94 protein-coding genes (2 of these 94 cut by a window edge) are annotated in these 115,343 nt (G+C 70.7%); 43 read left to right on the plus strand and 51 right to left on the minus strand.

The annotated features are described in order from the left end of the window. On the minus strand, positions 1 to 857 hold the 5' portion of the coding sequence (locus tag JYK02_RS16720) for an RluA family pseudouridine synthase (RefSeq protein ID WP_207052253.1). It extends 118 nt beyond the left edge of the window; only the first 857 of its 975 coding nucleotides appear in the window; its start codon is at positions 855 to 857; the stop codon falls past the left edge of the window. Between the two features lie 106 nt (positions 858 to 963). Next, a complete protein-coding gene (wecB, locus tag JYK02_RS16725; protein WP_120528971.1) occupies positions 964 to 2,088 on the minus strand; it encodes a non-hydrolyzing UDP-N-acetylglucosamine 2-epimerase in 1,125 nt (374 codons plus the stop codon). A gap of 103 nt (positions 2,089 to 2,191) precedes the next feature. Here wecB and kdsB point away from each other — a divergent pair, with 103 nt between their 5' ends. Beyond that, entirely contained in the window at positions 2,192 to 2,938 is a 747-nt protein-coding gene (gene kdsB / locus JYK02_RS16730; protein ID WP_207052254.1) for a 3-deoxy-manno-octulosonate cytidylyltransferase, read from the plus strand. Here the strand turns inward: kdsB and JYK02_RS16735 are convergent. Beyond that, positions 2,931 to 3,779: an aldo/keto reductase gene (locus JYK02_RS16735; protein WP_207052256.1), complete on the minus strand. Its 849-nt coding sequence runs from the start codon at positions 3,777 to 3,779 to the stop codon at positions 2,931 to 2,933. The genes kdsB and JYK02_RS16735 overlap by 8 nt on opposite strands. A gap of 115 nt (positions 3,780 to 3,894) precedes the next feature. Between JYK02_RS16735 and JYK02_RS16740 the strand changes: the two genes are divergently transcribed. The 6 genes from JYK02_RS16740 to JYK02_RS16765 all read left to right on the plus strand — a co-directional run bounded on the left by JYK02_RS16740 (position 3,895) and on the right by JYK02_RS16765 (position 10,055). Further along, positions 3,895 to 5,664, plus strand: coding sequence for an ABC transporter transmembrane domain-containing protein (locus JYK02_RS16740; protein WP_207052257.1), 1,770 nt, complete (start codon positions 3,895 to 3,897; stop codon positions 5,662 to 5,664). A gap of 327 nt (positions 5,665 to 5,991) precedes the next feature. Then, positions 5,992 to 6,225, plus strand: a complete 234-nt coding sequence (locus tag JYK02_RS16745; RefSeq protein ID WP_014393887.1) for a hypothetical protein — start codon at positions 5,992 to 5,994, stop codon at positions 6,223 to 6,225. 86 nt (positions 6,226 to 6,311) lie between these two features. After that, complete coding sequence (locus tag JYK02_RS16750) at positions 6,312 to 7,949, plus strand: CTP synthase (RefSeq protein WP_207052259.1); 1,638 nt, start codon at positions 6,312 to 6,314, stop codon at positions 7,947 to 7,949. Continuing rightward, positions 7,946 to 8,782, plus strand: coding sequence for a 3-deoxy-8-phosphooctulonate synthase (gene kdsA, locus JYK02_RS16755; RefSeq protein WP_207052260.1), 837 nt, complete (start codon positions 7,946 to 7,948; stop codon positions 8,780 to 8,782). Before JYK02_RS16750 ends, kdsA begins: the two co-directional genes overlap by 4 nt. A 23-nt stretch (positions 8,783 to 8,805) precedes the next feature. Continuing rightward, complete coding sequence (locus JYK02_RS16760; RefSeq protein WP_207055154.1) at positions 8,806 to 9,381, plus strand: KdsC family phosphatase; 576 nt, start codon at positions 8,806 to 8,808, stop codon at positions 9,379 to 9,381. A 44-nt stretch (positions 9,382 to 9,425) separates the two neighbouring features. Beyond that, positions 9,426 to 10,055 carry a response regulator gene (locus JYK02_RS16765; RefSeq protein WP_043321054.1) on the plus strand — a complete coding sequence of 210 codons (630 nt, stop codon included), beginning with the start codon at positions 9,426 to 9,428 and terminating at the stop codon, positions 10,053 to 10,055. A gap of 123 nt (positions 10,056 to 10,178) precedes the next feature. Here the strand turns inward: JYK02_RS16765 and JYK02_RS16770 are convergent, their stop codons facing one another. Beyond that, positions 10,179 to 10,619: an Hsp20/alpha crystallin family protein gene (locus JYK02_RS16770; RefSeq protein WP_242588776.1), complete on the minus strand. Its 441-nt coding sequence runs from the start codon at positions 10,617 to 10,619 to the stop codon at positions 10,179 to 10,181. Between the two features lie 239 nt (positions 10,620 to 10,858). Beyond that, positions 10,859 to 11,053 carry a CPXCG motif-containing cysteine-rich protein gene (locus JYK02_RS16775; protein WP_207052262.1) on the minus strand — a complete coding sequence of 65 codons (195 nt, stop codon included), beginning with the start codon at positions 11,051 to 11,053 and terminating at the stop codon, positions 10,859 to 10,861. Between the two features lie 82 nt (positions 11,054 to 11,135). On the opposite strand from JYK02_RS16775, the gene JYK02_RS16780 reads away from it, so the two are divergent. Next, entirely contained in the window at positions 11,136 to 11,999 is an 864-nt protein-coding gene (locus JYK02_RS16780) for a general secretion pathway protein GspE (RefSeq protein ID WP_207052264.1), read from the plus strand. Between the two features lie 3 nt (positions 12,000 to 12,002). Here the strand turns inward: JYK02_RS16780 and serB are convergent, their stop codons facing one another. From serB to JYK02_RS16795, 3 genes are all read right to left on the minus strand, one after another. Then, complete coding sequence (gene serB / locus JYK02_RS16785) at positions 12,003 to 13,193, minus strand: phosphoserine phosphatase SerB (protein ID WP_207052266.1); 1,191 nt, start codon at positions 13,191 to 13,193, stop codon at positions 12,003 to 12,005. A gap of 78 nt (positions 13,194 to 13,271) precedes the next feature. Continuing rightward, entirely contained in the window at positions 13,272 to 14,927 is a 1,656-nt protein-coding gene (locus tag JYK02_RS16790; protein ID WP_207052268.1) for a serine/threonine-protein kinase, read from the minus strand. 56 nt (positions 14,928 to 14,983) lie between these two features. Then, the gene (locus tag JYK02_RS16795) at positions 14,984 to 15,736 is read right to left on the minus strand and encodes a TIGR02266 family protein (RefSeq protein ID WP_207052270.1); all 753 of its coding nucleotides are present in this window, start codon (positions 15,734 to 15,736) and stop codon (positions 14,984 to 14,986) included. A gap of 104 nt (positions 15,737 to 15,840) precedes the next feature. On the opposite strand from JYK02_RS16795, the gene nuoE reads away from it, so the two are divergent. From nuoE to JYK02_RS16830, 7 genes are read left to right on the plus strand one after another with little or no spacing between them, the layout of a single operon-like run. Beyond that, positions 15,841 to 16,329, plus strand: a complete 489-nt coding sequence (gene nuoE / locus JYK02_RS16800) for a complex I 24 kDa subunit family protein (RefSeq protein WP_120527358.1) — start codon at positions 15,841 to 15,843, stop codon at positions 16,327 to 16,329. Between the two features lie 40 nt (positions 16,330 to 16,369). Then, a complete protein-coding gene (gene nuoF / locus JYK02_RS16805; RefSeq protein WP_207052272.1) occupies positions 16,370 to 17,713 on the plus strand; it encodes an NADH-quinone oxidoreductase subunit NuoF in 1,344 nt (447 codons plus the stop codon). Beyond that, positions 17,710 to 18,216, plus strand: a complete 507-nt coding sequence (locus JYK02_RS16810; protein ID WP_207052273.1) for an NADH-quinone oxidoreductase subunit J family protein — start codon at positions 17,710 to 17,712, stop codon at positions 18,214 to 18,216. The genes nuoF and JYK02_RS16810 overlap by 4 nt, the downstream gene beginning before the upstream one ends. Before the next feature lie 27 nt (positions 18,217 to 18,243). After that, positions 18,244 to 18,546 carry an NADH-quinone oxidoreductase subunit NuoK gene (gene nuoK, locus JYK02_RS16815; RefSeq protein ID WP_171415993.1) on the plus strand — a complete coding sequence of 101 codons (303 nt, stop codon included), beginning with the start codon at positions 18,244 to 18,246 and terminating at the stop codon, positions 18,544 to 18,546. 25 nt (positions 18,547 to 18,571) lie between these two features. Then, the gene (nuoL, locus tag JYK02_RS16820) at positions 18,572 to 20,797 is read left to right on the plus strand and encodes an NADH-quinone oxidoreductase subunit L (protein WP_207052275.1); all 2,226 of its coding nucleotides are present in this window, start codon (positions 18,572 to 18,574) and stop codon (positions 20,795 to 20,797) included. Beyond that, positions 20,794 to 22,482 (plus strand): complex I subunit 4 family protein, encoded by a 1,689-nt coding sequence (locus JYK02_RS16825; RefSeq protein WP_207052276.1) that lies wholly within the window; start codon positions 20,794 to 20,796, stop codon positions 22,480 to 22,482. The genes nuoL and JYK02_RS16825 overlap by 4 nt, the downstream gene beginning before the upstream one ends. A 15-nt stretch (positions 22,483 to 22,497) precedes the next feature. Continuing rightward, positions 22,498 to 24,057, plus strand: a complete 1,560-nt coding sequence (locus tag JYK02_RS16830) for an NADH-quinone oxidoreductase subunit N (protein ID WP_207052277.1) — start codon at positions 22,498 to 22,500, stop codon at positions 24,055 to 24,057. Positions 24,058 to 24,599: 542 nt separating this feature from the next. Here the strand turns inward: JYK02_RS16830 and JYK02_RS16835 are convergent. The 5 genes from JYK02_RS16835 to JYK02_RS16855 form a co-directional block, all read right to left on the minus strand. Then, positions 24,600 to 26,054, minus strand: a complete 1,455-nt coding sequence (locus JYK02_RS16835) for a sigma-54-dependent transcriptional regulator (RefSeq protein ID WP_207052278.1) — start codon at positions 26,052 to 26,054, stop codon at positions 24,600 to 24,602. Then, positions 26,051 to 28,567, minus strand: coding sequence for an ATP-binding protein (locus tag JYK02_RS16840; protein ID WP_207052279.1), 2,517 nt, complete (start codon positions 28,565 to 28,567; stop codon positions 26,051 to 26,053). The genes JYK02_RS16835 and JYK02_RS16840 overlap by 4 nt, the downstream gene beginning before the upstream one ends. Continuing rightward, a complete protein-coding gene (selB, locus tag JYK02_RS16845) occupies positions 28,564 to 30,492 on the minus strand; it encodes a selenocysteine-specific translation elongation factor (protein WP_207052280.1) in 1,929 nt (642 codons plus the stop codon). The genes JYK02_RS16840 and selB overlap by 4 nt, the downstream gene beginning before the upstream one ends. A 27-nt stretch (positions 30,493 to 30,519) precedes the next feature. After that, entirely contained in the window at positions 30,520 to 31,215 is a 696-nt protein-coding gene (locus JYK02_RS16850; protein ID WP_207052281.1) for a phosphoribosyltransferase family protein, read from the minus strand. Between the two features lie 169 nt (positions 31,216 to 31,384). Then, complete coding sequence (locus tag JYK02_RS16855) at positions 31,385 to 32,278, minus strand: Hsp33 family molecular chaperone HslO (protein ID WP_207052283.1); 894 nt, start codon at positions 32,276 to 32,278, stop codon at positions 31,385 to 31,387. A 272-nt stretch (positions 32,279 to 32,550) separates the two neighbouring features. Here JYK02_RS16855 and JYK02_RS16860 point away from each other — a divergent pair, with 272 nt between their 5' ends. Further along, positions 32,551 to 33,234 (plus strand): succinate dehydrogenase, encoded by a 684-nt coding sequence (locus JYK02_RS16860; protein ID WP_207052285.1) that lies wholly within the window; start codon positions 32,551 to 32,553, stop codon positions 33,232 to 33,234. 114 nt (positions 33,235 to 33,348) lie between these two features. On the opposite strand, the gene JYK02_RS16865 is transcribed toward JYK02_RS16860, so the two are convergent. Together JYK02_RS16865 and dacB are read right to left on the minus strand one after the other, a co-directional pair. Continuing rightward, the gene (locus tag JYK02_RS16865; protein WP_207052287.1) at positions 33,349 to 33,864 is read right to left on the minus strand and encodes a single-stranded DNA-binding protein; all 516 of its coding nucleotides are present in this window, start codon (positions 33,862 to 33,864) and stop codon (positions 33,349 to 33,351) included. 262 nt (positions 33,865 to 34,126) lie between these two features. Next, complete coding sequence (gene dacB / locus JYK02_RS16870) at positions 34,127 to 36,364, minus strand: D-alanyl-D-alanine carboxypeptidase/D-alanyl-D-alanine endopeptidase (protein ID WP_207052289.1); 2,238 nt, start codon at positions 36,362 to 36,364, stop codon at positions 34,127 to 34,129. A gap of 134 nt (positions 36,365 to 36,498) precedes the next feature. Between dacB and JYK02_RS16875 the strand changes: the two genes are divergently transcribed. Genes JYK02_RS16875 through dtd form a run of 4 tightly spaced genes read left to right on the plus strand, consistent with a single transcriptional unit; the run spans position 36,499 to position 40,349 of the window. Further along, positions 36,499 to 38,097: an ABC transporter substrate-binding protein gene (locus JYK02_RS16875; RefSeq protein ID WP_207052292.1), complete on the plus strand. Its 1,599-nt coding sequence runs from the start codon at positions 36,499 to 36,501 to the stop codon at positions 38,095 to 38,097. Beyond that, a complete protein-coding gene (locus tag JYK02_RS16880; protein ID WP_207052295.1) occupies positions 38,094 to 39,008 on the plus strand; it encodes an ABC transporter permease in 915 nt (304 codons plus the stop codon). Before JYK02_RS16875 ends, JYK02_RS16880 begins: the two co-directional genes overlap by 4 nt. After that, entirely contained in the window at positions 39,005 to 39,838 is an 834-nt protein-coding gene (locus JYK02_RS16885; RefSeq protein ID WP_207052297.1) for an ABC transporter permease, read from the plus strand. The genes JYK02_RS16880 and JYK02_RS16885 overlap by 4 nt, the downstream gene beginning before the upstream one ends. Positions 39,839 to 39,887: 49 nt before the next feature. Next, positions 39,888 to 40,349 (plus strand): D-aminoacyl-tRNA deacylase, encoded by a 462-nt coding sequence (dtd, locus tag JYK02_RS16890; protein WP_207052300.1) that lies wholly within the window; start codon positions 39,888 to 39,890, stop codon positions 40,347 to 40,349. Here dtd and JYK02_RS16895 read toward each other — a convergent pair. The 12 genes from JYK02_RS16895 to JYK02_RS16950 form a co-directional block, all read right to left on the minus strand. Then, positions 40,346 to 41,413: an alpha/beta hydrolase family protein gene (locus JYK02_RS16895; RefSeq protein WP_431603482.1), complete on the minus strand. Its 1,068-nt coding sequence runs from the start codon at positions 41,411 to 41,413 to the stop codon at positions 40,346 to 40,348. The genes dtd and JYK02_RS16895 overlap by 4 nt on opposite strands. An 81-nt stretch (positions 41,414 to 41,494) precedes the next feature. Beyond that, positions 41,495 to 42,340, minus strand: a complete 846-nt coding sequence (locus JYK02_RS16900) for a hypothetical protein (protein ID WP_207052304.1) — start codon at positions 42,338 to 42,340, stop codon at positions 41,495 to 41,497. A gap of 25 nt (positions 42,341 to 42,365) precedes the next feature. Further along, entirely contained in the window at positions 42,366 to 42,827 is a 462-nt protein-coding gene (locus JYK02_RS16905; protein ID WP_120524615.1) for a PTS sugar transporter subunit IIA, read from the minus strand. A 202-nt stretch (positions 42,828 to 43,029) separates the two neighbouring features. Then, on the minus strand, positions 43,030 to 43,695 hold the full coding sequence (gene hpf, locus JYK02_RS16910) for a ribosome hibernation-promoting factor, HPF/YfiA family (RefSeq protein ID WP_207052306.1): 666 nt from the start codon (positions 43,693 to 43,695) through the stop codon (positions 43,030 to 43,032). A gap of 226 nt (positions 43,696 to 43,921) precedes the next feature. Then, the gene (locus JYK02_RS16915; RefSeq protein WP_207052309.1) at positions 43,922 to 44,803 is read right to left on the minus strand and encodes an SDR family oxidoreductase; all 882 of its coding nucleotides are present in this window, start codon (positions 44,801 to 44,803) and stop codon (positions 43,922 to 43,924) included. Positions 44,804 to 44,922: 119 nt separating this feature from the next. Next, positions 44,923 to 45,711, minus strand: a complete 789-nt coding sequence (locus JYK02_RS16920; RefSeq protein WP_207052311.1) for a hypothetical protein — start codon at positions 45,709 to 45,711, stop codon at positions 44,923 to 44,925. A gap of 18 nt (positions 45,712 to 45,729) precedes the next feature. Then, a complete protein-coding gene (locus JYK02_RS16925) occupies positions 45,730 to 46,368 on the minus strand; it encodes a GNAT family N-acetyltransferase (protein WP_207052313.1) in 639 nt (212 codons plus the stop codon). 74 nt (positions 46,369 to 46,442) lie between these two features. Beyond that, the gene (gene rpoN / locus JYK02_RS16930; protein WP_207052315.1) at positions 46,443 to 47,963 is read right to left on the minus strand and encodes an RNA polymerase factor sigma-54; all 1,521 of its coding nucleotides are present in this window, start codon (positions 47,961 to 47,963) and stop codon (positions 46,443 to 46,445) included. A gap of 252 nt (positions 47,964 to 48,215) precedes the next feature. Beyond that, positions 48,216 to 48,956, minus strand: a complete 741-nt coding sequence (gene lptB / locus JYK02_RS16935; RefSeq protein ID WP_207052316.1) for an LPS export ABC transporter ATP-binding protein — start codon at positions 48,954 to 48,956, stop codon at positions 48,216 to 48,218. After that, complete coding sequence (locus JYK02_RS16940) at positions 48,953 to 49,606, minus strand: LptA/OstA family protein (protein WP_207052317.1); 654 nt, start codon at positions 49,604 to 49,606, stop codon at positions 48,953 to 48,955. The genes lptB and JYK02_RS16940 overlap by 4 nt, the downstream gene beginning before the upstream one ends. After that, a complete protein-coding gene (gene lptC, locus JYK02_RS16945) occupies positions 49,603 to 50,154 on the minus strand; it encodes an LPS export ABC transporter periplasmic protein LptC (protein WP_207052318.1) in 552 nt (183 codons plus the stop codon). Before lptC ends, JYK02_RS16940 begins: the two co-directional genes overlap by 4 nt. Positions 50,155 to 50,167: 13 nt before the next feature. Then, the gene (locus JYK02_RS16950) at positions 50,168 to 51,121 is read right to left on the minus strand and encodes a lysophospholipid acyltransferase family protein (protein ID WP_207052319.1); all 954 of its coding nucleotides are present in this window, start codon (positions 51,119 to 51,121) and stop codon (positions 50,168 to 50,170) included. A gap of 18 nt (positions 51,122 to 51,139) precedes the next feature. Between JYK02_RS16950 and astB the strand changes: the two genes are divergently transcribed. Then, positions 51,140 to 52,462 carry an N-succinylarginine dihydrolase gene (gene astB / locus JYK02_RS16955; RefSeq protein ID WP_207052320.1) on the plus strand — a complete coding sequence of 441 codons (1,323 nt, stop codon included), beginning with the start codon at positions 51,140 to 51,142 and terminating at the stop codon, positions 52,460 to 52,462. A gap of 128 nt (positions 52,463 to 52,590) precedes the next feature. Continuing rightward, positions 52,591 to 53,127, plus strand: a complete 537-nt coding sequence (locus JYK02_RS16960) for an aminoacyl-tRNA deacylase (protein ID WP_207052321.1) — start codon at positions 52,591 to 52,593, stop codon at positions 53,125 to 53,127. 4 nt (positions 53,128 to 53,131) lie between these two features. Here the strand turns inward: JYK02_RS16960 and JYK02_RS16965 are convergent, their stop codons facing one another. Then, the gene (locus tag JYK02_RS16965) at positions 53,132 to 55,756 is read right to left on the minus strand and encodes an O-antigen ligase family protein (protein WP_207052322.1); all 2,625 of its coding nucleotides are present in this window, start codon (positions 55,754 to 55,756) and stop codon (positions 53,132 to 53,134) included. 178 nt (positions 55,757 to 55,934) lie between these two features. Between JYK02_RS16965 and JYK02_RS16970 the strand changes: the two genes are divergently transcribed. Continuing rightward, positions 55,935 to 56,210, plus strand: a complete 276-nt coding sequence (locus JYK02_RS16970) for a hypothetical protein (protein ID WP_207052324.1) — start codon at positions 55,935 to 55,937, stop codon at positions 56,208 to 56,210. 36 nt (positions 56,211 to 56,246) lie between these two features. Here the strand turns inward: JYK02_RS16970 and JYK02_RS16975 are convergent, their stop codons facing one another. The 7 genes from JYK02_RS16975 to JYK02_RS17005 form a co-directional block, all read right to left on the minus strand. Continuing rightward, complete coding sequence (locus JYK02_RS16975) at positions 56,247 to 57,437, minus strand: acyltransferase family protein (RefSeq protein WP_207052326.1); 1,191 nt, start codon at positions 57,435 to 57,437, stop codon at positions 56,247 to 56,249. Next, positions 57,438 to 58,736, minus strand: coding sequence for a UDP-glucose dehydrogenase family protein (locus JYK02_RS16980; protein ID WP_207052329.1), 1,299 nt, complete (start codon positions 58,734 to 58,736; stop codon positions 57,438 to 57,440). Between the two features lie 104 nt (positions 58,737 to 58,840). Further along, positions 58,841 to 59,812: a nucleotidyltransferase domain-containing protein gene (locus tag JYK02_RS16985; protein WP_207052331.1), complete on the minus strand. Its 972-nt coding sequence runs from the start codon at positions 59,810 to 59,812 to the stop codon at positions 58,841 to 58,843. A 39-nt stretch (positions 59,813 to 59,851) separates the two neighbouring features. Beyond that, on the minus strand, positions 59,852 to 60,928 hold the full coding sequence (locus JYK02_RS16990; protein ID WP_207052333.1) for a nucleotidyltransferase domain-containing protein: 1,077 nt from the start codon (positions 60,926 to 60,928) through the stop codon (positions 59,852 to 59,854). 4 nt (positions 60,929 to 60,932) lie between these two features. Beyond that, positions 60,933 to 62,417: an MraY family glycosyltransferase gene (locus JYK02_RS16995; protein ID WP_207052335.1), complete on the minus strand. Its 1,485-nt coding sequence runs from the start codon at positions 62,415 to 62,417 to the stop codon at positions 60,933 to 60,935. An 88-nt stretch (positions 62,418 to 62,505) separates the two neighbouring features. Next, a complete protein-coding gene (locus JYK02_RS17000; RefSeq protein ID WP_207052336.1) occupies positions 62,506 to 63,654 on the minus strand; it encodes a glycosyltransferase family 4 protein in 1,149 nt (382 codons plus the stop codon). Positions 63,655 to 63,670: 16 nt separating this feature from the next. Next, a complete protein-coding gene (locus JYK02_RS17005; protein ID WP_207052337.1) occupies positions 63,671 to 64,699 on the minus strand; it encodes an ROK family protein in 1,029 nt (342 codons plus the stop codon). A 240-nt stretch (positions 64,700 to 64,939) separates the two neighbouring features. Here JYK02_RS17005 and JYK02_RS17010 point away from each other — a divergent pair, with 240 nt between their 5' ends. The 5 genes from JYK02_RS17010 to JYK02_RS17030 are packed head-to-tail and all read left to right on the plus strand — an operon-like array spanning position 64,940 to position 71,163. After that, a complete protein-coding gene (locus JYK02_RS17010) occupies positions 64,940 to 66,460 on the plus strand; it encodes an oligosaccharide flippase family protein (RefSeq protein ID WP_207052338.1) in 1,521 nt (506 codons plus the stop codon). Continuing rightward, positions 66,457 to 67,608 (plus strand): glycosyltransferase family protein, encoded by a 1,152-nt coding sequence (locus tag JYK02_RS17015; RefSeq protein WP_207052339.1) that lies wholly within the window; start codon positions 66,457 to 66,459, stop codon positions 67,606 to 67,608. The genes JYK02_RS17010 and JYK02_RS17015 overlap by 4 nt, the downstream gene beginning before the upstream one ends. 31 nt (positions 67,609 to 67,639) lie before the next feature. Next, on the plus strand, positions 67,640 to 68,764 hold the full coding sequence (locus JYK02_RS17020; protein ID WP_207052340.1) for a glycosyltransferase family 4 protein: 1,125 nt from the start codon (positions 67,640 to 67,642) through the stop codon (positions 68,762 to 68,764). Between the two features lie 15 nt (positions 68,765 to 68,779). Then, positions 68,780 to 70,015: a glycosyltransferase gene (locus JYK02_RS17025; protein WP_207052341.1), complete on the plus strand. Its 1,236-nt coding sequence runs from the start codon at positions 68,780 to 68,782 to the stop codon at positions 70,013 to 70,015. Continuing rightward, positions 70,012 to 71,163, plus strand: coding sequence for a glycosyltransferase family 4 protein (locus tag JYK02_RS17030; protein ID WP_207052342.1), 1,152 nt, complete (start codon positions 70,012 to 70,014; stop codon positions 71,161 to 71,163). Before JYK02_RS17025 ends, JYK02_RS17030 begins: the two co-directional genes overlap by 4 nt. Before the next feature lie 3 nt (positions 71,164 to 71,166). Here JYK02_RS17030 and JYK02_RS17035 read toward each other — a convergent pair whose 3' ends face one another. The 5 genes from JYK02_RS17035 to JYK02_RS17055 are packed head-to-tail and all read right to left on the minus strand — an operon-like array spanning position 71,167 to position 78,297. Continuing rightward, entirely contained in the window at positions 71,167 to 72,252 is a 1,086-nt protein-coding gene (locus JYK02_RS17035; protein WP_207055157.1) for a glycosyltransferase family 4 protein, read from the minus strand. A gap of 19 nt (positions 72,253 to 72,271) precedes the next feature. After that, a complete protein-coding gene (locus JYK02_RS17040) occupies positions 72,272 to 73,735 on the minus strand; it encodes a hypothetical protein (RefSeq protein ID WP_207052344.1) in 1,464 nt (487 codons plus the stop codon). After that, positions 73,732 to 74,856 carry a glycosyltransferase family 4 protein gene (locus JYK02_RS17045; protein ID WP_207052345.1) on the minus strand — a complete coding sequence of 375 codons (1,125 nt, stop codon included), beginning with the start codon at positions 74,854 to 74,856 and terminating at the stop codon, positions 73,732 to 73,734. Before JYK02_RS17045 ends, JYK02_RS17040 begins: the two co-directional genes overlap by 4 nt. Before the next feature lie 10 nt (positions 74,857 to 74,866). Beyond that, positions 74,867 to 76,108 (minus strand): glycosyltransferase, encoded by a 1,242-nt coding sequence (locus tag JYK02_RS17050; RefSeq protein WP_431603483.1) that lies wholly within the window; start codon positions 76,106 to 76,108, stop codon positions 74,867 to 74,869. Next, positions 76,105 to 78,297, minus strand: coding sequence for a polysaccharide biosynthesis tyrosine autokinase (locus JYK02_RS17055; protein WP_207052347.1), 2,193 nt, complete (start codon positions 78,295 to 78,297; stop codon positions 76,105 to 76,107). The genes JYK02_RS17050 and JYK02_RS17055 overlap by 4 nt, the downstream gene beginning before the upstream one ends. A 222-nt stretch (positions 78,298 to 78,519) precedes the next feature. On the opposite strand from JYK02_RS17055, the gene JYK02_RS17060 reads away from it, so the two are divergent. The 12 genes from JYK02_RS17060 (at position 78,520) to JYK02_RS17115 (ending at position 94,984) form a co-directional block, all read left to right on the plus strand. Then, complete coding sequence (locus JYK02_RS17060; RefSeq protein WP_207052349.1) at positions 78,520 to 79,851, plus strand: bifunctional glycosyltransferase/class I SAM-dependent methyltransferase; 1,332 nt, start codon at positions 78,520 to 78,522, stop codon at positions 79,849 to 79,851. Between the two features lie 67 nt (positions 79,852 to 79,918). Beyond that, complete coding sequence (locus JYK02_RS17065; RefSeq protein WP_431603496.1) at positions 79,919 to 81,553, plus strand: hypothetical protein; 1,635 nt, start codon at positions 79,919 to 79,921, stop codon at positions 81,551 to 81,553. 43 nt (positions 81,554 to 81,596) lie between these two features. Then, positions 81,597 to 81,935, plus strand: a complete 339-nt coding sequence (locus JYK02_RS17070; protein WP_207052351.1) for a c-type cytochrome — start codon at positions 81,597 to 81,599, stop codon at positions 81,933 to 81,935. Positions 81,936 to 81,985: 50 nt separating this feature from the next. Further along, on the plus strand, positions 81,986 to 82,306 hold the full coding sequence (locus tag JYK02_RS17075; RefSeq protein ID WP_207052353.1) for a hypothetical protein: 321 nt from the start codon (positions 81,986 to 81,988) through the stop codon (positions 82,304 to 82,306). 198 nt (positions 82,307 to 82,504) lie between these two features. Then, positions 82,505 to 83,203, plus strand: coding sequence for a hypothetical protein (locus JYK02_RS17080; RefSeq protein WP_207052355.1), 699 nt, complete (start codon positions 82,505 to 82,507; stop codon positions 83,201 to 83,203). Between the two features lie 25 nt (positions 83,204 to 83,228). After that, positions 83,229 to 83,681 carry a c-type cytochrome gene (locus JYK02_RS17085; RefSeq protein WP_207052356.1) on the plus strand — a complete coding sequence of 151 codons (453 nt, stop codon included), beginning with the start codon at positions 83,229 to 83,231 and terminating at the stop codon, positions 83,679 to 83,681. Beyond that, on the plus strand, positions 83,681 to 88,060 hold the full coding sequence (locus JYK02_RS17090; RefSeq protein WP_207052357.1) for a DUF4114 domain-containing protein: 4,380 nt from the start codon (positions 83,681 to 83,683) through the stop codon (positions 88,058 to 88,060). The genes JYK02_RS17085 and JYK02_RS17090 overlap by 1 nt, the downstream gene beginning before the upstream one ends. Continuing rightward, positions 88,057 to 88,560 carry a type IV pilus modification PilV family protein gene (locus JYK02_RS17095; RefSeq protein ID WP_207052358.1) on the plus strand — a complete coding sequence of 168 codons (504 nt, stop codon included), beginning with the start codon at positions 88,057 to 88,059 and terminating at the stop codon, positions 88,558 to 88,560. The genes JYK02_RS17090 and JYK02_RS17095 overlap by 4 nt, the downstream gene beginning before the upstream one ends. Beyond that, positions 88,557 to 89,783: a PilW family protein gene (locus JYK02_RS17100; protein ID WP_207052359.1), complete on the plus strand. Its 1,227-nt coding sequence runs from the start codon at positions 88,557 to 88,559 to the stop codon at positions 89,781 to 89,783. Before JYK02_RS17095 ends, JYK02_RS17100 begins: the two co-directional genes overlap by 4 nt. Further along, on the plus strand, positions 89,780 to 90,478 hold the full coding sequence (locus JYK02_RS17105) for a pilus assembly FimT family protein (RefSeq protein ID WP_207052360.1): 699 nt from the start codon (positions 89,780 to 89,782) through the stop codon (positions 90,476 to 90,478). Before JYK02_RS17100 ends, JYK02_RS17105 begins: the two co-directional genes overlap by 4 nt. Positions 90,479 to 90,647: 169 nt before the next feature. After that, positions 90,648 to 94,232 (plus strand): transcription-repair coupling factor, encoded by a 3,585-nt coding sequence (gene mfd, locus JYK02_RS17110; RefSeq protein ID WP_207052361.1) that lies wholly within the window; start codon positions 90,648 to 90,650, stop codon positions 94,230 to 94,232. Positions 94,233 to 94,261: 29 nt separating this feature from the next. Further along, a complete protein-coding gene (locus tag JYK02_RS17115) occupies positions 94,262 to 94,984 on the plus strand; it encodes a DUF2652 domain-containing protein (protein ID WP_207052362.1) in 723 nt (240 codons plus the stop codon). Positions 94,985 to 94,996: 12 nt separating this feature from the next. Here the strand turns inward: JYK02_RS17115 and argE are convergent, their stop codons facing one another. From argE to JYK02_RS17140, 5 genes are all read right to left on the minus strand, one after another. Then, on the minus strand, positions 94,997 to 96,139 hold the full coding sequence (gene argE / locus JYK02_RS17120) for an acetylornithine deacetylase (RefSeq protein ID WP_207052363.1): 1,143 nt from the start codon (positions 96,137 to 96,139) through the stop codon (positions 94,997 to 94,999). Positions 96,140 to 96,211: 72 nt separating this feature from the next. Continuing rightward, complete coding sequence (locus tag JYK02_RS17125; RefSeq protein WP_207052365.1) at positions 96,212 to 97,627, minus strand: hypothetical protein; 1,416 nt, start codon at positions 97,625 to 97,627, stop codon at positions 96,212 to 96,214. Positions 97,628 to 97,703: 76 nt separating this feature from the next. Then, on the minus strand, positions 97,704 to 99,158 hold the full coding sequence (locus JYK02_RS17130) for a hypothetical protein (protein ID WP_207052367.1): 1,455 nt from the start codon (positions 99,156 to 99,158) through the stop codon (positions 97,704 to 97,706). Positions 99,159 to 99,236: 78 nt separating this feature from the next. Further along, positions 99,237 to 100,619: a formimidoylglutamate deiminase gene (gene hutF, locus JYK02_RS17135; protein ID WP_207052370.1), complete on the minus strand. Its 1,383-nt coding sequence runs from the start codon at positions 100,617 to 100,619 to the stop codon at positions 99,237 to 99,239. A gap of 44 nt (positions 100,620 to 100,663) precedes the next feature. After that, the gene (locus JYK02_RS17140) at positions 100,664 to 101,155 is read right to left on the minus strand and encodes a DUF2383 domain-containing protein (RefSeq protein WP_207052373.1); all 492 of its coding nucleotides are present in this window, start codon (positions 101,153 to 101,155) and stop codon (positions 100,664 to 100,666) included. Positions 101,156 to 101,410: 255 nt separating this feature from the next. On the opposite strand from JYK02_RS17140, the gene ligD reads away from it, so the two are divergent. Beyond that, positions 101,411 to 104,011, plus strand: coding sequence for a DNA ligase D (ligD, locus tag JYK02_RS17145; RefSeq protein WP_207052375.1), 2,601 nt, complete (start codon positions 101,411 to 101,413; stop codon positions 104,009 to 104,011). A 75-nt stretch (positions 104,012 to 104,086) separates the two neighbouring features. Then, positions 104,087 to 105,040, plus strand: a complete 954-nt coding sequence (locus JYK02_RS17150; RefSeq protein WP_207052376.1) for a DMT family transporter — start codon at positions 104,087 to 104,089, stop codon at positions 105,038 to 105,040. A gap of 9 nt (positions 105,041 to 105,049) precedes the next feature. Here the strand turns inward: JYK02_RS17150 and JYK02_RS17155 are convergent, their stop codons facing one another. The 5 genes from JYK02_RS17155 to JYK02_RS17175 form a co-directional block, all read right to left on the minus strand. Then, positions 105,050 to 108,784, minus strand: coding sequence for a VCBS repeat-containing protein (locus JYK02_RS17155; RefSeq protein WP_207052377.1), 3,735 nt, complete (start codon positions 108,782 to 108,784; stop codon positions 105,050 to 105,052). Between the two features lie 89 nt (positions 108,785 to 108,873). Then, on the minus strand, positions 108,874 to 110,388 hold the full coding sequence (locus JYK02_RS17160; RefSeq protein ID WP_347402512.1) for a hypothetical protein: 1,515 nt from the start codon (positions 110,386 to 110,388) through the stop codon (positions 108,874 to 108,876). A gap of 54 nt (positions 110,389 to 110,442) precedes the next feature. Then, positions 110,443 to 111,864, minus strand: a complete 1,422-nt coding sequence (locus tag JYK02_RS17165; RefSeq protein ID WP_207052378.1) for a DUF1501 domain-containing protein — start codon at positions 111,862 to 111,864, stop codon at positions 110,443 to 110,445. Positions 111,865 to 111,881: 17 nt separating this feature from the next. Beyond that, complete coding sequence (locus JYK02_RS17170; RefSeq protein WP_207052379.1) at positions 111,882 to 112,553, minus strand: hypothetical protein; 672 nt, start codon at positions 112,551 to 112,553, stop codon at positions 111,882 to 111,884. Continuing rightward, positions 112,553 to 114,517 carry a DUF1585 domain-containing protein gene (locus tag JYK02_RS17175; protein WP_207052380.1) on the minus strand — a complete coding sequence of 655 codons (1,965 nt, stop codon included), beginning with the start codon at positions 114,515 to 114,517 and terminating at the stop codon, positions 112,553 to 112,555. Before JYK02_RS17175 ends, JYK02_RS17170 begins: the two co-directional genes overlap by 1 nt. Positions 114,518 to 114,692: 175 nt before the next feature. On the opposite strand from JYK02_RS17175, the gene JYK02_RS17180 reads away from it, so the two are divergent. Then, positions 114,693 to 115,262 (plus strand): DUF420 domain-containing protein, encoded by a 570-nt coding sequence (locus JYK02_RS17180; RefSeq protein ID WP_207052381.1) that lies wholly within the window; start codon positions 114,693 to 114,695, stop codon positions 115,260 to 115,262. Between the two features lie 9 nt (positions 115,263 to 115,271). Here JYK02_RS17180 and JYK02_RS17185 read toward each other — a convergent pair whose 3' ends face one another. Beyond that, a protein-coding gene (locus tag JYK02_RS17185) for a hybrid sensor histidine kinase/response regulator (RefSeq protein WP_207052382.1) crosses the window boundary here: on the minus strand, positions 115,272 to 115,343 show its 3' end. The gene runs 1,146 nt beyond the window's last position; the window shows 72 of its 1,218 coding nt (coding positions 1,147-1,218); its start codon lies off the right edge, out of view; its stop codon occupies positions 115,272 to 115,274.

The raw sequence follows: 115,343 nt of genomic DNA on the forward strand, positions 1-115,343 counted from the left end.
CGCAGCCGCTCCCACGCCTCCGGCTCCAGCGTGTGCTTGCTGAACCGGTCGAAGTAGCCGGGGTCCGGCCCGTACATCTTGTCGCCCACCAGCGGGAAGCCCGCCTCGCGCAGGTGGATGCGGATCTGATGCTGCCGCCCCGTCTCCGGAAAGCAGCGCAGCAGCGCGAACGGCGCGCCGCCATGCGTGAAGCGCTGGAGCACCTGGAAGCGCGTGCGGCTGGGCTTGCCCGCCACCGGGTCGATGCGCACGGCGATGCGGATCAGGTCCGTGCCCTCCGCGATGGGCGCGTCCACGACGAAGGTGTCCTCGGAGGGCTGGCCCTCGCACAGCGCCAGGTACTCCTTGTGCACGTCGCGCGACAGGAACAGCCCGCCCAGCACGCGGCAGGACTCGGTGGTGCGGCCGCACACCACCAGGCCGCTCGTCTCGCGGTCCAGCCGGTGCGCGGGCTCCGCGAAGCGCTCACCGAAGCGCTCGCGCAGCAGCGTCACCAGCGTGCCCTTGTGGTAGCGCGCGGTGGGGTGGATGGGCAGCCCCGCCGGCTTGTCCAACACCAGCAGCCAGTCATCGGAGAAGACGACGGGCAGCTCCGTGGGCGTCACGGGCTCCTGGCTCGCGGGGCGGCGGATCCGGAAGGTGAGCCCCGGGTACACGGGCGTGGAGGGCTTGAGCCGGTACTCGTCGCACAGGACGCCGCGCAGGATGATGCCGCGCACGCGCTCCAGGTCCATGCGGCGGATCTTCTCGCAGAGGTAGCGGTCCAGCCGCCACCCCGCGTAGTTCGGCTCCACGACGAACGGGATGTCCACGTAGCCGTCGGGCACGGCCGGAGCGCTGTCGGCGTCTTCACGCATGGCGAGCCCGACGCTCTACCATGCTTCGGAACACGAAGGCCGCCCGGCCCCCGCGCACGAAGACGCGAGCACCCGGCGGCCTGATTGCTTCAAGGACGCGTTCCGCTCACCCGAAGGCGCGCTTCGCCTCCACCACGCCCAGGAAGCGCGCGTACAGGTCCGCGATGCGCTCGCCCGTGCGGCCGTCCCACAGCTCCGGCACGCGGCCCTTCTTGAAGTCGCCGGCCAGCACGCGGTTCGCGGCCTCGCGGATGCGCGCGGGGTCGGTGCCCACCACCTCGTTGGAGCCGACCTCCACGGTGATGGGGCGCTCGGTCTGCTCGCGCATGGTGAGACACGGCACGTTCAGCGCCGTGGTCTCCTCCTGCAGGCCGCCGGAGTCCGTCATCACCAGCTTCGCCTGCGACGTGACGGACAGGAACTCCAGGTAGCCCATGGGGTCCACCAGCTTGAGCCCCGGCGTCTGCTCCAGCTTCGGGCCCAGGCCCTGCTCGGCGATCATCTTGCGCGTGCGCGGGTGCACCGGGAACACGACGGGCAGCTGCTTCGCCACGTCCATCAGCACGCCCAGCAGGCCCGCCAGCAGCTTCGGGTTGTCCACGTTGGACGGCCGGTGCAGCGTCGCCACCACGTAGCCCTTGGGCTCCAGGCCCAGCGTCTTCAGCGTGGGCAGCTGGTCGGCCTTCTCCTTGGACGACAGGAGCGAGTCGATCATCACGTTGCCCACCAGATGGATGTGCTTCGGGTCGATGCCCTCCTTCAGAAGGTTCGCGTCCGCGTCGCGCGACGGCGTGAGCAGCAGGTCGGAGAGCCGGTCGGTGACGACGCGGTTGATCTCCTCCGGCTGGTGCCGCTCGAAGCTGCGCAGGCCCGCTTCCACGTGGGACAGCGGGATGGCCAGCTTGGACGTCACCAGCGCCGCGGCGATGGTGCTGTTCACGTCACCCACCACGGAGACCAGGTCCGGCTTCTCCTTGAGGAAGACCTTCTCCATCTCCACCATCATCTTCGCCGTCTGCTCGGCGTGGCTCCCGGAGCCGATGCCCAGGTGGATTTCAGGCGGAGGCAGCCCCAGGTCCGCGAAGAAGACGTCGCTCATCTTCGCGTCGTAGTGCTGGCCGGTGTGGATGACGAGCTGCTGCAGGGACCCGCGCGCGGAGATGGCCCGGTGAATGGGTGCCACCTTCATGAAATTCGGACGCGCGCCAACGATGTGGATGACCTTCTTCATGTCGCTCCGGAAAATAGGCACGTGCCTATTTCCGGCCAGGGGTGGGGCCAACAGCCGTCTACCGGAAGCAGTGGGACGTCCTGAATCTGATAGATGCCGCCCCATGCCCGCCTCCCGCACCGTGGCCGTCATCCCCGCCCGCCATGCCAGCACCCGCTTCCCTGGCAAGCCGCTCGCCCTCATCGCCGGCACTCCCATGGTCGAACACGTCTGGCGCCGCTGTCAGGAAGCCAGCGCCTTCGACGAGGTGTGGGTGGCCACCGATGACGCGCGCATTCGCGACGTCGTGGAGGGCTTCGGCGGCCGCGCGGTGATGACCAGCCCCGCCTGCCCCACCGGCACGGACCGCATCGCGGAGGTCGCCCGCGCCCGCCCGGACGTGGACGTGTGGGTGAACGTGCAGGGAGATGAACCGCTCGTGGACCCCGCCGCACTCAAGGTGCTGGCGGACCTCTTCCAGGACGACGCGGTGCACATGGGCACCCTGGTGCGTCCCCTGGAGGCGGAGGAGGTGGACAACCCCAACGTGGTGAAGGCCGTGCTCGCCCTCAACGGTGACGCGCTCTACTTCAGCCGCGCCGCGGTGCCGCACGCCCGCGAGCCCGGCACCCCCGTGCGCCGCTGGGCCCACCTGGGCCTCTACGGCTACCGCCGGGACACGCTGCTGAAGCTCGCCACGCTCCAGCCCACGCCCCTGGAAGAGACGGAGAAGCTGGAGCAGTTGCGCGCCCTGGAGCACGGCCTGCGCATCCGCTGCGCCAGCGTGAACTGGCGCACCGTGGCGGTGGACGTGCCGGAGGACGTGGCCCGCGTGGAGGCCGTGATGCGCGAGCGCGCCGGCGTCAGATGACCGGCAGCTCGTCCGGCTCGTCGCCCTTGGGGAAGGCCGCGTCGATGCGCTGGAGCTCCTCCTGCGTGAGCTTCAGCGAGGCCGCGCTCGCGTTGTCGCGCACGTGCGCAGCGTCGCTCGCCTTGGGGATGGCGAACACCGACGGCCGGCGCACGAGGAACTGGAGCGCCACCTGGAAGGGCGTCACGCCGTGCGCCTTCGCGATGGACGCCAGCACCTTGCCGCCCGCGCTGGTCGGTGACGGGAACTGCCCGTTGCCGAACGGGCTGTAGGCCACCACCGCCACGCCCTGCGCCTCGCACCACGGGACGACCGCGTGCTCGATGGCGCGCTCCTCCAGGTGGTACAGCACCTGGTTGCACGCGATGCGCCCCTTGCCCGCGAGCGCCAGCACCTCCTCCAGGTCCTCCACCCCGAAGTTGCTCACCCCCCAGGAGCGGATCTTCCCGGCCGCCACCAGCTCCTCGAAGGCCTCCACCGTGCCCTCCAGCGGGTGCGAGCCGGGCCAGTGCAGCAGGTAGCAATCCAGCCGGTCCGTGCCCAGCCGCTTCAGGCTGCGCTCACAGGCGGCCACCGTGCCCCGGCGCGTCGCATTGGAGGGCATCACCTTGGAGACGAGGTACACCTCGTCGCGCCGGCCCGCGATGGCCTTGGCCACCAGCGTCTCCTCCACGCGGCCGTGGCCGTAGAGCTCCGCGGTGTCCAGGTGCGTGAGCCCCAGGTCCAGCCCGGCGCGCAGGGCGCGGATGGCCCCTTCCGCGTCGTCCTCCTCCATCTGCCAGGTGCCCTGTCCGATGACGGGCACCGCCACCCCGGTGTTGCCGAAGACGCGCTTCTCCATGGCCCCTCCTCGCATGGAACAAACCCTGGAATACCACCCGGGCCTCCCGCCTGCATCCCGGCCCTGCGTCACCGTCCGGGCTGCACGCCCCCCGACAGTCCAGTAGGCTCCGGCGGTGCCTCCCTCCGTTACCGCTCCGACATCCCGCCGCTCCTCCGGGGTCACCGTCCGCCGCCTGCTGGCCCTCGCCCGCCCAGAGGTCGGCACGCTGCTGTTCGCCACCGTCTTCCTGCTCATCAGCAGCGGCGCCAGCCTCGTGTACCCCCAGGGCGTCCGCATCCTCATCGACGAGGCCCTCAACGCGAAGAACCGCGACCTCATCGACAGGGCCGCGCTCGTCATGCTGGCCGTCTTCATGGTCCAGGGCGTCGCCACCGCCCTGCGCTACTACCTCTTCAGCACCGCCGGTGAGCGCGTGGTCATGCGCCTGCGCCATGACTTCTTCCGGAGCCTCATGGACCAGGAGGTGGCCTTCTTCGACACGCACCGCACCGGAGAGCTCACCAGCCGGCTCGCCTCCGACACCACCGTGCTCCAGAACACGGTGAGCGTGAACATCTCCCAGGGGCTGCGCAACGCCGTGCAGGCCCTGGGCGGCATCGTGCTGCTCTTCTACACCTCCGCGTCGCTCACGTTCCTGATGCTCGCCATCGTGCCCCTCGTCGCCGTGGGCGGCATGGTCTACGGCCGGCGCGTGCGCGGGCTGTCGCGCAACGTGCAGGACGCGCTCGCCAAGGCCAGCGAGGTCGCCGAGGAGAGCCTGTCCGGCCTGCGCACCGTGCGCTCCTTCGCGGCCGAGCCGTCCGAGGTCGCGCGCTACGGCAGCACCGTGCGCCACGCCTACGAGGTCGCCCGCCACCGCGCGCGCCAGTCCGCCGCCTTCATGGGCGGCGCCTCCAGCGCGGGCTACATCTCCGCGGTGGTGGTCTTCTGGTACGGCGGCCGGCTGGTGGTGAACGGCGAGCTGTCCGTGGGTGCCCTCACCTCGTTCCTCATCTACACCATGCTCGTGGCCGTCTCCCTGGGCTCGCTGGCGGACCTCTGGGCGGACTTCATGCGCGCGTCTGGCGCCGCCGAGCGCGTCTTCGAATTGATGGACCGCACGCCCGCCATCCCCGCCACCGAGGGCGAGCGCCCCGCCACCGTCGAGGGCCGCGTGGAGCTGCGCGACGTGCACTTCGCCTACCCCACGCGCCCGGACGTGCCGGTGCTCCAGGGCATCGACCTCACGCTCAAGGCCGGCGAGGTCGTCGCCGTGGTGGGCTCCTCCGGCGCGGGCAAGTCCACCCTCGCCGCCCTCCTGTCGCGCTTCTATGATCCGCTCCAGGGCCAGCTGCTGCTGGACGGCCGGCCCCTGCCGTCCCTGGACCCCAGCTGGCTGCGGCGCCACGTGGGCATGGTCGCCCAGGAGCCCCTGCTCTTCTCCTGCTCCATCGCGGACAACATCCGCTACGGCCGCCCGGACGCCACCGACGCGGAGGTGGAGGCCGCCGCCCGGGCCGCCAACGCGCACGACTTCATCCAGCGCTTCCCGGACGGCTACCGCACGGAGGTGGGCGAGCGCGGCGTGCAGCTGTCCGGCGGCCAGAAGCAGCGCGTGGCCATCGCGCGCGCCGTGCTCAAGGACCCGCGCATCCTCATCTTGGATGAGGCCACCAGCGCCCTGGACGCGGAGAGCGAGCACCTGGTCAAGGACGCCCTGGACCGGCTGATGCAGGGCCGCACCACGCTCATCATCGCCCACCGCCTGTCCACCGTGGCCAACGCCCAGCGCGTGCTGGTGCTGGAGCACGGCCGCGTGGTGCAGAGCGGCACCCACGCCACCCTCATGACGCAGGACGGCCTGTACCGCCGCCTCGTGGAGCGTCAGGTCGTCGCCGCCTGAACGCTCGTTCCCCGGACGACCCTCTCCCACCCCACCATCTGCGTGGCGAGAAATGGGGCCGCGCATTATCTCTGCTGCCGCAAGAAAGGAGGTGATGCCTTGAACGACAGCAAGATCAAGGCGTCCACCTCCGTCGCGGTGGCCTGCTAACGCAGGTTGTCCCCGGCGGAAGTGACGCCCGCGGTAACGAGTCGCCCCTGCCTTTGCCGGCGGGGGCGACTTTTTTCGTCCCCTTTCCTACCGGGAATGTCCTGTCCACCCACCGGTTCGTGGCCGCCGGGGGGAAGCACATCCACGACCGTCGGGGTCGACTGCAGGAGAACTGCCGTGTCCATCACACCGTGCCCCATCCCTCTGCCTTCCGCCCTCCGTGACGAAGAGACGGTGGACGACCAGCGCAACCTTTTTTGTCCCAACTACGACGCCTGCCTTCACCAGGTCGTCAAGAAAGGCTGGGAAGGCTGGAGCTGCCGGGGGTGCGACCTGCGGCACTTCCGCGTGGGCCAGCCCACCGCCCAGCAGTTCGCGGTCGCCCGTCCCGGCGGTTGGGACGCGCAGTGAAGGGCTGACCCTGCGGGTCGGGCCAGCCGAGCGTCCAGCCGTCAGAGAATATTTGACGCCCCCTGGCCCTCTTGGCAGGAAGGGACATGCGCTCCAAGAAAACCAAGTTCATCTTCGTGACGGGCGGCGTGGTCAGCTCGCTGGGGAAGGGACTGGCCTCCGCATCCATTGGCGCCCTCCTCGAGAACCGCGGGCTGGACATCACCCTCATCAAGCTGGATCCCTACATCAACGTGGATCCGGGCACGATGAGCCCCTTCCAGCACGGCGAAGTGTTCGTCACCGAGGACGGTGGCGAGACCGACATGGACCTGGGCCACTACGAGCGGTTCACCCACGCCCGGATGAGCCGCCTCAACAACTTCACCTCCGGCCGCATCTACAACGCGGTCATCACCAAGGAACGCCGGGGTGAGTACCTGGGCAAGACGGTCCAGGTGATTCCGCACGTCACGGATGAGATCAAGGCCAGCATCCGCCAGGCCGCCCAGGACGTGGACGTCGTCATCGTGGAGGTCGGCGGCACGGTGGGCGACATCGAGTCCCTGCCCTTCCTCGAGGCCATCCGCCAGATGCGCTACGACGTGGGCAGCCAGAACGCCGTCTACATCCACCTGACGCTGCTGCCGTACATCGGCGCCGCGGGTGAGGTGAAGACCAAGCCCACGCAGCACTCGGTGATGAAGCTGCGCGAAATCGGCATCCAGCCGGACTTCCTCCTGTGCCGCACGGACCGGGAGATTTCGCGCGAGCTGAAGGACAAGATCGCCATGTTCTGCAACGTGGACAACGGCAACGTGTTCACGTCCCCGGACGTGCGCAGCATCTACGAGCTGCCCCTGGAACTGCACCGCCAGGGCCTGGATGAGCGGCTGGCGGAGGTGCTCAACATCTGGAGCCGCGCGCCCCACCTGGAGAAGTGGGAGACCATCGTCCGGAAGATCTACGAGCCCGCGCGCGGCGAAGTCACCGTCGCCATCGTGGGCAAGTACGTGAACCTCACGGAGAGCTACAAGAGCCTCAACGAGTCCCTGCTCCACGGCGGCATCGCCAACGACGTGCGCGTGAAGCTGCGCTTCGTGGACAGCCAGGACGTGGAGGCGCAGGGACCGGAGAAGACGCTCGAGGGCGTGGACGCGGTGCTCGTGCCCGGCGGCTTCGGCGTGCGCGGCACGGAGGGGAAGATCGCCGCGGTCCGCTACGCGCGCGAGAACAAGCTCCCCTTCTTCGGCATCTGCCTGGGCCTCCAGATGGCCGTGGTGGAGTTCAGCCGCACCGTGCTGGGCTTGAAGGGCGCCAACAGCCTGGAGTTCGACGAGCACACCGCGCACCCGGTGGTGACGCTCATGGAGAGCCAGGTGAAGGTGCAGGACAAGGGCGGCACCATGCGCCTGGGCAGCTACGCGTGCGCGCTCAAGCCCGGCACCGTCGCGCACAAGCTCTACGCCAACGACTCCATCCAGGAGCGCCACCGCCACCGCTACGAGGTCAACAACGCCTACCGTGGCCGTCTCCAGGAGGCCGGGCTCGTCATCTCCGGCCACAACCCGGAGCTGAACCTGGTGGAGATGATTGAGCTGGCGGACCACCCGTACTTCGTCGGCTGCCAGTTCCATCCCGAGTTCAAGAGCAAGCCCTTCGCCCCCCACCCGCTGTTCTCCGGCTTCATCGGCGCGGCGCTCGCCCAGCGCGACGCCACCCGGACCGCCCCGGTGCGCTCATGAGCAACACCCCCTCCATCGAGCTGTGCGGCCACAAGGTCGGCCCCGGCCAGCGCCTCTTCGTCATCGCCGGCCCGGACAGCATCGAGTCCGAGGAGATGGCGCTGCGCCACGCCCACCTCCTCAAGGGCATCACCGCCCGGCTGGGCGTCCCGTATGCCTTCAAATGTTCCTATGACAAGGCCAACCGGACCAGCGGCAAGTCCTTCCGCGGCCCGGGTTTGAAAGAAGGTCTGAGAATCCTGGACCGCATCCGCCGGGAGGTGGGCGTGCCCGTTCTCACGGACGTCCATGAAACCAGCCACGTCGGGCCTGCCGCAGAAGTCGTGGATATCATCCAGATACCCGCCTTCCTCTGCCGCCAGACGGACCTTGTGGAGGCGGTGGCCCGCTCGGGCAAGGGGGTGAACTTGAAGAAGGGACAGTTCGTCGCCCCCAAGGACATCGTCCACTCGGCGAAGAAGGCCGTGGAGGCGGGCAACCCCAACATCCTCGTCACCGAGCGGGGCTCGTCCTTCGGCTACAACAACCTCGTCGTGGACATGCGCGGCTTCGCCCAGATGCGCGAGGCCGGCCTCGTCGTGTGCATGGACGCGACCCACGCCGTCCAGCTCCCCTCCTCCAGCGACGGCAAGACAGGCGGCGAGCGCAGGTTCGTCTCGCTGCTCGCCCGGAGCGCCGCTGCCGCCGGGATTGACGCTTTATTCACAGAAGTCCACGAAGACCCCGACCGTGCCCTGTGTGACGGTCCGTGCTCGCTCAATCCCCAGATGTTCGAGGACGTGGTACGAGATGTGCTCAGCATCCGCCGCGCGCTGGGTCACGAAGCCAGTTGATGGACGCGAAAGGTGAGGAGGCCATGCAGACGGAAGCGCCTTCCAAGCCGGGCAAGGAAGAGCTGACGTCCCGTGCGTCGCGAGTGCGATTGCTCGTGTTCGACGTGGATGGCGTCCTCACCGACGGCGCGCTGTACTACGGCGACAACGGCGAGGTGATGAAGCGCTTCAACGTGAAGGACGGCCATGCGCTCGTCATGGCCCGGCTGGTGGGCCTGCCCGCCGCCATCCTCACCGCGCGCACCTCCCGCATCGTCGAAGCGCGGGGCCGGGAATTGGGTCTCGCCGCCATCTTCCAGGGCCGCAAGGAGAAGGGTCCCGCTCTCCAGGAATTGCTCGCCCAACTCCAGATACCCGCGAATCAGTGCGCGTATATGGGAGACGACCTCAACGACCTGGACCCCATGTCGCTCTCCGGGCTTTCCGCCTGTCCCGCGGATGCCGTTCCAGAGGTGCGCCAGGAAGCGGACTTCGTTACGCAGAACGTGGGCGGTCACGGAGCCGCCCGTGAGCTGGTCGAGCTGTGCCTCCGTGCCAGTGGCCGTTGGGACGACGCCGTGGGTCTGATGCGAAGCACAGGTAAACGCAGCACGTCGTAGGGTGGGTTGATCAAACCCCGCATTCAAGGTAGGTGTTTATTTCCATGGCTAGTGGAACGATGCAGTCCGAGGGGAGTACGGCGATGACGGACCAGCTCTACACGACGCACGACATCAGTCGGTTGCTTCAGGTGGACCCGTCGACGGTGAGCAAGTGGATCGACCGCGGCATCCTGATGGCCTTCCGGACTCCGGGTGGCCACCGCCGCGTGCGTTCGACCGACCTGCGCACCTTCCTGGTCACCCACCAGATGCCCGTGCCCGAGGAGCTGGGCAGCAGCACGGTGCGCCTGCTGGTCGTGGACGACGAGCGGCCGGTGCTGGACGCCATCAAGCGCGCCTTCAAGCCGCACGCGAACCAGGTGGAGCTCCAGACGACGACGAGCGGCGTGGAGGCCCTGCTGCTCGTCTCCGAGCAGAAGCCGCACGGGATGATCATCGACCTCAACATGCCGGACATCGACGGCATCGAGGTCTGCAAGCGCATCCGCGCGCGCAAGCAGATGGAGGGCGTGCGCCTCATCACCATGACGAGCAATCACACGCCCGACGTGGTGGAGCAGTCCAAGCAGGCCGGCGCGGTGGCGTGTCTGGCCAAGCCGCTGGACGTGACGCAGGTGATGGAGCTGTTCCGGGTTCCGCTGGCGCTCAACACCAGCGCTGCTCGCAAGTAACAAGGCGGGGGCTTCCGCCGGCCACCGCGGAAGCCCTCGGGTCGTAAGACTGCTTGCGGGAGTCGCCGCGCCTCGTCTCAGCGAGGGCAGCGGCCTCCCTGATGGGGAGTTGATGCACGCGCATCAACCCTGGACCTTCACCTCGACGACGCGGGGCTTGGTCTCCTCGCGGCGCGGCAGGGTGAGGGTGAGCACGCCATTGTCGTAGCGGGCCTCCACGCGGGTGGCATCCACCGTGTCAGGCAGGCGGAACTGGCGCGCGTAGACGCCCGAGGCGCGCTCCTGGCGGCGCAGGGTGCTGCCTTCCGGAACGTCTTCCGCCTTGCGCTCGGAGCGCACGGTCAGCACGCCGTCCTCCACCTTCACCTGGATGGACTTGGCGTCGTGGCCGGGCAGGTCCACGCGCAGCGTGATGCCGGACTCGGCCTCCAGGATGTCCGCCGCGGGCGTGACGGTGCGCTCGGCGTCGTTGCGCACGCCCAGCTCGCGGAACAGGAAGTCGAAGTCGCGCAGCAGCGGGTGGGTGATGGCGGCGTTGTTGAAGGGATAGCGGGCGTTCAGCATGGTCTTCTCCTGAGCGTGTCGTCCCATCGGACGCACGTTGTGCGGGTTCACAGTCGTTGTTGAGTCGGCGTCCGGGGCCCCGTTGTGTCGTTCGGGGGTGCCCGGCAGCGCCTTACAAGACTCAAGAGAACCATGGTTCGGGACGTGTCAAGGAACGGCCCCCACCGTCCTGGAGGCCCTGGAACGGCCCCTCACGCCCGCCCGCCTGCCCTCCTGCCAGGAGGCCGCCGCGCGGGACTTCAGTCGTCGTCGCGGCCCAGCATGACACTGGCGCCGTCGTCGTCCCGGGTGACGCGCACCTGCCAGGGGCGGCAGCAGACGGGGCAGTCCTCCACGTAGGACTCGGTGGAAGCGCCCAGCGAGTCGACGTCGACTTCGACCTCCTCACCGCAGTAGGGGCACAGCTGGGTGGCGGCGTCCGCGAAGGGCTGCATGGGGCAAGCCTCCTTGCTCTCAAGGCGTGTTCGGTGACGTGGACTGAGCGTCCGCGCCATCAGACGCTAGAATCCCCACCCCATGGCTCCCCCTTCCCGGAATCGCATCGCGGACATCCTCGTCAAGGCGCGCGTCATCGACGAGTTGCAGCTACGCAGCGCGCTCGCGTCGCTGGACCAGTGGGGCGGTCGCGTGTCGCGCGTCGTCGCGGACCTGGGCCTGGCCTCCGAGGAGACCATCACCCAGGCCATCTGCCAGGGATTGGGAATGCCCCGCGTGCAGCTGGGCAACCTGACGAAGGACGCGGCGGCGCTCGCGCGCGTGGACGTGGGGCTCGCCGAGCAGAAGGGCATCTTCCCCGTGCAGCTCAAGGACAACGGGAAGACGCTGGTGCTGGCCATGTCCGACCCCACGGACCTGGCCACGTTGGATCAGGTCGCCGCGCGCAGCCGCGCCCGCGTGGTGCCCATGGTGGCGGGCGACCGTGAAATCGAGCACGCCATCCTGCGCCACTACCGCGGCCAGGAGCCGGTGGAGAAGAAGCGCTTCAAGCCCGACACGAACAAGCAGCAGGACGCGGGCGAGCTCCCGGAGGAGGAGGAGTTCAAGGTCGTCGACATGAGCGGCAAGACGGTCGTCAAACGCATCAGCGACATCGTCGACCCGAACGCCGCGCCGGCCGCCGCCGCGCCCGCCCCTGCTGCGCGCGCGGCCGCCGCGCCCGCCGCCGCTGCCGCCGCGGGCTCCAGCGCCTCGGACATCCTGGATGAAATCCTCGCGGGCGGCTCGCCCACGTCCGAGTGGACCGAGGAGGACCTGGCCCGGCTGCAGACGGTGCAGCAGAACCAGGAGAAGAGCTCGAAGATCCTGCGCGCCCTGCTGGAGCTCGTCTTCGAGAAGGGCGCCGTCCAGCAGCGCGAGCTGGCCGCGCGAATGCGCGTCTGACGTTCAGCCCACCTCGCGCAGCTCGCGCGCGGTGAGCCCCAGCAGCGTGAGGATGGTGTCCAGCCCGCCGGCGGAGATGGACGTGTCAGCGGCCTCGCGCAGCTTCGGCTTGGCGCGGAAGGCGATGCCCAGGCCCGCCTTCTCCAGCATCAGCAGGTCATTGGCCCCGTCGCCCACGGCGATGACCTGCTCCAGCAGGATGCCCTCCTGCTTCGCCAGCGTCTCCAGCAGCTCCGCCTTGCGGCGCGCGTTGACGATGGTGCCCACGGTCCTCCCGGTGAGCTTCCCGTCCTGCACCTCCAGCGCGTTGGAGTACGCGAAGTCGATGCCCAGCCGCTTCTGCAGCGCCTCCGCCGCCACGGAGAAGCCGCCGCTGATGACCGCGGTGCGGTAGCCCAGGCGCCGGAGCACGCGGATGAGCGTCTCCGCCCCTTCGGTGAGCGGCAGGTTCGCGGCCAGGTCGTGCAGCACGCGCGCGTCCAGCCCGGCCAGCAGCGCCACGCGCTGGCGCAGGGACTCGTCGTAGTCCATCTCCCCGTGCATCGCGCGCTCGGTGATGGCGGCCACCTTCGCGTGGACGCCGTACGCCCGCGCCAGCTCGTCGATGACCTCGATGCGGATGAGCGTGGAGTCCATGTCCATCACCACCATGCGCTTGCCGCGCCGGTAGAGGCTCTCGCGCTGGAGGGCCACGTCGAACGTGGGGCTCGCCATGGACAGCGCCAGGAGCGCGCGCTTGAGCGCAGTGGGGTCCGCGTCCGCGGGCAGCGTGACATGCAGCTCCACTGCCGCGAGCGGCGTCTCGCTCAGCCGGGTGATGCGCTCCACGCGCGCCTTCCCCGCCACCAGCTCCTGCGTCAGCGCGTGCACGTCGCGCACGCCCAGCGCCTTGCCCGTCGCGGTGACGACGTAGCGCAGCGGCTCCGGCCCTGATTCCGGAGAGGCCGGGGGCATGGCGCGCACGTCCACCGTGACGCCCAGCTCGCGGGCCAGCTCGGGGAGTCCTTGAAGGGCCTCACCGCCCGGCACGCGCACCCAGAGGGCCAGGGTGAGCAGGCCGTGCACCACCACCTGCTCCACGTCGAGCAGCTCCGCGCCCGCTTTCGCGAGCAGGCCGGTGAGGCGGGCGGTGGTGTCGGGGCCGTCCCTTCCGGTGACGGTGAGGAGGACGCTGTCGGGAGGGCGCGTGGTCATGGGCGCGCCGCAGTCTGACAGGTCCGCGCGGGACCGGGCGAGCCTCGAGGAGGGAGGCCCGCCCGCCCGGTGGGCCGGCTACTCCTGCGGATCCGACGACAGGATGAGCGAGCCGCGATCCAGGTACTCGCGCTCCGGGAACGCCTTGTAGAAGTCCGCCAGCATCGCGTCCACGTCCGGGTAGCGCTGCTCGCGCCGGTCCTGCGTGGCCTTGTCGAAGAGCTGATCCAACCCGCTGGGCGCCTCCGGGTTCACCTCCGAGGGCAGCGGCGAGCGGCGGCCCGGAATCTGCCCGGTGAACATCTCGTAGAGCAGGATGCCCAGCGCGTACACGTCCGCGGAGGGGCCCGGCTCCTGGGTGCCCTTGTTCATCAGCTCCGGCGCCATGTAGACCATGCCGCCCGTGCCCACGAACACCTGGGGCATGCCCTTCGTCGCGTCCACCTCCACCACGCGGCTCATGCCGAAGTCGGCGAGCTTCGCGTTGCCGTACGCGTCGAAGAGGACGTTCTCCGGCTTGATGTTGTGGTGCGTGAGCCCCGCGGCGTGCGCGGCCCTCAGGCCGTACGCCAGCTGCAGGAACGTGCGCAGCGCGTGCGGCACGTCGATGCCCTTGCCGCCGGAGGCCTCCAGCCGCTCCTTCAGGCTGCCGCGCATCAGCTCCACCACGAAGTAGGGCCGCGCCGAGTCCACGTTCTGGTCGATGATCTGCACCACGCCCGGGTGGCGCACCTGCGCCTGCGCGCACAGCTCCTTCTTCAGACGCTTGAGGACCTCACCGCGCTGCAGGAAGGAGAAGTAGCCGAAGATGTCCTTCAGCTCCTTGATGCAGATGTCCAGCCCCAGGGCGTTGTAGCGGCCCTTGAAGACCGTGCCCAGCGGCCCCGTGCCGATGGGGTCGAACTTCTGGTAGCGCAGGTCCAGGTCGCTGGTGCCCTTCGCGGCGGCAGCGGCGGCGGCATTGGGGACCGGGGCTGCGGGAGCGGGCGTGGAGGCGGGAGGGGGCATCGGAGCGGGCGCGGCGGAGAGCGGAGGGGTGATGATGAGCGGCTGGGACGCGCTGGGAACCGGCGCGGTCACCACGACGGACTGGGGCACCGGGGCGGGCGTCGGCGGCAGCCCGATGAAGGTCTCCCGGCGCCCTTCCGCCGGACCTTCCTGGCGGGAGGCCGGCTGCGGCTGCGGCGGCGCGATGGGCGCGGCCGCGGCGGGCTGCATCTGGGTCGCGGCCTGCGCCAGATCCAGTGCGGGCATCGCCACGCGGTGCGTGCGGGACGGCGGCACGGGCGGCGGCCCGACCTGGGACTGGGCCTGGGCGGACGAGCCGTCCACCTCCGCCTCGTCCAGCAGCAGCTCCGGCGGCGGCGGCGGGACGCTCATCGGCTCGTCCTCGTCCAGCGGACGGCCGATGTGCGTGGCGTCCTCCGCCGGCAGGAGCTGATCCGCGAAGAAGTCGTCGACCTCCGACGCGAAGCGGTCCTGCAGGTCCCCCTCCACCACCCGCTCGCCCTGTTCGGTGAGCTTGAGCTGGGCCTCGCGGTCCATGGCGATGTAGTGGAACTTGCGCAGGAAGAAGAAGTAGCTGTCGAACTCCAGCGAGACGGACGGTTCGAGGGCGGCCTTCACGTCGGCCAGCTTGTTCGAGCGTCCCAGGCGGCCGTTCTCCCGCAGATTCTGCAGGATGAGCAGCGCCTCGCCACTGACGGTGTCACGATGGATGGCGGGCTTCGTCATGGGTGCGCGGACTCTACGCGGCACCCGCCCGGCGCATCAACGTCTGGTGCGTTGAACTACCGGATGCGAAGCAGCTGCTTCACCGTCTCCAGGACTTCCACGAACCGCACGGGCTTGCGCAGGTAGATGTCCACCCCCAGCTGCATCGCCCGCTCCTGGGCCTCCTTGCCGCCCGCGGAGATGGCGATGACCGGGATGCCCTTGAGCTCCTCTTCCTCCCGGATGCGCTCCACCAGGGCGAAGCCGTCCATCACCGGCATGTAGAGGTCCAGCATCACCAGGCTGAAGCGGTCCTCGCGCAGCCGCAGCAGGGCGTGGTGCCCGTCCGGCGCGAAGTGGACCTCCAGCGGCACCTTGCCGTGCAGGTCGTTGCTCGCCAGCTTCTTCAGCACGTAGCTGTACATCTCGATGATGTGGGGGTTGTCCTCGACGATGAGCACACGGTACCCGTCCTGCTCCGAAGGGGTCACCGCGCTGTCGTTGGGTCCCGCCGCACTCAAGATGTCACCCAGTCGCCGCCGGTCCTGCTCGCTCTCCACACGGATGCCCACGCCTCCCGGCTGATCGGGAGCCGCCAGGCGCACCCACGCCACGATTCCGGCGACTTCTACCGGATCCAGCAGTCCCGGGAAAGAAAGTGCAAGCCGAAGCTCGTCCCCCACCGCGAAGAGCTGCTCGGTCTGGACGAAGAAGCCCCCGGCGGAGAGGTTTTCCGTCACGTCCCGCAGCGGCCGGCCATGGGCGTAGTCCACCCGGAGGATGGTGGGGACACGAGGGTGCTGCCGCTGGTCCGCAGGGTCCAAGCTCATAACAAGGGGTTGAAATCGCTCAATAATTTGCTGATGGCGGTCCAGTGTACCGCCGAGGGTTTATGTTGACAACGAAGCCATTGCGGCAATACGTACGGCCCGCCATGGCGGAGCCCCTGTTCACTCCTGAAGAGCAGAAGAAGTTCGACGCGGGGATCGCGGAAATCCTCTCGCACTACCCCTCTGATCGCAAAAGCGCCGGCATGCTTCCCGCGCTGCGCCTGCTGCAGGACCTCAAGGGGTGGTTGCCTCCTGAAGGTCTTCGGCTGGTGGCGAAGAATCTGGAGGTCACGCCGGAGCGCGCCTACGAGGTCGCCAGCTTCTACGTGATGTACCACCTCAAGAAGCCGGGCAAGTACGTCATCGACGTCTGCACGAACCTGTCCTGTTCCCTCTGGGGCGCGGAGAAGATGCTCGCGTACCTGGAGCAGAAGCTGGGCCTGACCGCCGGGGAGACGAACGACAAGTTCACCCTGCGCGAGACCGAGTGCCTGGCGTCCTGCGGGACGGCGCCCTGCCTGCAGATCAACGAGGATCACCACGAGCGCCTGACCCAGGCGAAGCTGGACGCCATCCTGGCCCGGCTGTCGTGAGTCGCCCCTCCTCCCCCTCGCTTTCCTAGGACGTTCATCCATGGCCTCTACGGCAAAGGCGGTCGAACCCGTCATCTCGGCGGCCTGGGGCAAGCCCCAGTCCTGGACCCTCGACAGCTACCGGTCGCGCGGTGGCTATGACGGGCTCAAGCGCGCGCTCTCCATGGAGCCCGCCGCCATCATCGACGAGGTGAAGAAGTCCAACCTGCGCGGTCGCGGCGGCGCGGGCTTCCCCACGGGCATGAAGTGGAGCTTCGTGCCCAAGGACAGCCCCAAGCCCAAGTACCTCGCCGTCAACGGCGACGAGTCCGAGCCGGGCACCTTCAAGGACCGCTACATCCTGGAGAACGACCCGCACATGATGCTGGAGGGCATCGCCATCGCGTCGTACGCGCTGGGCGTGCACACCTGCTACGTGTACCTGCGCGGCGAGTTCAAGTTCCAGGCGGAGCGCACCCAGGCCGCCATCGATGAGGCCTACAAGGCCGGCATCTTCGGCAAGTCGCTGATGGGCAAGGAGGGCTTCGCGCTCGACTGCTTCCTCGTCCGCGGCGCGGGCGCGTACATCTGCGGCGAGGAGACGGCGCTCCTGGAGTCCCTGGAGGGAAAGAAGGGCTGGCCCCGCCTGAAGCCCCCCTTCCCCGCGGTGGTGGGCCTGTTCGGCTCCCCCACGGTGGTGAACAACGTGGAGACGCTCGCCAGCGTGCCGCCCATCCTCGCCAAGGGCGCGGAGTGGTACGCGAAGCTGGGCACGGACAAGTCCGGCGGTACGCACCTGGTCTGCCTGTCCGGCTCCGTGAACCGCCCCGGCGTCTACGAGGTGGGGATGCACACCACCATCCTGGAGCTGATCCACGACGACAAGTACGGCCAGGGCATGCCCAAGGGCCGCAAGGTCAAGGCGGTCATCCCGGGCGGCTCCTCGGCGCCGGTGCTGGGCGCGGACGAGCTGGACGTGGCGCTGGAGTTCGAGGCGCTGAAGATGAAGCAGACGATGGCCGGCTCCGGCGGCGTCATCGTGATGGACGACGCCACCTGCATGGTGCGCAGCCTCTGGCGCGTGGCCCGCTTCTACGCGGAAGAGTCCTGCGGCCAGTGCACGCCGTGCCGCGAGGGCACGCCCTGGCAGACGCGCCTGCTGCGCAAGATCGAGGAAGGCCGCGCGGAGATGAGCGACATCGACATGCTGTCGAACGTCGCCTCCTCCATCGCGCCCTACCCGCCCATCGGCTTGGGCAACACCATCTGCGCGCTCGGTGACGCGGCGGCGCTGCCCACGCACTCCTTCCTCATGCGGTTCCGGGACGAGTTCGAGGCTCACGTTCGGGAGCACCGCTGCCCGTACGGTGACCACCCCTGGGGTTCCTTCGGAGACTGGTCTTGAACATCGAATTGGTCCTCTTCGGCGTCTTCGCCGTCATGACGCTGCTGTCGGCGGGGCTGGTCATCACCGCGCGGAGCCCCATCAACTCCGCCATGGCCCTGGTGTCGACGTTCTTCTTCCTGGCCGGCATCTACGTGCTGCTCTGGGCGCACACGGTCGCCGTGATGCAGGTGCTCGTGTACGCGGGCGCCATCATGGTGCTCTTCCTCTTCGTCATCATGCTGCTCAACCTGGGGGACGCGCCCCACCGCGGCAAGCCCACGGTGACGCGCCTCTTGGGCGGCGCCTCCGCGGTGGGCCTGCTGGCCGTGCTGGGCGTGACGCTGGGCCGCATGGACGCGCAGCCCGCGACGTTCGACGCGAAGGGCCAGGCGGCGTTCGGCACCATGGCGGCCATTGGCCAGTCCATCTTCACCACCTGGCTGCTGCCGTTCGAAGCGGTCAGCCTGCTCCTGCTGGTGGCCATGGTGGGCGCGGTGGTGGTGGCCAAGTCCCGCATCTGACCTCCAGCGCCTCTTCCGGACAACCCAATGGTCCCCATCACCTACTACCTCCTGCTGGCCGCGGCCCTCTTCTGCATGGGCATGTTCGGCGTGCTGGTGCGTACCAACGCGCTGGTCGTCTTCATGTGCGTGGAGCTGATGCTCAACGCGGTCAACCTGACGTTCCTGGCCTTCTCGCGCATGCACGGCGAGGGCACCGGGCACGTGTCCGCCTTCTTCGTCATCGCCGTGGCGGCCGCGGAAGCGGCCATCGGTCTGGCCATCGTCATCGCGGTCTTCCGCAGTCGCGGCTCCGTGAACGTCGACGACATCCGGACGATGAAGCACTAACGCCCCGTCACCCCTGAGCCCATCCATGGACGGAATCGTCGAATTCTTCAGAACGGCACCCATCCCCCCGGAGGTGTTCGCACCCTCCCTGGGGTTGATCATCCTGCTGCCGCTTTTGGGCGCGTTCGTGTGCGGCGTGTTCGGCAAGTGGCTGGGCCGGGCCAACGTGCACCTGGTGGCGTGCTCCGCCATCGCCGGCGCCTTCGTGCTGAGCGTGCTGGCCTTCTGGGCCACCAGCGACGCGGCGGCCGGGCGCGTGGTCAGCATGCCCAACCCGTTCGGCATCGAGCGGGACACCATCCGCTACGCCATCGCGCACGACTACGGGACGTGGTTCGCCGCGGGTGACTTCCGGGTGAACTTCGGCCTGCTGGTGGACCACCTGTCGGGCATCCTGCTGCTCATCATCACGGGCGTCGGCTTCCTCATCCACCTGTACTCCACCAGCTACATGGAGCACGACGACGGGTACTGGCGCTTCTTCGCGTACCTGAACCTCTTCGTCGCCGCGATGCTCACGCTGGTGATGGCCGACAACCTGGTCCTGCTCTTCGTGGGCTGGGAGGGCGTCGGCATGGCCAGCTACCTGCTCATCGGCTTCTGGTACACGGACAGCGCGAAGGCGTGGGCGGGCCGCAAGGCGTTCGTCACCAACCGCATCGGTGACTTCGCGTTCCTCATCGCCACGTTCCTGCTCATCCTCACGGTGAGCGCCTTCAACCGCCAGGCGGACGCGCGCGACTACAACGCCGCGGGCAGCAGCCGGGCGCGCTACGAGCAGGGCATCTCCGAGAAGGGCCCCGTCACCTTCAAGGGCCTGGAGAAGCTGGCCCTGGCCCTGCCGGAAGGCACGGGCGGCGCGGTGTCCCTGGCCACGCCCATCGAGTCCGGGCCGCTGTCCGGCTACACCTTCGGCGGCGTGATGACGTCCATCATGCTGCTCTTCCTCCTGGGCGCCGCGGGCAAGAGCGCGCAGCTGCCGCTGTACGTCTGGCTGCCGGACGCGATGGCCGGCCCGACGCCGGTGTCCGCGCTCATCCACGCCGCCACGATGGTGACCGCGGGCGTGTACCTCTTCTGCCGCATGAGCGCGCTGCTGGTGCTCTCCCCCACCGCCATGGCGACCATCGCCATCGTGGGCGCGCTCACGTCGCTGCTGGCGGCGCTCATCGCGTTCGCGCAGGACGACATCAAGAAGGTGCTCGCCTACTCCACGGTGTCCCAGCTGGGCATCATGTTCATGGGCGTGGGCATGGGCGTCTTCTGGGCCGCCGCGATGCACCTGATGACGCACGCGTTCTTCAAGGCCTGCCTCTTCCTGGGCGCCGGCAGCGTGATGCACGGCAACGGGGACGAGACGGACATCAAGAAGCTGGGCGGCCTGTGGAAGGAGATGAAGTGGACGCACGCCACGTTCCTCATCTCCACGCTGGCCATCACGGGCATCTTCCCCATCATGTCCGGCTTCTTCTCCAAGGACGCCATCTTCCACGGCGTGCACCACAACCACCTGCACGGCCTGGAGTGGGTGTCCGGCTTCGTCTACGTGCTGGGCCTGCTCATCACCGCGTCCACGGCGTTCTACATGTCGCGCGTCTACCTGCTGACCTTCACGGGCAAGCGGTCCCCGGAGGCGAAGCTGGCGCACGCCCATGAGAGCGCGTGGCACATGACGCTGCCGCTGGTCATCCTGGCGTTCCTCGCCTTCATCACGTTCGTCTACGCCCTGCCGCTGATGCCCCGCACGGGCGGCGGGACGCAGCCGGTGTTCGAGAACTTCCTGTCCCCGGTGCTGCGCCCGGCGGAGACGGTGGCCCGCGTGGCGGAGACGGTGAAGCTGGACACCAGCGTGCCCGGCGTCGGCGACTACGCCTTCGCGTGGATGTGGGCGCTGCTGGGCGGCGGCGCGGCGGCCTTCGCGTACCTGAAGTTCTTCCCGTCGCGGGTGGGTCAGCCCGTGCCGGCCTTCGCGCGCGCGGTGCGCCGCACGGCGCTCAACAAGTTCTACGTGGACGAGCTCTACGAGTTCATCCTCATCCGGCCGGTGAAGTTCATGGCCTTCATCCTCTTCCGCGTGGTGGACGCGCTCGTCATCGACACGGTGCTGGTGCGAGGCACCGCGTACGTCACGGAGAAGGTGGGCCTCGGGCTGCGCCGGCTCCAGACGGGTGACGCGCAGGCCTACGCCGCCATCATGGCGCTCGCCATCCTGGGCGGCGCGGTCTACGCCCTCGTGCAGGTGCTTTCATGAGCTTCTTCGACACCCACCTGTTGAACGTCGTCATCTACCTGCCGCTCGTGTTCGCGGCGCTGGTGCTGGCCCTGCCGGCCTCCGAGCACGGGCAGGTCCGCGCCATCACGTTCGTGGGCATGCTGCTGGACCTGGTGTTCGGCGTCTGGGCGTACTTCCGCTTCGACCCGTCGGGCGCGGAGTTCCAGATGGAGTACCGCGTCCCGTGGTTCCAGCAGTTCGGGATGAGCTACCACCTGGGCGTGGACGGCCTGGCCGTGAGCCTGCTGCTCCTGACGGTGTTCCTGGGCCCGCTGGTGGTGCTCGCCTCCACCACGTACATCCAGCACCGCATCAAGGAGTTCCACCTGGCGCTGCTGGTGCTCCAGACGACGATGCTGGGCGCGCTGGCGTCGATGGACGTCCTGCTCTTCTACATCTTCTTCGAGGCCATGCTCATCCCCATGTACCTGATGGTGGGTGTGTGGGGCGCGGAAGACCGGCGCATGGCGGCGGTGAAGTTCTTCCTCTACACGCTGGTCGGCTCGCTGCTGATGCTGGTGGCCATCGTGGCCGTGTACTTCATCAGCGGTGGCCCGGGCGTGCGCTCGTTCGACTACGGCACGCTCTACAACAACCTGCTCGCCGCCAATCAGCAGCTGGCCGCGTGCAGCAGCGGGCCGGAGGGCGCCTGCGCGGGCCTGTCGGGCCTGGCCGCGACGCTGCACACCTACGGGCCGTGGATGTTCGCCGCGTTCGCGCTGGCGTTCGCCATCAAGGTCCCCATGTGGCCGGTGCACACCTGGTTGCCGGACGCGCACGTCCAGGCGCCGGTGGCGGGCTCCATGATTCTTGCCGGCGTGATGCTGAAGATGGGCACCTACGGCTTCTGGCGCTTCGCGATTCCGCTCTTCCCGGTGGCGGCGCACCAGGCCCGTCCGTTCCTCGCGGTGCTGGCCGTGATTGGCATCGTGTACGGCGCGCTGATGTGCCTGGCGCAGCGGGACATCAAGAAGCTCATCGCGTACTCGTCCGTCAGCCACCTGGGCTACTGCATGCTGGGCCTGCTCGCCGTCACCGGTGAGGGCGCCACGGGCAGCGCGTACCAGATGCTCAACCACGGCGTGTCCACGGGCGCGCTGTTCCTCCTGTTCGGCTTCCTCTACGAGCGCCGCCACACGCGCCTGATGTCGGACTACGGCGGCATCGCCAAGGTGATGCCGGTGTTCACCGCGGCGTTCGTCATCATCACCTTCTCGTCGGTGGCGGTGCCGGGCACCAACGGCTTCATCGGCGAGTTCCTGGTGCTGATGGGCACGTTCAAGAGCAGCCTGCACCTGGGCTTCGGCGCGTTCGCCACGCTGGGCGTCATCCTGGGCGCGGCGTACATGCTGTGGATGGTGCAGAAGGTGTTCTTCGGCAGCATCACGCACCGGGAGAACCAGCACCTGCGCGACATGAACCTGCGCGAGATGCTCACCACGGCCCCCTTCATCGTGCTGGTGGCGGTGATGGGCCTGATGCCGCAGCCCTTCCTGGACCGCATCGCTCCGTCCACGGACCGCTACGTGGCGCGCGCCAGCGTGGGCGCTCCGGGCGCCACCCAGGCGAAGGACGACCAGCTGCGCGTGGAGGTCATGGCGCTGCCCTCCTCCGCCGCCGTGGCCCGCCCCTCCGTTCCCGCGCCGCTCGCCGCGCGCGAGTAGGCCCCGAAAGACTCCATGAACCTGCCAAATATCACCCTGGCGGAATTCCTCCCCATGCTGCCCGCCATCATCATGGTGGTGGCGGCCTCCGTCCTGCTGTTGTCGGAGGTGTTCCTCTCCGCGACGGCGTCCCGTGGCTACCAGGCGGTGCTCACCGTCGTGGCGGCGGTGGCCAGCGGCGCCGTGGCCGTGGGCCTGATGTTCGAGCCGCCGCGCGAGGTGTTCCTCGGCTTCGGCGTGCTGGACCCCTTCTCCAGCTTCCTCACCCTGGTGGTGAGCGTGGGCCTGGGGCTGGCGGCCCTGAGCGCGGTGGGCTTCCTGCGCCGTCGCGGCGCGGAGCGCGGTGAGTTCTACGCGCTGATGCTCTTCGCCTCCGCGGGCATGAGCCTGCTGGCGATGTCGTCGGAGTTCATCACCATCTTCGTCAACATCGAGGTGCTCTCCATCGCGACGTACGCGCTGACGGCCTACCTGCGCCGCGGCACGCGCCCCAGCGAGGCGGGCTTCAAGTACTTCATCCTGGGCGCCTTCTCCTCCGCCATCCTGCTGTACGGCACGGCGCTGCTCTACGGCGCCACGGGCACGACGAAGCTCAACGACATGGCGGGGCCGCTGCAGCAGGCGCTGTCCACCACGCCGGCGCTCGTCTACGTGGGCGCGGTGCTCATCGCCGCGGGCTTCGCGTTCAAGGTCGCGGCCGTGCCGTTCCACATGTGGACGCCGGACGTGTACGAGGGCGCCCCCACCCCGGTGACGGCGCTCATGAGCGCGGGCGTGAAGGCGGCGGCGTTCGCGTCGCTGGTGCGCGTCTTCGTCACGGTGGGCAAGGGCATGGACCCCAAGCTGCCGCTGATGCTCTTCGCCACGCTGGCGCTGCTCACGATGATCGCCGGCAACCTGATGGCCATCCCGCAGCGCAACGTGAAGCGCATGCTGGCGTACTCCTCCATCGCGCACGCGGGCTACCTGCTGCTGGGCGTGGCGGCGCTGTTCGTCGCGGCGCCGGGCGAGCACTTCCGCCTGCTGTCCGCGTCCTCGCTGTCCGGTGGCACGCCGCTGGACGTGGCGCGCTCGGACGCGCTGCGCGGCATCCTCTACTACCTGCTGGCGTACACCTTCAGCGCGACGGGCGCCTTCGCCATGGTCTCCGCGCTGGAGCGCCGCGAGGACGAGGAGAAGGGAACCGCGTGGGACCTGGAGCGCTTCGCGGGCCTCGCGCAGCGCCGTCCGGGTTGGGCCTTCGCCATGGCGGCCTTCATGCTGTCCCTGGGCGGCATCCCCCCCACCGTCGGCTTCATGAGCAAGCTGCTCATCTTCCAGGCGGCCATCGACGTGGGCCTCGTGGGCCTCACCGTGGTGGCGGTGCTCAGCAGCGCGGCGGGCGCGTATTACTACCTGCGCGTCGTGGTCTACATGTTCATGCACCCCATCCCCGAGGGCGCCCAGCCGCTGGAGCGCAACTGGGGCACGGAGGCCGCGCTGGTCATCGCCACCGTCGCCGTCGTCCTGCTGGGCATCCTCCCCGGCCACGTCACCGACTGGCTGGCCCAGGCCGGCACGCTGTTCGGTCAGTAGCCTCCGCCGGCAGCTCGCGGCACCCGACGCCCGCCTCGGCCCCCTGGCCCTGGCGGGCGTTGTCGTTGCGGGGCATGGCTCACGGCGTCACGGCCGGCGAAGGCCGTGGGTGCATTTCAGAAATGAAATGGCTTCGCACCGCGTCATGCGGATCAGCGGCGGGCCAACGGACGATGCGGGGAGCGGAAAAGAAGGCGGCCCGGCACCCGTGAGGGTGTCGGGCCGCGGGTCTTCTCAAGGTGACACACCGGAAGTGCTGAAAGGGTGGGGGGGAACCACTTTCAGCCTCGCTTCGATGCGTCCCGACCTAGCCTTTAGCAGGTGCCATGCCAGCGCTCGCGGAGGACGAAATCCTAGACCTTCCGGGCACTTGGACGCGGGGGCGATGCTGCTGCCTCCATCCTCGCCATTGCAGGCCTGAAATCGCGTTTCAGGGATGAAAACATCCAACGAATTCAGGCGGTTGGTTTTTTCATCCATGAACGGGGCCGAAATCGGATCTGACCTCGTACCGCGAGGCTGGGTGAAGGCCTACCGGGAGGTTATTCGCGGGCGCCCGCGGGCGGACGGAGGTTGAGCCGCTTCATCTTCCGCCACAGCGTGGTGGAGGAGACGCCCAGCTCGTCCGCGACGCGGGTGAGGTCCACGCCGTGGCGCTCCAGGGCCTGGACGATGGCCCGGCGCTCCGCGTCCTCCACCACCTCCGCCAGCGTGGGGCCCGTGGCCTCCGCGCTGGTGGGCCGGGCGTCAGCGGGTGGCGGCTGGCCCGTGGCCTCGGACGGGGCGGTGGTGTCGGGGAGCACGCGGCCCTGGGGGCGCAGCGGGAAGTCCTCGGGGAGCAGCTCGTCGCCCTCCGCGAGCGCGGCGGCCTGCTCCACCAGGTTCTCCAGCTCGCGCACGTTGCCGGGGAAGCGGTACGTCATCAGGTGCTCCACGGCGGCGGCGGACAGGCGCCGGGGCCGGGGGCTGCGGGCGTTGGCGCGCTGCAGGAAGTGCTCGGCCAGCGCGGGCACGTCCTCCAGGCGCTCGCGCAGTGGGGGCACGCGCAGGAGCACCACGTTGAGGCGGTAGTAGAGGTCCTGACGGAAGCGCTTCTCCTTCACCTCCAGCTCGATGTCGCGGTTGGTGGCCGCGGCGATGCGCACGTCCACGCGCAGCGCGGTGGACTCGCCCACGCGGCGCACCTCGCCGTCCTGGAGCGTGCGCAGCAGCTTGGACTGGAAGGTGGGGCTCGTCTCCGTCACCTCGTCGATGAAGAGCGTGCCGTTGTCCGCTTCCTCGAAGAGGCCCCGGCGCGCCTTCACCGCGCCCGTGAAGGCGCCCTTGGCGTGGCCGAAGAGCTCCGTCTCCAGCAGCGTTTCGCTGATGGCGGCGCAGTTGACGGGCACGAAGGGCTGCTTGTTGCGGCGGCTGTGCGCGTGGAGGGCGCGGGCCACCAGCTCCTTGCCCGTGCCGCTCTCGCCCTGGATGAGGACGGTGGCGTCGCTCTGCGCCACGCGCACCAGGCGCGTGGTGAGCTCGCGCATCGCCTGGCTGCGGCCCACCAGCGCGGACAGGCCGTGGCGCTCCGCGAAGTCCGTGGCCAGGCTGTCCACCGCCGCCTGGAGCTTGGCGCGCTCCAGGGCGCGCTCCACGCGGTAGAGCACCTCCCCTTCCTTGAAGGGCTTGGTGATGTAGTCGTACGCGCCCAGGCGCATGGCCTCCACCGCGCTCTCGATGGAGCCGAAGGCCGTCATCATGATGACCTGGAGGCGCGGGGCCACCTCCAGCGCGCGCTTGAGGAGCGTGAGCCCGTCCATGGGCTCCATCTTCAGGTCCGTGAGGAGCAGGTCCACGCGCTCCTTGCCGAGCACGCCCAGGGCCTCCTCGCCGGTGGCGGATTCGAAGATGTCGTAGCCCGCCTGCTTCAGGAGCAGCGCGGTGGTGGCGCGCATGTTGCGCTGGTCGTCCACCACGAGGATGCGGCCTCGGGGAACCGGGGTGGTGGCGTCGGTCATGAGAGGGACTGGGGCTGCGTGAGCGGCAGCCAGAAGGTGAAGGTGGTTCCGCGTCCGGGGGCGCTCTCCACGGCGATCTCGCCGCGGTGCTCCTCCAGGATGCGCTTCACCACCGCCAGCCCCAGGCCGGTGCCCTGGGCCTTGGTGGTGAAGAAGGGTTCGAAGACGCGGTGGAGCAGCTCCGCCGGGATGCCCGGCCCCTGGTCCATCACGTCGATTCTCAGCTGCTCGCGGCCGCCGTGCGTGTCCCGGCGCGCGTGCACCCAGACCTCGCCCCCCTGGGGCATGGACTGGATGGCGTTGACGGCCACGTTGAACAGGGCCTGTCGAATCTGCCGCCGGTCCATGGGGACGGTGGCGAGGCCGGGCTCCACCTCCACGTGGACGCGCACCGCGCGCTCCGTGGAGGCCTGCGCCCGCGCGGCTTCCAGCGCGTCCTGGAGCACGCGCAGCAGGTCCTCCGGCTGGAGCACCGGGTTGCGCGGGCGAGTGAAGTCCAGGAGGTCGGCCACCATGCGGTTGAGGCGGTCGCTCTCCTCCGCGACGATGTCCAGCAACATCGCGGTGTCGCCGCTGGGGCTCATGATGCGCCGGAGCGTGGCCACCGCGTTGAAGATGACGCCCAGGGGGTTGCGCACCTCGTGGGCGACGATGGCGGACAGCTCGCCCAGCGCGGCCAGGCGCTCGCGCTTCACCATCTCCGCGCGGGTGGCGGCCAGCTCCGCGTAGCTGGCCCACAGCGACTCGTAGAGGCGCGCGTTGGCGATGGACAGCGCCAGCTGGCCGCACGTGGCCTCCGCCAGCTCGATCAGCTCCGGGCCGAAGGGGCGCGGGCCGCGCACGTCGTCCACCAGCACCACGCCGATGAGCTCCTCGCGCGAGGTGAGCGGCAGGCCCAGCAGGGCCTTCTCCCCCAGCCGGTCGATGAGCACGGCGCTGACGGACACGCTCGCCGACGTGAGGTCCTCCACGGCGATGGGCTTGCGCTCCAGGGCCACGCGCGCGGCCAGGTCGTCGCTGTCCAGCGGCACCACCACCGTGCGGAACAGGTCGCGGTGGGCCGCCGACGCCGCCGCGCCCCGCAGCACCTTGGCCTGTTCGTCGTAGAGCAGGATGAAGCAGTTGGACACGTCCAGGAGGTGCACCAGGAAGTCGGACGCGACGTCCAGGATGCTCGCCGTCTCCAGCACGCCCGACGTGGTGCGCGCCAGGTCCAGCAGCAGGCGCGACTCCGTGAGCTGGCGCGCCGCCTCCGCGCGAAGGCGGCGCTGCTCCAGCAGCGTCACCAGCAGCTCCGCGAGCGTGGCCAAAAGCCGCGCGTCGCGCTCGTCGAAGGGGCGCTCCTTGCCGCGCAGCGCCTGCACCACGCCCACGCACTCGCCGCCCCGGGTGAGCCGCGCCGCCGTCCCGCTGCCGAAGCGGCCCTCGGACAGCGTCTCCAGCGTCCTGCCCTGCGCCTCCGACGACAGCACGCCGCCGTCCTCGCGCAGCGACGCGGCCAGGAGCACCCCGGTGGCCCGGGCCGCGTCCCCCGCCGTCATGCTCCCCTCCTCCAGCCCCACGTGGGCGGAGAGCCGGGGCGCCTGTCCCGGGTCGGAGGTGACGTGCAGCGACACCGCGCGGGCCTGGAGCAGCTCCGCCACGCGCGCGAGGAACGTCTCCGGCGGCGGGGGCACGGGCTGCGCCACGAAGCGCGCCATCTCCGCCACCGCCTCCACCTCCCAGCGGCTGCGCGCGCCGTCCGCCTGGAGGTTCGCGTCCGCCAGCGCCGCGCCCACCACCTTCGCGAACAGCGTCAGCACCGAGCCGTGCCGGGGCGCCACCCACGGGCCGGCCACCCACAGCACCTCCGACTGGGGCCCGCCCACCGGCAGGTACGCGTGCGTGGGCTGCGCCTGGTCCGCGCCGCCGAACACCGGCCGCCCGTCCGACAGCGCCTCCAGCGCCAGGTGCGAGTCCGCCGGCAGGGACACGCCGTCGCGCACCGCCAGCCGCGTGCCGTCCCAGCGCAGGATGCGCGCCCGGAAGCCCGCGGCCTCCAGGCCCGCCAGCGCCACGCGCCGCACGCCCTCCTCCGAGCGCGCGGACACCAGCCCCGCGGACGTGTCCACCAGCCGCTCCGCCACCACCAGCTCCATGGGCCGGTCCGACATCACCATGCAGCTGAGCAGCAGGGCGAAGCGCCCTCCCTCCAGTTGCAGGGGGTTGGCCTGGACGTACACCTCGCCCGGCGCGCCGTGGACGCTGAGGACCTTGTAGAGCTGCGGGCGTCCGTCCAGCGGCGCGCCCGTGGCCAGCCGCTGGAAGCGGTCCCCCATCCGGCTGCGGTCCTCCGGCTGCACGAAGTCCAGGAAGACGCGGCCCTCCACCTGGTCCAGGGGCAGGCCCAGGAGCCGCGCGTACGCGGCGTTGGCCACCAGGACGCGCCCCTCCGCCTCCAGCACCAGCATGGGCTGGGTGAAGGGCTCCACCAGGGCGCGCAGCTCCCGCTCGCTGTAGACCTTGGGACTCATCCGCGACGCAGCACCCGTTTGTCCCCCACCCTCAGCGTGACCTTCTCCCGGTCGAAGTACTCCGACAGGGGGATGGTGAACTTGCGGCTCTGGCCCACCAGTTCCTTGAAGCCCTGCGTGGTGATCTCCTTGTGGTCCTTCAGGTACGTCACCAGCCGGCCGCGCAAGTCCTCCAGCGCGCCCACGTCGAAGCACAGCTCCTCGCTCACCCGCACGCCCACGCCCGACGCCACCAGCACCTTCAGCAGCTCCTGCAGCTTCGCGGACGGAAGCGCCAGCTTCTGCGCCAGCTCCGTGACGGTGGGCGGCGCGAGCCCCGCCGCGGACAGCTCCGCGGACAGGCGCGTGCGTGCGGCCTCGTCGCCCAGCGTGAGCGTACGGCCCCGGCCCTGCAGGCGCACCAGGTCCTTCTCCGCCTCCACCGAGCCGGCGTCCACCAGCGCCTGCACCACGCGCTGGAACAAGCGCGCGTCCAGTTGGGCGGAGAGCCGCTGACGGAGCTCCTCGCGCGACAGGCCGTCGCGCATGGGCTCGCGCTCGTGGAACGCGGCGAGCAGCGCGAGCGAGCGCTGGCGCAGCCCCTCGAACACGTCCTGCGCCACGTAGAGCCGCCGGTCGCGGTCCACCAGCAGCACCTGCCCCTTCGCGCCCAAGAGCTCCAGCGTGCGCGCGAGCACCTTGGGCGACAGCCCCGAGCGGCCGAACAGCTCCGTCTGCGTGAGCCCCGCGTAGCCTGCCTGCCTGAGGAGCCACGCCAACTGCCCCGCAGCATCGGCTTCCAGGAGCGGCCGCACCACCGAGGACGCGCCCCGGCGCCGGCGCGGCGGCGTGATGGAGAGCACGCGCCCTCCAGCCACCGTGGCGCCCCGGCCCGGCAGCGCGCGCGAGCCGCGCAGGATGAAGCGCTGGCCGACGAGCGCCCCCACCGGAGACTCCAGCCGCAGCTGCGCGAGCCCCGTCTCGCCCGGCGCGAGCGAGTCCAGGTCCAGCAGCGCCACCGTGGCCTCCACCTGCGCGGTGCCCAGGTGCAGCAGCAGCTTGCGGCGCTTCGGCAGCGGCGCTTCCGCGGCGGGCAGCAGCGTCAGCTCCACGTCCAGCATGGACGTCTCCGGCAGCTCGCCCGCGCGCGTGAGCACCATGCCCCGGTGCACGTCCTCCATCTGCACGTCCGCCACGTTCACCGCGGCGCGCTGCCCCGCCTCCACGCGCGTCACCGGCTGCCCGTGCACCTGCACGCCCCGGACGCGAAAGGGGCCCGGCCGCGCGCCGGACGCCGAGGGCAACAGCGCCACCGCGTCGTCCACCGCCAGCGCGCCGGACAACAGCGTGCCCGTCACCACCGTGCCGAAGCCCTTGATGGTGAAGGCCCGGTCCACGGGGAGGAACGCGGGGCCCTCGGAGGGCCGCCGTGGCAGCGTGGCGCCCGCGCGGCCGAGCGCGGCCTTCAACTCCGGCAGCCCCGCGCCCGTGCGCGACGACACGGGCACCACGGGCGCGTCCTCCAGGAAGGTGCCGGCGGTGAGCGCGGCGAGGTCCGCCTCCACCAGCGCGCGCCAGTCGTCGCCCAGCGTCTCCAGCAGGTCCGCCTTGGTGAGCGCGACGACGCCCGCCTTCACGCCGAGCAGCCGGCAGATGTCCAGGTGCTCGCGCGTCTGGGGCATGACGCCCTCGTCGGCGGCCACCACCAGCACCGCCAGGTCCACGCCGCCCGCACCCGCGGCCATGGCCTTCACGAAGCGCTCGTGGCCGGGCACGTCCACCACCCCCGCCACCTGTCCGTCCGGCAGCGGCAGGTGGGCGAAGCCCAGCTCCAGGGTGATGCCCCGCCGCTTCTCCTCCGGGAGCCGGTCGGTGTCGGTGCCCGTCAGCGCCTTCACGAGGGACGTCTTGCCGTGGTCGATGTGCCCCGCCGTCCCGATGATCATCGCTGCGTCAGCGCCCTGGGCTTCAGGCTACGCCCCGGCCTTGTCCGGGTCGTCGTCGAAGTGCGCGTCGCCCATCACGGGCTCGTAGTCCCACGGGAAGACGAAGAGCGCGTCCGTGGACAGCCCCACGTGGTCCGGCGCGAAGCCCTCCGGCCGCGCGATGAGGCACGCGGTGCGGATCTCCTTCGCGCCCACCTTCTTCGCCAGCGCCGTGGCCAGCTCCAGCGTGTCCCCGCTGGAGGCGATGTCGTCCACGATGAGCACGCGGCGGCCCCGGATTTCCGTGGGCATCTCCTCGCTCACCTGCGGCTGGTTGCGCTCCTGGGTGCGCTCCGCCTTGTCGCGGCTGCGGCGGCTGATGCGCACGGGGAAGAACTCGCAGCCGAGCGCGCCCGCGAGCGCCCCGCCCACGAACACGCCGCCATGGGCCACGCCCACCACCGCCTGCGGCTCCCACGCCTGACGGATGGTGCGCGCCAGCTTCTGCACCTTACGGTCGAACTCCGCCCACGACAGCTCCACCACGCCGGTGGACTTGTGGCGGGACTGGTCGCGGCCGGTGGGTTGGCGCGGGGCCTCCACCTGGGGCGCCAGCACCATGTCATTGGGAATGGAGACCAGCTTCTCCGCCCCTTCCTTCTGGGCGGAGGAGGGCACGGCGGACTTCGGGGAAGGGTTGCGCTGGTCCTGGGACTTCGGCGGCGCTGCCCGCTTGATGGCCACGGCGAAAGCTCCGGGGTGTGAGGTGCGGCGGCTCCGTCATATCCCGAGCCCCGCGACCCCGCCACAACCGCCGCGCCTGCTCCCCTGGACGATGTGAGGCGCTGAATCATCCCCCCCGTGCCGGAGGGATGTCTGTCTTCAACACCGCGCCCCCGCCCCGGGGGCCGCGCTAGGCGGAGCCTTCCGTCAGCATCTGCTGGATCTCCGCGCCGGGGATGACATAGCGCGTCGTGCAGAACTGGCAGGTGGCCTCCGCCTGGCCTTCCTTCTCCAGCAAATCCTGGAGCTCCTCGCGGCCCATGGCGAGCAGCGCCAGCTTCACGCGGTCGCGGCTGCACGAGCAGGTGAAGCGCAGGGGGTAGCGGGACATGATCTCCAGGTCCGCCTCCGGCACCAGCGAGCGCAGGAGCGTGAGCGCCCCGTCGTTCGCGTGCGCCTGCACCGCCGTCTGGAACTGCGCCTTGAGCCGGGTGCCCAGGGCCTTGAAGGCCTCCCGGTCCCCGTTGGGCAGGGGCTGCACGAGCAGCCCCACCACCGTGGCGAGCGGATCCTCCTGGCCGTCCACCGTGCCGGGCAGCTGCGCCATCAAGAGGTGCGAGGGCACCTGATCCGACTGGTGGAAGTAGCGCTCCAGGTCCGCCACCAGGTCGAAGTGCTCCAGCTCCACGGACGAGCGGTAGTACTCGCCGCCGCCCTGGTCGCGCAGCACGGACAGGAAGCCCTGGTTCCCGAGCACCGGGCGCCAGTGGTACTTCCCTTCCGTCCCCACGTACTCCACCAGGGTGTTCTTCACGTAGCCGCGCACGACGCCGTTCGCGTCGCCGTCCACGAAGAGGCCGCGCAGGGGGCCGTCGCACTCCAGTTGCACGTTGATCCGGGAGTCCGTGCCCTTCCTCAGCGAGCCCATGAGGGCGGCGGCGGTGAGGCCCTGGGACAGCAGGGCGGCGGAGGCCGGCATGCTCTGGTGCGTGGCGCGGGCCTGGCGGGACAGGGCCCCGGTGGTGGCGAGGACGAGGCGCAGGTCCGACGCCTTCAACAATCCACTGACAAGCTCATCGGGCATAGGGCTGGTTAGCGTGCCCCACCCGTCCGCGCCCGCCAACGGAAGAGGGGCGGGGGCGGGACGCCCGCCTGGCGGCCAGCAGCCAGGGCGGGGGGATGGCATCGCCCGGGCTTATGAGTGGGTGTCTTGCGGCTGGCACGGCCGGGTGCGGAAGAAATCCAGCGGGCGTGACGGAACGGCTATAAACCGCCCGTTGGCCGTAGCACCCAGGCCCTGACTTGGGCTCGCGGGGGTCCTCACCCCACCCATCCGCGCGCCCCGCTGGAGACTCGATGAGCACCCAAGCCACCGCCGAAGCCATCACCGACCGGACGCCCCTCTTGAAGTCGCGGCTGGGGTCGTTCCTCGCCGTGGTGCCCCTGAGCATCTGGGTCATCAACCATCTGTGGGACAACCTGTCCGCCTTCTACGGCGCGACGGCCTGGGAAAAGTCGGTGACGGAGTACTCGAACCCGTTCGCCCAGGCGTTCACGTTCATCATCGTCATGCTGCCGCTGCTCATCCACGCCGCGTGGGGCGTGGTGCGCATGTTCAGCTTCAAGCCGAACCTGGGCGCGTACACCAACTACGGCAACGTCAAGTACATCGTCCAGCGCGTGGCCGCCGTGGGCGTGCTCGCGTTCCTGGGCGCGCACATCTGGCTGGCGTTCCTGCACCCGCGCCTGGTGGAGGGCCACGCGGAGCCCTTCGCGGACATCGCGCGGGAGATGCACTACCACGGCCCCACGCTGATGGTTTACCTGCTGGGCACGCTGGGCACCGCGTACCACCTGGCCAACGGCCTGCAGACCTTCGCCATGGGCTGGGGCATCCTCGCCAGCGACCGCTCCATGCGCCGCTTCGAGCCCATCACCATCCTCATCTTCCTCGTCCTGCTGGCCATGTCCTGGGGCACCATCTACGCCCTCTATACGGCGGGCGCGGCGTACGGCCCGGCGGGCCTGGACGTCGGCTGAAGCAGGCCTTGAAGGCGGAGCGCTCCACGCGGGAGCGCTCCCTGAAAACACGACCGGCCGCCCCTGACGTCCAGGAGCGGCCGGTTCGCTTTTCAAGGGGTGCGGCCCCAGGCGTCAGAACGGGATGTCTTCGTCCGCCGCGCCGCCGTGGTTGCCGCCCATGCCGCCACCGTCGTCCATGCCCATGGGAGGCGGCTGGCCGTAGTCGTCACGCCCCTGGGAGTAGCCGCCGTTGCCCTGCTGCTGCCGGCGTCCACCGCCATTGCTGGCGCCGCCGCTGTAGCCCTCACCGGCGTCACGGCCGCCGAGGAAGGTGACGGAGGTGGCGACGACCTCGGTGGTGTAGTTCTTCTTGTTCTCCTTATCCATCCACTCGCGCGTCTGCAGACGGCCTTCGACGAAGCACTGCCGTCCCTTCTTGAGGTACTCGCCGCACAGCTCCGCGAGCTTTCCCCAGACGACGATGCGGTGCCACTCGGTGCGCTCCTGCTTCTGGCCGTTCTTGTCGTTCCAGCTCTCGCTCGTCGCGATGCGGAAGTTCGCCACGGCCTGACCGCCCGGGGTGAAGCGCACCTCGGGGTCCGCCCCGAGATTGCCGATGAGAATGACCTTGTTCACGCCTCCAGCCATGTTTCCTCCCGATACCTGACCCCTCTAGGGCCAGGAACAAACCTCCGGGGCCACACGCCCCGACAGGTCCTTCAGCCCATAGCATCCACCACTGACATTCCCCCGGCCACAAAACGGCCAGGGCCGGTGCGCACGGACGCCTGCCTGCTCCCCGGCCAGGAAGCGCCAGGGATTCCGGGGGTTTGGGAGAGATGGGAGGGACCGGGAAGGAAAGTCCGCCCGGACGGCCGGCGTCCGGGCGGAGGGCGCTCACTGGAGCGGACTACCCACCCGGGCGGAGGACCCCGGAGGCAGGGACCACGTTGGGCGTGGCGGACGCGGGGGCGACCACCTGGACGGGCTGGGCGCGCTGGGAGGTCCGGGCCTCGGCCGTCTTGGTGGTGAGGGTGGAGTCCAGCCCCTTGGCGAAGGCGACGAGCTGCGGGTCGGTCCCGCCGGAGCCCAGCTTGCGCAGGGACTTCCAGAACGGGTGCGTGGTGTCACCGGTCTTCACCAGGCCCTGGGCCAGCAGCGGCACGGTCGCGTCGCGCTCGGCGGGGCTCGCGGCGCGCAGGGTGGTGACCAGCTCTTCCGGGGCGGTGCGGGCCACTTCGCCCAGGCCGTCCACCAGCTCCTCCTGCGCCTGCGCGTCCTGGGCGACGCCGGCCGCGCGACACAGCTCCAGCACGCGGGCCATGGCCTCCGTGTTTCCGCCGGAAGCGAGCTCCACCATGCTGCTCACGCCGGGCACGCCCACGGACAGGGCGCGGGCCACCTGGCGCAGGCGGCCGTAGACGTCATCCGTGGCGGAGTAGCTGTCCAGCAGCGTGCGGGTGCCCAGGTAGTCGTGCGGGTTGGACTGGTAGAGGCTCTCCGCCAGCACGGCGCGCACCGCGGGGTCGCGCTCGCTGCGCCACGCGGTGCGCAGGAAGCCGATGTTGCGTTGGTCGCGCTGCTTGCCCAGCTCCAGGTACGTCTTCACGCGGTTGGCGATGTCCGGCAGGCCGGACTGGGGCTTCTGGCCCTCATTGAGGGAGGCCAGCGCGTTGCCCGGCCCCAGCGTGGAGCCGGTGGCGGCGACAGCGGCGCCCAGCGCGTCCATGCCCGCGACGACGGGACCGGCGCGGCCCGCGTAGTCGTTGACCATGATGGAGAAGGAGAACTTCTCTCCGCCCGCGGACTGCACGTAGCCGCTGAGCGCGGAGACGCCCTCCAGGGTGCCCGTCTTGGCGCGCAGCCGGCCCACGGCATCCGTGCCGTCGAAGCGGTACTTGAGCGTGCCGTCCTTGCCGGCGATGCCCAGCGAGGACAGGTACTCCGGGGCCAGCGGGAAGCGCTCGTACATGTGGCGCAAGAGGCGGTCCACCTGCGCGGTGGAGAAGCGGTTGGCGTCGTTGAGACCGCTGCCGTTCTTCATCACGTAGGTGCCGCGCGGGATGCCCACGTCGCGGTCCAGGAACTCCTCCACCACGTCGATGCCCTTGGCGAACGAGCCCGGGGCGCCGCGCAGCTCCGCGCCCATCGTCTTGAGCAGCGTCTCCGCGACGAAGTTGCTGGAGAGCTTGTTGAGGCGCTTGAGGACGATGTCGAACGTGTCGGACTGGGACACGTGCACGACCTTGGCGCGCGACGGCGTCAGGCCCTGCTTCACCTTGCCCTTCACCTTCACGCCGCGCGTGGTGAGCAACTGCTTGAGCGAGCCGCCGAAGTACATGGGCGGGCTGTCGATCTTCTTCCAGACGCTCACGGCGCCGCGCTCGTCGGGGACCTGGCCCTTGACGATGATCTTCTGCTTCTCACCGAACGCGTCGGACTTCACGGACACGCGCCGCGCGCGGCCGGGGCCGCTGGTGACGGAGCTGTCCACGACGAAGAAGTCGCTGGGCGGCTCCATGTCCACCACGGCCTTGCCGCCGGGGGCGGAGCGCACGTAGACGGCCACGGCGTTCCAGTTGAGGCTCACCGCGCCGGTGGGCGCCATGTACGCGCGGTCGGAGTCCTCCTGGTCGTAGCCGGGCGGCGTGCGCTCGGGGTCGAACCAGGAGTCGTCCACGACGATGTCCTGCACCTCCTTGAGGCCCGCGTGGAGCAGCTCGGAGGTGATGCCGTAGAGGCGCTCGGTGGTGATGGTGGGGTCACCCTTGCCGCGCACGTAGAGCGTCTTGACCTTGCCGTCGGCCGGCAGCTCCGGCTCGACGAGGAACTCCGTCTCGTAGCGGAACTCCGGCCCCAGCGCGACGAGCGCCGCGGAGGACGTGATGAGCTTCACGTTGGAGGCGGGGTTGAGCAGCTCGTCCGCGTTGTGGCTGAACACCACGGAGCCGTCATCCAGGCTCTGCATGTGCACGCCGACGCGGCTGCTCTTGAGCGCGGTGCGCTGCATCACCTGAACGAGCGCGTTCTTCAGCGCCTCGCGTTCAGCCTTTTTGTCGGCGGACGGCGACGCGGCCAGGGTGGCGGAAGGCAGCCACAAGGCAATGGCGGTCGCTGCCCAGAAGGGTCTGGTTCGAAAAACCTGCACGCACGCTCCGGGGAAGTCGCGATCCATTATGAAGAAGGGACGAAAGGGGCGGCAAGGGTGGGGGGTGGATGCTCGGCCGCCGTTACCCTGCCCGCCTGCCTGCTTCCTGGAAACAGGAAGGAGGCTGTCGCAGCATGGAGGCTCCGCCTGACATCCACCTCGTGACAGACGCCATGCCTCCCCTGCCCCTCCGTGCCGTCCGGGTGTTCGTCCTCGCGCTGGCGCTGGTGCTTGACTCCGGCTGCCGCGCCCCGGCGCCGCCCGCGGGCATCACGGTGTTGCTGGAGGCCCCACCGGACAGTCTGGATGACCGCTTCGCCCTCACGGCCCATGGACAGCGGCTGGCGCAGCTCATCAGCCCGGGGCTGCTCACCTTCGACGACGCCAGCCGACCGGTGCCGCAGCTGGCGGAGTCCTTCCGTGACGTTTCCGCGACGGTGGTGGAGTTCGTCCTGCGTCCGGGGCTCACCTTCCATGACGGCACCGCCCTCACCGCCGAGGACGTGAAGGCCACCTTCGACGCCCTGCGGGACCCGAAGCTGGGCAGCCCCAAGCGCGAGCGGTACGAGCCGGTGGACCGCGTGGAGGTGGTGGATGCGCGCACGGTGCGCTTCCACCTGAAGCGGCCCTATGCGCCGCTGCTCGCGGAGCTGTCCGCGGCCATCCTGCCTTCCGAGCGCGTGGGGCCCGGGGGCATCGAGGCGCAAGGGGCGCATCCGGTGGGCGCGGGGCCGTTCCGGTTCGAGTCGTGGCCGGACGAGGAGCACCTGACGCTGGTGCCCTTCGAGGGCTGGCATGGCGGGAAGCCCGCCGTGTCGCGGCTGACGTTCCGGGTGGTGCGGGACGAGACGACGCGGGTGCTGGAGCTGCTCAAGGGGCGGGCGGACCTGGTGGTGAACAACGTGTCCCCGGCGGTGCTGCCCGCGCTCCGGGAGGCGCCGCACCTGCGCGTGGTGACGAAGCCGGGCACGGGCTTCACGTACCTGGGGCTCAACCTGCGGGAGGGGCCGCTCGCGGACGTGCGCGTGAGGCAGGCGCTGTGCCACCTCATCGACGTGCGTCCGCTGGTGGAGCACAAGCTGCACGGGCTGGCGGAGCCCGCGTCCAGCATGCTGCCTCGTGAGCACTGGGCGTTCACGGCCACGCCGGGGTGTGGCTATGCGCCGGAGGAGGCGGCCCGGCTGCTGGACGCGGCGGGGTATCCGGATCCGGATGGGCCCGGAGGGAAGCCCCGGTTGTCCTTCACGTTCAAGACGAGCACGGACCGCTTCCGGCGCGCGGTGGCGCTGGTGCTCGAGGAGCAACTGGCGAAGGGCGGCGTGGCGGTGGAGGTGCGGGCGCTGGAGTTCGGGACGTTCTTCGAGGACGTGCGACGGGGACGCTTCGAGTTGTTCACGTTGAAGTGGGCCGCCGTGATGGAGCCGGACCTGCTGCGGGGCGCGTTCCATTCCGCGAACATCCCCGGGCCGGAGAACCACTGGGGCGGGTTCAACCGGGGCGCGCTGAAGGATCCGGCGCTGGACCGCGTGCTGGACGCGGCGACGCAGGCGTCGAGGGAGGAGCGGCGGACGCTGTACGCGGAGGCACAGCGGGAGCTGGACACGGACCTGCCCGTCATCCCGCTGTGGCACGAGGCCAGCGTGGCGGTGGTGTCGTCGCGGCTCGCGGATTTCGAGCCCAGCGCGCATGGATTACTGCTGCCGCTGGCGAAGGCGCGCGAAGTGACGCCATGAGCCGGCGATTGGTGTCCGCGCTCATCGCGATGGTCGGGGCGCTGCTGCTGGTGTCGCTGTTCCTGCACCTCGTGCCCGGGGATCCAGTGGACGTGATGCTGGGGGAACAGGCCACGCAGGTGGACCGTGCGGCGCTGCGGCAGGCCGTGGGGTTGGACCTGCCCTGGTACGCGCAGCTCTGGACGTTCGCTCGCGACCTGGCCACCGGGGAGCTGCGCACGTCGCTGCCTCCGTTCCAGCGCAAGGTGCTGCCGGCCCTGGGCGCGGCGCTGCCGTACACCCTGCTGCTCACGGTGGCGGCCATGGCCGTGTCCCTCTTGCTGGCGCTGCCCCTGGGTGTGATGGCGGCGGCGCGGCGTGGAACTCCGGTGGACGCCGCGGCGATGGGCGTGTCCGTCGCGGGCGTCGCCCTGCCCCGCTTCTGGCTGGGACCGGTGCTGATCATCCTCTTCGCGCTGAAGCTGGACTGGCTGCCCGTGTCCGGCGCGGAGTCGTGGCGGCACCTGGTGCTGCCCGCGTTCACGCTGGGCACCGCGCTGGCCGCGTTCCTTGCCCGGATGACTCGCGCCACGATGCTCGAGGCGCTGCGCGAGGACTACGTCACCGTGGCCCGGGCCAAGGGCCTGTCGCCCCGCGTGGTGCTGTGGAAGCACGCGTTCCGCAACGCGCTGCTGCCGCTGGTCACCGTGCTGGGCCTGGAGTTCGGCGCGCTGCTGGGCGGCGCCATCGTCACGGAGAAGGTCTTCGCGTGGCCAGGCATGGGCACGCTGCTGCTCACCGCCATCGAGAAGCGCGACTACAACACCGTGCGCGCCACGGTGCTCCTCTTCACCTTCTGCTACGTCCTGGTCAACACGCTCACCGACCTGGCCTATGCGTGGGTCGACCCGCGCGTGCGGAGGCGCTCATGAGCGCGGCCCAGCGCTTCCGCCCGCACTCCTGGGGCGCCCGGTTCGGGCTCGCCGTCGCGTGCCTCTGGGTGTTCACCGCGCTGTTCGCGCCGTGGCTCAGCCCCCACTCGCCGGACGCCATCGACCTCACGCGCGAGCTGTCGCGCCCGACCTCCGGCCACCTGCTGGGCACGGGCGAGAACGGCATCGACGTGCTCACCCACGTGCTCTACGGCGCTCGCGTGTCGCTGGAGGTGTCCTTCTTCGCCGTGGTGCTGTCCGCCGCGGTGGGCATCACGCTGGGCGGCATCGCGGGCTATGCGGGCGGGCTCGTGGACGAAGCGCTGATGCGGCTGGTGGACGTGCTGCTCGCGTTCCCCGGCATCCTGCTGGCGCTGTTCATCACCGCCGTGCTGGGGCCCAGCCTCGCCAACGTGGTGTTCGCGCTGTCGTTCACGGGGTGGACAGGCTACGCGCGGCTGACGCGCGGACAGGTGCTCACCCTTCGCGAACGCGACTACGTGCAGGCCGCTCGGGCCCTGGGCAGCGGGCCGGGCCGCATCCTCGTGCGGCACCTGCTGCCCAACGCGGCGGGCCCGCTCCTCGTGCAGGCGACCTTCGCGCTGCCGGGCGCCATCGTCGCGGAGGCGTCCCTGAGCTTCCTCGGGCTGGGCGTCCCTCCGGGCACGCCGTCATGGGGGGCGCTCGTGGACCAGGGGACGCAGTACCTGCTGGTGGCACCTCACGTGGCCCTCTTCCCGGGCATCGCGCTGGCGCTCACCGTGCTGGGCTTCAACCTGCTGGGCGATGCGCTGCGCGACGCGATGGATCCGCGCCACGAGGGCCGGTGACTTGAAGGCCTCGGGCGTCCCTGGCAGGAAGCAGGGACGGAGGTAGCGCATGAAGGCCGTGGTGCAGCGGGTCCTGGAAGCGTCGGTGACGGTGGACGGTCAGCGGGTGAGCGAGATGGGCCCGGGCCTGCTCGTGCTGCTGGGCGTGGGCAAGGGCGACACCGACGCGGACCTGACGTGGATGGTGGAGAAGCTGGCCACGCTGCGCATCTTCGAGGACGCCGACGGCAAGATGAACCTGTCGCTGGAGGACACCTCCAAGCACCTCATCGTCGTCAGCCAGTTCACCCTCTACGGCGACGCGCGCAAGGGCCGCCGTCCCAGCTTCATCGACGCGATGGAGCCCGTCGCCGCCAAGGCCCTCTACGAGCGCGCCTGCGAGGCCCTGCGCCAGCGCGGCCTCACCGTGGGCACCGGCATCTTCGCCGCGGACATGAAGGTCGCGCTCGTCAACGACGGGCCCGTCACCCTCCTGCTGGAGAGCCCGCCGAAGGCCGCGCCCCCGGCCTAGCGCACGTCCAGCGTGCGGCGGAAGAACGCCACGCCCTCCGCGTTCGTGCGCGCATGCGACGCGGGCCGCGTCCCGGGTACCGGGTCCCGGCACAGCATGGCGATGACGTCGAAGCCCTTCGGGTAGCACTCGGGCAGGAAGGTGAAGTGGCCCGCGTCGTCCAGGACCACTGTCGTCGTGGACGCAGGAGGCAGCAGCCCGGCCAGGTGCATGCCGTGCCCTTCGTGCGGCATCAGCTCGTCGCCCTTCGCGAGCACCAGCTCCACGGGCTTCTGGATGTCGGCGGTGTCCCGCGCCTCGAAGGAGGCCGCCATGCCCGGCGCCATCGCGAACGCGGCCTTCACACGCGGATCCAGGTACGACGCTCGCGCCTGCTTCATGTCGATGCGGCCGTAGTCCACGTCGCGCAGGCCCTCGCAGCCAATCTCCTCGCGGGTGCCGGGCGTCTTGCAGCGCTTTTCAATCCACTCCAGGTTGAGGTTCAGCCCCACCAGCGCCAGCGCCGTGTAGCCGCCCATGGAGTGCCCCGACGCGCCGATGCGCTCCGGATCCACGCGCGGGCCCCACTTCGGGTCCTTCAGCAGGTGGTCCAGGATGACGGTGAAGTCCTGGGGGCGCTCGTAAGCGCGCGCGAAGCCCTCCGGGCTCGTGTCGCCGTAGGTGTTGCCCGGGTGGTTCAGCCCCACGACGACGAAGCCGTGCGCCGCCAGGTTCGAACCGAACCAGGACAGGTCCATCACCGAGCCGCCGCTCCCGTGCGACAGCAGCACCACCGGCCAGCGCTCGCGCGCGTCCGACAGCGGTGCGTCCTTCGCGCCGTAGAAGGGCTTGAACACGTCCGACGGCGCGCGGTTGTCCATCGGCGTGCCGGGCGCCACCGGGTACCAGACCAGCGGCTTCAGCGTGCGGTGGCGGACCGCGTCCTCGTACGTCAGCGACTGCGTGACGCCCACCGCGTAGGCCGCGTCCGCCCCGTAGAGCGACGCATGGTCCGTGCGCGGAGCCTCCGCCTTCTTCGAGGAGGAGCAGCCCCCCGCCAGCAGCGCCGCGGAGACGAGGAGCACGGGACCCATCGGAGCAAGGTGGCGGAGCATGGCCCCGCAGCATGACCGTGAACGGCGATGCAGGGGAAGGGCTTCAGCGGCTCACAGCCGCACGGTGGTCCCGCGCGTCACCAGCGCGGCCAGGCCCTGCTTCGTCTGCGCGGCGGTGCGCAGGTGCAGCGTGAGCGCGCCCAGCTCGCGGATCCACGTGGCCGCGTTGGGGCCCAGGCCGGAGAACAGCACGGACAGGGGTGGCGGCTGGGGCAGACGGCCCGTCCAGTAGCCCAGCACCTCGTCGCGCTCCGGCAGCGACGGCAGCTTCATGCGCTCCTGCTCGCGCGCCAGCAGCCGCTCCAGCTTGCGCGGCAGGTTCACCTGCCAGTGCACCACCGTCTTCGCGGGCCTCCAGGCCCAGTCCGCGAAGGCGAAGCGCTCTCGGACCGCGTACTCGCCCCGGCCCTGCGTGACGAAGACGCGGTCGGGAGGAAAGTCCGGGAAGGGGTCCCACTGCCCGGCCAGCAGCGACGCCAGCCCCTGCTCGCCCGGGGGACGCCGGCGGAAGTTGTCCCGCACCGTGCGCGCCGCCTTCGTGTCCCAGTAGGGATAGGCCGGGTCCTCCACCATCAGCGCCAGGTTCAGCGCCTCGTCCCACTCGTCCGCGTAGCCGCCGGGGGAACCGCCCACCTCCCAGCCGCCGGGCGCCTCGTGCCAGGCCTGGAACACCAGCCGGTCCACCAGGTCCATCCACCCGTCCGAGTCCACCGACCCCACGCCTCCCGGCAGCGCCGACGAGGCCAGCCGCTGGCAGAGCGTGAAGGCCTGCGCGTCACCCAGGTGGTTGGAGAGGGCCTCCAGCGCGCCGGCCGCGTCCCCCATGGCGCGCGCGAAGAAGGGCAGGACCTGCTCGTGGAAGAAGCGGTCGTTGATGGGGCGCAGGACGACGTCCATGCGGGGCGTCCTTCCTGTCCGGCCGTCAGGGCCGAGCGTCTTCCTGGACGATGAGGGCGTGGATGTCCGCGGCCGTGGGCGCCTCCAGGATGGCCGCCCGGAAGCGCGGGTTCTTGAAGAGGCGCGAGATGCGCGCCAGCGCCTTCAGGTGCACCCCCGCGCTGTTCTCCGGCGCCACCAGCGCGAAGAACAGGTGCGTGGGCTTGCCGTCGATGGACTCGAAGTCCACCCCGGTGCGCGACACGCAGAAGGCCGCCTGGAGGCTGTCCATGCCCGCCAGCTTGCCGTGCGGGATGGCCACGCCTTCCCCGATGCCCGTGCTGCCCAGCTTCTCGCGTTCCTGGAGCACCGCCACCAGCCGGTCCTCGCGCAGATTCGGGTGCGCCCGGGCCAACGTGGCACTCAGCTCGCGCAGCACCTCCGGTTTCGTGCGGGACTGCATGTCCGCGACGACCGCCTGGGGGCTGAGGAAATCGGCGATTCTCAATGGCGCTCCCGCACTGGCGCTCCGGGCCGGCAATGATTCCTCGGCCGGCAATTACTCCTCACACTGGATTCGCGCAAGGGTCGCCTGGGCGGTGGCAGGCGCTTCGCTCACTGCGCGTCAGCCGGGGCCCCCGGGCCCAGGCCCCGGGCCCGGGCCTTTCGAAGCCCCGGACCCGGTCCCCTTGGGTTCAGCCGAACGTCGGTCAGGTGCCGGTGGCGGCCACCGGCGCTTCGGGCAGGTGCGGTTCGATGAGGCCGAACCCACCCTCCTTGCGGCGGTAGACGATGGACAGCGCCTGGGACTGCTGGTTCTGGAACACGTAGAAGTCGTTGTTCATCAAGTTCATCTGCATCACCGCGTCATCCACCGACAGCGACTGGATGGCCAGGTGCGTGGTGCGCACCAGGCGGGCGACGCCCGACTCGGTCACCTTCTGCGGGGCCTCGGCGGCGGGGGCGGCCTGGAGGGCGGCGGGCGAGGACGGCTCGGCGGCCTCCTCCCCATCGTGGACCTCGAAGACGTCGTGGCGGACCTTGAGGTTGTTCACCAGGTCCTGGCGGTGGTGCACCTTCTCCTTGCCGTGGTGCGACTTGAGCTTGTCGCGGTAGCGGCGCAGCTGGCGCTCGATCTTGTCCATCGCCAGGTCGATGGACGCGTACATGTCATCGCTCTTCTCACGCCCCCGGAGGATCCAGGCGCCGGAGTGGATGGTGATGTCCGCGTGGTGCAGGTGCCGCTCCAACGACAGCACCACGTGGGCCTCACCAGCCCGGTCCAGCAGTCGGTTCACCCGATCGACCTTTTCACGGGCGTACTCCTTCAGGGAATCCGACGCTCCGAACTGACGGAAGGTGATGTTGAGCTGCATGCGTGGCCGCCTCCTAGGGAGAGAGGTAAGCTCCGTCACAGATCAGAAACGGAGCCCACGCCGAAAGCAACCCGGCCCCCCAGGTTGGAACTTCCCGTCCACGGCTCGCGCTCGCGAAAGCGACCGCAATAGGACACGTCTGGTGTCCGCTGCCTGTCATGGGGAGGGGATTCCGACCCGGGTCCCATTTTCCGGGCCGGCCTCCCCCACACCGCGTGCGTGGTCCTCACGCCAGCAACATGCCTCCGGTGACGCCCAGGATGTCGCCGTTGACGAAGCGGGACTCGTCGCACGCGAGGAACACGTAGGAGGGCGCCAGCTCCGCGGGCTGCGCGGGCCTGCCCGTGGGCGAGCTCTTGCCGAACTCCTTCACCTTCTCCCCGTCGAAGGACTGCGGGATGAGCGGCGTCCACACGGGGCCCGGCGCCACGGCGTTCACCCGGATGCCCCGGCCGATGAGCTCCTGCGACAGGCCCTTGGTGAAGGCGACGATGGCGCCCTTCGTGGTCGCGTAGTCGAGGATCTCCGCCGAGGGCTGATACGCCTGGATGGACGCGGTGTTGATGATGGTCGCGCCCGGCTTCATGTGCGGCAGCGCGTACTTCACCATGTGGAACATCGCGAGGATGTTGACCCGGAAGGTGCGCTCCACGCGCTCCGCGTCCAGCTCCTCGAACTTCTCCACCGCCTTGCCCTGGTAGGCGGCGTTGTTCACGAGCACGTCGATGCGGCCGAACTTCTTCACCGTGTCCTCGACGATGCGCTTGCAGGTGGCCTCCAGCGCCATGTCACCCGCCAGCGCCAGCGCCTGCCGTCCGGAGCCTTCAATCACGCGGCGGGTGTGGCCCGCGTCGTCGCCCTCGTTGAGGTACGCGAACGCCACGTCCGCGCCTTCACGCGCGAAGGCCAGGCACACCGCGCGGCCAATGCCGCTGTCGCCGCCGGTCACCAGCGCGACGCGGTCCTGCAGCCGGCCAAAGCCCTTGTATGACTGCTCGCCGTAGTCCGGCTCCGGGGACATGGCCCCCTCGTGGCCGGGCGCGGACTGCGTCTGCTCGGGGAAGGGCGGCTTGGGTCCGGCGGTGCGCGGGTCGGGATTGCGGGCCATGTCATCACTCCGTGGGGAAAAGGCGTTCCCTCACGGTGGAGGCGCTGGCGCGGGGCGGCAATCAAGCACCGGCCGCCTGCCCGGCCACCCCCCGGCGGCCCGCAGGCGCTGGAGAAACCTCAGGGCACCACGGACAGCACGAAGTCCTGCGAGTGGTAGATGGCCCCCGCGCACGACGCGACGCCCGTGCACTCGCCCACGGTGGCCTCCAGGTCCGCGGTCAGGGACAGGGTGTGGTTCGCCTGCGGGGTGCCAGCGGGGATGGCGATGGTGGCCTTGTTGCCGTCCTGCGTGACGCTGAGCACGCCGGGCGCCCTGCCCCCTTCGCGCAGGAGCAGCGCCTCCACGGAGCCGGGCACCTCCGTCGTGGGCTCCCAGAGGAAGTCATAGGACTGCCCCACACGCAGCTTGTCCGGGGTGCCCTCGCCCTGGAACGTGAACTTGCGCTTGGCCTTGGCCTTGAGGACCACCAGGCGCACGGTGCTGGAGGCGTCCTGGAGCTGCACGGTGATGTCCTCCACCGGCTGGCGGCCCCAGGCGGCCGGGTCGAAGTTGAAGTAGGCGCGGCTGTTCTCGCACGCCTCCGCGCGGCCCCCCACGTCCGACGCGCCGCCCGGCACCAGCGTCATGGGCTCGCCGTTGAGGGTGGCCGTGACGTCGTCCGCGAAGCGCGAGCACGGGCCGTCCGCCGCCAGCGAGTAGCTGACCGTGAAGCGGTGCGCGCCCTGCGCGTCCGGCGTCTCAGCGTCGTCCACGTCCGCCAGCGCGAAGGTGAGCGAGCGGTCCGACAGCTCCGCCAGCGACATCACCTTCGTCTCGCCGCCGCCACAGCCGGTGAGCGCCACCAGCGCCCCCAGGGCGGTGAGGCGGGAAACGGTTCGACGCGGGCTCGGAGCGATGAGGGTCATGGCGGCCGGCACCCTAGCTCACTCCCGCGCCAGCAGTCCTTCGAGCCGCGCCTTCACGCCCGGCCACTCGGTGTCGATGAACCCGTAGTACGCGCTGTCCCGCACCACGCCGCCGCGCACCAGCATGTGATTGCGCAGGATGCCCTCGAAGGTGGCGCCCAGCCGCTCGATGGCGGCGCGCGAGCGCACGTTGCGCCGGTCGGTCTTGAGCTGCACGCGCATCACGCCCAGCGTCTCGAAGGCGTGCGTGAGCAGCAGGTACTTGCACTCGGTGTTCACCCGCGTGCGCCACGCCCGCCGCGCCAGCCACGTGGAGCCGATCTCCAGCGTGCGGTAGTCGCGCGAGATGTCCAGGTAGCGCGTGGTGCCCACCACGTCCCCGCTCGCCCGCTCACGGATGGCGAAGGGCCGCTCCGTGCCCGCGGCGGTCGCCTTCAGCGCGCCGGCGACGTAGTCCGCGACGTCCGCCTCCGTGCGCAGCACGCGTGAGAAGTGGGTGAAGACCTCCGGCTCGCAGAGCGCCGCGAGCGCGGGCACGTGCTCCAGGGTCAGGGGCTCCAGCCGCACCGTCCGCCCCTCCAGGGTGACGGGCGGGACGACGAGCGGCACGGGGTCACGGCGGGGAACGCCGACGTCATGGGGGAGCACGGGGTCCATGGACCCGCTTCATGCTCCAACCCCGGCCCTGGCGTGCAGGGCCGGTTCCGACAAACCGGCTGGACCAGCGGCTTCTAGAAGTACTTCTTGCGCTTGCTGCTGGGGAGGATGCCCAGCACCTCGCGGTACTTGGCCACCGTGCGGCGGGCGATCTCCGTGCCCTGCGAGCGCAAGAGCTCCACGATCTTCTGGTCCGAGTACGGGTTGCGCGGGTCTTCCTGCGACACGAGCTGCTTGATGTGGTGCTTCACGGCCTCGCTGGCCGTGTCCTCGCCGGACACGCGCGCGATGGACGAGTTGAAGAAGTACTTCAGCTCGAAGATGCCCTGCGGCGTGTGGACGTACTTGCTCGTGGTGACGCGGCTGACGGTGGACTCGTGCATGCCGATGTCCTCCGCCACGTCGCGCAGGATGAGGGGCTTGAGGTGCGAGATGCCCTTGTCCAGGAAGTCCCGCTGGAACTTCACGATGCTCTCGGTGACCTTGTAGATGGTCCGCTGCCGCTGGTGGATGGAGCGGATGAGCCACATCGCGCTGCGCAGCTTGTCCTGGATGAACTCCTTCGTCTGCCCGGGGCTCACCGCGCCCGTCTTGAGCGCGTTCCGGTACATGCCGGAGATGCGCAGCTTGGACAGGCCGTCGTCGTTGAGGACCACGGTGTAGTCCTCGTCCCCCAGCTTGTAGACGAAGACGTCGGGGGTGATGTACTGCGCGTCATCCCCGCTGAAGTTGCGGCCCGGCCGAGGGTCCAGCTTCGGGAGCAGCTTCGCCGCCGCGACCACCTCTTCCAACGTGACCTTGAGGTCCTTGGCGATGGCCGGGAGGTTCTTGCTCTCCAGGTACTTCATGTGGCGCTTGATGATGAGGCCCAGCAGCGCCGCGTTCGGGTCCTTCATCGCCTGCAGCTGGATGAGCAGGCACTCCTGCAGGTCGCGCGCGCCGCAGCCCCGGGGCTCCAGGTTCTGGATGCGGCGCAGGGTGCGCTCGGCCACGTGCATGGGCACGTCCGCCTCGTTGGACAGGCGGATGAGCGGGTCGCCTTCAATCTCCGGCAGCTTGAGGTAGCCGTCGTCGTCCAGGTTCCCCAGGATGAGCACCGCCACGCGGCGCTCGGCCTCGTTGAGCCGCAGCGTGCCCAGCTGCTCCTGGAGGTGGTCGACCAGGTCCTCCTTCTTCACCATGTTGGCTTCGAACGACGGCAGGTCGTCCGTGGCCACGTTGCCCTTGTTGGAGGCGGTGGTGGGCTCGTTGAACTGGTAGCTGTTGAGGTAGGACTCCCAGTCGATCTCCGGGGGGCCCTCGCCGTCCGCCTTGAACTCCTGGGCGGTCTCCGGCGTCGCGGACGGCAGGTCCACGTCGCGCGAGATTTCCGTGTTGTCCGCTTCGAGCGAGGCCTCGCCAGGCTCCTTCTCGCTCACCTCGCCGGGCATGCCCTCCTCGGGCTGCTCCAGCAGGGGGTTCTGCTCCATCTCCTCGCGGACCTGGTCCAGGAGCTCCATTCGCGAGAGCTGGAGGAGCTTGATGGCCTGCTGCAGCTGGGGCGTCATCACCAGCTGCTGCGCGAGCTTCAGGCTCTGTTTGAGTTCCATCGCCATGTGGGGGCGTCTCCGAAAGGCTAGCGGGCCACTTGATTGGAGGTTCCAATCAAGGACCGTGCCAACCTAACAAGGACCCCCGGCCACGTCCAGTGCCCCAGCGCGTGGTTTCTGATTTGCAGCGTGAAAAATCCGCTGGAAATCCGACAGGTTGTCGCAACCCCCGCCTGCCTGGCTGATGTTCAAACGTCGACGCAAAAGTGGGGCCAACTTCACCCCGAGCATCTGGAGACATACGGGGAGGACGGCTTTTCACGGAGCCTGGAGACGGAACCGGTCTCCCAGGTAGACGGCCCTCGCGCGGGCGGACCCTGCGATCTGCGCGGGGGTGCCCTCCTCGAGGATCTGCCCCTGTGCGATGATGTACGCCCGGTCACAGATGCCCAGGGTGTCCTGGACGTTGTGGTCGGTGATGAGGATGCCCAGGCCCCGCTCGCGCAGGAGGTGAATCTGGCGCTGGAGGTCGCCCACGTTGATGGGGTCCACGCCGGCGAAGGGCTCGTCGAAGAGGATGAAGCGGGGGGCGGGGATGAGGCTGCGGGCAATCTCCGCGCGCCGCCGCTCGCCGCCGGAGAGCGTCTCGCCCCAGGACTCGGCGACGTGGGAGAGGCCGAACTCCTCCAGGAGGGTGTCCGCGCGCTGCTTGCGGTCCTGGGCGGTGAGTCCCTTCTGGAGCTCCAGCACGGCGAGGAAGTTCTCGCGCACCGTGAGCTTGCGGAAGACGGAGGCCTCCTGCGGCAGGTAGCCCACGCCGCGGCGGGCGCGGCGGTGCATGGGCAGGTGGGTGAGGTCCTCGTCGCCCACGCGCACCCGGCCCGCGTCCGGCGTCACCAGCCCCACGACCATGTTGAAGCTGGTCGTCTTGCCGGCGCCGTTGGGGCCCAGCAGGCCCACGACCTCCCCCGGAGCGACGTTGAAGGACACGTCGCGGACCACCTGGCGCTTGCGGAAGGACTTCTTGAGCCCTTCGGCGAACAGCTTCTCGCCGCTCATGGCGTCGTGCCCGCCGGCGGCTTGGGCGCGGGGGCCTTCTTGCGGGTGCCGGGGACGGCGGTGGTGGACGGGGAGTCCACGAGGATGCGGGCGTTCTCCACCTCCAGGCGCTCGTTGCCCAGGATGAGGCGCACCTTGGTGCCGGTGAGGTAGGTGTTGCCCTGCCGGGCCTCCGGGGAGCCCGTCACCACCAGCACGCCCGAGGGCACGTCGTAGTCCGCGCGCTCGCCCCGGGCCTGCCGGTCGCCGTCCACGGCGCGCACGTTGCCGGCGCACACCACGCGCGTCACCTGGCGGGTGGCGTTGTAGTAGCCGGTCATCTTGTCGCAGCGGATGTCCATGGTCTGGTGCTTCACCACCACGTTGCCGGTGAGCACCGCCTGGTTGCGGTCGCCGGTGACGTGGTCCGCGGACAGGTCCACCGGGTTGCGCAGGCCCGTGGGCGCCAGGGACGCGCCCGGCGCGGGCGTGGGCGCGGCCGGAGTGCTCGCGGCGGGAGTGGCCGGGGCAGCGGCACCGGGCCTGGCGGCGGGAGCAGCCGGCGCGGAGGCACCGGGCTTCGCGGCGGGCGCGGCCGGGGTGGCCTGCGCGACGGCCTGCGGGGACGCGGGCTGGGCCAGGAACAGCGCCATCACGAGGAACTCAATCACTCCGTCGCTCCACCCAGCGCGGCTTGGACCGCGCCCTCGAAGGTGAACGTCTGGTCCGCGGCGGACAGCGTGAAGCGGTCCGCGCGCATCTGGTAGTCGGGGCCCTTCATCGTCACGCCCTCCTCGCCGTGGGCCCGCCGCGAGTCGGCGTTGTAGGTAAGCCGGGGGGTGTTGGCCACCATCCCCTCTCCCGTCCGCACGACGACGCCGCCGGTGCCCACCCACGTCTTGGACGCGAGGCTGCCGTCCATATTCGGCGCGGTGATGGTGGTGCCCTCCGGCGTGGAGGAGGCCGAGCCCTGGGCGCTCTTCCCGGGGGGCAGGCGCACGACGACGTCGGTGGCCTGCACCTCGCCGCCCGCGCGCCGGTAGAGGACGCGGGAGGCGGTGCCGGAGACCTGGAGCGCGTCGCCTTCGTAGGAGCGCAGGCGCGCGCCCTCCAGCACCACGTCCGGGCGCGGCTCGTTCGCGGCGCCCGGGGCCGGACGGCGCGGCGCGCAGGCGGTGGCGAGGAGTCCCAGGAAGCTCAAGGCAAGCAGGCGCGGCACGAGGCCCTCCTTATCACCGCGCCGGGGCGGACGGTGCGCCGGCAAGGGCCGGGGGAACGTCCTGGGGAGGACGCGTCTTCCAGCGCTGATGCATCCACACCCACTGTTCGGGGGCGCGGCGGATGGCCGCCTCGATGCGCTGCGACAGCGCGGCGGTGAGCGCCTGCACGGCCGCTTCACGCTCCGTCGCGTCCGGGGGCGGCACCTCCTCCATGGTGAGCCGGTAGCCCTGCCCGTCGCGCTGGCAGAAGCCCACCACCACCGCCGCGCCGGTGCGCAGCGCCAGGTCCGCCGCCGCGCGCGGGGTGGCCGCCAGCTCCCCGAAGAAGGGCACGAAGACGGACTGCACCCTGGTGTCCTGGTCGATGAGGATGCCCAGGATTTCGCCGCTGCGCAGCGCGCGGAGCATGGCCCGGGCCGCGCCCTCCTGGCCGCGCCAGATGCTGCGCACCCCGCCCTTCGCCCGGAAGTCCTCCACCAGCGCGGTGAGGCGCGGGTCGCTGGTCTCCTTGGCGATGCTCTGGCTGGGGTAGCCCGCCCTCGCCACGCGCCGGGCGAGCAGCTCCCAGTTGCCCACGTGGCCGGACACGAAGACGACGCCCTTCCCCTTCGCCAGCGCGGCCTCCAGCACCCGGCGGTCCTCGTCCGGCCAGGACACCAGGGACTCCAGCCCGGCGTCCAGCGCACGCGCGGAGGCCACCTCCAGGGCGGCCGCGGCCAGGTGGCGGAAGGCGTCACGGGCGAGCGCGTCACGCTCCGCCCCGGTCTTCTCCGGAAAGGCCCGGGCCAGCGACTTGAGGGCCTTCTGCCGCTCCCTGGCCGCGAAGGCGTAGGCCCAGCCGCCCAGGGTCATGCCCAGGGTGCGGGCCATCCCCAGCGGCAGGAACTGGAGCAGGCGCAACATCCCGGCGATGAGCAGGTAGCGCAGGTAACGCTTGAGGCGCTTTGTTAAAGGGGGACGCTCCACGACGCGTCTCCATATCCCATGCGCGAATACAACTTCGACGGCCTCATTGGCCCGACCCACAATTACGCCGGCCTCTCGCCGGGCAACCTGGCGTCACAGCACCACGGCGGCCAGCCCAGCCACCCCCGGGAGGCGGCGCTCCAGGGGCTGGAGAAGATGCGCTTCGTGTCGGAGCTGGGCGTGGGCCAGGCGGTGCTGCCGCCCCAGCCGCGCCCGTCCCTGCGCACGCTGCGGGCGCTGGGCTTCACGGGCTCCGACGAGGAGGTCATCACCCGCGCCGCGCGCGACGCGGAGCACCTCCTGCGCCTCACCTCCAGCGCCTCCGCCATGTGGACGGCGAACGCGGCCACGGTGGCGCCGTCGGCGGACACCGCGGACGGCCGGGTGCACCTGACGCCCGCGAACCTCACGCAGATGTTCCACCGCGCCATCGAGGCGGACACCACGCACGCGGTGCTGCGCGCCATCTTCGCGGACCCGAAGCACTTCCAGGTGCACGCGCCGCTGCCGGGCGCGGCCCACTTCGCGGACGAGGGCGCGGCCAACCACACGCGCCTCTTCACGCCGGGGCACAAGGCGGTGCACGTGCTCGCCTGGGGGCGCAGCGCGTGGCAGGACGTGAAGGGGCCGCAGCGCTTCCCCGCGCGCCAGACGCTGGAGTCCAGCCAGGCCCTGGCGCGGCTGCACCAACTGGCACCGGAGCAGGTGGTGCTGCCGCAGCAGCACCCGGACGGCATCGACGCGGGCGCGTTCCACACGGACGTGCTCGCGGTGGGCAACGAGCGCTTCCTCATGCTGCACGCGCTGGCGTTCGTGGAGCACCCGAAGCTGCTCCAGACGCTGCGCGAGAAGCTGGGGGACGCCTTCCGCTCCGAGGTCGCCACGGACGCGGAGCTGCCGGTGAAGGACGCCGTGCGCGCGTACCCGTTCAACTCGCAGGTGCTGTCGCTGCCGGACGGCACCATGGCCATCATCGCGCCCATCGAGAGCCGCGAGACGCCCACCGCCCGCGCGTTCCTGGAGCGCGTCGTCGCCGGGGACAACCCGGTGAAGGCGGTGCACTACCTGGACGTTCGACAGTCCATGAACAACGGCGGTGGCCCGGCGTGCCTGCGCCAGCGCATCACGCTCACGGACGCGGAGCGCGCCGCCGTCACCGCGGACGTCTTCTACTCGCCGGCCCTCCATGAGGGGCTGGCGGCGTGGGTGCGCAAGCACTACCGCGACGTGCTCAAGCCGGAGGACGTGCGGGATCCGCAGCTCGCGCGCGAGACGATGACCGCGCTCGACGAGCTGACGCGCCTGCTCAAGCTGGGCAGCGTGTACGACTTCCAGCAGTGACGTGGCCCGCCTGCCTGCCCCCCGGCGCACCGGACAGGGGCAGGCAGGCACGACCGCCCTGCTCGGGTGGCGAATGGCCGCACGCGTCGTCCGGACACACCTTGAACGTGAAGGAGGTGATGTCCCCCATGATCCCGAACGCCATCCAAAGCTATCTGCGGCGCCACCGTGTTCCCTTCGAGCGGTATGCCCACGCCCGGGCGGTGAGCGCGACGGAGCTCGCGGACGCCCTCAATGTTCCCAACTGGCGCGTGGCCAAGTCCGTCATCGTGCTGGCCGACCGGCAACCCTGGATCGTCGTCGTGCCCGCGCTGACGACCGTGGACCTGCGGCAGATCCGCCACACGCTGGGCGTCCGCACCGCGCGGCTCGCCGCCGAGTCCGAATTCGTCGACCACTTCCCTGACTGCGAGACGGGCGCCGAGCCTCCCTTCGGTGAGCTGTACGGCCTGCCCGTCGCGATGGACGAGTCGCTGAGCGTCAACGAGCGCCTGCTGTTCCGCGCCGGCTCCCACGAAGAGGCCCTGGAGATGCGCTTCCAGGACTTCGCGCGCCTGGAGTGGCCGCTGGTCGCGACCTTCATCCAGCAGCCCTCGCGGGAGAAGGAGCCGCAGGACAAGGCGTCGTACGAAGCACCGATGGAGGACTCAGGCGCGCAGGCCTGAGCCCTCAGGGCGCGGGGGCGTCGCTGAGGGCCGGTGGGCTGGACAGGTCCAGCTCCCGCGCTTTCGCATCCTCCAGCAGCGCCCCCTTGTGTGCGTCCTGGAGCGCACGCTCGCGAGCCTCCAGCCGTGTCGCCCAGGCCTCACCCTCCGCGCGCCGCGCGTCGTTGAGCGGCATGAGCCGCAGGCCCTCGTGCACCGAGCGCGCCGCCGCGTCGTAGCGCGACAGCAGCTCCTGCAGCCGGGCCACCGCGAAGTGGCTCTCCGGGCCGGGCAGCATCCCCACGACCGAGCGGCGCTGCTCCAGCGCGCGGGCCAGCAGGCCTTCCCGTTCAAAGCTGTCCGCCTCCAGCGACAGCAGGCGCGCGCGCTGACGCAGGTCCGTCAGGTACGGCGTCACCGCGGCCAGCGTGTCTCGGGACCTTCGCGTGAGGCCAGCCTCCTGCTGCCGCGCGGCCAGTGTGAAGGCCAGCTCCGCGTCGTGGGGGAAGCGCTTCACCAGCGCCTCCAGGGACTGGAGTGCCTCCGCGTGCTTGCCCTGCGCACGCCACACGTCCGCGCGCAGCAGGTGCGTGGACAGCGCATCGGGAGCGCGCCGCTCCACCTGTGCGCAGGCCGCCTCCGCCTCGGGGAGGTCCCGCTGGGCCAGCCGTCCGCGCGCCTCCTGCATCCACAGCGCGGTGGCTTCGGGCCGGCCCTCGAAGTGCTCGCGCGCCCAGACGAGCCACGCGAATCCCAGCGCGCGGCGTGAGGGCATGCCCACCAGCGCTTGCGCCAGCTCCTCCAACTGCCCGGGGGCTTCGGGCGTGAGCGTCTTCAGCTCCTCGACCGTGCGGGCCCTGGGCATGGCCTCGCCGAGCAACACGCGCGTGTCGCCGGCTTCCTGCGCGAGCCGGTACTCCAGGAAGGCCTGCTCGCGCCGGCCCAGGTGCAGCAGGGCGCGCGCGGCCACGCGGTGCGCGGACGCATCCAGGGGGCGCAGGTACAGCGTGTGATTGACGAAGGCCAACGCGTCCTTCGCGCCCGCCGCGCCGTCCGACACGGAGCCCATCGCCACCAGCCGGTACAGCAGGTAGTCCGCCGGGTGCACGTCGATGAGCTGGAGTCCCAGCGCACGCACCTCCGTACCTGGCGCGCGGGCCGACACGCGCTCCGCCAGCAGGGCCTCCGCGTCCGCCATCCTCCGCCGCCCCGGCACCAGCGCGACGAGCATCACGACGGTGAGCCCCGCCGCCAGCGCCAGCGCTGGACGCACGGGCAGGGCCCCCGTCCTCGCGCGCCCCATGGCCATGCGCTCCGCCTCACGGGGCCGGGCCACCGCGCCCAGCACCACCGCGACCGCGACGGCGCACGCCGGCAGCTCCAGGCTGAAGTCGAAGAGGTTGTGCAGCACCAGCGCCGCCACGCCGGACAGCACCGCCAGCTCCACCGGGCCGTGGTCCTCGCGCCGCACGCGCCGCACGAAGGCCCAGACGCCCAGGGGAAGCAGCAGCAGCCCCGGCACGCCCCACTCCGCCGCCACCTGCAGCAGCAGGTTCTCCGGGTGCGTGAAGGTGTTGGGGTTGGGCTCGGTCTGGTAGCGCGGGAAGGCGGCCTCGAACGCGCCGCGCCCCATGCCCAGCACCGGGAAGGCGCGGGCCGCGCGGGCCATCATCGGCCAGGGCTCCATCTTCCCCCGGCGCAGGGACTCCACGCCGTCCACGCTGCGGGCCTCCGCCCATAGCTGATCCGCCGCCAGGTACGCGCCCACGGACAGCGTCGCCAGGAGCCCCAGCAGCACCGCCGCGCCCCGTCCCCACGCGGGCCTCGCGGGAGTGCGCGCCTCGCGCCGCTGCTTCATCAACCACGCGGCGAGCAGCACCTGCCCGAAGACGAAGAACACGATGCCCGCGCGCGACAGCGACAGCAGCACGCCCGCGCCAGAGACGAGCGCCGCCATCGCGAAGGGCCACGCGCGCGAACGCGGCTGCTTCGACAGCGCGAGCCCCACCGCCACCGTCGCGCACAGCCCCAGGAAGCCCGCGAGGTGGTTGGGGTTGCCGAACGGCGTCACCAGCGGCGGCCGCGCATGCACGTACGCGCGCAGCCCGAACAGCGTGTCCACGCCGAACAGCGCGTGTCCCAGCCCCACCGCCGCCACCGCCGCGCCCGTGAACACCAGCACCGCGAGCAGCCGCTGCCGCGACGCCCGCGCCCGGCACACCTGCACCGCCGCGACGAACGTCAGGAGATACGCCAGGTGCTTCGCCAGCTCACGCCACGTGGCCGAAGGCTCCAGCGACACCGGCCGCCAGTCCGTGAGCCCCAGCGGCACGAGCACGTCCTCGCGCAGCGCCGCGGCCTCCGGGCTCACCACGGCGAGCACGCCCGGCGGCAGCGGCACGAGCTGCAACAGGCACAGCACCACGCCGCCCACCAGCGGCGCGGCCAGGAGCGGCACGCGCGGAGTCTCACCCTGGCGCCGCGCCCCCACGAAGGCCAGCACCGCCGCGGCGCCGGACAGCACGCCCAGGGGCCACGACACCCAGCGCGCCGCGCCGCCGAGCGCCACGGGGCCCAGCACCAGCAGCGCCGCGAGCGCCACTTCCGCGAAGGCGGTGTACCGGGAGACGCGGTGGGAGCCAGGAGCCATGCGAGGCGCGGGAGTATGTCACGCTCCTCGCGGGCCTCTGCGGCCCGTCCCCTCGTGCAGGAGACGCGCCGCCTGGACGCCTCCTCCCCTGGCGCGGCGGGCCCGCGCCGTCGAATGAACGCGCCCCCCGGGACACCGCTTGCATCCGGGGACCCATCTGGCATCTTCGCCCGACCCCATGCGTCGCTTCCTGCTCACCGCCGCCGTCCTCTGCGCCTCCCTCTCCGGACTCACCGCGTGCAAGAGCAGTTGCCGCGAGCTGTCCGAGAAGCTCTGCGAGTGCGCCTTGAACTCGGTGGAGAAGCAGGCCTGCCAGCAGCGCGCCGCCGACGAGGAGGGCCGCGTGGAGCCCACCGCCGAGGACGAGATCGCCTGCGAGGCGAAGCTCGAGGGCTGCGACTGCCGCGCCATCGAGACCGAGGAAGGCAAGAAGGCCTGCGGCCTCGCCCGCTGAGCACCGTCCCCTGATGGACGGCGCCCGGCGAACCCGCTACGCGCCCGGGGCCACTCGCGCCGGAGCCGCCTGCGCGGACGTGCCATCCACCCACGGCTGGAGCCCGCGCTTCACCCGCGAGCGCCACGGCGTCTCCACCCACCGGTGCACCGCCACCGACGCGGGCACCAGCAACACCAGCAGCGCCGCCAGGAAGCGCGTGGGCGACGACAGGTCCACGAACCGCTCCATCCAGTGCACCCCCTCGCTGACGGGGTACTGGAGCAGGTACAGCGCGTAGCTGGCCCCGCCCAGGTGCACCAGCCACGGCCGCGCCAGCAACTGCCCCAGCGGACCGCCGCCGCGCGCCAGCCCGTACACCAGCAGCGCGGACGCGGGCGCCAAGAGCGCGTTGTGCATCAGCGGATACGGAATGGACGCGCCCTGCGAGAAGCCCGCGACCAGCAGCGCCGCGCCCGCCAGCGCCATCACCGCGCCGGAGCGCCGGGGCGCCGTCGCCGCCGCCCGCTCCCGCACGAAGACGAGCCCCAGCAGCACGCCCAGGAGGAACTCCGGCAGGCGCACCAGCGGGTTGAACTTCACCACCGCCAGCCACAGGCCGCCGAACGCCACGTCCAGCGTGCCCGGCCCGTCCGGCCGCAGCACCAGGTAGAGCACCGGCGGCAGCAGGCCCAGCATCCACACGCCCACCAGGGCCGCCGCCATGCGCGCGCCCCGGAAGCGCTCCAGCCGCCCGGCCAGCGCGGGGAACACGGCGTAGAAGAACGCCTCCACCGACACGGACCAGGACGGGGGGTTCCAGTACAGCGCCAGCTTCGGCACCCAGGACTGGAGCAGCATCAGCGTGGTGAGCCCCGCCGTGCCCAGCTTCGCCGCCGCCACCGGCAGCGAGTTCGCCGCCAGCGAGCCCTGCGCCGTGGACACCGCCGACAGCAGGAACATCAGGAGGAACACCGGATACACGCGCGCCACGCGCGCGCTCCAGAACGCCCGCGGCGCGGTCTGCATCCCGCCGGCCGTGTCCACGTAGTTGTACGCGAGCACGAAGCCGGACAGGAGGAAGAACACGCCCACGGACGCATAGCCGGAGGCCACCACCTGCACCATCCACTCCGGCGCCACGCCCTGGAGGCACGGGGTCCCGAAATGGAACAACACGACGTGCAGGGCCGCCAGGAAGCGCAGCCCCGTCAGTGCATCCAGCGAGCCTCCGGACTGCTGCTTCATCTACTTGCGACCGATGCCGAAGTACGTGAAGCCCAGCTCACGCATGCGCGCCGGCTGGAAGATGTTGCGGCCGTCGAAGACCACCGGCGTCTTCATCAGCTTCTTCATGCGGTCGAAGTCCGGGTGGCGGAACTCGTTCCACTCCGTCACCACGAACAGGCCGTCCACGCCTTCCAGCGCGTCGTACGGCAGCTCCGCGTAGCGGATGCGGTCGCCGAAGACGCGCTTGGACGCGTGCGCGGCCACCGGGTCATGGGCAATCACCGTCGCGCCCTTGCCGATGAGGCCCTCGATGACCTCGATGGACGGCGCCTCGCGCATGTCGTCCGTCTTCGGCTTGAACGCCAGGCCCCAGACGCCGAACTTCTTGCCCTCCAGCGACCCGTAGTGCTTCACGGCCTTGTTCACGAGCAGCTTCTTCTGACGCTCGTTGGTGCGCTCCACCGCGCGCAGCAGGTCCAGCTCCAGGCCGTACTCGCGCGCCGTGGTGACCAGCGCCTTCACGTCCTTGGGGAAGCAGGAGCCGCCGTAGCCCACGCCCGGGAAGAGGAACGGGTAGCCGATGCGCTTGTCCGCGCCCAGGCCCTTGCGCACGAAGTCCACGTCCGCGCCCACCTTCTCGCAGAGGGCGGAGATGTCGTTCATGAAGGAGATGCGCGTCGCGAGCATCGCGTTCGCCGCGTACTTCGTCAGCTCCGCGGAGCGCGTGTCCATGAACAGGATGGGGTTCTCCGTGCGCACGAACGGCGCGTAGAGCTCTCCCATGATCTTCCGGGCCCGCTCGGTGTCCGCGCCGATGACGACGCGGTCCGGCTTGAAGAAGTCGTCCAGCGCGGCGCCTTCCTTCAGGAACTCCGGGTTGGAGACGACGTCGAACTCCACGTTCGTCACCTTCGCGATGGCGTCGCGAACCTTGTCCGCGGTGCCCACCGGCACGGTGCTCTTGTCCACCACCACCGTGTACTGCTTCATCGCGCGGCCCACCGCCTGCGCCGCCGCGAGCACGTACTGGAGGTCGGCCTCGCCGCTCTCACCTTCCGGAGTACCCACGGCGATGAACACGGCCTGGGCGTTCGCCACGCCCTCCGCCAGGTTCGTGGTGAACGTGAGGCGCTGCTCCTTCACGTTCTTCTTGATGAGCTCCTCCAGACCCGGCTCGTAGATGGGAACCTGTCCATCCTGGAGCATGCGGATCTTCCGCTCGTCGATGTCCACGCACGCGACGTCGTTGCCCGAGTCAGCGAAGCAGGTGCCCGCGACGAGTCCGACGTAGCCCGATCCGATAATGGCAATGCGCATTCTTTAAGTGTCCTGGTTTCGACAGGTGGCGTCATGAACTCATACGCCGACCGGAGCACCGAAAGAAAGCCCGGGGGTGCAGGCCGCAGAGCGACCAGACAGGCTTATCGCCCCGTGAGGAGGCGCCGCAGTCTGTCCACACCCCGCAGGGCGGACGAACGTCCAGGGGTGCTCACCGGACCCACCACCCCCCTGTCCAGCAGCTCACGCGTCGCGCGGCGCAGCGGCGGGAAGGCGGCGGTGGCCTGGGCTTCCGCGTCCGGGAACAGGCGCGCCACGATGGCCAGCGACGTGTAGAGGGCGCGCTCCAGACCGAACGCCTCCGCGCGCGCCAGGAGCGCCGGGACGTCCATGGGGCGCGAGTACACGCCGCCCATCCAGGTGGCGCCGGTGACGAGCTCGCGCAGGTCCACGAACGACAGCCACGGCACGTCATACCCGTGGTGGGCGTGGTCCAGCGCGGTGAGCAACAGCGCGTCCTCCAGCTCCGGGCGGAAGACGGACTGGCCGTAGACCTTCATGGGTCTGGCGCGCTCGAAGATGCCGGCCAACTGCTCACGTCGGTCCGCGCCCAGCACGTCCGCGTAGAGGTGGATGGGGGTGCGGCCGTCGGACACGATGCGCGCCGCGCCCGTGTTGCCCGTGTCGGCTTCCGGGACGAACTCGTGGTTGGACAGGTAGCCGGCGAAGCCGTCCACGTCCATGCGGCGCACCAGCACCTGGATGTCCAGCACGGGCCGGAAGCCCACGTGCGGATAGAGCGCCTCCGCGAAGGCCGCGCCGCCCAGCAGCAGCAGCTTGCGCCCCTCCAGTTGATCCACGATGCGCTTGAAGTGGACCAGCTTCATGACGTTGTCGTTCACGGAGCCGGTGTAGATGGACATCAGCCGGTCGCGGGCCCACTCGGGCGCCTCGCCCCCGCCCATCCGGTACTCCAGGTTGTACGCCGCCAGCGGCGCCAGCCCCTGGGAGATGGCCCAGTCGACGTAGGCCTCCCAGGGCGCGCCCCGGAGCTTTCCGCGCGGGGGCTCGAAGGAGGACAGGACCCGGAAGGTGTCGAGGAGGCTGGGCGCCATGGTGCGGCACCTTTAATGGGCCGGGCCCGCCCGCCGCAATCACCGTCTTCCGGCAGGCGAGCGGACGGGCCTTGGCGCCCCTGGCTCCGCGCCGGTCCCCACAGGAGGCCGGAGCCCCCGCAGCCGCCGCAGCGCGTACCGCACCATGGGCCGGGCCCGGGGGGCCAGCGCCAGCTTCGCGGCGACCCAGGCCGGCTTGTTCTTCGCCAGCTCCGCCCCCACCAGCCGGGGCCCGGAGAACAGCCGCAGGGCCAGCGCGCGCTGCCACCGGGGCGGCGCCAGCGCCTTGAGCACCCACGCGGGCACCGGCGCGTCCAGCAGCCGGTGCGCGGCGTCCCACGCGTACCAGACCAGGTAGGGCAGCCCGGTCTGCCGCGCGCGCGTCACCACCCGGTCCCAGTCGAGCCTCGGGTGCGCCCGCGCCAGCAGCTTCAGGTCGAACAGCCACGCCAGCCGCTGGAGCAGGTGGTTGCTCGCGTGCAGGGACAGGTACACGGCCTCGTCCTCCGCGCACAGGTAGCGCACGGGGTGGCCGTCCAGCGTCGCGTCCTCCGCCCGCGCCACCAGCGCGTCGCCCTCCAGCGCCTGGCCGTAGCCCGCGAGCGCGCGGTAGTGCAGCTCCACCATGCCGTCGGGGCCGGTGAGCTCCACGTGGTGCGCGTCGTCCCGGTCCACGTCGCCGGCCTGCGTGGTGAGCCCCATCCCCTCCAGCGCGTGCACGGCGCACAGCATGCGGGCGCGCGGCACCAGCAGGTCCACGTCGTTCGTCGCGCGATGCAGCGGCTCCGGGTAGAGCCTGCGCGCCAGGCCATAGCCCTTGAGCAGCACCGGCGTCACGCCCAGCCCCGCCAGCGCCGCCAGGCTCCGCGACAGCAGCGAGCGCACGCGCATGCCCCGCGCCGCGCTCATCCGGGCCTCGCGCGAGAGCAGCGCAGCGGCGTCCGGCGTCAGCGTCCAGCCCGCCTTCGCGAGCGCGTGTTCGACGAAGCCGGCGAGCCCGTGGCGCACGGCGGCCTTCACCAGCGCGTCGCAGTCGCCCGCGTCCGAGGGGGCGGGCACGGACGGCGCTTCCGGCCAGGCCTGGAGCAGGGTCAGCAGGGCCGGAGCGGAGGTCATGGGCTCACCGCCGCATCGCGATGATGCGCTCGGGCGCCGCGGCCTCCAGCGCCACCAACTGCCCCACCCGCTCCGCCACCGCGTCCGCGACGACCTCCAGCGCCAGCTCCTCGTCCCGGTCGATGGCGGCCCGGCCGTCGCGCCAGACCAAACGCAGCGCTCCGAAGAGGTCCTCCGCCTCCTTCACGTCCAGGCGCACCTCCAGCGAGGTCTCGGTACCGGCGTCCTGCTGGGATTCGAAGACGACGCCTCCGCCCACGTCGTCATGCGGGCGGCGCAGGCGCAGCTCCAGCACGGACAGGCTCAGGCCCTGGGACAGGGGCCGCACGGCGTTCCACACCGCCTGGAACGAACCGGCCGCGCGCACCGCGGCGGTGACGGAGCGCACCAGCGAGCGCAGCTCCTGGTTGCGCTGGCGCGTCTGCTGGACCGCGCCCATGTGGCGCACGTCCAGGTAGCCCAGCTTGCGCATCAGCACCATGATGACCACGCCGACGCCGCTGAGCAGCAGCGCGCTCTGCGTGCTGTTGGCGAAGTGCAGCCCCAGCGCGGTGAGCATGAACAGCGTGCACAGCGCGTAGAGCACCAGCACGGTGGTGCGGTGCGACAGCAGGAAGCGGCTCATCAGCCGGTGGTGGATGTGCTCCTTGTCCGCGCTGAACAGCGGTCTGCCCAGCAGCGAGCGGCGCACCATGGCCAAGAGCGTGTCCATGATGGGCAGGCCCAGCGCCATCACCGGCACGAGCAGCGCCACCGCGGTGCCGCTCTTCGACGACGTCTTGATGGACACCGCCGCGAGCACGAAGCCCAGGAACATGCTGCCCGTGTCCCCCATGAAGATGGAGGCCGGGTTGAAGTTGAAGACGAGGAACCCAAGGATGGCGCCCGCGAGCGCCACCATCAGCAGGCACAGCAGCACGTCCCCGCGCATCAGCGCGAGCAGGAAGTGGGTGCCCACGCCGAAGAACGCGACGCCGCCCGCCAGCCCGTCCAGCCCGTCGATGAGGTTGAGCGCGTTGATGACGCCCACCACCCACAGCACCGTCAGCGGCAGGCTCAAGAGCCCCAGCGTCAGCTCCGCGCCGAAGGGGTTGGCCAGCACCTCGATGCGGAAGCCCAGCGCGTACAGGCCCAGCGCCACCGCGAACTGCACGGAGAACTTCAGCTTCGCGCCCGCGCCCTTGAGGTCGTCGTAGAAGCCCAGCCCCGCGATGATGGCGCCGCCCACGAAGAGGCCGACGATGAGCTCCGTCTGCGCGAGGAACTGGTCCCCCACGCCCGAGTCCACGAGGAACAGCGCGCACAGCGGCGCGAAGAAGCCGCCCACGATGCCGATGCCGCCCAGCCGTGGGATGGGCCGCACGTGCACCTTGCGGCTGGAGTTCGCCTGGTCCAACCAGCCCCAGGCCAGTGCCCGCTCGCGCACGCGCCACGTGAGCACCAGCGCCACGAGCAGCGATACGAGGAAGGCGACGAAGAAGGTGATCATGCGAGAGGAGCTTCCACCGCGCATCGTGACGGCCACCGGAGCAGCGCGTCAACGTCCCGGCGTCACAAGGAGGGAACGACGCGCCTGCCTACTTGCCGTCGGAATCCCTGTCACGCAGGACTTCTTCGTAAAGCGCAAGGGTGCGGGCGGCGATGTCGGGCCAGGTGAGTCCCTGGACCTGGGCCTGGGCCGCGCGGCGCAGGGCATACCGCCGGGGTGCATCCGCCGCCAGCTCGCGCACCGCGGCCACCAGCGCGTCCACGTCTCCAATGGGGAAGAGCAGCCCCGTGCGGCCGGGGTGCACGACGGAGGGCGCCACGCCCACGGGGGTGGAGACGGGCACGAGCCCGGAGGCCATGGCCTCCACCAGCGCCATGCCGTAGCCCTCCGTGCGACTGGCGAAGAGCAGCACCTCCTCCCGCGCGAGCAGGCCGGGCAGCGTCGCGTTCGCGTAGCGCGGGACCACGTGGAGCTGGGGCTGGAGGGACGCGGGGAAGGCGGCGCGGACTTCGGGCTCGGGGGTGCCGGTGCCGTAGAGGGTCAGGGTGAAGGAGAGCCCCTGGGCTTGCAGCCGGGTCACGGCGGCGATGACTTCATCGACGCCCTTGGTCTGGAGGAAGGAGCCCACCATCGCGAGGCGTAAGGGGCCTTCCTCCAGCGGCGCCGGGAGAGCCAGCCCCTGGAAGGCCGCGTCGAGTCCGTGGCCGATGACGCTCAGCTTGCTGGCGGGGACGCCCAGCTGTTCGCGCGCGAACACGGCGTCGCCTTCGTTGAGGAGGATGGAGTGGTCCGCCAAGCGCAGCGTCCGCTCCACCTCCCAGAGGCGGAAGCCGCCGTGGTACAGCGGGTACTTCCAGCTCAGGCGCAGCCGGCCCTCGCGCACGTCGGCGCGGATCCGCCGGGAGAGGGAGTGCTCCAGGCCATGGCTGCGCGTCAACAGCGCGTGACGGCGGGCGGCGCCGGGACGGCCCGCTTGAGCCCAGGGCCATGCGTCCCCGGTGGTGACGTCGAGCACGTCATAGCGGCGCGCCACGCGGGCCAGGTGCGCGGAGAGGACCCACGGGAAGCGCAGGTTGTGGAGCGCGGTGAAGTGCTCCACGCCGGGGAAGGCCTCCCCGTAGCTGTAGAAGTCCACGGTGCAGCCCCGGGCCTGGAGCGCTCGGCCCAGCGCGAGCGTCACGCCGGGAGCGCCCAGGTCCTGGGACAGCGGGTGGTGGATGGCCAGGAGCACGCGCATGCGCGCGCTTCATAGCTCACATCTGCGGGCCCGCGAGCAACGCCGCCCCGATGGCGCCAGACAGGTCGCCCAGCTCCGCGACGTGCATCGCGGGCTTGCGCTCCGTCATGAACAAGTGCGGGTGCATGGCGTCCTCAATGTCGCTCAGGTACGTGGGCGCCAGCCTCGCTCCCAGCCCGCCCCCGATGACGACGGCCTCCACGTCCAGCAGGTTGATGACGGAGGCGATGGCCACGCCCATCATCCGGATGGCCCGTTCGATGAGCCACGTCGCCAGCGGATCCTTCTCCTTCAACGCCCGCGCCCAGACGCTGCTGGACAGGCGCGTGCGCTTCTTCTCCTTCATGATGTCGAAGAGGATCGTCTTCGCCCCCTTCTTCGCCTCCGCGCGCGCCTTGCGTTCCATGCACGCGCGCCCCGCGTAGGCCTCCAGGCAGCCGCGCCGGCCGCAGCCACAGCGCGCTCCGTCGGGCTTCACCACCATGTGGCCAATCTCACCGGCGGAGCCCCGCCCGCGCCACGGCACGCCGTTGAGCACCAGGCCGCCGCCCACGCCCGTGCCCCACCACACGCCCAGCACCGAGCGGTAGTTGCGGCCCGCGCCCAGCTTGTACTCGGCCGCGACGGCTACCTGGACGTCGTTGCCCAGCGCTACCTTGCCGCCGCCCACGAGGTCGCGCAGGTCGGACGCCAGGGGATACGGCGCTTCCCAGCCGCCCGCGACGTTGCTCGTGTGCGCGAGCGTGCCGCCGTTCGCGTCTACCGACCCCGGCGCGCCCACGCCCACGCCCGCGAGCTTCGTGGGCTCCACGCCGGCGGCCTGCGCCGCCTCGCCCAGCGTGCCGTAGAGTTCCTTCACCACCTCGCCCGGGCCACCGGCCGCGGGCGTCGGATGGCGGGCCCGGCCCAGCACCTCGCCGCGAGCATCCACGACGACGGCTTCAATCTTGGTGCCCCCCAGGTCGATGCCTCCCCAAATGCGGGCCTTGTCGGCCGGCGTCCCGTTCCCCGCGCCGTGCCCGTTCTTCGCTGAAGCCTCGGCCATGTTACGCCCTCGTGGTTCGCGGCATCCTGCTTCCGCACGCGGCACAATCTGCGCAGTGCTTTTCCGTCCGGAGCCGCCACGCCGAGCACCCCCGCGCCCGCCCGCCCGCTCCACGGGGTTGCATGCGGGCCCTCCTTCCGGGAGGCCGGAGGCGCCCTCCTCCTTCAGCCCCTGTTCGCCGGAAGCAGGCGCGCATATAGGCTCCGTCGCAGTTCCTTTCGTGGAGCACCCCGCTTCCCCATGAGCAGCCGTTCCCCTTCCGCGCCGGACACCGCCAACGCCCCTCCACTGGGCACGTCGGACGTGAAGAACCGCGCGCAGCGCTCCATCATCGCCCTGGGCCTGCGCACGCTCGGCTCGCTGGGCTTGCGCGTTGTGAGCTCGCTCGCGCTGTCGCACCTGCTGTTTCCGGGGGACTACGGCGCGTTCGCCATCGTGGCCTTCACCGCCGCGATGGGCGCGTTCCTGGGCGACCTGGGCCTCAGCGCGTCACTGGTGCGCCAGCAGCACGAACCCACGCAGGACGAGATCAGCACCGCCTTCTGGAGCCACCAGGCGTTCACGGTCCTCATCGTGGGCGTCATCCTACTGCTCGCGCCCTGGCTGTCGCGCTCCTACGAGCTGGGCCCTTCGGGCGCGGCCATGGTGAGCGTGATGGCGCTGGGGCTGTTCTTCCACTCGCTGCGCGTCATCCCCATCATGGTGCTGGAGCGCCAGCTGCGCTTCCCGACGCTCGCGCGCATCGAGCTCGTTGAAGGCATCGCGCAGACGGCGACCACCATCCTCCTGGCCTGGCTGCACTGCGGCGCGTGGTCGCTCATCGGCGGCGGGCTCGTGCGGGGCGGGCTGGGCATGGTGATGTTCTGGGCGGCGGCGGGCTGGCGTCCCCGAGGCGCGTTCCGCTGGGACATCGTCAAGCGCCTGCTGGCCTTCGGCATCTGGTTCCAGCTCACGGGCATCATCCCCGCGGCGCTCCAGGGCTGGATTCCGCTGGTGGTGGGGCGCATGGAGGGCAAGGACGCGGTGGGCCTGGTGAACTGGGCGAGCGCCCTGGCCTCCGTGCCGCTCGCGCTGAGCAGCGTCCTCACCCGCGTCGCGTATCCGGCCTACAGCCGCATGCAGCAGGACACGGTCGCGCTCTCGGAGTACCTGCGCACGTCCATCCGGCGCGTGAGCGCATTGTTGTGTCTGGCCATTCCGTTCGGTGTCATCGCGCTGCCGCCCTTCATCCCGGTGGTCTTCGGTGAGCGCTGGAGCCTCGCGTCCGCGCTGGTGCAGTGGTTCACCATCGAGGCGTCGATGCAGGCGGTGCAGGGCCTCTTGCACTCCCAGCAGCACGCCAGCGGCCACGCGAAGGAACGGATGTACGTGGCCACCGCAGCGAGCTTCCTGCGCTTCGGCCTGGGCGCCCTGGCGGTGATGCACTGGGGCATCGTCGGTGTCGGGGTGAGCGCGACGGCCGTCACGCTGACGGAGCTGTGGGTCACCGCGCGACTGGTGTCCCGCCGCAACCCGCACCTGTCGCGGCTCGAATTCGAGGTCATGGAGCCGTTCCTCACGGTGGGCGCGCTGCTCGCGCTGGCGCTGGGCTTCTCCCGGCTTGCGATGGGGCAGGACGGGCTGCTCGTGCAGGCGCTGGTGGCGGCGGGGGTGCTGACCGCGCTGGTGCTCACGCGCGAGGCCACGCGGCGCGGCCTGTCGTTGCTGGGCGAGCTGCGCGCCGTGGTCCAGCACCTGCGCGCGAGGCGGGCGCCTCCGTGAGCCGTGCGTGGCACCTGCTGACGGGCGAGTATCCGCCGGCCCCCGGCGGCGTCTCCGACCACTCCCGGAGCATCGCCCACGCGCTGATGAACGCGGGGGAGACGGTGCACGTCTGGACTCCTGGAGCGGAGGGCGTCACGGATGATCAGGGCGTGACCGTGCACCGGTGGCCCGGCCTCTTCACGCCGCCGGGACTGGTGCGCCTGACGCGCGAGTTGGATGCGACGCCGGCCCCCCGGAGGCTGCTGCTCCAGTACGTGCCCCACGCATTCGGGTGGAAGGCGATGAACGTGCCGTTCTGCGCCTGGTTCGCCTCAAGGCGGCAGGACGAACGCGAGCTGTTCATCCATGAGGCGGTATATCCGTGGAGCCCTCGCGCGCCATGGAAGCATCAGGTGCTTGCAGGGGTCACGCGGGTGATGCTGCGCACGCTGACGCTCGGCGTGGATCGGGCCTACGTCTCCATTCCCACCTGGGCGGAGCACCTTCCCCAACCGCTGCGGGCCCAGGCCCTGTGGTGTCCCATTCCCAGTCCCCTGCCCCTCGACGTGCCGGAGGACGCCGTGCGCGCGGTGCGTGAAGCGCTGGGCGGAGGCTCCACGGTGGCGCACTTCGGCACGTATGGCGCGGCCATCGCGGGCCCGCTGGAGGCCGTACTCGTGCCGTTGTTGCAACGGGATGAACGGCGGCAGGCACTGCTGCTGGGCCGGGGCAGTCAGGGCTGGAGTGAGGCGCTGGGGCGGAAGCATCCCGCGCTGGCCCGAAGGCTCCATGCGAGAGACGGACTGGCACCGGAGACCGTGGCCGCGCACCTGCGCGCGTCGGAGCTGCTGTTGCAGCCCTACCCTGATGGCGTCAGCGCACGGCGAAGCAGCGCGATGGGCGGCCTGGGCCTGGGCCTCCCCATCGTCACCAACACCGGGCACCTGAGCGAACCGCTATGGCGCGAGCTGCGGCCCGCGGCGCTCGCGGACCATGCGTCACCTGAAGCACTGCTGGCGCTCGCGGAGCACCTGCTGAAGCACGGTGAGGAGCGCCGGGCCCTGGGTGAGCGCGCGGCCCGCGTGTACCGTGAGCACTTCACGCTGGAGCACACGGTGGCGCACCTGCTGCGGCTTACCGGGCACACTTCCAGCCGGAGGCACTGAGCAGGTGAGTACCTTGAGGTTGAAGGTCCTGATGGATCCACGCGAGGAGGGCTGGCCCAGCATGGACCTGGTGGGCGAAGCCCTCGTAGAGGGCCTGGCGGCGTTTCCCGCCGAGGTCGACGTCACCCGCGTGCGGCCGCCCATTCCCCATGCCGTGCGAGCCCTGCCCCGCGTGGGAAACCACAAGGCCGCCTTCAACGCGGACCGGCTGCTCACCCGCTTCGGCCTCTACCCGGCGCGGCTGCTGCGGGAGCGCCTGGGACAGGACGCCTTCCACGTCGTGGACCACACCTACGCGCAGCTGGTCCACACGCTGCCCGCGGAGCACACCGGCGTCTTCTGCCATGACCTGGATGCGTTCCGCTCCGTGCTGGAACCCCACCGCGAGCCGCGCTCCACGTGGTTCCGCCTGATGGCACGCGCCACGCTCAAGGGACTGGAGCGCGCGGCCCTCGTCTTCCACAGCACGCAGCAGGTCCGCGCTGAACTGCTCGCGCACGGCGTGGTGCCCCCCGAGCGGCTGGTCTGGGCCCCCTATGGCGTGTCGCCGGAGTACCGGCCCGACCCCGTTCCCGAGGACGCCAGCGACACGGTGCTCGCGCCGCTGAAAGGCAGGCCGTACCTGCTGCACGTGGGCAGCGCCATCCGCCGCAAGCGCCTGGACGTGCTCTTCGACACCTTCGCGTCGCTGCGAGCCCGGCATCCGGACCTCATGCTGGTGCAGCAGGGCGGTGAGCTGGACTCAGCCCAGCAGGCACAGGTGGCGAGGCTCGGCTTGAAGGACGCATTGCTGCAACCGCCCCGGCAGGAGCGGGCCACGCTCGCGGGCCTCTACCGGCGTGCCCGCGCGGTGCTGGTGCCCAGTGAAGCGGAAGGCTTCGGCCTGCCCGTCATCGAAGCGCTGGCGTGCGGTGTCCCCGTGGTGGCCAGCAACCTGCCGGTGCTGCGCGAAGTGGGCGCGGACGCCTGCACGTACTGCCCCGTGGGCGACGTGGCCGCATGGGCGGAAGCCGTGGATGCGCTGCTCACGGGCCGCGTGCCCGCGCCATCACCGGAGACACGCCGTGCACGGGCCGCGCGATTCACCTGGAGTGCCCACGCGCGCACGGTGCTGGACGCGTACCTGCATCGCCTTGACCGCCCCGGGCGGGTCTGATTCGGTCGCTCCCGCGTGCGCATCCTGTTCCTCAACCCCGTGGGAATCCTGGGCGGTGCCGAGCGCGCACTCGTGGATCTCCTCGCGTGCCTGCGCACGCTGGAGCCGGGCCTGTCGCTGCACCTCATCGCGGGCACGGACGGGCCGCTCGTGGAGACGGCTCGGAGTCTCGGGGTGGAGGCCCGCGTGCTCGCCCTGCCCGACCGCCTCTCCGCGCTCGGAGACAGCGGGCTGCGGGAACAGGGGCGCGCCGGGCTCTTTCGCTTTGCACGTGAGATTGCCCCCACGCCCCTGCTGCTGGCCCGCTACGGACTCGACCTGCGGCGCGCGGTGCGCGACGCGGCACCGGACCTGCTGCACTCCAACGGCATCAAGACCCACCTGCTGAGCACGGCCACCACCGGACTTCCGATTCCACGCGTGTGGCACGTGCATGACTTCCTCGGCGAGCGTCCGCTCGTGCGTCGCGCGCTCTCCGGACTGCATCCGCTGGCCTCGGCCGCCATCGCGAACTCGCAGGCCGTGGGTGACGACACGCGCACGGTGCTCCGGAACGTGCCTGTGCATGTCGTGCCCAACGGCGTGGACGTGGAGCGGTTCTCTCCGGGCGCGGGTGACGGCGCGCATCTGGATGCGCTGGCCGGGCTGCCTCCCGCGCCTGCTGGCACGCTGCGCGTGGGGCTCGTGGCCACGTACGCGCGATGGAAGGGACACGACGTCTTCCTGGAAGCCGCGTCCCTGTCGACGCGTCAGGCTCCGTCGCTGCCCGTCCGCTTCTACCTCGTGGGCGCGCCCCTCTACCGCACGGCCGGCTCGCAGTTCACCGACGCGGAGCTGCGCGAACAGGTGGAGCGTCACGGCCTCAAGGGCCGCGTGGGCTTCGTGCCCTTCCAGCCCGACCCCGCCCGCGTCTACCGGGCCCTGGACATCTTCGTGCACGCGAGCACCCGCCGCGAGCCCTTCGGCCTCACCATCGCGGAGGCGCTCGCCTGCGGCCGGGCCGCCGTCATCTCGAAATCGAGCGGCGCGGCCGAAGCACTCCGGGACGGCGAGGACGTCCTGGCCATTGAACCCGGCGACGCGAACACGCTCGCGGCGGCCCTGCGCCGGCTGCTGGAGGACGAAGCCTTGCGAGACACCCTGGCCCGCGCGGCCCGCCACACCGCCGTGCGCCGCTTCTCCCGCGAGCGCTACGCTCGCGACATCCTCCAGGTGTACCGGAGCCTCGTCTCCGCGCGAGGCCACTCATGATGCGTCCCCGGAAGCTCGTCACCGTCTCGCACTCCTACGTCGTCACGCTCAACCGGCGGCTGGCCAACGAGATGACCCGCGTGGGCGCGGGCCGCTGGGACGTCACCGCCGTGGCGCCGAGCACCTTCCACGGAGACCTGGGCCCACTGGTGCTCCAGCGCGACGCCCACGAGGCCGTGAACCTGGAGGCCGTGCGCGTCTTCCTCAGCCGCTCGCTGCACGGCTTCGTCTATGGGCCGGCGCTTCGCGCACACCTGTCGAAGGGCGTGGATCTGGTGCACCTGTGGGAGGAGCCCTACGTGCTCTCCGGTCTGGAGGTGGCGCTGTTGACGCCCGCCCACGTGCCGCTCGTCTTCTGCACGTTCCAGAACCTGGCCAAGCGCTATCCCCCACCCTTCGCGCAGGCCGAGCGCTTCGTCGTGCGCCGGGCCACGGGGTGGATCGCCTGGGGCCAGACGGTGCACGACACGCTGCTCACCCGGCCCGGCTATGAGCAGCGCCCCTCGCGCTTCATCCCCGTGGGCGTGGACGTGGAGCACTTCCGCCCGGATCCGGAGGCGGGCCAGGCCTTCCGCGAGCGCCTGGGCTGGACGTCCGAAGGGCCGCCCGTGGTGGGCTCCCTGGGGCGCTTCGTGCCGGAGAAGGGCCTGCGGCTCCTCATGGATGCGCTCAACACCTTGAGCACACCCTGGCGCGCCCTCTTCGTCGGCGGAGGCCCGCTGGAGGCCGAGCTGCGCGCGTGGGCGGAACGCTACGGAGACCGCGTGCGCATCGTCACCGGCGTGAAGCACGCGGAGGTGCCTCGCGCGCTCAACGCCATGGACGTGCTCTGCGCGCCCAGCCAGACGACGCCCGCGTGGAAGGAGCAGTTCGGCCGCATGCTCGCGGAGGCATTCGCGTGTGGCGTGCCCGTGTTCGCCAGTGACTCCGGAGAGATTCCGCACACCGTGGGCGATGCCGGACGCATCCTGCCGGAGGCCTACGCCCCGGCCTGGACCACCGCGCTCGCGGAGCTCCTGGAGAGTCCCGCCCGGCGTCGGGACCTGGCCGCGCGAGGCCGTGAGCGAGCCGTGTCCCGCTTCGCATGGCCGGTGGTCGCGAAGGCGCACCTCGACTTTTTCGACCAGGTGCTCCAGCGCGATGCGTGAGGCTCAAGCCTCCAGCCGAGCCACCACCGCCGCCGCCATCGCGTCCCACGTCCAGGCACGCAGCTCCGACGACAGCGCGGCCACGGCGGGCATCCACTCCCCGCCCTGCGACCGCCATTCCTTCAAGCGCCGCACCAGCTCGCCGGAGTCTTCGGGGTCGTCCAGCAGCAGTCCCTGGAGCGAGGATGGGAAGCGCTCCGCCACGCCTGCCGAGCGGCTCACCAGCGCAGGGATACCCACGCACAGCGCTTCGTGCACGCCCAGGCCATAGGCCTCATAGCGCGTGGGAGACACCAGCAGATCCGCGGCGGCCAGCAGGCGGGGCACGTCGTCGCGGAAGCCCAGGAAGCGGATCCGCTCGCCCAGGCCCTGCTCACGCGCCGCGCGCTCCCAACGCTCCCGCTCCGCGCCCGTTCCCACCACGCCAAGGTCGACGTCCCACTCGCGTCGCGCGCAAAGCCGGGCCCACGCGTGGAAGAGCGTGTCGAAGCCCTTGCGCCGGTCCCCCAGCGCGCCCACGAACAGCGCCATCCGTCGCTCTTGAGACCAGCCCAGGGACGCACGGGCCTCGCGCCGCAGCGTGGGCGACGTGGACGAGAAGCGCGCGGGGTCGCCGCCCAGATACACGACGTGAACGCGCGAGGCCTCCACACCCGTCGCGGCCAGCAGGTCCTGCCGCGTGCGCTCCGAGTTCGCCAGGATGATGCGTGCGCGGCGCAGCGCGCGCTGCTCGCGGCGCAGGTACACGCGGTGGCTCACGTGGCCCTTGAGCCTGCGCAGCGGACTGCCAGCGGATTCGGGCACGTGCGCGGCGTGGACGTAGTGGACCCAGTTGGCGGCGGCCACCTCGCAGTTGCCGCCGTTGGCCACCACCTGTCCGCCCTCAGCCAGCGTGCGCGCGGCCCAGAAGCGCCCCACGGCATCGAGCAACGGCTCGCCCAGCAGGTACGCGTTCGCGGGCTTGGGCACGCGGACGAAGCGCACGTTGGGGTAGCGCAGGAGCGAGTCCGCCACGCGGTACGCCACGAGCCGCACGGGCCCTCCCTGGCGCGCGAGCCAGTCCGCCAGCGCGAGGTTCGCGCGGTCCATTCCCCCGGTGGAGACGAAGTCACCGGAGATGAGGGTGTAGGGCCGCATTCCGATTCCGGTTCCAGTACGCGCTAAAGAGGGCCGCGTTGAGCAACCAGAACTCCATGCCCATCTGGCTCATGAAGAACTGATAGCTGAAGGTCTGCGCGAGCGCGCCCAGGTCATACGCGAAGAGGAGGCTGCCCCAGAGCCAGAACTCGCCCCGAGAGTCATCGCGGCGCCGCGCCACCTGGAAGCCCCACCACAGCGTTGCCAGCAACGCGAGCGGATAGCAGACCAACCCCAGCCAGCCGCCGTCATAGGCCCAGGCCGTCCACTGGATTTCGGCCCAGAGGGGCGGACTCGCGCGGTCGCTGTTGTCGCCGAAGTAGGCATTGGCCATGCCGTAGCGCCCCAGGCCCGCGCCCAGGGGGAACTCCGGGAGCACCTCGTCGAAGGTCTCGTCGAGGAAGCGGCCGCGGTTGGACTGATACACCTGCGAGGGATCGGAGGCCGTGAGCGTGCTCCACCGCGCGAGCACCGCGTCGCCGCCGACCGCGACGGCCCAACCGAAGGCCGCCACCGCGAAGCCGCCCACGACCGCGGCCAGCGTCACCAGACGCACCCAGCGGCCGCTCACGGTGAGCACCAGTCCCATGGCCGCCATGCACACCAGCAGCGTCACCGCCGCGACGCGCACCTGCCCCAGATAGAGGCAGATGAGCCCGATGCAGATACCCGCCGCGCCCAGCACCTTCCGGGACATCCCCTGGCGACTGAGCAGGAACGTCCCGCCCAGCAGCACCGAATAGAAGGCGCCGGTGGAAGCGCCGCCCGGGACGTCCGTCAGGCCCATGGGGCGGAACACGCGCGCCCCGCTCGCGGTCTCGAACTGGAGGCTGCGCACGTAGCCCTCGCCCTGGCTTTCGACCATGGCGGACAGGGCGGGCTGGAAGCGGCCGGGGAAGGACACCTGGAGGATGCCCAGCGCGGCGCTCGCCACGTTGAACAGGAAGAGCAGCAGGACGACGCGTCCGAACATCTTCGTGTCGATGCGCAGGCGGCTCGCCCAGAAGAGGGGCGCGAACACCGCCAACTGGATGCTCAACTGCGCGGCCGCAGCCAGCGGAGTGTTGGTGCCGGGGTGGAAGAAGTTCAGCGCGGTGAGTCCCGCCGATGCGAGCAGGAACGGCATCGCCGGGTGCTTGAGGCGCGGGCCCTTCACCAGCACCAGCAGCGCAAGGCTCGTGCCGAACGACAGGATGCGGAACACCACGCGCACCGGCGCCAGCGCCTCCACCAGCAGCGCGAGCTGGCAGACGAAGAGCAGCGCGATGAACGCCACCACCACGTGGCCCGAACCGAGCAGCCCCGTGGATGCCGTCGCCGGAGTGGATGAGGGCTGCACCGCGGGCTGTGGCGCGCGGCGCACGTAGCGCTGGTGCAGCACACCGGGGCCCTGGAGCTGCGGGCGCGGAGTGGATGCGGAGCGGGCCCCCTTCACAGCACAGGCTCCCGGGCCACGGAGCGCACGGAATCCTCCAGTGCCTCCAGGAACGCGGTCGGCGCGCTCAGCGTCTTCGCGCGAGCAGGCCCCCCGGCGCCCAGCCTGCGTCGCGCGGCTTCATCCTCGATGAGCTCGCGCAGCGCCACGGCCAGCGGCTCCGGCTTCGGAGGCACGAGCACGCCGCACGACGCATCGACGATCTCCAGCGGTCCCCCCAGCGCGGTCGTGACGACGGGAAGCCCGGCGTAGAGCGCCTCCACGAACGCCAGCCCGAAAGGCTCCGGTCCGGTGTTGGGCTGACAGTGCACCTCCGCCGCGCGAAGCAGCCGGGGCACATCCGAGCGCTGTCCCAGGAAGCGCACCCGCTCTCCAAGCCCCAGGGCCAGCGCCTGGGCCTTCAAGCCCTCTTCGTAGGAGACCTCCTCCGGACGCTGCGCGCCGCCAGCGAACCACGCCTTCCAGCGAGGCACCTGTCTCAGCCGGCCCAACGCCTCCAGGAGCAGCCGCTGTCCCTTCCATTCCTGCATGCGGCTGGCATGGACGATGACGACCTCCGCCGCGTCCGCGCCCAGCTCGCCCCGAAGCGAGGACCGCTCCGAAGCGGTGAGGCCAGGGCCGCCGTCCCGAACGGGAGGATGGAGCACGCGCCACGGAGTCCGCGGATACACGCTGCGCAGCGTGCTCGCGGTGTAGCGGCTGTTGCAAAGAGCCAGGTCCGGCGCGGTGACGCGAGCCCACCGTTCCACCCAGTGCGAGCCCGAGAGCGCATCGTGCTGGAAGAAGATCAACGGCACGCCGGCCGTGCGAACCACGGGCCCGAAGAGGGCCTGAGGCCACGCCGCGTGACACACCACCGCGTCGAACGCCTCCCGCTGAAGCAGCGCCATCAGCGCGCGGCGCGCCTCCCAGACACTCCAGGGACGGCTCACCTTCGCCGCCCCCAACAGCGTCAACGGAGCGCCCGCCGAGCGAAGCTCCTCCGCGATGCGCCCCTCGAAGCAGAGCGCGAACGCATGCACCGCGCCGCGCTTCCGGTCTGCGCTTGAGAGCGCCAGCGTGCGAAGCAGCGTCTCCACGCCGCCGTACAGGTTGCCGCTGGAGACATGCAGCACACGCATGCGCGGACCTTCAGCGCCCACCCGCGACGTGCCGGACGGAGACATCGCTCCGCTCCTCCGTCACGGTCGGGCGTCCAAGCGCCTCCGCGTACAGGTCCAGGCTGCGTGACGCCATCACGTCATGGGCGAACTCCGCCCGCGCACGCTCCTGCGCGCCACGCGACAGCCGCTCCCGCAGCCCTGGCTCCTCCACCAGTCTCCGTGCCGCCGCCGCCAGCGCCCGTGCATCCCCCACCGGCACGGTGAGTCCGGTGCGCTCGTGCAGGCTCACCCACGCCACCCCAGAGTCCGGCACGGCGGTGTTGAGCACGGGCAGACCGCTCGCCAGTGCCTCCACCTGCGACAGGCCATACGCCTCGCTGCGCGCATTGCTCGGGAACCACAGCGCCGTCGCGGCCCGGAACGCGCCCGCCAGTTCCTCCGGCGACAGGTACCCCGCCCACGTCACGCGGTCCTCGATGCCCAACGCCTTCGCCCGCGCGCGGCCTTCCTGCGCCAGCGGCCCCTCGCCCACCACCACCAGCCGCCCCGGCGCGTGCACCAGCGCCTCCAGCGCCGTGAACAAACCCTTGTAGTAGACGAGCCGCCCCACCATCAGCCACAGCGGCCCGCCCGCGGCCTCCGCCGTCCACCGCGCCTGTGCCTCGCGCGCCTCGGCGGAAGGATGCAGGTACGCGTCCAGCTCGATGCCCAGCGGCAGCACCCGCACCTTCGACTTGAACGTGGACAACAACGACGAGCCGCGCACGTACGCGTCGCTCGTGGCCAGCAGCCGCGCCGCGCGCGAATACAGCATCCACTCGAAGGGACGGAACAGCGCGCCCGCGACCTTCTGCCGGATGACGTCGCTCTGGTGCGTCACCACCACCGCGGGCAGGCGCGGCACCGCATCCAGCGCCAGCACCATGCTCGGGTTGGGCACGTGCAGGTGCACCACGTCCACGCCCCGCGCCAGCGCCTTCCGGAGCACGAACGGCAAGGACGGCATCACGTCCATGCGCGCCACGGACGCCAGCCGCCCCAGCCGCACCACGCGCACCGGCCCGTCCCACTCCTCACGCGTGGGGCTGCGCCCGTGGAACTCGTGGCTCGTGCCGGTGCCGTCCACGGAGTGGTTCGCGCACAGCACCTCCACCTGCGCGCCCAGCGACGCCTGCGCCCGCGCCAGCGTGCGCACGTGCGCCTCCATGCCGCCGGAGGCCGGAGGGTAGAACTTCCCCAGGTGCAGCACCCGCAGGCCCGCGCCCTTCACGACGGCGCCACCCCGCCCTTGGGCTCGTCCTGCGTCGGGCCGTAGCCCTGGTAGCCCAGGTACGTGTCGCCGTAGCGCGGCTGCCGCAGGTCCACGTCGTTGAGGATGGCGCCGAACATCCGCGCCTGCACGTCCGCCAGCGAGCGCAGCGCGCGCTTCGCGGCGCCCCGGTCCGTCCGGCCCGCCTTGAGCACCATCACCACGCCGTCCGCCTGCGTCGCCAGCACCGCCGCGTCCACGACGGCGTTGAGCGGCGGGCTGTCCAGGATGATGCGGTCGAACTTCTCCCCGGCCTGGCGCAGCAGCTCCTTGAAGGCGCGCGTGTGCAGGAGCTCCGCGGGGTTCGGCGGCAGCGGGCCGCACGGCAGCACGAAGAGGTTGGGCACCTCCGTGCTCTTCACCGCCCTGTCCAGCGAACCCTCGCCCACCACCAGCGAGCTGATGCCCAGGTCGTTGGGCACGCCGAACGCGCGGTGCAGGCGGGGCCTGCGCATGTCCGTGTCCAGGAGCAGCACGCGGTTGCCGCTCTGGGCCATGGCCACGCCCAGGTTGATGCACGTGGTGGACTTGCCCTCTTGAGGCCCGCTGGACGTCACCACCAGCGTCTTGCAGGGGTGGTCCGGCGACATGAACAGGAGGTTGGTGCGCACCGCGCGGCAGCACTCCGCCACCGCCGAGCGTGGCGCGCGGTGCACGTACAGGTCGCGGTCCCCCGGCGCCTTCGTGGCCTCCATGCGCGGCACCACGCCCAGGAACGCCAGGCCCAGCACGTCCTCCACGTCCGCCTGCGACCCGACGGTGTTCTCCAGCATCTCCAGGAACAGCGCCACGCCCAGGCCCAGCAAGAGCCCCATCACCCAGCCCACCATCAGGTTGCGCCGGGTGTGCGGCCGCACCGGCACCATCACCGGCTGCGCGGCGTCCAGCACGCGCACGTTGCTCGTGCGCAAGAGGCCCGACAGCTCGATGTCCTTCAGCCGCTTGAGCACCAGCTCATACAGCCGCTGCGTGTTGTCCGACTCGCGCTGCAGCCGTCCGTACTCGATGGCCTTCTTGTTCACCTGGAAGGCCTCGGCCTTGGCCGCGTCCAGCAGCTTGTTGAGGTTCTTCTCCTCGCCCTGCGCCTCCACCAGCTGCGTCTCCGCGGAGCGCACCACGTTGGTCAGGCTCTTGAGCAGGTCCGCGCGCACGACCTCCAGCTTGCGGTTGCACTCCAGGAGCTTCGGGTGCTCCGGCAGGTAGCGCTCGGTCAGCTCCGCGCACGCGGCCTTCTGCTCGCCGTAGCGCGACTTGAGGTCCTGGATGGGGCCGTCCTTCGCGCCGGGCACGGCCTCCGCCCACGTCTCGTCGTTGCCCGCGTCCTTGCGCAGCCGGTGGATGGCGTCCACGCGCGCCTGCTGCGCCGCGATGCGCGTCTGCACCTCGGTGAGCTTCAGGTTGTAGGAGTTGATCCGCTCGCTGACGATGGACAGTCGCGACTCCAGCGACGTGGACAGCATGTCCGCGTCCTTCTTCAGGTCGTAGACGGCCATCTCGTCGGACTTGGACTGGCGGCCCAGCTCGTCCAGGCGCCCCTCCAGCCACGTGCGCGCCTCCTCCGTGGTGCGCAGCTTGAGCGCCAGGTTCTCCGCCATGTACGCGGCGGCCACCTCGTTGGAGAGCAGCGCCGCGCGCGCGGGGTCCACGTCCTCCACGCCAATGTTCATCACCCGCGAGTCCTTGCCGGGCACCACCTGGATGCGCGAGCGCAACAGCCCCACCGCGTCCGCGCCCTCCAGCGCCTTCGCGCGCTCCGCCGGGTCCAGGTTCGCGGGCAGCCCCAGGAAGGCCGCGTCCTTCGCCAGCCCCAGCCGGTCCACCACGCGGCTGGCCACCGCGCGCGAGGTGATGATCTCGCTCTGCGTGGCGTAGTACTCCTTGTTGAACCAGTAGTTGCTGCGCTCCTCCCCCATGACCTCCTTCACCTCGCCGTCGAGGATGCGCGGCGCGGTGACGTCGATGATGAGCGAGGTGCTGGCCGCGTAGATGCGCGGCTGCCGGAGCGTCCAGGCCGCCGTGAGCGCGGTGACCGCCAACGCCACCCCGAGCATCACCCACTTGCGGCGCCACACGCCGCGCACCCGGTGCATCACGCTCGCGGACGTCGCACCGGGAGCCCCACCGGCCGGGTCCAACACCGTTCCTTCCACGTCGCGTCTCTCCGGAAGTGGCTGCCGCGGGCGGTCCGCTAACGGCCCGGAAAGCCTCCGGACCCGACCTGCACCCACATCGAGCTGGGGGGAATAACATCCGGAGCGTGCAACGGGCCGGGCGGGTTGTCCATCCAACCGACGCCGCCTGGATGCCCCTCATCCATCCGATCCGGTCCGTGAACGCGCACCCCGGAAGCGCCTGTGGTAGTGAGCGGCGCCATGGTTCCTGCTCTCTCCGTCGTCCTGCCCTATACGCCCGCGACCGCCGCCGCCGCCGCCCGGTTCGCCCACGCGCTCTCCGGCCAGGCCCAGGTCGTCCTCGCGGGTGAAGGTCCGGTGGACGTCACGCCCGGTCCCAACGTCCACGTCCTCGCCGCCCAGGGCGGCAAGGGAGCGGCCATCCGCGCCGCGCTGCCCCTCGTCACCGGCACGCACACGGTGCTCCAGGACCCCGACGCCGCCTACTCGCCGGACAGCTACGACGCGCTGGTGCAGCCCCTGCGCGACGACACCGCGGACGGCGTCTTCGGCCGGCGCCCCGGCATGTCCCCGGAGATGGTGGCCGAGCGCGCGCTGGGCGGCATCACCCGCTTCGTCACCGACGTGGCCCTGACGGATCCCCTCACCGGCCTGCGCGCCTTCCGCACGGAAGCGCTGCGCTCCATCCAGCTCACCAGCGATGACGACGCGGTGGACGCGGAGCTGGTGGTGAAGCTGGCCGCGCAGCTCTTCCGCCTCACGGAGGTGGCCCTGCCGCCGCTGCAGGCCGTGCCGCGCCGCCCGGCCTCCGCGCACCTGGCCCGCCTGCGCACGCTGGTGCGCTACGCCACCGTGCGCGACGACGCGGACAACCAGCACGAGGGCTACTCCACCCTGGAGCGCATGGACGGCGCCACCCACTACAACCAGTGGCTGGGCCGCCGCTTCCGCGAGCACATGGGCCGCCGCGTGCTGGAGATTGGCGCCGGCATCGGCACCATCACCCGCGAGCTGGAGGACGGCGCGGAGCACCTGGTCGCGCTGGAGGTGGAGCGCTTCTACGTGGACCGCCTGAAGAACATGTTCCGCGGCAAGCCCCACGTGCGCCCCTACCTGTCCGACGTGGCGCTGGCGGACTGGGAGTCGCTGAAGGCGGAGAACCTGGACACCATCGTGCTGTCCAACGTGCTGGAGCACATCCCGGACGACGCGTCCGCGGTGCGCCGCTTCCGCCAGATTCTGCAGCCGGACGGCCGCGTGCTCATCCTCGTGCCGGCGCTGCCGCAGCTGTTCGGCGCCATCGACGAGGCCGTGGGCCACTACCGCCGCTACACGCCAGAGTCGCTGCGCGCGGTGCTGGAACAGAACGGCTTCCGCGTGGACACGCTGGAGTGGATGAACCTCGTCGGCCTGCCGGGCTGGTTCGTCAACAGCCGCCTCCTGCGCCGCCGCGCGGTGCCCAAGCTCCAGCTCAAGCTCTTCGACACGATGGCCCCCCTGTTCGCCCAGGCCGAGCGCCAGGTGAAGCTGCCCGTGGGCATGAGCCTGTTCGCCGTCGGCCGCGCCGTCTGATGCCCGCGTGAGCGCCGCGCCCCACCCCACCCCGCCGCCCGTCGAAGCGGTCCCGGCGCCACCTGGCGTGGCGCCCGCGCCCCGCGCCCCCGGTCTGCCGGGGGCGGTGTGGGCCACGGTGGCGGCGCTCTACGTGGTCCTCTTCCCGTACCACCCGGGCCTGCGCTCCCCCAACGAGCTGTGCCGCCTGTGGCAGACGCGCGCCCTGGTGGAGGACGGGACGCTGGAGATCAACCGCGCCCTGCGCGACTACGGCCCGGTGGGCGACCTGTCCGTGATGGACGGGCGCTACTACCCCTCCAAGGCGCCGCTCCTGTCCTTCGCCGCGGTGCCCGTGTACGCGGCGCTGAGGGCCGTGGGCGGCGGCCACCGCTACGCCGTGCCGGAGGTGCCGCTGGTCTTCTTCAGCCGCCTGTTCCTCACGGTGCTGCCCACGCTGGGGCTGCTGTGGGGGGTGCGCCGCTTCCTGCGCGCGTTCCTGTCGCCCGTCGTCGCGGACGGCGTCACGGTGACGTACGCGCTGGGCTCGCTCGCGTTCAGCTACTCGCTGCTCTTCATGAGCCACCAGACGACGGCGGTGCTGCTCTTCGCGGGCTTCTACGCGCTCTGGCGGCTGTCGCGCGGCGAGTGGCGTGAGCGCGGCTACGTCGTGGCCGGCGCGTGCGCGGGCGCCACCGTCGCCGCCGAGTACACCGGCGCGCTGGGCGTGCTGGGCCTCGTCCTCTACGCCGTCCTCACCGTGCTGGGCACGCCGGAGCCGTGGCCTGAGCGGCTGAAGAAGCTGGGCCGGGCCACGGGGCTCGCGGTGCTGGGCGCGCTGCCCTTCGTCGTCGCGCTGGGGCTCTACCACCAGGCCACGTTCGGGCACCCGCTGGAGACGGGCTACAAGCACCTCAACGACGCGGCCTACCAGCCGTGGCACCTGGGCGGCTTCCTGGGCATCCGCACGCCGGATCCGCGCGCCTTCACGCTGTCGTTCTTCTCCCCGCTGCGAGGGCTCTTCACGCTGTCGCCCTTCCTGCTGCTCGCGCTGCCCGGCCTGGTGCTGCTCAAGCGCCTGGGCCGCACGTCCCCGGAAGGACGCGCCCTCTTCTGGATGTCCGCGGCGACGCTCGCCGGCTACACGTACTTCACCTCGTCGTTCACCTACGACTCGTGGGGCTGGACCACGGGGCCGCGCCACCTCACGGGGCTGGTGCCCTTCCTGCTGCTGCCCGCGGGGCTGGTGCTGGAGCGGCTGCGCGGCGCCGGCCGGCCGGTGCTGTCCGGCATCGCGGCCATGCTGTGCGCGGCGTCCGTGCTCGTCACCGGCCTGGCCACCTTCGTCAACTACATCCCCGACGACGTCTCCACCCCCGTGCTCGGGCTGGCCCGGCCGCTGCTGCTGGACGGCTACCACCCGCCCAACCTCCTCGCCTTCCTGGGCCTGCCCACGGCGCTGGCGGGCGCGGTGCTGCTCGCGGCGCTCGCGGCCGTGGCGGCGGCCGTCTTCGCGGCGCTGGGCCGGGACGCGGCGGGACGCGCGGTGGCCCCCACGGCCTGGGCGGCGGGGCTCGCGACGCTGGCGGTGCTCGCGAGCGCGCAGGCGCTGTTCACCCGGAACGACCCGGCGGACCAGAACGCGGTGCGCTTCCTGGAGTCCGTCTGGCTCCAGCCCCCCGGCCGCTCCGACACGCCCTTCTGGCCCCGCGCCGGTTCCTGAGCGCGTGGCTATACTGGGGCTCCCCCTCCCTCGGAGACCGTGCATGACGACGCGGTGGTTCCTGCTGTCCACCCTCCTGCTGTGCGCCCCGGCCGTAGCCCACGCGGAGGACGCCGCGGACCTCTGGGACAAGAGCTGCAAGAACTGCCACGGCCCGGATGGCCGCGCCCAGACACGCATGGGCCAGAAGGAGTCCATCCCCGACATGAGCCGCGCCGCCTGGCAGAAGCGGGAGTCGGACGCCGACATCCGCGCCGTGATCGCCAACGGCTCCTCCCACAACCCCAGGATGAAGGCCTACAAGGACCGGCTCACCCCGGAGCAGATGGACGCCCTGGTGCGATACATCCGCACCTTCAAGCCCCAGGAGAAGGCCCCGTGAATAACCCTTCGCGCCCGGGCGTCGTGGGGATTGGGAGAATTGGAGCCGCCATGAAGACCCTCACCGTCGCCATCGTGTTCTGCCTGTCCATGGTCAGCCTCTTCACGTCGGTGCGCGCCGACGCCAATGCCTTCCCCCGCCTGGAGCCGGGCATCTCCCAGCCGGTGGCCCTGATGCCCAAGGGCGGCGACGGCAAGGGCGGTGGCAAGGGCGGCGACGGCGGTGGCAAGGGCGGTGGCGAGGAGGACGAGGAGGAGTACCGCCAGCAGACCCGCGCCCTCTCCCAGAGGGCCGCGCTGGAGCTGGTGGACCCCGGCGTCCTGGACGACATGCTCCGCCTGCGCGCCGCCATCCGCGGCGGCCAGCGCTGAAACCGCGCCGCGCCCACCTCGCAAGAATGAGGGGGGCTCGCAAACTTTGCGCAGCCTCCTGACGTCAAACGGCACCCACCCTTCCGCAGGGGTCCCTCTTTCCGGCGGGTTGGGTCCCTGACATCCCGGCACGAAGATTGCTGAAATGGGGTTCCCAAGGCGTGCCTCCCCCCAGGGGCACGCGAAGGAGCCCCCCAGATGGTGCGTCGCCCAACCCTCCGCCGTCGGTCCCGTGGCTTCACGCTCCTGCTCGCGCTGGGCGTGGTCGCGGTCGTGACGATGGCGGTGATGCTCAGCTACAGCGTGGTGGGCCGAGAGGCCGACACCCAGGCGGACACCCGCCGCCAGAAGCAGGCGTTCTTCGCCGCCGAGGCGGGCCTCGCGGAAGGCCGCGAGGCGGTGCGCCTCATGATGACGGGCGTCGGCGTCGCCAGCACCCTGAAGCTGCAGGACTATGTGGGCACGCCCGTCACCGACGTGCCGGACCTGGCCTCCGCCAATCCCCGCTGGTACGAGCTGCTCCCGGGAACCGCGCCGGGCAAGTGGAACGACTACCGCATCCTCACCACCAACCTGGACACCACCGAGGTCCCGGCGGGCGTGGACTACCCGGAGCAGCGCTACGTGCGCTACCGCGTCTTCGTGCGGGATGACCTGGACGGCGACAACGACCCGGACACCGACAGCAACAAGCAGCTGTGGATCCTCGCCGTGGGCGAGGTGACCAGCGCGAACGGCCGCCCGACGCGCTCTGTCGTGCAGGCGCTGGTCACCAACACGACGGGCGAGTCCATCTTCACGCCCGGCTGCATCACCAAGGGCTGCGGCCCGGACATGACCTACAACAACCCCACGGACCAGAAGGCGCCGGAAACCACGGTCATCACCATTCCGTGATCCCTTCCTCCCACACGAGCTCCCCATGAAACGCCTGACTCCCCTGCTGCTCCTGCTCCCAGCGCTCGCGAGCGCCCAGGACCGAGGCGAACTGGCCTTCACCAAGGCCTGCGCCCAATGCCACCAGGCCCGGACCCCCACGGAACCACAGCCGAAGGGGGTGCAGGGCGCCCGCGCCCCTGTCGGCCCCTACATGGACCAGGTCCTGCGCCGCAAGAACCTGAAGGAGGTCCAGACCTGGGTGCAGTCCCCCCATCGGATCAACCCGAAGACCAACTGCGACACGCGCCTGCTGGGACCTGATGACCTGGACGCCCTGACCAGCTTCCTGGCCACCGTGACGGTCGCGCCGCCACCGACGCGCCAGATGATGCTGCGTCAGCAGATGGACCAACTGGTGACGGAGCGGGCAGTGCGTGAGAAGGCCGAGGCGGAAGCGAAGGCGAAGTCCCAGCCGAAGAACCAGGGGAAGAAGTGATGCGCACGCTCTTTCAACGAACCCTCACGGCGCTGGTGCTGACGGTCGCGACGCCGTCCCTGACGAACGCGCAACAGCTCTGCCAGGACGACCTGGCCAACGACAAGCAGGGCGACTTCAAGCTGGGCCCTGACGGCCTCACCGTCGCCAACAACACCATCCTGCTGCGTCAGGACGGCCGCCTCCAGCTCAACACCAACCTCAAGAAGCTGGACTCGGAGAACATCACCTTCCCGTTCGACCAGACGGTCACCATCGACTACGTGTACGAGTCCGCCGGTGCTTCGCACTCGCTCGGCTACATGTACATGGATGACGTGAAGGCCCGCGGCTACGCGGACGCCAGCGGCAACCTCGTCGACAAGAACAACAACGGCATCCTCGACCTGCACGAGGCCATCTACAACCTGACGCCGGACGACGACACCGTCCTCCCCATCAAGTACGTGGGCGCCTCGCCGCGGTGCTCGCCGCGCAAGACCTTCACCTCCGGGGGAAAGACCTACGTCTACCCCGAACTGGCCATGACCGCGGACTGCAAGGGCCAGTTCGACAAGGACCTGGAGACCACGGACGCGCGTCCGGGCCGCATCACGGGCCAGTACAACTTCAACACCGACTGGGTCGGCACGCCGATGCCGGTCACCGGCAACGACAACGACCCCGTGGACCTGGGCGACGACGACGCGTCCGACCGGGGCCTGTTCCCGCACATCCCCAACCTGCTCGAGCCCTCCTCGCCGGCGAACGGCAACAAGGGCATCGGAAGAATGGTCTTCCTGCTGGTGGACGACGACGACGGTGAGTCCGTCTTCCGCAAGCTGGGCCCTGTCGCGGACAGCTCCGACACCAACGACGGTGTCCCGGACTACAACGTCTCCGAGTACGACTTCCGCGGCATCAAGCTGCCCAAGCCGGATCCGAAGGATCCGGATTACGCGGACTGGGACAAGATCAACACCAAGGACCGCCGGGTGAACCTGGGCCTGGTCGAGGGTGGCAAGGAGATCGTCTTCTTCGCCGTCGTCTACTACGACTACCGCCACAACCTGGACAACGACACGGTCGCCCCCTGCCTCAAGCGCAAGCCCTACGCGAACGACGCCGTGGAGGACGGCAGGTGCCTGCTGCACCTGCGCACGTCCGTGTCCGTGTTCTTCTCCAAGGCCACCTGGAACCTGGACCAGAACTTCCTGGCGCCCGCGGACAACAAGGTGGCGGAGCGCAACATCGGCTGCGACTACTCCGACCAGTGCACGAGCAGCGCCAGCAGCAAGGCGTGCAAGATCGTCAACACCAACGACAAGGCCTGTGGCTGGCTGGACCAGGGCACCATCCAGCGCCTGAACACGCCGGCGTACAACAACCTGGCCATGCCCAAGGAGCGCGTGACGGTGATGCGCCCTGGCACGGAGGTGGGGAATCTGAAGCCGGCGGTGGACCGGATGAACTACATGCCCCACGTCATCGTGGGCGCGCCCACCACGGACCCCTTCCGGTGGATCCTCGGCTTCGAGGACCTCAACGGCGGCGGTGACCGCGACTTCAACGACATCGTGTTCATGATCAACAAGGAGAACGGCGGTGGCGCCAAGTCCACCACCATCACCTCGGACGTCATGGGCGACACGGGCGACAAGCTGGGCCCGGACTTCACCATCACCAAGGTCCGCTTCCGCCGCCAGGACGACGTCGCCCCGTACGCGACCCCCGCCAGACCGCCCACGAACATCCCCACGGGCATCCGCACCAAGGTTCCCGGCTGCACGCAGACGCCCTGCTACACGCCCCCTGCCTGCACGAAGGCGCCCTGCTGGACGGAAGAGGCCGCGGGCGCGTGCACGTCGAGCGGCGTGAAGCCGACCATCACCTACTCCATCGCCGTGGACTGCCGCGTGCTGGACGGCAATGGCAAGTACCAGCCCAACTCGTCGCCCACCTGGGTGCCCGTGCCCTTCAACAACACGGGGGAGTACCCTGACCAGGAGGTGGAGATCGACATCCTGGCGCTGGGGCTCACCGGTTCGCAGCTGTGCTGGAAGGTGGACATCAGCAGCCCCAACGAGCTGTGCCGTCCCATCATCGACGACGTGGACATCGGCTACCAGGCCGTGCGCTCCGGCTCCTACTCGCGCTCCAGCCCCAGCACGCTGGGCAACGTCGCCGTCTGGGGCGTGAACGAGACGCCGGGTCAGGCGTGGGGTGTGAACTGGAGCAACGAGGGCACGCTGCCCGCCGCCGGCATCCGCGCCTATGACGGCGCGAAGGACTTCGGCATCCGCGGCCGGTTGTATCTCCAGTCGCTCTACAACCCGGAGTCCCCCGAGGTCACCAACGTGGCGGATCCGAAGCTGCGCTGGGAGGCCGGGCGGGTGATGGCCCTGTCGCTGGCCGGCTCCGACCCGCTCACCCGCAAGCTCTACACGATGAACGACGGGGGCGTGCGCAAGGAGGTCAAGGACGTGCTCGAAGTCGGCTCCACGCTGCTGCCCGCGACCCTCTGCAACACGTACAGCGAGATTGATGGCCGCTACCTGTACGACCTGAACCACGACAGCACCTGCAGCGTCCTGCCCCTGCCGTCTCCGGCCCCCTACAGCGACCGCCAGTTCCTGGTGGACTGGCTGTACGGCTACGAGAACGTGAACGCCACGGGCAGCAACAACAAGTACCGGCCCTGGCCGTTTGGTGGCATCAACCTCTCCACCGTGGCGGTGGCGGTGCCTCCGTACCAGGACAACTGGTACCAGAACGCGAAGCCCGCGGAGCGCGACCTCTACCGCAAGAACTTCATGACGCCCCTGGAGAAGCGGAGCACCCGGGCCTACGTGGGCACGATGACCGGTGTGCTCCACGGCTTCGACACGGGCGACTTCCGCAATGGTCTGCGCGACGGCTGCGTCAACAAGGACCAGTACCGCGGCTACTTCGTTCCGGAGGGCTGCGGAACCCCGGCCGCGCCGGCCAAGCGCGCGTACGGCACGGGCGAGGAGGTCTTCGCCTACATGCCCAACAAGATGCTGGGCCAGTACCGCAACCAGTACGTGCGCTTCCGCAACTCGGGCACGCTCGTGCGTCCGCAGATGGACGCGTCGCCCAGCATCGCCAACGTGGACCTGGGTGACCGCAACGACTGGGGCTCCTCCATCAAGTACGACTGGAAGCCCTCGGCCACGAAGGAGAAGCAGCAGGGCGCCAAGACGGTGCTCGTGTCCGCCACGGGCAAGAGCAACCCGGTCGTCTTCGCGCTCGACATCACGGATCCGACGAAGTCCTGGTACCCGCTGCCCTTGTGGGAGTTCAGCCTCGCGGACGTGGACGTGGCGAGCGCCTTCTCGGAGGCGCAGTCGAAGGACAGCACGGTGCTGCTGCCGGACAACAGCGGCTCCCGGCACGCGCCCTCCATCGCTCGCATCTCCTGGGGCTCCGCGGCGGACCAGGACCGGCGCTGGGCGGCCGTGGTGGGCACCGACTACGAGCCGGGCACCCTGCGCGCGGGCGCGGTGTTCATCATCGACATGAAGACGGGCAAGCCCCTCAAGTACGGCTCCAGCGACTACGCGGGTGTCATCACCTTCGAACAAGGCTCGGGCATCGCGGCGGAGACGGCGATGCTGGACCTGGACAAGGACGGCTCCTACGACGTCATGTACGTGCCCACCACGGCGGGCAGCGTCTGGCGCGTCAACCTCAAGAGCGTCGACACGGGCCGCAAGCTGGGCAGCCAGGTGAAGAAGTGCATGATCGCCCATGCGTCCTCGGGGTTGAAGAACTACCCGGGCGCCAGCCAGACGGACCTGGAGCTGCAGCAGCTCTACTCCAACATGGCGGTGCAGCAGATCAGCACGGACGCCGGCCCGGCGGTGCGCTTCTACTTCGGCACGAGCGACAGCCCGGACAAGTACACGGACGGCTACAAGGAGCCGAACCCCAAGAGCCCCACGTACCAGTACCATCTGCTCGCCTACGAAGACCCGGACCCCAACGGCACCAAGCCGTGCGCGGAGCTCAAGCCCCTGTGGGTGGAGAAGATGGACCCGGGCCAGAAGCTGTGGGGCGGCGTGGCCATCAGCGCCAAGCAGGTCTTCGCCGCGACGGCGGTGGGCCAGGCCGCGGACATCTGCAACCTGGACGCGACCGCCAAGGGCAAGTCCTACACCGCGGAGAAGGATACGGGCACGCTGAGCAGGTCGGACCTGACGGGCCACGCCATCTCTCCGCCGGTGGTCCACGACGAGCACCTCTTCGTGCTCACGGCGACAGGCAAGATGACGGTCCAGGGCAGCAACAAGTGGAACAACGAGAGCGGCGCGAGCGGCGTTCCCCGCTCGCAGATCATGCTGTGGGAACCGCTGCCTGACGGGAGACTGCCGCAATGAAGCGCGCTTCACGGGGTGTCACCCTGCTGGAAGTCATGGCCACCATGGCCGTCATGCTGCTGGGTGTCGCGGCGGCGATGACCGTGGTGAGCCAGACGACCCGCTCCAACCGCCGCACCCTGACCGCCAACCAGGCGCAGATCATCGCGGAGCAGACCCTGGAGAGATTCCTCCAGGTGGGTTGCCAGGGCCGCGTGAACTGCGACGTGCCGGATGAGACCTTCGACGTCTACCAGACGTCGGAGGGGTTCCTGCGTGACACGGCCCCCGTGGATCCGACGGTCGTCGCGCGCAAGTACACGGTGACCGTGGACGTGGACAACTCCAAGATCCCCGGCAGCATCGAGGGAGGCAAGGTGGGCGAGCCGGCCCTCACCCGCGCCCTCGTGGGCGCGACGACCGGAACGCTGGTGAATGTGCGCGTGTCGGTGAGCTGGGACGAGCCGGGCATCCGCGCGGGCCGTCAGATGGTGGTCCTCCAGAGTCGAATGGCGCCATGAAACCCTCCTCTCTCCACGACCGGGGCTTCACGCTCCTTGAAGTGATGATCGCCAGTGCCATTGGCGTCATCGTGCTCACCACGGGGCTGGTGGTGGGCACGCAGATGCAGAAGCGCGCCCTGTTCGAGGAACAGACGATGACCGCCCAGGTCACCGGCCGGGCCGTGAAGGAGATGCTCACGCTGGACGTGTCCCGCGCGGGCATGGGCATGGGCAACACGCCCATCTCCTTCTCGGACACCGATGAGCGCTCGGCCATCACGGTCTGGCACCAGCCGGACCTGAAGACGGGCGCCGGGACCACGCTGGGCGCGGACCCGGGGGGCTACGAGCCCCCGCCCGCCGGTTTCCCGGTGTCGGATGCGCTCCAGCTCTACTGGGGGGACACGAACGGGATGATCACGCTGTCGGCCTGCCAGGGGAAGGACACCGTCCGGGACACCACGCCCTCGATCTTCTGCGCGCGGCCGCAGGCCTCCACCGCCATGGTCACCCCCACGGGCCCGGCCCTCGCGGTGCTGGTGAGCGGTGGAAACAAGATGGCCTGCCCCGTCAGCATCACCGCCGTGACGCCCGGAGCGGCCGGCACGCTTTCGTCCTTCACCATCAACACGGCGCTCCCCCAGTCCTCCATCTGCTCCACGACGCCGGGGCACTGGCAGAAGAGCGGGGGGGACATCGAGAACTGGGTGGCGCTGCGGCTGAGCGGCGCGGCCTACCGGGTGAACTGGAAGGGCGGCATCCCGACGCTGGAGTACCGGGCCCCGGGCACGACGACCTGGTCCGTCCTGAGCCGCGACGTCGAGCAGCTCAGCGTGAGGGAGGGCGTCGTCAACCTGGGCATCAACCAGAACCAGTTGGACTGGTACCCGGGCGAAAACCCGCTGTCCCCGAGCACCCCCCATCCGCCCATCTCCGACTGCGACGTGGCGAAGTACAACCTGGGAATCTGCAAGACGGACGACAAGTCGTCGTCAGGGAACACCCTGGCTGCCCCGACGACGACGCAAGAGGTCATCAAGCGCCTGCGTCAGCGGGTGCGGGAGCTGGAGGTGACGCTGGTCATCCGCACGCGGCGCATCAACCGGGACGCGAACATGACCGGCACGGATGAAGAAGGCCTGGCGAAGGATGGCTACACGCGCCGTCGCTACACGTTCCGCGTCGCGGCACGCAACATGACGGTGGGCCTGACGCGGCCGCCGGCCTCGGGGACTCCATGAAGCAGACGCGTGGCATGACGTTGTTGGAGATGATGACCGCCGTGGCGGTGGTGGCCATCTTCGTGGGCCTGGCGGTGGCGGGCGTCCAGACCCGCATCGGTGGGCAACGGGAGAGCACGGCCACGCGCGAGCTGTGGTCGTCCGCGCTGCGGGCACGCCAGCTGGCCATCAGCACGGGCCAGCCGGTGCGCATCGTGGTGAAGCCCAACGTCCTCCAGCCGGATGGCCGAAAGTACACCGTGGCCCGCTGGGAGCAGATGAAGTGCGGTGACGACGTCAGCACGCCAGACCCGTGGGGCGTGGACAAGTGTCCCATCACCGCCTGCGTGAACACGACCTGCCGCGATACGCCCGCGTGCTGCAGCCAGACGGGACCGGACATCGTCATCCCGGCCACGATGGACGCCTCGAAGATCAACAACCTGTGCTTCCTGCCGGGCACGGGCCGGCCGGTGCTCCAGCAGGACTGCATGAAGGGGCTGCTCGGCCAGCCCGGCAAGATCGCCGAGATGGCCCCGAAGGACGAGTCCATCCAGTTCCTCTTCACGTCCAAACGGGCCAAGAGCGTGCTGATGGTGGAGCCGCTGACGGGCCTGTCCAGCGTGATGGACTGCGACTCGCTGGCCGCCACCACCAGCGACGCCACCCGGAAGGACGCGCGCCTGGCCGCGGCGTGCGCGGTGGCGCCGCCCTGAGGATGTGACCTGCGCGCGCCCGGGGACCTTCCTGTGTCCCGGGCGCGCGTGAGCCTCCCCGCCCGGCGGCCGTCCGGTGCGTTCCCTGGACACGACAGGTGCCCGTATCCAGCGTTGATTTGGGACAGGGCGCACCCTAATTAGCCGAGGGCCCCACACGGGCCCTCGAATGGATACCTCTCTTCCTCCGAAGTCCGACGGCACGTCCTGGCCCGGCGGCCCCCCTCCTCCCTCGGGTGATGCCTTCGCCCGGCTGCTGGCCTCCCTGCGCGCGGGGCACCGTGCGCGGACGCAGGGGGTGAAGGGCGCGGCGCGCGGGCACCTGCTCGCCCGCCTGCACCGCGAGCTGCGCGCGCCCCTGGTGTGCGTGGCCGCGGATGAGGAGGCGGCGGACGCGCTCGCGCACGACCTGGCCTTCTTCCTGGGCGGCACCGGCAGCCTGCTGGAGCCCCGCGTGCTGCGCCTGCCCGCGGACGAGGTGCTCCCGTACGACGAGCTGTCGCCGGAGGCGGGCCCCATCACGGAGCGGCTGGGCGCGCTGTTCCACCTGGCGCGCGGCACGCCGTTCCCCGCGCTGGTGCTGTCCCTGCGCGCGCTGCACCGCCGCGTGCTGCCGCTGGGGGTGATGGAGGGGCTGGCCCAGCGCGTGGAGGTGGGCCAGGACTTCGACCGCGACTCGCTGGCGCGGAAGCTGGCGCTGATGGGCTACCAGAACAGCCCGCTGGTGGAGGACAAGGGCACCTTCAGCGTGCGCGGCGGTCTGCTGGACGTCTTCAGCCCGCTGTACGAGCGGCCGGTGCGCCTGGAGTTCTTCGGGGACACCATCGAGTCCATCCGCGTCTTCGACCCGGAGTCGCAGCGCACCGTGGACGCGCTCAAGACCGTGGACCTGGTGCCCGCGCGCGAGCTCTTGCTCACCGACGACACCCGCCCGCGCGCCGAGGCCGCGGCCCGCGCGGTGGCGGACCGCATCAACCTGCCCACCATCAAGCTGCGCGAGCGGCTGGACGCGCTGCGGGAGGGCCTGCCCGGCTTCGGTCTGGAGGGGCTGCTGCCCGGCTTCTTCGAGGGCGGCCTGGCCTCCGTGTTCGACTACCTGCGCGCGTGGGCGCCGGAGCCCGTCGTCTACCTGGACGACCCCGTGGGGCTGGACCGCGCGCTGGAGGAGCTGTGGGCGGAGCTGGCGAAGGGCGTGGAGGAGGCGGACGCGCGCCAGGACCTCACCTACCCGCCGGAGCACCACTTCCTCACGCGCGAGGGCGTGGCCGCGGGCCTCAAGGCCCTGCGCGTGGTGGAGGGCGGCGGCCTGTCGCTGTCGCAGTCCGAAGCGCCCGTGGCCTTCACCTTCGGCACGACGCAGGACCTGCGCGAGGCCATCCTCGCGCACCACGGCGAGGAGGGCGCGCTCACCCCGCTGGTGGAGCGGCTGCAGCGCTGGCGTGAGACGGGCGTGGCGTGCGCGGTGGCGTGCGGCACCCTGAGCCAGGCGGACCGGCTCAAGCGGCTCCTGCTGGACCGGTCCGTGATGGTGAAGGTGCACACGGAGCCGCTGCAGGACCCGGCGAAGCTCTACGAGCCGGCCATCTGGGCGCACCTGTTCACCGGCGAGGTGAGCCACGGCTTCACCGACCCCGAGGGCCGGCTGGCGGTGCTCGCGGATGAAGAGATTTTCGGCGTCCGCTCCCGCCGCCGCGTCAAGCGCAGCAAGAAGCTGGACGCGTTCGCCGCGGGCTTCAAGGACCTGAAGGAAGGCGACCTCATCGTCCACACCGACTTCGGCATCGGGCGCTACGCGGGCCTGACGAAGATGGAGGTGCAGGGCGTGCCGGGGGACTTCCTCGTCCTGGAGTACGCGGGGCGGGACAAGATCTACCTGCCGGTGGGCCGCATGCGGCTCATCCAGAAGTTCACCGGCGGCGACCCGGAGAAGGTCCAGCTGGACAAGCTGGGCACGACGAGCTGGGAGAAGACGAAGAAGCGCGTCAAGGAGCAGCTGCTCAAGATGGCGGCGGAGCTGCTGCAGATGGCCGCCGCGCGCAAGGCGCACCCGGGCTACGCGTTCGCGCCGCCGGACCGCTACTTCGCCCAGTTCGAGGCGGACTTCGAGTTCGAGGAGACACCGGACCAGGCGAAGGCCATCGAGGACGTGCTCGCGGACATGCAGAAGGCGCAGCCGATGGACCGGCTCGTCTGCGGCGACGTGGGCTATGGCAAGACGGAGGTGGCCATGCGCGCCGCCTTCAAGGCCACGTTGGATCGCAAGCAGGTGGCGGTGCTGGTGCCCACCACGGTGCTGGCGCAGCAGCACTTCCACTCCTTCAAGAAGCGCTTCAAGGACTACCCCGTCACGGTGGAGGTGATTTCCGGCATCCGCAAGCCGCCGGAGATCCGCGACATCCTCCGCCGCGCCAAGGAGGGCAAGGTCGACATCGTCATCGGCACGCACAAGCTGCTGGCTGGCGACGTGTCCTTCAAGGACCTGGGACTGCTGGTGGTGGACGAGGAGCAGCGCTTCGGCGTGAAGCAGAAGGAGGCGCTCAAGCGGTTGCGCACGCAGGTGGACGTGCTGACGCTGACGGCGACGCCCATCCCGCGCACGCTGCACATGAGCATGTCCGGCGTGCGCGACATGAGCATCATCGCCACGCCGCCGCAGGACCGCCGCGCCATCCGCACCTTCGTGATGAAGTACGACGAGGCCGCCATCAAGGAAGCCGTCGAGCGGGAAATCGCCCGCGGCGGCCAGGTCTTCTTCGTGCACAACCGCGTGGAGTCCCTGCCCTCCATGGAGCAGGAGCTGAAGAAGCTCCTGCCCAACGTCTCCATCGGCGTGGCGCACGGCCAGATGGCGGAGGGGCAGCTGGAGAAGGTGATGCTCCAGTTCACGGAGCACAAGTTCCAGGTGCTCTTGTGCACGAGCATCATCGAGAGCGGCATCGACATCTCCAGCGCCAACACGATGATCGTCAACCGCGCGGACCAGTTCGGTCTGGCGCAGCTCTACCAACTGCGTGGGCGCGTGGGCCGCAGCAAGGAGCGCGCGTACGCGTACCTGCTGGTGCCCACCCGCCGCCCGGTGACGAAGGACGCGCAGCGGCGCCTGGAGGTGCTCCAGAACTTCACGGAGCTGGGCGCGGGCTTCTCCATCGCCAGCCACGACCTGGAGATCCGCGGCGCGGGCAACCTGCTGGGCGAGAAACAGTCCGGCGCCATCGCGGAGATTGGCTTCGACCTGTACGCGCAACTGATGGAGGAGGCCGTCGCGGAGCTCCAGGGCATGCCGCCCAAGGTGCACGTGGAGCCGGACATCAACCTGCCCATGCCGGCGCTCATCCCCGACGACTACGTGGCGGACGTGCACCAGCGGCTGGTGTTCTACAAGCGCTTCAGCCAGGCCAGCCACCCGGACGAGGTGACGGACCTGCGCGCGGAGCTGGTGGACCGCTACGGCGAGGCGCCCGACGAGGTGGACGCCCTCTCCGAGGTCACGCTGCTCAAGATCGACATGCGAGAGCTGCGGCTGCGCGCGCTGGAGGCGGGTCCGGGCCGGCTGTCGCTGGCGCTGGGCGGCGACGCGCTGCTGGACGGCGCGAAGGTGGCGGGGCTGGTGCAGCGCTCCAAGGGCTTCTACCGGCTGACACCGGACATGAAGCTCATCGCGCGCGTGCCTCCGGAGGTGAAGGGGCACGCGCTGCTCGCGGAGGCGCACAAGCTGCTGCGCGACGTGGGCACCTGCGCGCTGCCCCGGCACTGACGCCGGGCTTCAGCTAGGCTTGGGCGCGCATGGCCATTGAGAAGGCGCTGCTCCTCATCGCGGACATCGGCGGCTACACCCGCTTCATGCGGCAGCACCGCTTCGGCCTCGCGCACGCGCAGGACACGGTGGCGCAGCTGCTGGAGGCCGTCATCGACGCGTCCGGCCGGTTCAAGCTGGCGAAGCTGGAAGGCGACGCGGCCTTCTTCTACGCCGTGGGCGAGGACACCTCGCCCATTGCGAAGCAGGTCGCGGCCATCCGCCGCGCCTTCCTGGAGCGCCGGGAAGAACTCGTCATTGACCGCATGTGCAGGTGCGACGGGTGCACGCAGGTGGGCAACCTGACGCTCAAGTTCGTGGCCCACGCCGGGGAGGTGGCCTTCCAGAAGGTGAAACACCTCACGGAGCTGGCCGGGGTGGACGTCATCCTCCTGCACCGGATGCTGAAGAACGACGTGCCCATCTCCGAATACGTCCTGATGACGGACGCGGTGCACCAGCGGTTGGAGCCGGAGCTGCGCCAGCTCAGCCAGGGGCTGGAGCACGACTTCGAGGGCATGGGCCGCACGGCGACGCACTACATCGACCTGGGCGCGCTGGTGACGAGCGTGCCCGCGCCGCGCCCCAACCTGCTGCGCAAGCTGTGGTGCAAGCTCATGCTGGAGCTGCGGTCGCTGAAGTACGTGCTCGGCTTCAAGGAGGCGTGCCAGGGCTTCCGCAACGTCGAGGTCATCGACGCGCCAAAGCCCTGAGCCGCCGCGCGCTCAGCCGCCCGTGCAGAAGCGGGACACGGCCTGCGTGAGGGCGGCCTCGCAGCGCACCAGGTCCTGCATGGGGACGAACTCGCCCGTCTGGTGCGCGACGCGGATGTCGCCGGGGCCGAACACCACGGCCTCCGCGCCCAGCTCCGTGAGCTGGGGGGCCTCCGTGCCGAAGGACACCGTCTCGGACGCGTTGCCGCTGACCTCTTCCAGGAAGCGCACCACGTCCGCGTCGCCGCGCGTGTGGACGCCGCGGTCCATGCGCAGCACCTTGATGCGCGCCTCGTAGGCGGGCTCGTCGCGGGTGAGCTCCTGGCGGATGTGCTCCATCATCTCGGGGACGCGCTCGGCGGCCTGGCCGGGGATGGGGCGCCACTCCACGGTGAAGCGGCAGGAGCCGGGCAGGACATTCTTCGCCTTGCCGCCCTGGATGAGGCCCACGTTCACCGTGGTGAAGGGGGGCTGGAAGCCCTCGTCGCGGTCCTCGCGCAGGACGGTGTTCGCCAGCGTCTCCAGCCGTTGCAGGAAGCGGCCGGCGCGGAAGATGGCGGACGCGCCCAGCTCCGGGTACGCGCTGTGCCCTTCCTTGCCCAGCACCTCCACCTCCGCCAGGCAGTAGCCCTTGTTGGCGCGCACGGGGATGAGGCGCGTGGGCTCGCCGACGATGGCGTGCTTCGCGCGGCCCAGGCCCGCGGCCACCAGCTTCTTCGCGCCCACGAGCCCCACCTCTTCGTCCGCGGTGAGGATGACGAGCAGGGGCGCGTCCAGCTTCGGCAGGTCCTTGCGCGTGGCGGTGTGCAGCGCGCAGGCGATGAAGCCCTTGGTGTCACAGGCGCCGCGGCCGTACAGCTTGCCGTCGCGTTCGGTGAGGCGCAGCGCGTCCGTCCAGGCGGCGTCATAGGGCACGCAGTCGGAGTGGCCCACCAGGGCCAGCGCGGCGCGGTCCGCGTCGCCCTTGCGGGCGATGAGGTTCACCTTCGCCACGCCCGCGTCGTCGGTGTAGTGCTGGCGCTCGGCGGTGAAGCCGGCGGCCTCCAGCCGCGCCTGGGCGTAGTCGATGAGGGGCGCGTTGGGGCGCGAGGACGTGGTGTCCAGTGCCACCAGTTCCGCCAGGGTGGCCTGCAGCGCGGGCAGCGTGTCGCTCATGGGACGGCCTCCAGTCAGGCCACCTCCATGCCACCGCCCGCGCCGCGACGCCAGTGTGCCCGTGCCCGTCGGTTACAGGCCGGACGTGGAGCCCGGCGCGGGAGGCGCATCCGGGTTGCCCAGGCCCTTGAGGACGGCGGGCTCGGATGCGCTCACGTGGCCCACGTAGAAGACGCCGTGGTAGCCCTCGTTGTTGGGCGAGTCCCAGGCGTGCATGAAGAAGCGGTCGCCGTTGTCCCTGCCCTTCGCTTCCTTCACGCCGCAGTCCAGCTTGTTGCCCTGCTTGTTGGCCGCGCAGATCCACGCCGTGCCGCTGTCGTAGGCCATGTCCAACGCGGTGACGTCATCGAGCTGGCCCTTCAAGAGATACCCCATGGGCTTGTACTGCTTGTCCCACGGCAGGCCCTTGGCCGTGCGCGAGTGGACGTTGCCGCTCACCACCAGGTGGAAGCGCTGAGGCTTCACCTGCGACAACACCGTTTTCGTCAGCGCGTCCTCGCGCTGCTGGCCGGAGAGCTTCGGGTGGTCGTAGACGAAGACCGCCACGTCCAGCCCCTGCGCGCGCAACTGCCGCAACTGCTCCAGCATGTTGGCCACGGCCTCACTGCCACGGCCATCCGGGTACGGGCTGCGCCAGAACGGAGCTTCCATCAGCTTGAGCCAGTCCACCTCGCCACCCTGGCTCTGGAGGAACGTCGTGATGCGCTCCTCGTTCTCCACCGGCAGCTCCAGGCCCACCGTCACCGGCATGCCTGACGTGACGAGCTGGCACACGGACTGCGCGATGAAGCGCGGGACCTCCTGCGTGCCGTGGAGCTCGCCCAGCAGCATCACGCCACCCGCCTTCGCCTGCTTCTTCAGGCCGAGGATGGACTGGCCGCACTCGGTGAACGTGGAGGTGGCCTTCGCCACGGGCTGCCCTGTTTTCTCCGGCTGCTTCTTCGCGAGCTTGGGCATGATGCCCCGGAACACCCGCCACTCCATGGTCAGGTCGCGCGTGCCCTGGCCCGACTCCATGTAGAAGGCGTTCTCCCCCACCGGGAAGGCCAGCCGGTCCGCATCGTCCTCGGCGCTCGGGCCCCCGCCACCACCAACATCAGAGTCAAGTGTCCGGCCAACGGCAGAGCTCCAGTCCAGCTCCTTGCCAGGCCGGGACAGCGTCTTGTTCACGGACTTGGTGATGCGGATGATCCACAGCTTGCTCTTCGTGGGGGACTCGCGCTTCCCCATGACCATGTAGCGGTGCCAGTAGCCGGCGATCTTCGAGCCGCCGAACTCCTGCTTCCACTCGGTCTCCAGCACCATGCTGCCCCGGTCTTCACGGTAGGGCAGATGCGCTTCCGTGAAGTACTGCCGGACCGACGGCCACATCTCCTCCAATGGCACGTCGTAGATGGCTTCGTGGTCCGGCGTCTCCAGGTCCTGGCGTCCGGCGCAACCCACCGCCAGGAGCAACGCCAGCCATCCCATTCTCAGCATCGAGCGCATTCGCAGTGCCTCCATCACGTTCCGCGATGTGATGAAGAACGCCGCGGGCGCCGGGGGCATATCGCCACCGCGCCAGCTACAAGCCCGGTGCGGACTCTGGCACGGGCGCCGCGTTCGGATTCCCCAGGCCCTTGTGGATGGCGGGCTCGGATGCGCTCACGTGGCCCACGTAGAAGACCCCGTGGTAGCCCTCCTTGTTCGTCGAGCCCCAGGTGTGCACGAAGAAGCGGTCGCCGTTGTCCTTGCCCTTCGCGCTCTTCACACCGCAGTCCAGCTTGCGTCCCTGTTGATCCGCCGCGCAGATCCACGCCGTGCCGCTGTCGTAGGCCATGTCCAACGCGGTGACGTCGTCGAGCTGGTCCTTCAAGAGGTAGCCCATGGGACGGTACTGCTTGTCCCAGGGCAGGCCCTTCGCCGTGCGGGAGTGGATGTTGCCGCTCACCACCAGGTGGAAGCGCTGCGGGGTCGCCTTCACCTGCGACAACACCGTCTTCGTCAGCGCGTCCTCGCGCTGCTGGCCGGAGAGCTTCGGGTGGTCATAGACGAAGACCGCCACGTCCAGGCCCTGCGCGCGCAACTGCCGCAGCTGCTCCAGCATGTTGGCCACGGCTTCACTGCCACGGCCGTCCGGATACGGGCTGCGCCAGAAGGGGGCCTCCATCAGCTTGAGCCAGTCCACCTCGCCGCCCTGGCTCTGGAGGAAATGGGTGATGCGATCCTCGTTCTCCACCGGCAGCTCCAGGCCCACCGTCACCGGCATGCCTGACGTGACGAGCTGACACACGGACTGCGCGATGAAGCGCGGCACTTCCTGCGTGCCGTGCAGTTCTCCGAGCAGCACCACCCCACCCGCCTTCGCCTGCTTCTTCAGGCCGAGGATGGACTGGCCGCACTCGGTGAACGCCGGTGCGTCCTTCGCGCCCGGGGCCTTGGCCACCTGCTGCTCCGCGCTCACCGGCTGCTTCTTCGCGAGCTTGGGCATGATGCCGCGGAACACGCGCCACTCCATCGTCAGGTCGCGCGTGCCCTGCCCGGAGTCCACGTAGAAGGCGTTCTCGCCCACCGGGAAGGCCAGCCGGTCTCCCTCGTCCTCCACGGAGATGGAGTACTCACCGTTCCCGAGCGCGAACTGATCCCGCTGCGTGGGGTCGCCTCCCAGTCCCCGCTTCGTGCCCCAGTCCAGTTGCCTGCCGGGCGCCGCCAGCGCCTTGTTCACGGACTTGGTGATGCGGATGATCCACAGCTTGCTCTTGGTCGGCGTCTCGCGCTTGCCGATGACCATGTAGCGGTGCCAGTAGCCGGCGATCTTCGAGCCGCCGAACTCCTGCTTCCACTCGGTCTCCAGGACAAGGCTGCCCCGGTCCTCACGGTAGGGCAGGTTCGCATCCGTGAAGTACTCACGGACCGACGGCCACATCTCCTCCAGGGGCATGTCGTAGATGGCTTCGTAGTCCGGCGTCTCCAGCTCCTGCCGACCGGCGCAGCCCCCCACCAACAGCACCACCAGCGACAGCCAGACTCCAGCACGCATCCGCGTCCTCCCGCGGGGAACCCCGCGCCATGGGCCATCAATGCCCTGGCGGGCCCGCCATATCGAACCCCGTCCCGCTTACGGGTAGAGGCGCTGGGCGAGCTGCTGGAAGGTCCGGCCGCTCTCCTCCATCAGCGGGTGCCGGCCGTCGCGGACCAGGAGCCGGCCCGCCACCGCCACCTCGCGCACCGCGCCTCCCGCCGCCCCGAAGACGATGCCCGGCAGGAGTGAGGCGGTCCCCGCGCCCACCAGCGACGGGTGCCGCACGTCCACCGTGAAGAAGTCCGCTTGCGCCCCCGGAGACAGCGTCCCCGTGCCCATCCGCAGGCTCCGCGCGCCCTGCACCGTGGCCATGTCGAAGAGCCGCGCCGCCAGGCCGTCCAGCGTCCCCGTCCCCGGGTCCAGCACCGCCCGGCGCAGCCGCACCAGCCGCAGGTGCTGCTCCAGCTGACGGGCTTCGTCCAGCAGGTCCACCACCGTCTGGCTGTCCGAGCCGAAGCTCACGCGCGCCCCGGCCTTCACCAGCGCGTCCGCCGGCACGATGCCGTCCCCCAGGTTGCGCTCCGTGGACGGGCACGCGCACACCGTGGCCTCCGCGCGGCCCAGCAGCGTCACCTCCGCGTCCGTCAGGTGCACGCCGTGCACCGCCGTGAAGCGCGGCCCCAGGAGGCCCACGTCCGCCACCAGCTCCACCGGACGGCGGCCGTGCTCCGCGAGGCACGCTTCGATCTCCTTGGGCTGCTCCGCCACGTGCATGTGGATGGGCATGCTCGCGGGCGCCGTGCGGGCCACCTGCGTCAGCCAGTCCTTCGACACCGCGCGCACGCTGTGCGGCGCGAGCCCCACGCCCACCCGCGCGTCTCCGCGCACCGCGTGCGACAGCGCCTCCGTGGTGGACAGGAACGCGTCCACGTCCGCGTCGATGAAGCGGCGCTGGCGCGGGTTCGCGGGCACGTTGAAGCCCGCGCGCGCGTAGCCCACCCGCAGCAGGCAGATGCGCAGCCCTACGTCCGTGGCCGCGCGGATGACCGCGTGCGCCAGCGCGTTGCGGTCCGCGTAGGGCGTGCCGTCCGGCTGGTGGTGCAGGTAGTGGAACTCGCCCACCGTGGTGATGCCCGCGAGCACCATCTCCAGGAACACCTGCCGGGAGGCGACGTGGATCTCCTCCGGCGTGAGCGCCTCCGCGGCGCGGTACATCGCCTCGCGCCAGGACCAGAAGTCGTCCTGCCCGCCGGCGGACGCCACGTATTCGGTGCGTCCGCGGATGAGCCGCTGGAACGCGTGCGAGTGGCCGTTGACGAGCCCCGGCAGCAGCGCCCGCCCCGCGAGCCGCTCCACGCGCGCGCCTTCGGGCACCGCGGCGAGCACACGGCCATCCGCGCCCACCGCCAGCGCACGGCCTTCGTGGAAACGCCCGTCCACGAAGAGGAAGTCGGGTTGGTAGACAGTGATGTCGCTCACGCGCGGCAGCGTATGCCAGTTCGCCGCGGCGCGCGGTAGCGGCTTCAGGCGCCCATTTCGGCGGTGTCCCCCATGAAGGAGGGCACGCGGCCCTCCGCCCAGGGACGGGTGCGCACCGCGTCGCGGATCCACGTGCCGTGGCGCCGCTCGTCCTCGCGGTGCAGGCGGATGAGGGCCTTCACCTCCGGGGACCACTCGAACTGGAGCGCCAGCTCATAGGCCCGGTCGAACAGCTCCTCGTTGCCGAGCATGGCCCACAGCGTGGCCTCCGTGCCCATCAGCCCCGTCATGGCCGTCAGGCCCTTCATCGCGGAGCCCTTCAGGTCCGGTCGCAGCGCCACCGGCTCGCCCCCGAAGTGACGGATGAGCGCGTTGAGGTCCTGCACGTGGCGCAGGTGGTCCGCGCGGAAGCGGTTGAGCCGCTCGCGCACCAGGGCCGGCCCGATGCTGGCGATGGCCACGTCGTACGCGCCCACGGCGTCGGCATCCAGTTGCGCCAGGCTGTGCAGGCGATCCACTTCGGACTTGTTGGCCATGGGGTGCCTCCTTCAACCGGGTGTGGCGAATGCTCGGGCCCGAACAATGTGGGGATTCATCCTCCCGTTACCAAGCACCTGGCCCCGACCCATCCCTCCGCCGAACCCAGGGCGGGCGGACGGCCACGGCGCCTCTTCGTGCGTGTGGCCGATAAATCAGACACCGGGTCCGCGCGGGGAGCGCCTGCCTTCCTGCCTGCCCACCAACCGATGGGAGGAATTGCGCGCCCGCCCTCCTGTGCAGAGCGTTGCAGGGTGAAGACTTCAGACACCCAGCGCCGGCTGCGCCGCTACAAGACGAAGCGTGACTTCCACCTGACGCCCGAGCCGTCCCCGGACGCGGTGGCACCGAAGGCGGGCGCCCCCGTCTTCGTCATCCACAAGCACGACGCCACGCGGCTGCACTACGACCTGCGGCTGGAGATTGGCGGCGTCCTGGTGAGCTGGGCCATCCCCAAGGGTCCCAGCCATGACCCGGCGGTGAAGCGGCTGGCGGTCCAGACGGAGGACCACCCGCGCTCCTACGCGGACTTCGAGGGCCACATCCCGGACGACCAGTACGGCGGCGGCGATTCGCTGCTCTGGGAGTCCGGCACCTTCGAGGTCGTGCCCCCCGGCGACGCCGCAGCGCAGCTGAAGCGCGGGCACCTGGAGGTCGTGCTGCACGGCGCGAAGCTGAAGGGACGCTGGCACCTCATCCGCACCCGTCCGCGCGGCGGCAAGGCGCAGTGGCTCTTCTTCAAGGCAAAGGATGCGTACGCCAGCGCCGACTACGACGTCACGGTGGAGCGCCCCGAGTCCGTGAAGAGCGGCCAGGTGGAGACGCGCGGTCCCCGCAAGCCGGGGGTGCTGCGCAACAAGAGGCCCGCGGCGCCCGTGCGCGCGGCGCCCCGGGCCCGCATCCCGAAGACGGTGCGCAAGCCGTCGAAGGCGGCCCGTCCGCCGTCCTCGCCGGAGAAGCTGCTGGAGCGCGTGTGGCCGCCCATGCTGGCGCGGCTGGCGGTGTCCGACGAGGTGCACGACGAGACGCACGCCTACGAGGTGAAGTACGACGGCTTCCGCGCCGTGTGCGCCGTCACCAACGGGAAGATCGCCTTCCAGAGCCGCCGGGGCAACGACCTGTCGGGCCGCTTCGCGCGGCTCGCGGCGAGCCTGCGGCAACTGCCCGCGCACGACGTGGTGGTGGACGGAGAGATTGTCGCGCTCGACGAGAAGGGCCGCTCGCGCTTCCAGCTCCTGCAGCACACCGAGGAGGGCACGGAGCAGCGCTTCGTCGTGTTCGACCTGTTGTGGCTGGACGGCGAGGACCTGCGCGAGCTGCCCTACGAGCAGCGCCGCGCGCGGCTGGAGAAGCTGATGGCCTCCGTGGAGCTGCCGCTGCAGCTCTCCGACAAGCTGGACCTGAACCTGTCGCGCGCGCTGCTGGAGGCGCGGCGCAAGGGGTGGGAGGGCATCATCGCCAAGCGCAAGGACTCGCCCTACACGGGCACGCGCTCCGGGGACTGGCTGAAGCTGAAGGTCGTCGCGGGCCAGGAGGTCGTCATCCTGGGGTACCTGCCCATCAAGAACGAGCGGGCGAAGTCGGAGATTGGCGCGCTGCGCGTGGGCGTGCGCGGCAAGGACGGCTTCCATGACGTGGGCAAGGTGGGCACGGGCTACACCTCCGCGGACCGCCGCGAGCTGCGCTGGCTGCTGGACGCCACGCGCGTGAAGAAGCCCTCCGCCGTGGACGCGCCCGCGAACACGGACACCGTCTGGGTGAAGCCGAAGTACGTGGCCCAGGTGAACTTCACGGAGTGGACGAAGGACGGCCGCCTGCGCCACCCCGTGTTCCAGGGCCTGCGCAGCGACAAGGTGCCAAAGGAGGTCGTGCGGGAACACCCCGCCCCCATCGAGGGCGCCGCGCGCCGGGGCTCTCGCCGCGCGCCGGTGCAGGCCTCCGCCCGCACCGCGACGACGAAGGCCCCCGCCGCGAAGAAGACGCCGCGCGCGAAGTCCGGACGCTCGCCGGAGGTGGCGCTCACGCACGGCGACCGCGTGCTGTTCCCCGATTCCGGCCTGACGAAGGCGGACGTGTTCGCGTACTACGAGCAGGTGGCGCCGCTGCTGTTGCCCGTGCTCGCGGACCGGCCCCTGGCCCACCAGCAGTGGCCCGCGGGCATCCAGGCGCCGGGCTTCTTCCGGCATGAGCTGTCCGGCATCCCGGCGTGGCTGCCCACGCTGCGCGTGCGCCACGAGGACAAGACGCTGCGCCACGTGAACGTGAAGGACACGTCCGCGCTGCTGTGGCTGGCCAACCAGTCCGCGCTCACGCTGCACATGTGGCTGTCACACGCGCCCCGGCTGGCGCAGCCGGACTTCGTGGTGTTCGACCTGGACCCCGGCGAGGGCGGCTGGAAGGACGTGGTGAGGGTGGCCACCCTGCTGCACGCGCGCCTGGACGAGCTGGGCCTCAAGTCCTTCCCCAAGACGTCCGGCAAGCGCGGCCTGCACGTGCTGGTGCCCCTGGCGCCGGGACACACCTACGCGCGCACCCAGGCGTTCGCGGACGCGCGGGCGCGGGAGCTGGAGGAGGAGCTGGGCGACATCGCCACCACGGAGCGCTCCATCCGCGAGCGCTGCGGACGGCTCTACATCGACGCGGGCCAGAACGCGCGCGGTAAGACGGTGGTGGCGCCCTACTCCCTGCGCGCCGTGGAGGGCGCGCCCTTCTCCGCGCCGGTGGAGTGGAGCGAGGTGAACGGCCGCCTGGACCCGCACCGCTTCCGCCTGGAGACGCTGAAGAAGCGCCTGGATGCCGTAGGCGACCTGTTCGCGCCCGTGCTCCGGGTGAAGCAGGTGCTGCCGGACGAGTGAGCCGGCGGCTGACGCGCCGCTCCCTGGGCGGATGTTTCCCGGAAGGGGGCGGCGCGTGCTACTGCCCGCGCCGCCATGTCGTCCGTGACCGTCGTAACGCCCGTCGCGAAGCCCGCGCCGCGGTGGAAGGTGTCCCTGGCGTACGCCACCTGCTTCGTCCTCTGGGGCTCCACCTGGGCCGCCGTGAAGGTGGGGCTGGAGGACCTGCCGCCGCTGCGCTTCGTGGGCACGCGCATGCTCGTCGCCGGGCTGGCGCTGCTGCCCTTCGCGCGCTCGCGCGGGACGGCGCTGGGGGGCGGCACCGGGTGGCGCATCGCGGGGCTGGGCGTGCTCCAGCTCGCGGTGCCCTTCGGCCTGCTCTTCGTGGCGCAGCAGTGGATCCCCTCCAGTTGGTCCGCGCTGCTCTTCTCCACCTTCCCGGTGTGGCTGCTGCTGGTGGGCCGCATCGTCTTCCCGGATCAGCACCTCACCGGGCGCAAGCTCTTCGCGGCGGCGCTGGGCCTCACGGGCGTGGTGGCCCTCCAGCACCAGGAGCTGGTGTCGCTCAGCTTCTCCGGGCAGGTGGTGGTGGGCTGCATGATGACGCTGTTCGCGGCGTCGGTGGTCGCGGTGGCCAACGTGCTGGTGCGCCGCCACATGACGCACGTGCCGCCGCACCTGCTCACGCTGGTGCAGACGATGAGCAGCGCGGTGCTGCTGCTCTCCGCGTCCGCGCTGCTGGAGTGGAACCAGCCATCGCACTGGACGCCCCGGGCGGTGGGCGCGCTCCTGTACCTGGCGCTGGGCGGCACGGTGCTCACCTACCAGTGCCTGTACTGGCTCCTGCCGCGCATCTCGCTGGCGGCGCTGGGCGCCATGGCGCTGCTGGACACGCTGGTGGCGGTGACGCTGGGCGTGGCGCTGCTGGGTGAGCCGCTCACGCCGTCGCTGATCGCGGGCGGCGCGCTCATCCTCTCCGCGGCGGCGCTCGCCAACCGCGACGAGGCCCCGGAGGCGAAGGCGCCTCCGGAAGCCCCCCCCGCGGCATGAGGCCGTGACTCAGAACGGCAGGGGCAGCGCGTACGCCGTGCCGTTCTGCGTGCCGGTGCGGTAGCTCCTCGGCGCGCCGATGACGGCCGTGGGCGGCGAGCCTCCGGAGCCGGGGACGACGGAGATGGACTGGCCCAGGAACGAGCGCTCGGCGCCGTCGCCCACCACCAGCAGGAAGGGTGACAGCGGGCCCGTGGACTTCGCGCCGCCAGCGAAGAGGAACGCCGCGCCGTCGCCGTCCGAGGCCACCGACGCGTTGGGCGCGCCCACCCAGAGGTCCGGGATGCTGTCGCCGTTCAGGTCCCTGCCGCCCGACAGCGACGTGCCGAAGCTCACCGCGCGGGCGCGGTAGGTGAGGTTCAGCGGGGTCAGGTCCGCCACGTCCAGCAGCGTCTCACCGGCGGCGGGAGGGGTGAGCTTGGAGGTCTGGATGAGCAGCACCGCCTGCTGGCTGACGCCGTCCACCAGGTAGTTGTTGGCGCTCACCGCGAGGAAGTCCCGCGTGTCCCCCAGGAAGCGGCCCGCGCGCGTGGTGGCCACGCCCAGGTTCATCAACGCGCGCGACACCTCCGCGTCCCCGGCGATGCGCACGGTGGTCCCGACCTTGCGGCCCCCGCACTTCGCGCCACCCGCGTCGTGGCCGTAGACAATCACGATGCCCGAGTGCGTGTTGTCCGAGTAGCGCCACGCCACCTCGTCGCAGCCGTCCGCGTTGAGGTCGCCGACGGTGGCGATGGCGGAGGTCTGCGGCAGCGCGGTGGTGTTCCACTGCGCGGGCGGCCAGACGACGGGCGTGGACGGCCAGGAGTACGCGGGGTCGCACGCCAGCGTGAGCTTCGCGAGCGTCGCATCCTCCGGCGCGCGGCCCAGGAACACGTCCATGCCGCGGTCGCGCAGCACGGCCACGTCCTGCTTGCCGTCGCCGTTGAAGTCGAAGCCGCCCACCACGCCCCGGCCGATGGTGGTGCGCTTGCACTTCGTGGCCGCCGCGTCGTCGCAGGTGGCGACCACGGACGGCGCGAACACGCGGTAGGCCGGCTTGAAGGTGCCGTCCGCCTGTCCCGCCGACACCAGCAGGCCGCCCAGCGACTGGGTGGCCGTCGTCATGCAGGCGTTCTGCACGTAGGGGTCGCGCTCCGTCGCGGCGGAGTTCGTCGCCGGGATGACGAGCCCCGTGGCGCTGGCCACCATGTCCGGCCGGCCGTCGCCGTTGAAGTCCGTGAACGCGACGTCCACGCCCACGTTGCGGCCGCCGTACCACGGGGAGCTGGCGCCCTCGCCCGCCACGGTGGCCTTGCCGGGCTCCGCGGTGTCGAAGGTGTACGCGCGGCCCACGGTGAGGTCCGCGCCGTCGTTGTTGGGGCCCGGGCCGGAGAAGCCCTGCGCGCCCACCAGCGCCATCACCTTGCCGTTGAGGCGCGACACCGCCACGGCCTCACCGAAGCGCTCCACGCTGGCCTTCGCCGTCACGTCCAGGCCGCTGCGCGACCAGTCCGCCACCGTGGCGCCGGCCTTGGTGAAGACGTCCACGCGGCCGGTGAACGCGCCCGTGGCCGACGACGCGCGGCCGGCGAAGCCCACCAGCACCGGACCGGACGGCAGCGTCCACGCCGCGAGCCCCGCGCCCAGCACCTCCGACTTCGCCGCGCCGCCCAGCGCCGCGAGCGGCTTGTTCATCACCGTGTCCTTCGACACGCCGGTGAGCGGGAACACCAGCACCTTGCCCGCGTTGCCCAGCGTCGTCGTGCCCGCCGTCACCGACGCGTACGGCGCGCCCAGCAGCAGCTCCGGCCCCGCCGCGCCGTCCACGTCCATCACCGCCCAGCTGCGCGTCGCGGTGATGCCGCGCGCGTCGCCGTAGAAGCGCGCGAACGCGCTGGAGAGCGCCACCGTCGGAGGGTTCACCGCCGCCGGGTCGTCCACCAGCTTCGCGCTCCGCAGGTCGAAGAGGTACGCGCCGCCCGCGTCCTGCTGCGCCGCCACGCCGCCCGACGTCCGCAGGTCCGGCGAGTCCGCCTTGTCCGCCATCACCAGGAGGAACGGCGGCCGGCTGCCCTCGGCGGGGATGGTGCCCAGGCGCCAGGTGCCCTCGTTGCCCAGCGTCTCCACCGCGGTGTTGGACACCAGCACGTAGAGGTCAGGGGCGGAGCGGTAGCGCGCGCCCGAGGCCCGCGCGAAGTACACCGCCACGGCCATCTGCTGACCGTCGGGAGTGATGCCGTCCGCTTTGTAGCGGGTCAGCCGGTGCAGCGCCGCCAGGTCCGGGCGGCCGTCGTCGTTGAGGTCCGCCACCGAGAGGGCACGCCCCAGCTCCGTGGTGCTGCGCAGCACGAACTTGCCGTCCTTGTCGATGTCCTGGCCGCCCAGGCGCACCGCCGGCAGGTCCGGGACGGGCTGTCCCTTGGAGAGGATGAAGATGTCGATGACGCCGCGCCGGCTGATGCCGGAGAGGGTGGACAGGTCGCCGCCGGGCGAGCCCACGAACAGGTCCATGTCCCCGTCGCCGTCCGCGTCCGCGATGGCCATGCCCGTGCCGAAGCCGCCCCGGCCCAGGCCGGTGAGCGCGGGCCGCAGCAGCGCGGGCGCCTGGCCCGCCTTGAACGTGTAGAGGTACACCGCGCCCGAGTCACCGATGGTGACGTCCGCGCCCGGCGACGACACCGCCAGGTCCGCGTGCCCGTCGCCGTCCAGGTCGCCCGCGGCCAGCATGTCGCCGAAGAGCGCGCCCTCCGTCTCACCCGACAGCACCCAGGTGGGCTTCGAGGGCAGGCCGGACGCGCTGCCCTTGTAGACGAACACCGCGCCGCCCGTGGGGCGCGCCAGCTCGCTCTCGCGCTGGCCCACCGCCAGGTCCTGGATGCCGTCGCCGTCGAAGTCCGCGGTCACCAGCGTGGCCACGTCCGACAGCTTGCCGTGCGCCAGCAGGGGCCGCGTCAGCTCATCCAGCACGCGCACCGACACCGTGGCCACGTCGGGGGTGAAGGCGTCCTTCGCCTCCAGCACGATGGTGCCGGTCGCGCCCGCCTCCACCACGATGCGGCCGTTGACGATGGTGCCGGGACCGGACTTCTTCGTCCACGTCACGCGGTCCGTGCCGCCCGCCGTGCCCAGCGGCGCGGACGCGCCCGACGGCACGCCCAGGTACGGCGGGTCGCCCACCAGCTTCGCCGCCTTGCTCACGGTGTACTGGAGCACCGCCGTATCGCCGGACTTCGTGTCGCGCACGGTGATGACGTCCTGCGCCTCCACCTGCCCCGCCGTGTAGACGCCCGTGTCGGTGAGCGTGCCGCCGGAGCCGTTGGTGGTGAGCGTGAAGGTCGCCGTGCCCACCAGGCCCTCCAACGCAATCTGGAAGGACGTGCCCGGACGCAGCATCGCGCGCGCGGGCGCGACGCCGAAGCCCGCGATGACCTTCACGCGCACGCTGGTGGAGCCGCCGCACTGGTCGTCCACGACCGTGAGCGTGTCCTCGGCGGGCGTGGCGCCCGCGACGAAGCGGTTGCCGCGCATGTCGCCGGAGGAGCCGCCGGCCTCCGCGCGGAAGCTGTAGCGGCCGCTGCCGCCGCCGGCCGTCAGCGTGGCCACGCTGCCGGAGCGCACCGTCGTGGGCTCCGCGGACAGCGTCAGCGGCGCGAGCCCTTCGCACGGGCCCACGTAGGGGAGCTGCTCCGCGGGCTTGAGCTCACCGTCACAACCCAGGGTCAGCAGCGCGGCGAGGGGGGCCGCGCGGATGAAGCGTTTCATGGGGGTGCCTCGGAAGGGGGCGCCCGCCCTCCCGGGAAGGGAGGACGGGCGCATGCACTGAAGGGGAAGCAATCGTGAAGCAGGGGGCGTCAGGGCAGCGCGCCGGACGACACCCAGCGCTGGATGAGGGCGATGCCCTGCGGATCCAACGGCCCGTCCGCGGGCATGCGCAGGTCGCGCACCGCCGCGTTGATGAGCTGGGCGTTGGACTTCCACAGCTCATAGGTGTTCAGCGGCCGGCCCGGGCTGGTGGTGTGGCACTTGGCGCAGCGGGCCTCGTGGATGGGCCGGATGTCGCGCGCGTAGCTGGGGGTCGTGGTGAGCGGCTGGTAGACGAAGGGCAGCTGCCGCTTCGCCTCCGTGCCGTCCTCGAAGCGGGACACCACGGACAGCGTGTGACCACCCGGCGTCAGGCTGGCGAAGGAGAACGCCTTGAGCGTCTCTCCGTCCGCCTCCAGGCCGCCGAAGCTGTACGCGGGCCCGGTCGCATGGACCTCCTGGCCCTCCAACTGGAAGAGCACGCTCTTGGGCGGGGTGCCCGGCGGCAGGTGGGCCTGGACCACCAGCCCGTCCTCCACCACCAGCATGCCCTGGTGCATCCCCGTCACGCGCGGCGCCGGCGTCCGGCTGATGGCCAGGGCCTGGTCCCCCACGCGCGCCCACGCGCAGCCGGTCTCGTCCACCGCCAGGAGCGTCACCGACCCGGAGGGCAGCCCCTCCGCGACGCCCCAGACCTTCGCGTCCGCGTCGTAGGTGTAGAGCCGGTCGCCCGCGCGGGCCCAGAGGTAGCGCCCCGAGCCCAGGAGCTGCTCGGGCCGCGACGGCAGCGCCACCGTTTCCCAGCCGGCCGCGTCACGGCGCAGCAGGCGGGTGCTGGTGAGCACCCAGGTCTCGCCCGGCGTGCCCGTGCCGGCGCCCAGCCCCGCCAGCGCCTGCACCGTCTCACCGCCGGAGAGCGGCGCGTCCGTGCCGCGCACCTGGTAGACGCCCGGCGCGGAGGCCACCACCACGTTCAGCTTGCCGTCGCGCGCGAACCACAGGCCCGGAAGGCCGTCCTCCGCGGGCGCGGCCGTCATGGTGGTGATGCCGGTGAGCGGCTGACCGGACAGCTTCAGCGACGCGAGCACGCCGCCCTGGATCTGGAACAGGCCCGTGGGGTGGGCAATCCAGGCGGCGCCGTCCGCCGTCTGCGCGGTGGCGACGATGCCGGTGCCCAGCACCTCCTGCCACAGCGGCTCGATGAGCCAGCCCTGGTCCGCGAGGAACAGGCCGCGGTCCGTCTCCACCAGGGCGCTGTGCGGCCCCAGGCGGAAGGTGGCGCGCACGGCGCCGGGCGTCGCGGTGTTCTGCGGGTGGGGGGCGAGCGCCGCCTTGGTGCCATCCAACCGCAAGCGCACGGCTCCGCCCGTCGCGGTGGCGAAGATGCCGCCGCCGGACTGGTCCGCGAAGCCGGGCATCGCGGCGAGCGACTGGGTGGTGGAGACCTGGGTGGCCGTGAAGGAAGCGGGCTTCGCCGGGTCGCTGCCCGGCGGGGCGTCCTCGCCGCACGCGGAGAACAGCACCGCGGACAACAGCAGGAGCGAGGGGGGGAGGAAACGCGCCACGGTGGGGGAACCGTGGCGCTGCCGGGGACGCATGAGGGGAGTGCTCATCAAGGTTCAGGCAAGGATGAACCGCAGCGGGTCCACCCGCGTGATGCTGTAGTCCAGCTTCGCCGAGGCCAGCACCGTCGCGATGATGTGCTCGGGGAAGATGTTGGAGCCATTGGGGTCGTTGTCGCCGGTGCGCAGGTCCACCATGCCCGGGGACATGCCGATGTCACCGCTGCGGCCCACCACCCTGTTGTGCTTGATGCCCGCGCCCATCAGCAGGCAGCTATTGGACAGGTGGTGATCACGCCCGCCCGTGGCGTTGATGGTGGGCGTGCGCGCGAACTCGCTGAACACCAGGATGGTGGTGTGGTCCATGAAGTTGCCGCCGCCCGGGTGCGGGGTGGCGCGCAGGTCCGTCACCAGCAGGTTCAGCGCGTTGAAGCCCGCGCGCTGGTTGGTCGCGTGCGTCTGCTGCGTGCCGAAGTGGGTGTCCAGGCCGCCGGCCAGGTTGATGGACACGCACTGGCTGATGCCCTTCTTCAGGGCGGTGGCCACCATGGCGGCGCGGCCCGCGGCGCTGTTGTACGGGTAGGCCTGGTTGTTGAGCCCGTAGAAGTCGCGCACGGACTGGTTGGCCGTCAGCTGGAAGCGGAACGAGTCCGACAGCTTGTTCTCCATCACCGTCTGCATCTGACCGCGGCTGCTCTCATACGCCGTGCCCACGCCCCGCGCGGTGAGCGCCTGCTCCTCGCAGGTGATGGGCTGACCGTTGAGGTCGATGAGGCTCTTCTCGATTTCGCTGTCCAGCTGGCGCGCCGCGCTGGGCGGATCCAGCGTGAGCACCAGGTCCGCCAGGCCGCTGACGCGCAGCGCGTTGGCGTAGCCGCCGTAGCGGTCGTTGTAGGACTCCACGCCCTGGGCGATGGACGGGATGGGCACCGTGGGCTTCATCTGGCCCACGATCTCCGTCGCGGTGGAGGAGCCGCGCGCCGCGCTGCCAATGGGCATCTTCCCCGTGAGGAAGTAGCGGTAGCCCACCTCGTGGGTGAGCGTGCTCATGTTGATGCCGCGCACCACCGTCATCAGGTCGTAGTGGTCCGACAGGTTGGCCGTGCGCGGGTCGCCAATGGCCGGCCCGAACGAAATCTTCGACGGGCCCGCTCCCGCCCGCTCCTTGGGGACGACGGGCGTCTGCGCGAACGCGCCGTCGGTGAGCAGGCTGTAGCCCGGCATGATGCGCGTTTCGCTGACGCGGTCCGCGGTGAACACCGCCGGGTCGCGCGGGTCGAACGCGAGCAACTGGTCCCAGCCGCCGCTGAAGTACACGAACACGAAGCAGCGGTCGGGCGGGGCCAGGTTCGTCGCCTGGGCCACGGCCTTGAAGGGGATGCCTCCCAGCAGGAGGGAGCCCATGAAGCCGGCTCCGGCCTTGAGGAAGGTGCGGCGCTCGGGGGAGCTGACGAGGTCGTCTTGGCGTGTCTTCTTCATCGCAGGCACCGTCAAGGTCAGTAGGTGATGAAGCGCGAGTCCGTCAGCATGGCGATGCACACCACCGCCAGCGCCTGGTCGCGCTTCTTGAGGGTTTCGGCCCGGGCAGAGGCCTTGCGGAAGAACGTCGCGTAGCGCGTGAGCTCGTCACCGGAGAGGGGCGCGCCCCAGAACCGGGTGGAGAGGTACACGAGCGTTTCGTTCACCTGCGCGTCCGTGAGCTTCGTCAGGTCGCTCATGGGCGAGGGCAGCGTGCGCCCCAGGGTGCGCAGGGTGACGTCCGCCTGCGCGATGTCCTTCTGCGCCTGGGCGATGCAGACCTTGCGCGCGCCGTCGTCCAGGAAGCGGGCGAAGACGAGGTTGGGCTCCGTGTTCTCCGACGTGATGAGCGCGTAGTCCGCGCGGCCCAGCGACTGGGCGCGCGACTCCAGCTCATCCCACTCCATGCCCACGGCGATGCGGATGGACTCCTTGAGCTGCGCGACGGTGAGCCGGCGGGGCGCGCGGCCCACGCTGCCGCCCTGGGCCTCCGGATCCGGCAAGGGGTCGATCTGATCCGTGTTCCCGTGCGGGTTGGGCACCGGGTCCAGCTGGGCGTCCAGCGGGACGGGCTTGGCGGGGACGTCCACGGAGCCCTGCGTGCAGCCCGTGGCGAGCGCGAGCAGCGCGGTCAACAGTAGGCGGCGCATCAGTCGATCCTCCGGTACGCGTCGGACATCACCACCTGCTCGATGAGGCCCTTGAGGCTGTGGTTGTTCTTGGCGAAGTCCTGCGACAGCGTCTGGAGGTACATGCGCTGCTCCTCGGCCGTCATGGCGCGGCCCAGGAACTCGTTCCAGATGCGCTTGACGGTGCAGCGCTCCAGGTCGCCCGTCTCCATCATGCGCTTCACCAGCGCCTGCGGACCGCCCTCGATGTTCTTCTCCTCGTCCGCGGTGCGGTAGAGGTAGGTCTTCAGGAGGCCCAGCGAGTTGGCGCCGTCGCCGTCGAAGGCCTGCATCACGTACTGGCTGCACTCGCCGCCGCAGCCGGTGTCACCGTTGAGCGCGCAGTCGCGGCACTTCACGTCCAGGCGGGGGAACTGGTCCGGGGACAGGAACAGCGCGGAGCGCTCCGCGTAGCGGCCCCAGTGCGCGCCCGTGGGCTCGATGGTGGCGTGGCAGTAGTTGCAGCCGCAGCGCTTGGCCAGGTTGTTCTCGCGGTTGCAGGCGTCGTCCGGGGGCGGCAGGTTGGCGTCCGCGGCCGGGGCGAAGTGCTTGCAGAGGAACGCCTCGTAGAACTCGTTCACGCGGGCGCGCTGGGTGGGGAAGCGGTAGAGGAACGCGGGCGTGGTGAGCACGCCGGAGTGGGTGCTGTCGCGCGTGTACTCGCTCCACTGGGTGGTGCTGGCGTACGTGACGGCGGGCAGCACCGCGTTGTCCGCGGGGGCCTTCACGCTGAAGACGCCCACGCCCTGGCGCTGGCGGTAGAACTCCGACAGCGGGCCGTTCACGAAGGAGCGGCGCGAGGTGAGGATGTTGAAGTAGGGCTCGTCGTTCCGCACCACGGCGTCCGTGATGTAGAGCGGCTCCTCGTTGAAGGCGGCGACGCGCGCGGTGTGCACGTCGGAGATTTCGCAGCGGCGCATCTTGTCGCCGCAGCCGCAGCTGCGGTCGCCGTTGAAGCGCCCCGTCTCACAGGACTCGCCGGTGTACGGGTTCGTCGGGCGGTTCTGCGCCTCGATGGCGCACACCTTCACCGGCTCCGTGGTGGTGGACCAGTACGGCTGCACGGTGGTGGTGACGTAGCCCTCGCGCTGCACGCAGCCGCGCCGGGGGGACCAGACGCCCTGGCGGGCCGTGGAGATGTCGAACCCGCAGCGCTCCAGCGTCAGCGTGCCCGTCCCGCCCGCCGGCTGCACCCAGGCGGTGATGACGCCCGTGGCCGGAGAGGGCACCAGCACGTTGGTGGTGTTCTTGTTCGGGTCCGGCAGGCAGAGGTAGCCCACGGACTTGCCCGCGGTGGCGTTGTAGCGGTTGTCGCAGAAGTTCACGTACTTGCCGTACGTCGCGTTCGCCTTCAGCGCGTTGCAGTCCGCGAACTTCAGCTCCGGCTCCGTCGCGTTCACGTCCAGCTGGCGGCACTGGTAGAAGTTCGTGTCGTAGTCGTAGCTGACCGGCAGCGGCACGCCCTGCGCGTCGCGGCAGGCGGGGGCCGTGGAGTTGTCCTGATGCGGGTCCTGCGGGTTCGCCTTGCAGCTGTCCTGGGCAATCTCCCCGTCACAGCGCTGGCCCTGGCCACCGCGCAGCGCGTTGGAGTTGTTGCTGGCGAAGGAGAGCGGCGTGCCGGACACGCGGTAGTCGCCGTTGCCCTGCACGCTGCCGCTGATGTTGGAGCGCAGGAGGGCGCGGTGGAAGTTGCGCATCCGCTCGTAGAAGGACTCGTCGCCCATCATCTTGCGGACATCCTCCGCGGTGACGGAGCCCTTCGCCTGGAACGCCTTGTACTCCTCCATCGTCGGAGGACGTCCCAGCAAATCGAGAGAAAGCTGACGCAGGTGCCGCTCCAAGGGAACCTTCGCCACGGGCGCGCACACCGCTTCTTCAGCGGCTGCGGGCAGGGCGAGCAGGAGGGCGGCGCTCGCCAGGGGGGCAAGGCAACGCACGCTGAACACGGTGAACCTCCGAGAGGGGGGGTCGGGGGTGACGCAGTGTCTGAGAGTATGAGGGAATTTCCGGTTTGTAATCCAGCCGACCTAACCGATTCCATTCAACCGACATATCGGCTCATGTAGGCCACCCCTCTGGGGCGCTGTTGCAAGCCGGGCCTGACGCGGGCCACAAGGGGGCATGTCCAACGCCGCTTCCGGGCTCACCCCGTCGTCCCCGTCCACCCAGGACCGCTCGTTCTTCATCGCGATCGGCGTGGTGTCCGCCGGCGCGCTGGCGCTGCTGGCGTGGCTGCTGCTCATCCGGCGCGGAGGCGCGGGGATGGGGGTGGACCTGCGCTTCATGCCGGCGGTGAACGCGGGGCTCAACGCGACGGCGGCGGCGCTGCTGTTGGGCGGGTGGGTGGCCATCAAGCGCGGGGCGCGGCGGGTGCACCAGAACCTGATGGTGAGCGCGTTCCTCGCGTCCGCGCTGTTCCTGGTGGGCTACCTCGCGTACCACTTCGTGCACGGGGACACGCGCTACGTGGGCGACTTCCGCGGGCTGTACCTGACGCTGCTGGCCAGCCACGTGCTCCTGTCCATGCCGGTGCTGCCGCTGGCGCTGGTGGCCTTCTACTTCTCCTGGCGGCAGCAGTTCACCCGGCACCGCAAGGTGACGCGGTGGCTGGCGCCCATCTGGCTCTACGTGTCGGTGACGGGCGTGGTGGTGTTCTTCATGCTGCGCGGCGGCGTGCCCGCGGTGCCCTGAAGCACCGCGCTAGGACGCGGTGTACTCGGGGCCGCCGCTGGTGGAGGCCGGCCCGGGTGAAGCCTGTGAAGGGCCCGCGGA

The organism is Corallococcus macrosporus (genome assembly GCF_017302985.1).
Lineage (GTDB): Bacteria > Myxococcota > Myxococcia > Myxococcales > Myxococcaceae > Corallococcus > Corallococcus macrosporus_A.

Coding starts and splice junctions, on each gene's coding strand:
- wecB (WP_120528971.1), bottom strand. CDS start 2,088: ATGAAGAAGGTCATCCACATCGTTGGCGCGCGTCCGAATTTCATGAAG.
- kdsB (WP_207052254.1), top strand. CDS start 2,192: ATGCCCGCCTCCCGCACCGTGGCCGTCATCCCCGCCCGCCATGCCAGC.
- JYK02_RS16735 (WP_207052256.1), bottom strand. CDS start 3,779: ATGGAGAAGCGCGTCTTCGGCAACACCGGGGTGGCGGTGCCCGTCATC.
- JYK02_RS16750 (WP_207052259.1), top strand. CDS start 6,312: ATGCGCTCCAAGAAAACCAAGTTCATCTTCGTGACGGGCGGCGTGGTC.
- kdsA (WP_207052260.1), top strand. CDS start 7,946: ATGAGCAACACCCCCTCCATCGAGCTGTGCGGCCACAAGGTCGGCCCC.
- JYK02_RS16760 (WP_207055154.1), top strand. CDS start 8,806: ATGCAGACGGAAGCGCCTTCCAAGCCGGGCAAGGAAGAGCTGACGTCC.
- JYK02_RS16765 (WP_043321054.1), top strand. CDS start 9,426: ATGGCTAGTGGAACGATGCAGTCCGAGGGGAGTACGGCGATGACGGAC.
- JYK02_RS16770 (WP_242588776.1), bottom strand. CDS start 10,619: ATGCTGAACGCCCGCTATCCCTTCAACAACGCCGCCATCACCCACCCG.
- JYK02_RS16775 (WP_207052262.1), bottom strand. CDS start 11,053: ATGCAGCCCTTCGCGGACGCCGCCACCCAGCTGTGCCCCTACTGCGGT.
- JYK02_RS16780 (WP_207052264.1), top strand. CDS start 11,136: ATGGCTCCCCCTTCCCGGAATCGCATCGCGGACATCCTCGTCAAGGCG.
- serB (WP_207052266.1), bottom strand. CDS start 13,193: ATGACCACGCGCCCTCCCGACAGCGTCCTCCTCACCGTCACCGGAAGG.
- JYK02_RS16790 (WP_207052268.1), bottom strand. CDS start 14,927: ATGACGAAGCCCGCCATCCATCGTGACACCGTCAGTGGCGAGGCGCTG.
- JYK02_RS16795 (WP_207052270.1), bottom strand. CDS start 15,736: ATGAGCTTGGACCCTGCGGACCAGCGGCAGCACCCTCGTGTCCCCACC.
- nuoE (WP_120527358.1), top strand. CDS start 15,841: ATGGCGGAGCCCCTGTTCACTCCTGAAGAGCAGAAGAAGTTCGACGCG.
- nuoF (WP_207052272.1), top strand. CDS start 16,370: ATGGCCTCTACGGCAAAGGCGGTCGAACCCGTCATCTCGGCGGCCTGG.
- nuoK (WP_171415993.1), top strand. CDS start 18,244: ATGGTCCCCATCACCTACTACCTCCTGCTGGCCGCGGCCCTCTTCTGC.
- nuoL (WP_207052275.1), top strand. CDS start 18,572: ATGGACGGAATCGTCGAATTCTTCAGAACGGCACCCATCCCCCCGGAG.
- JYK02_RS16825 (WP_207052276.1), top strand. CDS start 20,794: ATGAGCTTCTTCGACACCCACCTGTTGAACGTCGTCATCTACCTGCCG.
- JYK02_RS16830 (WP_207052277.1), top strand. CDS start 22,498: ATGAACCTGCCAAATATCACCCTGGCGGAATTCCTCCCCATGCTGCCC.
- JYK02_RS16835 (WP_207052278.1), bottom strand. CDS start 26,054: ATGACCGACGCCACCACCCCGGTTCCCCGAGGCCGCATCCTCGTGGTG.
- JYK02_RS16840 (WP_207052279.1), bottom strand. CDS start 28,567: ATGAGTCCCAAGGTCTACAGCGAGCGGGAGCTGCGCGCCCTGGTGGAG.
- selB (WP_207052280.1), bottom strand. CDS start 30,492: ATGATCATCGGGACGGCGGGGCACATCGACCACGGCAAGACGTCCCTC.
- JYK02_RS16855 (WP_207052283.1), bottom strand. CDS start 32,278: ATGCCCGATGAGCTTGTCAGTGGATTGTTGAAGGCGTCGGACCTGCGC.
- JYK02_RS16860 (WP_207052285.1), top strand. CDS start 32,551: ATGAGCACCCAAGCCACCGCCGAAGCCATCACCGACCGGACGCCCCTC.
- JYK02_RS16865 (WP_207052287.1), bottom strand. CDS start 33,864: ATGGCTGGAGGCGTGAACAAGGTCATTCTCATCGGCAATCTCGGGGCG.
- JYK02_RS16875 (WP_207052292.1), top strand. CDS start 36,499: ATGGAGGCTCCGCCTGACATCCACCTCGTGACAGACGCCATGCCTCCC.
- JYK02_RS16880 (WP_207052295.1), top strand. CDS start 38,094: ATGAGCCGGCGATTGGTGTCCGCGCTCATCGCGATGGTCGGGGCGCTG.
- JYK02_RS16885 (WP_207052297.1), top strand. CDS start 39,005: ATGAGCGCGGCCCAGCGCTTCCGCCCGCACTCCTGGGGCGCCCGGTTC.
- dtd (WP_207052300.1), top strand. CDS start 39,888: ATGAAGGCCGTGGTGCAGCGGGTCCTGGAAGCGTCGGTGACGGTGGAC.
- JYK02_RS16900 (WP_207052304.1), bottom strand. CDS start 42,340: ATGGACGTCGTCCTGCGCCCCATCAACGACCGCTTCTTCCACGAGCAG.
- hpf (WP_207052306.1), bottom strand. CDS start 43,695: ATGCAGCTCAACATCACCTTCCGTCAGTTCGGAGCGTCGGATTCCCTG.
- JYK02_RS16915 (WP_207052309.1), bottom strand. CDS start 44,803: ATGGCCCGCAATCCCGACCCGCGCACCGCCGGACCCAAGCCGCCCTTC.
- JYK02_RS16920 (WP_207052311.1), bottom strand. CDS start 45,711: ATGACCCTCATCGCTCCGAGCCCGCGTCGAACCGTTTCCCGCCTCACC.
- JYK02_RS16925 (WP_207052313.1), bottom strand. CDS start 46,368: ATGGACCCCGTGCTCCCCCATGACGTCGGCGTTCCCCGCCGTGACCCC.
- rpoN (WP_207052315.1), bottom strand. CDS start 47,963: ATGGCGATGGAACTCAAACAGAGCCTGAAGCTCGCGCAGCAGCTGGTG.
- lptB (WP_207052316.1), bottom strand. CDS start 48,956: ATGAGCGGCGAGAAGCTGTTCGCCGAAGGGCTCAAGAAGTCCTTCCGC.
- astB (WP_207052320.1), top strand. CDS start 51,140: ATGCGCGAATACAACTTCGACGGCCTCATTGGCCCGACCCACAATTAC.
- JYK02_RS16960 (WP_207052321.1), top strand. CDS start 52,591: ATGATCCCGAACGCCATCCAAAGCTATCTGCGGCGCCACCGTGTTCCC.
- JYK02_RS16965 (WP_207052322.1), bottom strand. CDS start 55,756: ATGGCTCCTGGCTCCCACCGCGTCTCCCGGTACACCGCCTTCGCGGAA.
- JYK02_RS16970 (WP_207052324.1), top strand. CDS start 55,935: ATGCGTCGCTTCCTGCTCACCGCCGCCGTCCTCTGCGCCTCCCTCTCC.
- JYK02_RS16975 (WP_207052326.1), bottom strand. CDS start 57,437: ATGAAGCAGCAGTCCGGAGGCTCGCTGGATGCACTGACGGGGCTGCGC.
- JYK02_RS16980 (WP_207052329.1), bottom strand. CDS start 58,736: ATGCGCATTGCCATTATCGGATCGGGCTACGTCGGACTCGTCGCGGGC.
- JYK02_RS16985 (WP_207052331.1), bottom strand. CDS start 59,812: ATGGCGCCCAGCCTCCTCGACACCTTCCGGGTCCTGTCCTCCTTCGAG.
- JYK02_RS16990 (WP_207052333.1), bottom strand. CDS start 60,928: ATGACCTCCGCTCCGGCCCTGCTGACCCTGCTCCAGGCCTGGCCGGAA.
- JYK02_RS16995 (WP_207052335.1), bottom strand. CDS start 62,417: ATGATCACCTTCTTCGTCGCCTTCCTCGTATCGCTGCTCGTGGCGCTG.
- JYK02_RS17000 (WP_207052336.1), bottom strand. CDS start 63,654: ATGCGCGTGCTCCTGGCCATCCACCACCCGCTGTCCCAGGACCTGGGC.
- JYK02_RS17005 (WP_207052337.1), bottom strand. CDS start 64,699: ATGGCCGAGGCTTCAGCGAAGAACGGGCACGGCGCGGGGAACGGGACG.
- JYK02_RS17010 (WP_207052338.1), top strand. CDS start 64,940: ATGAGCAGCCGTTCCCCTTCCGCGCCGGACACCGCCAACGCCCCTCCA.
- JYK02_RS17020 (WP_207052340.1), top strand. CDS start 67,640: ATGGATCCACGCGAGGAGGGCTGGCCCAGCATGGACCTGGTGGGCGAA.
- JYK02_RS17030 (WP_207052342.1), top strand. CDS start 70,012: ATGATGCGTCCCCGGAAGCTCGTCACCGTCTCGCACTCCTACGTCGTC.
- JYK02_RS17035 (WP_207055157.1), bottom strand. CDS start 72,252: ATGGACCGCGCGAACCTCGCGCTGGCGGACTGGCTCGCGCGCCAGGGA.
- JYK02_RS17045 (WP_207052345.1), bottom strand. CDS start 74,856: ATGCGTGTGCTGCATGTCTCCAGCGGCAACCTGTACGGCGGCGTGGAG.
- JYK02_RS17060 (WP_207052349.1), top strand. CDS start 78,520: ATGGTTCCTGCTCTCTCCGTCGTCCTGCCCTATACGCCCGCGACCGCC.
- JYK02_RS17070 (WP_207052351.1), top strand. CDS start 81,597: ATGACGACGCGGTGGTTCCTGCTGTCCACCCTCCTGCTGTGCGCCCCG.
- JYK02_RS17075 (WP_207052353.1), top strand. CDS start 81,986: ATGAAGACCCTCACCGTCGCCATCGTGTTCTGCCTGTCCATGGTCAGC.
- JYK02_RS17080 (WP_207052355.1), top strand. CDS start 82,505: ATGGTGCGTCGCCCAACCCTCCGCCGTCGGTCCCGTGGCTTCACGCTC.
- JYK02_RS17085 (WP_207052356.1), top strand. CDS start 83,229: ATGAAACGCCTGACTCCCCTGCTGCTCCTGCTCCCAGCGCTCGCGAGC.
- JYK02_RS17090 (WP_207052357.1), top strand. CDS start 83,681: ATGCGCACGCTCTTTCAACGAACCCTCACGGCGCTGGTGCTGACGGTC.
- JYK02_RS17095 (WP_207052358.1), top strand. CDS start 88,057: ATGAAGCGCGCTTCACGGGGTGTCACCCTGCTGGAAGTCATGGCCACC.
- JYK02_RS17100 (WP_207052359.1), top strand. CDS start 88,557: ATGAAACCCTCCTCTCTCCACGACCGGGGCTTCACGCTCCTTGAAGTG.
- JYK02_RS17105 (WP_207052360.1), top strand. CDS start 89,780: ATGAAGCAGACGCGTGGCATGACGTTGTTGGAGATGATGACCGCCGTG.
- mfd (WP_207052361.1), top strand. CDS start 90,648: ATGGATACCTCTCTTCCTCCGAAGTCCGACGGCACGTCCTGGCCCGGC.
- JYK02_RS17115 (WP_207052362.1), top strand. CDS start 94,262: ATGGCCATTGAGAAGGCGCTGCTCCTCATCGCGGACATCGGCGGCTAC.
- argE (WP_207052363.1), bottom strand. CDS start 96,139: ATGAGCGACACGCTGCCCGCGCTGCAGGCCACCCTGGCGGAACTGGTG.
- JYK02_RS17125 (WP_207052365.1), bottom strand. CDS start 97,627: ATGCGCTCGATGCTGAGAATGGGATGGCTGGCGTTGCTCCTGGCGGTG.
- JYK02_RS17130 (WP_207052367.1), bottom strand. CDS start 99,158: ATGCGTGCTGGAGTCTGGCTGTCGCTGGTGGTGCTGTTGGTGGGGGGC.
- JYK02_RS17140 (WP_207052373.1), bottom strand. CDS start 101,155: ATGGCCAACAAGTCCGAAGTGGATCGCCTGCACAGCCTGGCGCAACTG.
- JYK02_RS17150 (WP_207052376.1), top strand. CDS start 104,087: ATGTCGTCCGTGACCGTCGTAACGCCCGTCGCGAAGCCCGCGCCGCGG.
- JYK02_RS17155 (WP_207052377.1), bottom strand. CDS start 108,784: ATGAAACGCTTCATCCGCGCGGCCCCCCTCGCCGCGCTGCTGACCCTG.
- JYK02_RS17165 (WP_207052378.1), bottom strand. CDS start 111,864: ATGAAGAAGACACGCCAAGACGACCTCGTCAGCTCCCCCGAGCGCCGC.
- JYK02_RS17170 (WP_207052379.1), bottom strand. CDS start 112,553: ATGCGCCGCCTACTGTTGACCGCGCTGCTCGCGCTCGCCACGGGCTGC.
- JYK02_RS17180 (WP_207052381.1), top strand. CDS start 114,693: ATGTCCAACGCCGCTTCCGGGCTCACCCCGTCGTCCCCGTCCACCCAG.